The organism is Bartonella propinqua, assembly GCF_047263965.1.
Taxonomy (GTDB): domain Bacteria; phylum Pseudomonadota; class Alphaproteobacteria; order Rhizobiales; family Rhizobiaceae; genus Bartonella.
In genome coordinates this window covers 115,343-230,685 of record NZ_JBLEBK010000003.1, presented here as the reverse complement: position 1 = coordinate 230,685, position 115,343 = coordinate 115,343, and the positions used below count along the sequence as shown (strand labels likewise).

The 115,343-nt window shown below is 37.4% G+C and carries 96 protein-coding genes and 1 tRNA gene (2 of these 97 running past the window's edge); 57 read left to right on the top strand and 40 right to left on the bottom strand.

The genetic code is table 11. The annotated features are described in order from the left end of the window. Both ACMFKV_RS03900 and ACMFKV_RS03895 read right to left on the bottom strand, forming a co-directional pair. Positions 1 to 12: the beginning of an SGNH/GDSL hydrolase family protein gene (locus ACMFKV_RS03900; RefSeq protein ID WP_413154564.1), read on the bottom strand. Its footprint begins 1,029 nt before the window's first position; 12 of the gene's 1,041 nt are visible here — the first part of the coding sequence; its start codon is at positions 10 to 12; its stop codon lies off the left edge, out of view. Positions 13 to 45: 33 nt separating this feature from the next. Continuing rightward, positions 46 to 1,302: a lytic murein transglycosylase gene (locus ACMFKV_RS03895; protein WP_336288008.1), complete on the bottom strand. Its 1,257-nt coding sequence runs from the start codon at positions 1,300 to 1,302 to the stop codon at positions 46 to 48. Between the two features lie 240 nt (positions 1,303 to 1,542). Between ACMFKV_RS03895 and galU the strand changes: the two genes are divergently transcribed. Together galU and ACMFKV_RS03885 are read left to right on the top strand one after the other, a co-directional pair. Continuing rightward, entirely contained in the window at positions 1,543 to 2,433 is an 891-nt protein-coding gene (gene galU / locus ACMFKV_RS03890) for a UTP--glucose-1-phosphate uridylyltransferase GalU (RefSeq protein WP_336288007.1), read from the top strand. A 42-nt stretch (positions 2,434 to 2,475) separates the two neighbouring features. Further along, positions 2,476 to 3,471 (top strand): KpsF/GutQ family sugar-phosphate isomerase, encoded by a 996-nt coding sequence (locus ACMFKV_RS03885; protein WP_336288042.1) that lies wholly within the window; start codon positions 2,476 to 2,478, stop codon positions 3,469 to 3,471. 270 nt (positions 3,472 to 3,741) lie between these two features. Here the strand turns inward: ACMFKV_RS03885 and ACMFKV_RS03880 are convergent, their stop codons facing one another. Next, positions 3,742 to 4,101 carry a hypothetical protein gene (locus ACMFKV_RS03880; protein ID WP_413154545.1) on the bottom strand — a complete coding sequence of 120 codons (360 nt, stop codon included), beginning with the start codon at positions 4,099 to 4,101 and terminating at the stop codon, positions 3,742 to 3,744. Between the two features lie 255 nt (positions 4,102 to 4,356). On the opposite strand from ACMFKV_RS03880, the gene ACMFKV_RS03875 reads away from it, so the two are divergent. The 3 genes from ACMFKV_RS03875 to guaB all read left to right on the top strand — a co-directional run bounded on the left by ACMFKV_RS03875 (position 4,357) and on the right by guaB (position 9,377). Beyond that, a complete protein-coding gene (locus ACMFKV_RS03875; RefSeq protein WP_336288005.1) occupies positions 4,357 to 5,739 on the top strand; it encodes a sigma-54-dependent transcriptional regulator in 1,383 nt (460 codons plus the stop codon). Between the two features lie 424 nt (positions 5,740 to 6,163). After that, positions 6,164 to 7,735 carry a phospholipase D family protein gene (locus tag ACMFKV_RS03870; RefSeq protein WP_336288004.1) on the top strand — a complete coding sequence of 524 codons (1,572 nt, stop codon included), beginning with the start codon at positions 6,164 to 6,166 and terminating at the stop codon, positions 7,733 to 7,735. Positions 7,736 to 7,877: 142 nt separating this feature from the next. Continuing rightward, a complete protein-coding gene (gene guaB / locus ACMFKV_RS03865; protein ID WP_336288003.1) occupies positions 7,878 to 9,377 on the top strand; it encodes an IMP dehydrogenase in 1,500 nt (499 codons plus the stop codon). A 167-nt stretch (positions 9,378 to 9,544) separates the two neighbouring features. Here the strand turns inward: guaB and ACMFKV_RS03860 are convergent, their stop codons facing one another. After that, the gene (locus ACMFKV_RS03860; protein ID WP_413154544.1) at positions 9,545 to 9,694 is read right to left on the bottom strand and encodes a hypothetical protein; all 150 of its coding nucleotides are present in this window, start codon (positions 9,692 to 9,694) and stop codon (positions 9,545 to 9,547) included. A 535-nt stretch (positions 9,695 to 10,229) separates the two neighbouring features. Here ACMFKV_RS03860 and ACMFKV_RS03855 point away from each other — a divergent pair. The 4 genes from ACMFKV_RS03855 (at position 10,230) to ACMFKV_RS03840 (ending at position 15,051) form a co-directional block, all read left to right on the top strand. Beyond that, complete coding sequence (locus tag ACMFKV_RS03855; RefSeq protein ID WP_413154543.1) at positions 10,230 to 11,516, top strand: RsmB/NOP family class I SAM-dependent RNA methyltransferase; 1,287 nt, start codon at positions 10,230 to 10,232, stop codon at positions 11,514 to 11,516. Between the two features lie 145 nt (positions 11,517 to 11,661). After that, positions 11,662 to 13,218 carry a glutamine-hydrolyzing GMP synthase gene (guaA, locus tag ACMFKV_RS03850; RefSeq protein ID WP_413154542.1) on the top strand — a complete coding sequence of 519 codons (1,557 nt, stop codon included), beginning with the start codon at positions 11,662 to 11,664 and terminating at the stop codon, positions 13,216 to 13,218. Positions 13,219 to 13,409: 191 nt separating this feature from the next. Beyond that, positions 13,410 to 14,231, top strand: a complete 822-nt coding sequence (locus ACMFKV_RS03845; RefSeq protein WP_413154541.1) for an abortive infection family protein — start codon at positions 13,410 to 13,412, stop codon at positions 14,229 to 14,231. A gap of 97 nt (positions 14,232 to 14,328) precedes the next feature. Continuing rightward, positions 14,329 to 15,051, top strand: coding sequence for a glycerophosphodiester phosphodiesterase (locus ACMFKV_RS03840; RefSeq protein WP_413154540.1), 723 nt, complete (start codon positions 14,329 to 14,331; stop codon positions 15,049 to 15,051). A 121-nt stretch (positions 15,052 to 15,172) separates the two neighbouring features. Here the strand turns inward: ACMFKV_RS03840 and ACMFKV_RS03835 are convergent, their stop codons facing one another. The 7 genes from ACMFKV_RS03835 to ACMFKV_RS03805 all read right to left on the bottom strand — a co-directional run bounded on the left by ACMFKV_RS03835 (position 15,173) and on the right by ACMFKV_RS03805 (position 22,338). Continuing rightward, complete coding sequence (locus ACMFKV_RS03835) at positions 15,173 to 16,210, bottom strand: sn-glycerol-3-phosphate import ATP-binding protein UgpC (RefSeq protein WP_413154539.1); 1,038 nt, start codon at positions 16,208 to 16,210, stop codon at positions 15,173 to 15,175. A gap of 2 nt (positions 16,211 to 16,212) precedes the next feature. After that, positions 16,213 to 17,064, bottom strand: a complete 852-nt coding sequence (gene ugpE, locus ACMFKV_RS03830; RefSeq protein ID WP_336287996.1) for a sn-glycerol-3-phosphate ABC transporter permease UgpE — start codon at positions 17,062 to 17,064, stop codon at positions 16,213 to 16,215. Positions 17,065 to 17,074: 10 nt separating this feature from the next. After that, positions 17,075 to 17,959: a sn-glycerol-3-phosphate ABC transporter permease UgpA gene (ugpA, locus tag ACMFKV_RS03825; protein WP_336287995.1), complete on the bottom strand. Its 885-nt coding sequence runs from the start codon at positions 17,957 to 17,959 to the stop codon at positions 17,075 to 17,077. A gap of 106 nt (positions 17,960 to 18,065) precedes the next feature. Further along, positions 18,066 to 19,388, bottom strand: coding sequence for a sn-glycerol-3-phosphate ABC transporter substrate-binding protein UgpB (gene ugpB / locus ACMFKV_RS03820; RefSeq protein ID WP_413154538.1), 1,323 nt, complete (start codon positions 19,386 to 19,388; stop codon positions 18,066 to 18,068). A gap of 384 nt (positions 19,389 to 19,772) precedes the next feature. Next, positions 19,773 to 20,699: a metal ABC transporter solute-binding protein, Zn/Mn family gene (locus ACMFKV_RS03815; RefSeq protein WP_413154537.1), complete on the bottom strand. Its 927-nt coding sequence runs from the start codon at positions 20,697 to 20,699 to the stop codon at positions 19,773 to 19,775. Position 20,700: 1 nt separating this feature from the next. Continuing rightward, a complete protein-coding gene (locus tag ACMFKV_RS03810) occupies positions 20,701 to 21,582 on the bottom strand; it encodes a metal ABC transporter permease (protein WP_336287992.1) in 882 nt (293 codons plus the stop codon). 3 nt (positions 21,583 to 21,585) lie between these two features. Continuing rightward, positions 21,586 to 22,338 carry an ABC transporter ATP-binding protein gene (locus ACMFKV_RS03805; protein WP_413154536.1) on the bottom strand — a complete coding sequence of 251 codons (753 nt, stop codon included), beginning with the start codon at positions 22,336 to 22,338 and terminating at the stop codon, positions 21,586 to 21,588. 714 nt (positions 22,339 to 23,052) lie between these two features. Between ACMFKV_RS03805 and nrdH the strand changes: the two genes are divergently transcribed. The 4 genes from nrdH to nrdF all read left to right on the top strand — a co-directional run bounded on the left by nrdH (position 23,053) and on the right by nrdF (position 27,149). Continuing rightward, entirely contained in the window at positions 23,053 to 23,277 is a 225-nt protein-coding gene (gene nrdH / locus ACMFKV_RS03800) for a glutaredoxin-like protein NrdH (protein WP_336288041.1), read from the top strand. 15 nt (positions 23,278 to 23,292) lie between these two features. Continuing rightward, the gene (gene nrdI / locus ACMFKV_RS03795; protein ID WP_413154535.1) at positions 23,293 to 23,712 is read left to right on the top strand and encodes a class Ib ribonucleoside-diphosphate reductase assembly flavoprotein NrdI; all 420 of its coding nucleotides are present in this window, start codon (positions 23,293 to 23,295) and stop codon (positions 23,710 to 23,712) included. Between the two features lie 370 nt (positions 23,713 to 24,082). Continuing rightward, positions 24,083 to 26,164 (top strand): class 1b ribonucleoside-diphosphate reductase subunit alpha, encoded by a 2,082-nt coding sequence (gene nrdE, locus ACMFKV_RS03790; protein WP_413154563.1) that lies wholly within the window; start codon positions 24,083 to 24,085, stop codon positions 26,162 to 26,164. Positions 26,165 to 26,174: 10 nt separating this feature from the next. Continuing rightward, positions 26,175 to 27,149, top strand: coding sequence for a class 1b ribonucleoside-diphosphate reductase subunit beta (gene nrdF / locus ACMFKV_RS03785; protein WP_336287989.1), 975 nt, complete (start codon positions 26,175 to 26,177; stop codon positions 27,147 to 27,149). On the opposite strand, the gene prmC is transcribed toward nrdF, so the two are convergent. The 4 genes from prmC to secA form a co-directional block, all read right to left on the bottom strand. After that, entirely contained in the window at positions 27,146 to 28,012 is an 867-nt protein-coding gene (gene prmC, locus ACMFKV_RS03780; protein ID WP_413154534.1) for a peptide chain release factor N(5)-glutamine methyltransferase, read from the bottom strand. The genes nrdF and prmC overlap by 4 nt on opposite strands. Continuing rightward, on the bottom strand, positions 28,009 to 29,088 hold the full coding sequence (gene prfA / locus ACMFKV_RS03775; protein WP_413154533.1) for a peptide chain release factor 1: 1,080 nt from the start codon (positions 29,086 to 29,088) through the stop codon (positions 28,009 to 28,011). The genes prmC and prfA overlap by 4 nt, the downstream gene beginning before the upstream one ends. Positions 29,089 to 29,270: 182 nt before the next feature. After that, positions 29,271 to 29,684 (bottom strand): Fur family transcriptional regulator, encoded by a 414-nt coding sequence (locus ACMFKV_RS03770; RefSeq protein WP_336287986.1) that lies wholly within the window; start codon positions 29,682 to 29,684, stop codon positions 29,271 to 29,273. Between the two features lie 16 nt (positions 29,685 to 29,700). Next, the gene (gene secA, locus ACMFKV_RS03765) at positions 29,701 to 32,415 is read right to left on the bottom strand and encodes a preprotein translocase subunit SecA (RefSeq protein WP_413154532.1); all 2,715 of its coding nucleotides are present in this window, start codon (positions 32,413 to 32,415) and stop codon (positions 29,701 to 29,703) included. A gap of 420 nt (positions 32,416 to 32,835) precedes the next feature. Here secA and ACMFKV_RS03760 point away from each other — a divergent pair, with 420 nt between their 5' ends. The 4 genes from ACMFKV_RS03760 to ACMFKV_RS03745 all read left to right on the top strand — a co-directional run bounded on the left by ACMFKV_RS03760 (position 32,836) and on the right by ACMFKV_RS03745 (position 37,465). Continuing rightward, positions 32,836 to 33,789: a peptidylprolyl isomerase gene (locus ACMFKV_RS03760; RefSeq protein WP_413154531.1), complete on the top strand. Its 954-nt coding sequence runs from the start codon at positions 32,836 to 32,838 to the stop codon at positions 33,787 to 33,789. A 129-nt stretch (positions 33,790 to 33,918) separates the two neighbouring features. After that, positions 33,919 to 35,157, top strand: a complete 1,239-nt coding sequence (gene argJ / locus ACMFKV_RS03755) for a bifunctional glutamate N-acetyltransferase/amino-acid acetyltransferase ArgJ (RefSeq protein WP_413154530.1) — start codon at positions 33,919 to 33,921, stop codon at positions 35,155 to 35,157. A gap of 140 nt (positions 35,158 to 35,297) precedes the next feature. Next, a complete protein-coding gene (gene mutT, locus ACMFKV_RS03750) occupies positions 35,298 to 35,711 on the top strand; it encodes an 8-oxo-dGTP diphosphatase MutT (protein WP_336287982.1) in 414 nt (137 codons plus the stop codon). 398 nt (positions 35,712 to 36,109) lie between these two features. After that, on the top strand, positions 36,110 to 37,465 hold the full coding sequence (locus tag ACMFKV_RS03745) for an L-cystine transporter (protein WP_336287981.1): 1,356 nt from the start codon (positions 36,110 to 36,112) through the stop codon (positions 37,463 to 37,465). A gap of 16 nt (positions 37,466 to 37,481) precedes the next feature. Here ACMFKV_RS03745 and ACMFKV_RS03740 read toward each other — a convergent pair whose 3' ends face one another. Beyond that, entirely contained in the window at positions 37,482 to 38,366 is an 885-nt protein-coding gene (locus tag ACMFKV_RS03740; protein ID WP_336287980.1) for a methyltransferase domain-containing protein, read from the bottom strand. 184 nt (positions 38,367 to 38,550) lie between these two features. On the opposite strand from ACMFKV_RS03740, the gene ACMFKV_RS03735 reads away from it, so the two are divergent. Continuing rightward, entirely contained in the window at positions 38,551 to 39,339 is a 789-nt protein-coding gene (locus ACMFKV_RS03735; protein WP_413154562.1) for a ComF family protein, read from the top strand. Between the two features lie 48 nt (positions 39,340 to 39,387). Continuing rightward, positions 39,388 to 39,642, top strand: coding sequence for a glutaredoxin 3 (gene grxC / locus ACMFKV_RS03730; RefSeq protein WP_332060604.1), 255 nt, complete (start codon positions 39,388 to 39,390; stop codon positions 39,640 to 39,642). Between the two features lie 10 nt (positions 39,643 to 39,652). On the opposite strand, the gene ubiG is transcribed toward grxC, so the two are convergent. Continuing rightward, entirely contained in the window at positions 39,653 to 40,411 is a 759-nt protein-coding gene (ubiG, locus tag ACMFKV_RS03725) for a bifunctional 2-polyprenyl-6-hydroxyphenol methylase/3-demethylubiquinol 3-O-methyltransferase UbiG (RefSeq protein WP_413154529.1), read from the bottom strand. 182 nt (positions 40,412 to 40,593) lie between these two features. On the opposite strand from ubiG, the gene ACMFKV_RS03720 reads away from it, so the two are divergent. After that, positions 40,594 to 41,850, top strand: coding sequence for an aspartate kinase (locus ACMFKV_RS03720; protein WP_336287978.1), 1,257 nt, complete (start codon positions 40,594 to 40,596; stop codon positions 41,848 to 41,850). Positions 41,851 to 42,706: 856 nt separating this feature from the next. Here the strand turns inward: ACMFKV_RS03720 and nhaA are convergent. Then, positions 42,707 to 44,068, bottom strand: a complete 1,362-nt coding sequence (gene nhaA, locus ACMFKV_RS03715) for a Na+/H+ antiporter NhaA (protein ID WP_336287977.1) — start codon at positions 44,066 to 44,068, stop codon at positions 42,707 to 42,709. Positions 44,069 to 44,223: 155 nt separating this feature from the next. Continuing rightward, the gene (locus ACMFKV_RS03710; protein ID WP_413154528.1) at positions 44,224 to 45,915 is read right to left on the bottom strand and encodes a hypothetical protein; all 1,692 of its coding nucleotides are present in this window, start codon (positions 45,913 to 45,915) and stop codon (positions 44,224 to 44,226) included. Positions 45,916 to 46,279: 364 nt separating this feature from the next. On the opposite strand from ACMFKV_RS03710, the gene ACMFKV_RS03705 reads away from it, so the two are divergent. From ACMFKV_RS03705 to ACMFKV_RS03670, 8 genes are all read left to right on the top strand, one after another. After that, entirely contained in the window at positions 46,280 to 48,052 is a 1,773-nt protein-coding gene (locus tag ACMFKV_RS03705) for an SLC13 family permease (RefSeq protein ID WP_413154527.1), read from the top strand. A 387-nt stretch (positions 48,053 to 48,439) separates the two neighbouring features. Then, positions 48,440 to 49,111: a DUF2659 family protein gene (locus ACMFKV_RS03700; protein ID WP_336287974.1), complete on the top strand. Its 672-nt coding sequence runs from the start codon at positions 48,440 to 48,442 to the stop codon at positions 49,109 to 49,111. A gap of 4 nt (positions 49,112 to 49,115) precedes the next feature. Continuing rightward, complete coding sequence (der, locus tag ACMFKV_RS03695; RefSeq protein ID WP_336287973.1) at positions 49,116 to 50,543, top strand: ribosome biogenesis GTPase Der; 1,428 nt, start codon at positions 49,116 to 49,118, stop codon at positions 50,541 to 50,543. Positions 50,544 to 51,220: 677 nt separating this feature from the next. Beyond that, the gene (locus tag ACMFKV_RS03690; RefSeq protein WP_336287972.1) at positions 51,221 to 51,646 is read left to right on the top strand and encodes an AtpZ/AtpI family protein; all 426 of its coding nucleotides are present in this window, start codon (positions 51,221 to 51,223) and stop codon (positions 51,644 to 51,646) included. A gap of 7 nt (positions 51,647 to 51,653) precedes the next feature. After that, positions 51,654 to 52,412: a F0F1 ATP synthase subunit A gene (locus tag ACMFKV_RS03685; RefSeq protein ID WP_336287971.1), complete on the top strand. Its 759-nt coding sequence runs from the start codon at positions 51,654 to 51,656 to the stop codon at positions 52,410 to 52,412. 54 nt (positions 52,413 to 52,466) lie between these two features. Next, positions 52,467 to 52,697 carry a F0F1 ATP synthase subunit C gene (locus ACMFKV_RS03680; RefSeq protein WP_004855165.1) on the top strand — a complete coding sequence of 77 codons (231 nt, stop codon included), beginning with the start codon at positions 52,467 to 52,469 and terminating at the stop codon, positions 52,695 to 52,697. Positions 52,698 to 52,832: 135 nt separating this feature from the next. After that, entirely contained in the window at positions 52,833 to 53,399 is a 567-nt protein-coding gene (locus ACMFKV_RS03675) for a F0F1 ATP synthase subunit B (protein WP_413154526.1), read from the top strand. Positions 53,400 to 53,410: 11 nt separating this feature from the next. Beyond that, positions 53,411 to 53,905 (top strand): F0F1 ATP synthase subunit B, encoded by a 495-nt coding sequence (locus ACMFKV_RS03670; protein ID WP_413154525.1) that lies wholly within the window; start codon positions 53,411 to 53,413, stop codon positions 53,903 to 53,905. 278 nt (positions 53,906 to 54,183) lie between these two features. On the opposite strand, the gene glyS is transcribed toward ACMFKV_RS03670, so the two are convergent. From glyS to ACMFKV_RS03650, 4 genes are all read right to left on the bottom strand, one after another. After that, on the bottom strand, positions 54,184 to 56,406 hold the full coding sequence (gene glyS, locus ACMFKV_RS03665; RefSeq protein ID WP_413154524.1) for a glycine--tRNA ligase subunit beta: 2,223 nt from the start codon (positions 56,404 to 56,406) through the stop codon (positions 54,184 to 54,186). Further along, complete coding sequence (locus ACMFKV_RS03660) at positions 56,406 to 57,350, bottom strand: glycine--tRNA ligase subunit alpha (protein WP_336287967.1); 945 nt, start codon at positions 57,348 to 57,350, stop codon at positions 56,406 to 56,408. The genes glyS and ACMFKV_RS03660 overlap by 1 nt, the downstream gene beginning before the upstream one ends. Positions 57,351 to 57,451: 101 nt before the next feature. Next, positions 57,452 to 59,146, bottom strand: a complete 1,695-nt coding sequence (locus tag ACMFKV_RS03655; RefSeq protein WP_413154523.1) for a tetratricopeptide repeat protein — start codon at positions 59,144 to 59,146, stop codon at positions 57,452 to 57,454. An 89-nt stretch (positions 59,147 to 59,235) separates the two neighbouring features. Beyond that, entirely contained in the window at positions 59,236 to 60,252 is a 1,017-nt protein-coding gene (locus ACMFKV_RS03650; RefSeq protein ID WP_413154522.1) for a polyprenyl synthetase family protein, read from the bottom strand. Positions 60,253 to 60,509: 257 nt separating this feature from the next. Here ACMFKV_RS03650 and ACMFKV_RS03645 point away from each other — a divergent pair, with 257 nt between their 5' ends. The 7 genes from ACMFKV_RS03645 (at position 60,510) to ACMFKV_RS03615 (ending at position 67,528) form a co-directional block, all read left to right on the top strand. Next, on the top strand, positions 60,510 to 61,298 hold the full coding sequence (locus tag ACMFKV_RS03645) for a tRNA1(Val) (adenine(37)-N6)-methyltransferase (RefSeq protein WP_336287964.1): 789 nt from the start codon (positions 60,510 to 60,512) through the stop codon (positions 61,296 to 61,298). A 199-nt stretch (positions 61,299 to 61,497) separates the two neighbouring features. Then, the gene (locus ACMFKV_RS03640; protein WP_336287963.1) at positions 61,498 to 62,349 is read left to right on the top strand and encodes a S49 family peptidase; all 852 of its coding nucleotides are present in this window, start codon (positions 61,498 to 61,500) and stop codon (positions 62,347 to 62,349) included. Positions 62,350 to 62,607: 258 nt separating this feature from the next. After that, a complete protein-coding gene (locus ACMFKV_RS03635; protein WP_413154521.1) occupies positions 62,608 to 63,525 on the top strand; it encodes a 4-(cytidine 5'-diphospho)-2-C-methyl-D-erythritol kinase in 918 nt (305 codons plus the stop codon). 284 nt (positions 63,526 to 63,809) lie between these two features. After that, entirely contained in the window at positions 63,810 to 64,481 is a 672-nt protein-coding gene (locus ACMFKV_RS03630) for a ribonuclease HII (RefSeq protein ID WP_413154520.1), read from the top strand. Next, positions 64,478 to 65,440, top strand: coding sequence for an L-threonylcarbamoyladenylate synthase (locus ACMFKV_RS03625; protein WP_336287960.1), 963 nt, complete (start codon positions 64,478 to 64,480; stop codon positions 65,438 to 65,440). The genes ACMFKV_RS03630 and ACMFKV_RS03625 overlap by 4 nt, the downstream gene beginning before the upstream one ends. Before the next feature lie 2 nt (positions 65,441 to 65,442). Next, positions 65,443 to 66,852, top strand: a complete 1,410-nt coding sequence (locus ACMFKV_RS03620) for an FAD-binding oxidoreductase (RefSeq protein ID WP_413154519.1) — start codon at positions 65,443 to 65,445, stop codon at positions 66,850 to 66,852. A 151-nt stretch (positions 66,853 to 67,003) separates the two neighbouring features. Continuing rightward, on the top strand, positions 67,004 to 67,528 hold the full coding sequence (locus tag ACMFKV_RS03615) for a DUF6101 family protein (RefSeq protein WP_336287958.1): 525 nt from the start codon (positions 67,004 to 67,006) through the stop codon (positions 67,526 to 67,528). Positions 67,529 to 67,888: 360 nt separating this feature from the next. Here the strand turns inward: ACMFKV_RS03615 and purD are convergent, their stop codons facing one another. Next, positions 67,889 to 69,172 (bottom strand): phosphoribosylamine--glycine ligase, encoded by a 1,284-nt coding sequence (purD, locus tag ACMFKV_RS03610; protein ID WP_336287957.1) that lies wholly within the window; start codon positions 69,170 to 69,172, stop codon positions 67,889 to 67,891. Between the two features lie 94 nt (positions 69,173 to 69,266). Here purD and ubiA point away from each other — a divergent pair, with 94 nt between their 5' ends. Then, positions 69,267 to 70,271, top strand: coding sequence for a 4-hydroxybenzoate octaprenyltransferase (gene ubiA, locus ACMFKV_RS03605; RefSeq protein WP_413154518.1), 1,005 nt, complete (start codon positions 69,267 to 69,269; stop codon positions 70,269 to 70,271). Positions 70,272 to 70,671: 400 nt separating this feature from the next. Here ubiA and pdxH read toward each other — a convergent pair whose 3' ends face one another. After that, positions 70,672 to 71,295, bottom strand: coding sequence for a pyridoxamine 5'-phosphate oxidase (gene pdxH / locus ACMFKV_RS03600; protein ID WP_336287955.1), 624 nt, complete (start codon positions 71,293 to 71,295; stop codon positions 70,672 to 70,674). Positions 71,296 to 71,620: 325 nt separating this feature from the next. Between pdxH and ACMFKV_RS03595 the strand changes: the two genes are divergently transcribed. From ACMFKV_RS03595 to ACMFKV_RS03560, 8 genes are all read left to right on the top strand, one after another. Beyond that, complete coding sequence (locus ACMFKV_RS03595) at positions 71,621 to 72,526, top strand: DnaJ C-terminal domain-containing protein (protein ID WP_413154517.1); 906 nt, start codon at positions 71,621 to 71,623, stop codon at positions 72,524 to 72,526. Between the two features lie 135 nt (positions 72,527 to 72,661). Then, positions 72,662 to 73,480, top strand: a complete 819-nt coding sequence (fabI, locus tag ACMFKV_RS03590; protein ID WP_413154516.1) for an enoyl-ACP reductase FabI — start codon at positions 72,662 to 72,664, stop codon at positions 73,478 to 73,480. A gap of 143 nt (positions 73,481 to 73,623) precedes the next feature. Then, positions 73,624 to 74,712, top strand: a complete 1,089-nt coding sequence (gene aroC / locus ACMFKV_RS03585; RefSeq protein ID WP_413154515.1) for a chorismate synthase — start codon at positions 73,624 to 73,626, stop codon at positions 74,710 to 74,712. A 15-nt stretch (positions 74,713 to 74,727) separates the two neighbouring features. Further along, a complete protein-coding gene (gene ribB, locus ACMFKV_RS03580; protein ID WP_336287951.1) occupies positions 74,728 to 75,834 on the top strand; it encodes a 3,4-dihydroxy-2-butanone-4-phosphate synthase in 1,107 nt (368 codons plus the stop codon). Positions 75,835 to 75,841: 7 nt separating this feature from the next. Beyond that, complete coding sequence (locus tag ACMFKV_RS03575) at positions 75,842 to 76,096, top strand: exodeoxyribonuclease VII small subunit (RefSeq protein ID WP_413154514.1); 255 nt, start codon at positions 75,842 to 75,844, stop codon at positions 76,094 to 76,096. A 235-nt stretch (positions 76,097 to 76,331) separates the two neighbouring features. Continuing rightward, positions 76,332 to 78,239 carry a 1-deoxy-D-xylulose-5-phosphate synthase gene (gene dxs / locus ACMFKV_RS03570; protein WP_413154513.1) on the top strand — a complete coding sequence of 636 codons (1,908 nt, stop codon included), beginning with the start codon at positions 76,332 to 76,334 and terminating at the stop codon, positions 78,237 to 78,239. 16 nt (positions 78,240 to 78,255) lie between these two features. Continuing rightward, positions 78,256 to 79,005 carry a TlyA family RNA methyltransferase gene (locus tag ACMFKV_RS03565; protein ID WP_336287948.1) on the top strand — a complete coding sequence of 250 codons (750 nt, stop codon included), beginning with the start codon at positions 78,256 to 78,258 and terminating at the stop codon, positions 79,003 to 79,005. After that, positions 78,998 to 80,251 (top strand): class I SAM-dependent RNA methyltransferase, encoded by a 1,254-nt coding sequence (locus ACMFKV_RS03560; RefSeq protein ID WP_413154512.1) that lies wholly within the window; start codon positions 78,998 to 79,000, stop codon positions 80,249 to 80,251. The genes ACMFKV_RS03565 and ACMFKV_RS03560 overlap by 8 nt, the downstream gene beginning before the upstream one ends. A gap of 68 nt (positions 80,252 to 80,319) precedes the next feature. Here ACMFKV_RS03560 and tldD read toward each other — a convergent pair whose 3' ends face one another. Both tldD and ACMFKV_RS03550 read right to left on the bottom strand, forming a co-directional pair. Beyond that, on the bottom strand, positions 80,320 to 81,738 hold the full coding sequence (tldD, locus tag ACMFKV_RS03555; protein ID WP_413154511.1) for a metalloprotease TldD: 1,419 nt from the start codon (positions 81,736 to 81,738) through the stop codon (positions 80,320 to 80,322). A gap of 89 nt (positions 81,739 to 81,827) precedes the next feature. Then, positions 81,828 to 82,367, bottom strand: a complete 540-nt coding sequence (locus ACMFKV_RS03550; RefSeq protein ID WP_413154510.1) for an invasion associated locus B family protein — start codon at positions 82,365 to 82,367, stop codon at positions 81,828 to 81,830. A gap of 432 nt (positions 82,368 to 82,799) precedes the next feature. Between ACMFKV_RS03550 and cyoE the strand changes: the two genes are divergently transcribed. From cyoE to rnhA, 4 genes are all read left to right on the top strand, one after another. Continuing rightward, on the top strand, positions 82,800 to 83,744 hold the full coding sequence (gene cyoE, locus ACMFKV_RS03545) for a heme o synthase (RefSeq protein ID WP_336288037.1): 945 nt from the start codon (positions 82,800 to 82,802) through the stop codon (positions 83,742 to 83,744). Positions 83,745 to 83,923: 179 nt separating this feature from the next. Further along, complete coding sequence (ispH, locus tag ACMFKV_RS03540) at positions 83,924 to 84,979, top strand: 4-hydroxy-3-methylbut-2-enyl diphosphate reductase (RefSeq protein ID WP_413154509.1); 1,056 nt, start codon at positions 83,924 to 83,926, stop codon at positions 84,977 to 84,979. Then, a complete protein-coding gene (locus ACMFKV_RS03535; RefSeq protein ID WP_413154508.1) occupies positions 84,979 to 85,938 on the top strand; it encodes a homoserine kinase in 960 nt (319 codons plus the stop codon). Before ispH ends, ACMFKV_RS03535 begins: the two co-directional genes overlap by 1 nt. Positions 85,939 to 85,943: 5 nt before the next feature. After that, complete coding sequence (gene rnhA / locus ACMFKV_RS03530; RefSeq protein ID WP_332060643.1) at positions 85,944 to 86,411, top strand: ribonuclease HI; 468 nt, start codon at positions 85,944 to 85,946, stop codon at positions 86,409 to 86,411. Between the two features lie 25 nt (positions 86,412 to 86,436). On the opposite strand, the gene ACMFKV_RS03525 is transcribed toward rnhA, so the two are convergent. Further along, positions 86,437 to 87,315 carry a protein-disulfide reductase DsbD domain-containing protein gene (locus tag ACMFKV_RS03525; RefSeq protein WP_336287942.1) on the bottom strand — a complete coding sequence of 293 codons (879 nt, stop codon included), beginning with the start codon at positions 87,313 to 87,315 and terminating at the stop codon, positions 86,437 to 86,439. Between the two features lie 70 nt (positions 87,316 to 87,385). Here ACMFKV_RS03525 and ACMFKV_RS03520 point away from each other — a divergent pair, with 70 nt between their 5' ends. Next, positions 87,386 to 87,970: a YqgE/AlgH family protein gene (locus ACMFKV_RS03520; RefSeq protein ID WP_336287941.1), complete on the top strand. Its 585-nt coding sequence runs from the start codon at positions 87,386 to 87,388 to the stop codon at positions 87,968 to 87,970. A gap of 37 nt (positions 87,971 to 88,007) precedes the next feature. On the opposite strand, the gene ACMFKV_RS03515 is transcribed toward ACMFKV_RS03520, so the two are convergent. The 4 genes from ACMFKV_RS03515 to ACMFKV_RS03500 all read right to left on the bottom strand — a co-directional run bounded on the left by ACMFKV_RS03515 (position 88,008) and on the right by ACMFKV_RS03500 (position 95,532). Next, on the bottom strand, positions 88,008 to 90,893 hold the full coding sequence (locus ACMFKV_RS03515; RefSeq protein ID WP_413154507.1) for an EAL domain-containing protein: 2,886 nt from the start codon (positions 90,891 to 90,893) through the stop codon (positions 88,008 to 88,010). Between the two features lie 444 nt (positions 90,894 to 91,337). Continuing rightward, the gene (locus ACMFKV_RS03510) at positions 91,338 to 92,612 is read right to left on the bottom strand and encodes a M16 family metallopeptidase (RefSeq protein WP_413154506.1); all 1,275 of its coding nucleotides are present in this window, start codon (positions 92,610 to 92,612) and stop codon (positions 91,338 to 91,340) included. Between the two features lie 78 nt (positions 92,613 to 92,690). After that, positions 92,691 to 94,088: a threonine synthase gene (gene thrC / locus ACMFKV_RS03505; RefSeq protein ID WP_413154505.1), complete on the bottom strand. Its 1,398-nt coding sequence runs from the start codon at positions 94,086 to 94,088 to the stop codon at positions 92,691 to 92,693. A 742-nt stretch (positions 94,089 to 94,830) separates the two neighbouring features. Then, positions 94,831 to 95,532 (bottom strand): HAD family hydrolase, encoded by a 702-nt coding sequence (locus ACMFKV_RS03500; RefSeq protein ID WP_336287937.1) that lies wholly within the window; start codon positions 95,530 to 95,532, stop codon positions 94,831 to 94,833. A 326-nt stretch (positions 95,533 to 95,858) separates the two neighbouring features. Between ACMFKV_RS03500 and ACMFKV_RS03495 the strand changes: the two genes are divergently transcribed. Further along, positions 95,859 to 96,995, top strand: a complete 1,137-nt coding sequence (locus tag ACMFKV_RS03495) for a site-specific DNA-methyltransferase (protein ID WP_413154504.1) — start codon at positions 95,859 to 95,861, stop codon at positions 96,993 to 96,995. A 50-nt stretch (positions 96,996 to 97,045) separates the two neighbouring features. On the opposite strand, the gene mutY is transcribed toward ACMFKV_RS03495, so the two are convergent. Continuing rightward, entirely contained in the window at positions 97,046 to 98,104 is a 1,059-nt protein-coding gene (mutY, locus tag ACMFKV_RS03490; RefSeq protein WP_336287935.1) for an A/G-specific adenine glycosylase, read from the bottom strand. Between the two features lie 212 nt (positions 98,105 to 98,316). Between mutY and ACMFKV_RS03485 the strand changes: the two genes are divergently transcribed. From ACMFKV_RS03485 to ppdK, 3 genes are all read left to right on the top strand, one after another. After that, the gene (locus ACMFKV_RS03485; RefSeq protein ID WP_336287934.1) at positions 98,317 to 98,817 is read left to right on the top strand and encodes a DUF721 domain-containing protein; all 501 of its coding nucleotides are present in this window, start codon (positions 98,317 to 98,319) and stop codon (positions 98,815 to 98,817) included. A gap of 83 nt (positions 98,818 to 98,900) precedes the next feature. After that, the gene (locus tag ACMFKV_RS03480; protein WP_332060660.1) at positions 98,901 to 99,551 is read left to right on the top strand and encodes a DsbA family protein; all 651 of its coding nucleotides are present in this window, start codon (positions 98,901 to 98,903) and stop codon (positions 99,549 to 99,551) included. 192 nt (positions 99,552 to 99,743) lie between these two features. Then, positions 99,744 to 102,410 (top strand): pyruvate, phosphate dikinase, encoded by a 2,667-nt coding sequence (ppdK, locus tag ACMFKV_RS03475; RefSeq protein ID WP_413154503.1) that lies wholly within the window; start codon positions 99,744 to 99,746, stop codon positions 102,408 to 102,410. Between the two features lie 228 nt (positions 102,411 to 102,638). On the opposite strand, the gene ACMFKV_RS03470 is transcribed toward ppdK, so the two are convergent. Beyond that, positions 102,639 to 103,481, bottom strand: coding sequence for a peptidoglycan-binding domain-containing protein (locus tag ACMFKV_RS03470; RefSeq protein ID WP_413154501.1), 843 nt, complete (start codon positions 103,479 to 103,481; stop codon positions 102,639 to 102,641). A gap of 913 nt (positions 103,482 to 104,394) precedes the next feature. Between ACMFKV_RS03470 and ACMFKV_RS03465 the strand changes: the two genes are divergently transcribed. Next, complete coding sequence (locus ACMFKV_RS03465) at positions 104,395 to 104,748, top strand: DUF5330 domain-containing protein (RefSeq protein ID WP_336287930.1); 354 nt, start codon at positions 104,395 to 104,397, stop codon at positions 104,746 to 104,748. 134 nt (positions 104,749 to 104,882) lie between these two features. Then, positions 104,883 to 105,293 carry a SufE family protein gene (locus ACMFKV_RS03460; protein ID WP_413154561.1) on the top strand — a complete coding sequence of 137 codons (411 nt, stop codon included), beginning with the start codon at positions 104,883 to 104,885 and terminating at the stop codon, positions 105,291 to 105,293. A 101-nt stretch (positions 105,294 to 105,394) separates the two neighbouring features. On the opposite strand, the gene ACMFKV_RS03455 is transcribed toward ACMFKV_RS03460, so the two are convergent. After that, entirely contained in the window at positions 105,395 to 105,832 is a 438-nt protein-coding gene (locus ACMFKV_RS03455) for a Ros/MucR family transcriptional regulator (protein ID WP_332060664.1), read from the bottom strand. An 867-nt stretch (positions 105,833 to 106,699) separates the two neighbouring features. Between ACMFKV_RS03455 and ACMFKV_RS03450 the strand changes: the two genes are divergently transcribed. Continuing rightward, positions 106,700 to 108,793, top strand: coding sequence for a S9 family peptidase (locus ACMFKV_RS03450; RefSeq protein ID WP_413154500.1), 2,094 nt, complete (start codon positions 106,700 to 106,702; stop codon positions 108,791 to 108,793). Positions 108,794 to 108,874: 81 nt separating this feature from the next. Here the strand turns inward: ACMFKV_RS03450 and ACMFKV_RS03445 are convergent, their stop codons facing one another. Then, positions 108,875 to 109,477 (bottom strand): superoxide dismutase, encoded by a 603-nt coding sequence (locus ACMFKV_RS03445; protein WP_336287928.1) that lies wholly within the window; start codon positions 109,475 to 109,477, stop codon positions 108,875 to 108,877. A gap of 1,011 nt (positions 109,478 to 110,488) precedes the next feature. On the opposite strand from ACMFKV_RS03445, the gene ACMFKV_RS03440 reads away from it, so the two are divergent. Continuing rightward, positions 110,489 to 110,563: transfer RNA gene (locus ACMFKV_RS03440), tRNA-Gln, on the top strand. A 167-nt stretch (positions 110,564 to 110,730) separates the two neighbouring features. Here ACMFKV_RS03440 and ACMFKV_RS03435 read toward each other — a convergent pair. From ACMFKV_RS03435 to ACMFKV_RS03420, 4 genes are all read right to left on the bottom strand, one after another. Continuing rightward, positions 110,731 to 111,516, bottom strand: coding sequence for a DUF1499 domain-containing protein (locus tag ACMFKV_RS03435; protein ID WP_413154499.1), 786 nt, complete (start codon positions 111,514 to 111,516; stop codon positions 110,731 to 110,733). Between the two features lie 1,199 nt (positions 111,517 to 112,715). After that, positions 112,716 to 113,255 carry a DUF1254 domain-containing protein gene (locus tag ACMFKV_RS03430; protein ID WP_413154498.1) on the bottom strand — a complete coding sequence of 180 codons (540 nt, stop codon included), beginning with the start codon at positions 113,253 to 113,255 and terminating at the stop codon, positions 112,716 to 112,718. Beyond that, entirely contained in the window at positions 113,248 to 113,844 is a 597-nt protein-coding gene (locus tag ACMFKV_RS03425; protein ID WP_336287925.1) for a DUF1214 domain-containing protein, read from the bottom strand. The genes ACMFKV_RS03430 and ACMFKV_RS03425 overlap by 8 nt, the downstream gene beginning before the upstream one ends. Before the next feature lie 16 nt (positions 113,845 to 113,860). Beyond that, on the bottom strand, positions 113,861 to 115,343 hold the 3' portion of the coding sequence (locus tag ACMFKV_RS03420) for a transglycosylase domain-containing protein (protein ID WP_413154497.1). Its footprint extends 668 nt past the window's final position; 1,483 of the gene's 2,151 nt are visible here — the last part of the coding sequence; the start codon falls outside the window, past its right edge; it ends in the stop codon at positions 113,861 to 113,863.

The following is a 115,343-nucleotide window of genomic DNA, read 5'->3' as shown; positions in this document are numbered from 1 at the left end:
AATCAAGTACATTAAACGGAAGTGTAACAAGCACTTTACTCCAAATTATTGTTTTCGAAGGAGGAAAAGAACTTCAGGGGAGGGATGTCCATTATTCTCTAAGCCGTAGCGTAGTTGAAAAGCTTTAATTGCTTGTCTAGAGGCAGTACCGATTTTGCCATCAACTTCTCCTTTATAATAGCCATGTACAGCTAAACGAGATTGCAGTTCTTTACATTCTTGAAAAGTAAGGGGCTGAAAAGGTCGATCCCAATCTTGAACCAATCCTGGGTATCCTGCAATTCGGTTAGCTAAAAGAGCAACTGCGAAAGCATAACGATCTGCATTATTATAACGTTTAATAACAAAGAAGTTTTTTGTTACTAAGAATATAGGTCCTTTTGGTCCATCTGGATACTTTAATATTGCGAGCTCAGATGATGAAGGAAAAGAATGTCCGCTTGCATGTTTTACACCTAGCTTTTTCCACTGTTCAAAGGAATGCCAATCGTTGGGAAGATTTTTCCCTTGCGGTAATTTGACTTCTATTCCCCAAGGGAGGTCGGACTGCCAGCCATTCATGTGAAGAAGATTAGCAGCGGTCGCGAGGGCATCTGGAATAGAGGTCCAGATATCACGTCGTCCACTTCCATCCATATCAACGGCGTAGGCAAGATAACTACTTGGAATAAATTGCGTATGCCCCAATGCACCAGCCCAAGATCCAGTAAGTTGGGAGCGCTCAATTTCACCACTTTGTAGAATCTTCATGGCAGCAATCAGTTGTGTGCGTGCATATTTTGCGCGTTTTTTATCAGCATAGGCTAGGGTTGCAAGTGAACGAATAGCATCACGCATTACACCTTTATTTTCTAAAACTTTTCCATAACTGCTTTCCATTGACCAAATAGCAAGGAGAATATGGCGATCAACACCAAAGCGTTCTTCAATTTTAGGAAGCCATTCTTCCCATTTTTTAGCTTGCCGTTGCCCTTCTACAATTGCAATATCATGAACACGATTATCAAAATAGTTCCATGAAGAATCCACAAATTCTGGCTGATATGCGGCTTTTTTTAAAACTTCGGGATCAATTGTATTGACGTTTTTAAAAGCCATATCAAACGTAGATGATGAAATATTGTTGGCTAAAGCTGTTTTTTTGAATTCTCTAATCCAGTTTTTAAAACCGCTATCAGCGCATAAAAGTGGTGCAAAAAACATTGAAAAAGCATAAAAAGCAATAACTGAAGCAATGATAATAGTGCTCCAATCTATAAATTTTCTTGAAGAAGAAAAAGTGTTAAGTTCTATTTTTTGCATTTTCAATTTCCATTAATGTTCAAGTATTTTGATATACGATAACTTCATTTTTTTATTTGGCTTAATCGGTTATGTTTTCAAGCAAATAAGTAAAAACTAAAGTGGGTTATTTCTTTTAAAGAAATACTTTCTCATAAATTATCTCATTTGTGTTCTTTTCTTGTTTATTATAATAGTAATTGAAACAATTCGTTAAGATATAGGGAGTGAAAAATTATATGTTTAATCAGGAGGATAAGAGTGCGTAAAATTCGGAAAGCAGTATTTCCCGTGGCTGGTCTTGGTACTCGTTTTCTTCCTGCAACAAAAACAGTTCCTAAAGAAATGCTGACTATTGTTGATAGACCTGTTATTCAATATGTTGTAGATGAAGCGCGTGAAGCTGGTATTGAACATTTTATTTTTGTTACTGGACGCAATAAAGCAGTCATTGAGGATTATTTTGATGCGCAAGTTGAATTATATACAGTGCTTGCTGAACGTGGTAGAAAAGAAGAACTTGAGCATTTGCACGCTTTACAACCTCTACCAGGCACGACTTCTTTTACTCGGCAACAGCAGCCTTTGGGGTTAGGACATGCTCTTTGGTGCGCACGTGAATTAGTTGGGCAAGAACCTTTTGCTTTGTTGTTACCAGATATGTTGATGCAAGCGAAAAGAGGTTGCCTTTCTGAAATGATCAGTCTTTATGAAAAAATCGGTGAGGGTAATATTATTGCGGTTCAAGAGTGCAATCCTAGAGAGACTCATAAATATGGGATCGTTGAAAAAGGCAAACAAATTGAAAATGGTTTTGAAATCATAAAAATGGTAGAGAAGCCAACAAAAGGAACTGCACCATCGAATCTCTACATCAATGGACGTTATATTTTGCAACCAGAAATTTTTGATATTCTCTCTAATCAAGAGCGAGGAGCAGGGGATGAAATTCAATTAACAGACGCGATGGTACGTCTTTCAAATGAGCAGAATTTTTTTGGTTTTCAGTTAGAAGGGCACACTTTTGATTGTGGCTCTAAAGCTGGTTTTATTGAAGCAAATATTGCATTTTCTTTAGCGCGTGCTGATATGCATAGGCAGGTTTCTGCTTCCTTGAAGAATTTGCTTAAAAGTATTAAAATTGAAAAGTGATATAGATCTCCCATTTAATTTCATTTATCAGATTCGGTCATGATGCAACAGTCTTCTTCTCATATGTCAGCCTCACAAAGCGCTGTTACATCGGCACTTAAAACTATTACGAGTGAAACACAAGGGCTTAAAGCTCTTGAAGCAGCTCTTCTGGGAAGTCTTTCTTCCTCTTTTGAAGCCGCTGTTCAAACCATCAGGAACGCTAGTGGTCGTGTGGTGATTACGGGACTTGGGAAGAGTGGTCATATAGGGACGAAAATTGCTGCAACCTTAGCTTCAACAGGAACACCTGCTTTTTTTGTACACGCTGCAGAAGCCAATCATGGTGATCTTGGTATGATTGGGTCTGATGATGTTATTCTTGCTTTATCATGGTCAGGCGAAACCTTGGAATTAAGCGGCATTATGAGTCATGCTGCACGTTTTCGTACTCCACTTATTGCAATGACAGCGGGTGAGCACTCTATTTTAGGACGACAAGCTGATATTGTACTCTTGTTGCCAAAGGTAGAAGAGGCTTGTCCTCATGGACTTGCTCCTACAACTTCAACAGTTATGCAATTGGCAATGGGAGATGCATTAGCTGTTGCTCTTTTAGAAATGCGTGGTTTTACTGCAACGGATTTCAAAATTTATCATCCTGGTGGTTCTCTTGGTGCAAGCCTTAAATATGTGCGTGATATTATGCATTGGGGTGATAGTATCCCTCTAGTTGCGCAGGGAACAGCCATGGTTGATGCTATGAATATTTTGGTTGAAAAACATTTTGGCTGCGTTGGCGTCGTAAATCAAAAAGGTGAGTTGATCGGGATTATGACTGATGGTGATATTGCACGTAACATTCACGTGAACTTATCGAAATTGAGTGTTGATGAGGTGATGACCAAAAATCCCAAAATTGTTGGTCCAGATATGCTCGTTGGTGCTGCAACAGCTTTTATTAACGATCATCATATTGGAGCTTTTTTTGTGGTTGAAGACAAAAAGCCCGTAGGAATTGTTCACTTTCATGATCTTTTGCGCATAGGCGCTGCTTGAGTTGATGAGTATCTATATCGGATAAAATTTTATTTGGTAGAAAAATAGATTCAACAATAAAAAAATTAAAAAAATTTTGCTGTGGAACAGCGCCATTAAAATTCCTATTGGTTAGAAAAAACGATTATCTTACACACCCCGTGTATGCAGGCTCTTCTAACAAATAATTGTGTCAGTATTTTACATATCTGAAAGAAAAGTTGCAATTAGAAGGAGAGAGAGCATGGTTTTTGAGTATGTTCCGCACATTTGCGCAGCTTTGGCTTTTATTTAAAATTTTCGTTTAAGGGTGAATTGCGACCCTACACTCGATGTGCAAAATAATTGCATTGTGTTATGCGATATTGCACAATTTACTCGGGATATTGTGCCACGAAGAATTGAATGGATTTCAATTTCTACATGTTGAGTACTGACATAATAATAGGTGCCTTCTGACAATTTTTCTCGTGTATCTGCTGCTCGTGTTTCAAAGATACCATCACGGAAAGAAGAAATGATACCGTTTTCATCGATCCATTCACCGTTAATGCCAGTTGATATATTTTGTCCATAATTTTGCAAAAAACCACATGCAACTAAAGCTAAAGCGGTGATTATAAGACATAAAGTACGGCAGCTGTGCTTCATTTGTTCTACTCTAAGTTATGTTATTATGCGTTTTAACTTTTATAACATTACTAAATTACTCTATTAGTCAATACGAAAAATTTTATGATAATCAATGAAAAAACAAAAAATTAGAAAAAAATGCCTTAATGTTGTATTTAATTAACAGCTTGATGAAGCTTGTACGTGAAGCACAAGAGGTGAGATATATTCTTATGGTTTACAACAATTCTTACATTAAGCCGCTTAGTAATCTCAAAGGAGATTATTAAAGTTATGATTGGTCCTATTCTTGTTGCAAGCGAAGATTACGGGAAACGTATAGAGTTCTCTGCTATGCTCCGAGGACTTGGTTACCGTGTTATTGAAGCAGAAAATGGTCTGCGCACGGTTGATCTTTTACACAGACGTAAAAATATTGTGCTTGCACTTCTCGATATTGTCATGAGCGATTTGAGTGTGAGTGACTTGATAAAAATGATTAGAGCTGCTGGTGTTTTTATTCCTGTTGTTGTGATAGCGCAACAAGATAATCAAGAGTTACTCCAGAAGGCTTTAACAGCTGGAGCTATTGATTACTGGATTTATCCAGTTACACCGCTACGATTGAGAATCACTCTAGATATGCTTGCTTCTATCTCTGCATTAGAACGTGAGATTCATTATATTCGGCGCAAAAATGAAAATCATTTGCAATTTTCTGATCTTTGCATAAAAAGTAAAGCAATGCAGGCGGTTTTAGAACAATCAAAAAGAGCGATAGCTTCGTTGCAGAATCTTTTAATTGAAGGAGAAGCGGGGACTGGTCGTGAAACGTTAGCTCGCGTTATTCATCATGAAGGTTTGTCGTCGGAAGGGGCTTTTATTCGTTTCCAATGTTCAGCTATTGTTGATCCAGAAGAAGAAAATCGTCAGTGGGTTGAAGAATTTTTACCATTAGTTACTTCCCTTGAGAAGGGAACACTTTGCCTTTGTGATGTTGACCGACTAGAGCCCATACAACAAAAGCGTTTTGCACGTTATCTTAAAGAGAGAGCGAAGACTGTAAAGGACAAAAATTTTCCTTTTCGGATTATTGCTATTTCAACATCGCGGCTTGCAGATTTGGTGAAAGAAGATTTTTTTTCACGCAGTTTATTTGAACAGTTTTCTCACTTATCGATTAGTGTTCCTGCTTTGCGAGAATTAAGGGATGATTTTCCAGAGCTTACGCAACGTTTAATTGATAGAATTATTACTGAAACAGGACGATTGCATGTGCATGGTTTAGCAGGATCAGCTCTTTCATTGCTCATGCAATATGATTGGCCTGGTAATCGGGATGAACTTGAGAATTTTCTATTTCGTGCGGTTTTACTTAGTGAAGGCCCTTTGTTAACCGTTCGCGACTTTCCGCAATTAATGGGAAATGCAATCGTGAATGTTCCAAATATCATTGAGAGTCATGTTTCAGAACATCATGAAGAATCAATACAGTTTTTGAATGCCGATGGGCATGTCCGTACTTTTGCTGATATTGAACATGATATTATTGAGAAAGCAGTTAAACATTATAAGGGGCGTATAAGTGAGGCTGCTCGCCGTCTTCGTATTGGGCGCTCTACACTTTATCGTAAAATAGATGAATTGAAAACAATAAACAGTCAAGAGCAGAAGTAAAATCTACGGCAAATCTCGCTTCATAAATAAAGAGAGAGTATGATTTTCAAAAATGGATAGTAGCTTTTGTGAAGGATGTAGAGGAATTGAAGCTTTTAAAAGGATATCGTTTATTGCAAAGCTCAATTATTGAGGATAACTTCGTAAATTCAATGAGTATAAAATTTTATTTAATGGAACCATTGCTACCTCTTTTGTTTATATAAGTTTTTATGATTTTAGTAAAGTTTGCACTTAAGAAGTACAGTTTTCATGTTGTTCGGTACTCGAGTTAAAGTTTTAGAGTTATTGATATCGTGTTTATGTTCTTTTAAGCAACGAATGGCATTTTGCTTATTGCATGATTTGAGATAGAATCTTTAATTTTAGTTATAGTTCGTATCGATGGTGGTGCGGTGGCTTGAAAATAGAAAGTTGATCCTCTTTGATTTTGTTGCAGATTGTTATCGATTTTATCATATTTTTTTTTGTTGCGTCTATGTTAGCAATTTATACATATGGTCGTTTTATTAAAAATGCTCGGGGGAAGTGTTCTTACGCATTTACCGTTAAGAAAGATGAAACTGAATTTGACCGTATAGTGAGCAAATTAGCCAAGGAGAAGGATGGATTAGGCGTTGATAAAGATGCCCTTTCACTCATTATCAACAATTTGGATGCGTTTTGCGTGCGTGCGATAGGAGCAGCACAGGCTGGGCGTAGTCTTGATTTAATGTATTATATTTGGGATGATGATTTAACAGGTCGCTTGCTATTGAGTGAAATAGTGGAAGCAGCTGATCGTGGTGTTCGAGTACGCCTTCTTTTAGATGATATTAATGCTCAGGCACGGGATCCAGCTTATATTGCGTTGGATAAACATCCTCATATTGAAGTTAGAATGTTTAATCCAGGACGATCACGTAAAGGTGGTTTACGCCGTGGCTTAGAGATTATATTGCGGGCAATCATTGTAACGCGTAGAATGCATAATAAGGCGTTCATTGTGGATGGTCGAGTGGCTTTTGTTGGAGGGCGTAATCTTGCAGATTCTTATTTTGATGCAGGTGAAAAATCACGTTTTCGAGATTTAGATTTGATGTTAATCGGTCCGTCGGTTAAAAAAGTGGAAACTATCTTTGATGATTTTTGGAATAGCGCTGTAGTATTACCGATCCATACTTTGGTTGTTCCTAAAAATGCGAGCAATCTTGGCTATTGGAGGGATCAATTACGAAAATTTCGTGATTCTAAAGCTGCCAAGGTTTACCTCGATTATGTCAAAGAGTATGTTAATTTTGAGTATTTTATTCAAACAGGAAAGCGATTATTTTTAGCAGATAAAGTTGTTGTTCTTTCTGATCCTCCAGAAAAAGCACTACGCAAAAAAACGGGAAATTGGCTTATGAAGGTACTCTCACAGATTATTGTGGATGCCAAAAAAACCGTTCAGATTACATCACCTTATTTTGTTCCTGGTAAGATAGGGACGCAAAACTTTAGCAATTTGGTTTCAAAAGGTGTTGATGTCAAAATTCTTACTAATTCTTTAGCAGCTACTGATGTAGCACTTGTGCATGGTGGCTATGTACCATATCGTAAAGCATTGTTGAAAAGTGGTGTTAAGCTTTATGAGTTAAAGCCAGATGGAGACGCTCACGGGTTGCGGTTGTTTAGGTCAAGTAGGGCAAGCTTACATACAAAAGCTTTTTTAATTGATAACAAAACTGCTTTTATTGGATCGTTTAATTTTGATCCCCGTTCAGCTGCATTAAATACAGAAATGGGCATTCTTTTTGAGTGTGCTCCAATTACAGCTATGTTGGATTTGCTTTTTTCTGAGGAAACGACTGGTGAAATGAGTTATTGTCTTCGCCTTGATGATAATAACCATATTTATTGGGATTTTATTGAAAATGAGAGGCAATATAGTATTGATTATGAGCCAGAAAGTAATTTTGGGCGTCGTGCATTCGCAAAAATAGTGAGTTGGTTGCCTATTGAATCACAATTATAAATCTTACAAATTATATATCAAAGTTTTTAATTTTCCTTTTCATTTTGTTTGTAGCATGGCATAATTCGCCGCCAATCTACAATTTATGAGAGCTGCAGTTGTAGAGTGACTTGCGGTATTTTGTTGTTAAAGGAATTTGGTTATGGCAAAGATTGTTGAAACGGGGACGGGTGCATTGGCACTGACTTTTGATGATGTGCTTTTACAGCCAGGTCACTCTCTTGTTATGCCTAGCCAGGTTGATATTAAAACGCGTATAGCGGCTGATATTGAGTTAAATTTGCCGTTGCTTTCTGCTGCAATGGATACTGTAACAGAATCTCGTTTGGCAATTGCGATGGCTCAAGCAGGTGGTCTTGGTGTCATTCATCGTAACATGTCTCCTGCAGAGCAAGCTGAAGAAGTGCGTCAGGTAAAAAAATTTGAATCTGGTATGGTTGTTAATCCAGTGACAATCGGACCAGATGCAACACTTGAAGAAGCGAAAGCTTTGATGCGTTCTTACGGTATCTCAGGTATTCCAGTTGTTGAAAATGGTACTAAGGGCAAAACTGCTGGGCGACTTGTTGGCATTTTGACGAATAGAGATGTGCGTTTTGCGTCAGATCCAAAACAAAAAATTCATGAATTAATGACGTATGAAAATTTGATCACAGTGCGTGAAAATGTTCAACTTGATGAAGCGAAGTATCTTTTACATCATCACCGCATTGAAAAATTATTAGTTGTAGATGAGCAAAATCGTTGTGTTGGTTTGGTGACAGTTAAAGATATTGAAAAAGCGCAATTAAATCCAAATGCTGCTAAAGATTCTCAAGGTCGCTTGCGTGTTGCAGCTGCAAGTAGTGTGGGAAATGATGGAATTGAGCGGGCTGAGCGATTAATTGATGCAGGCGTTGATGTGCTCGTAATTGATACGGCTCATGGGCACTCTCAGCGTGTGCTAGAAACGGTTGAGCATATTAAAAAAATGGCACTTTCTACAGCTGTTATTGCTGGCAATGTGGCAACTCCGCAAGCAACACAAGCTTTAATTGATAATGGTGCAGATGCAGTAAAAGTTGGTATTGGTCCTGGTTCTATTTGTACAACGCGAATTGTTGCAGGTGTCGGTGTTCCTCAGCTTGCAGCTGTTATGAGTGCTGCAGAAATTGCTGACAAAGCAGGTATTCCTGTGATTGCTGATGGCGGGATTAAAGCTTCAGGTGATTTTGCTAAAGCTTTGGCAGGTGGAGCTTGCGCTGCTATGATCGGTTCTCTTTTAGCGGGGACAGAAGAAAGCCCTGGTGAAGTTTATCTTTATCAAGGGCGGTCTTTTAAAGCGTATCGCGGCATGGGATCAGTTGGTGCTATGGCGAGAGGATCAGCGGATCGCTATTTTCAGGATGAAGTTCGTGATGAACTTAAATTAGTTCCTGAAGGTGTCGAGGGGCAAGTTGCGTACAAGGGGCCTATAGCATCGGTTTTGCACCAGTTAGCTGGTGGATTACGTGCTTCAATGGGTTATGTTGGGGCAAAAAATTTAGCAGAATTTCGTGAGAAAGCAACGTTCGTTCGTATTACTAATGCTGGACTTCATGAAAGTCATACACATGACGTTTCGATTACACGGGAGAGTCCAAATTATCGGAGACCTGTTTGACGTATAAAAGTTTAGATCCATTTCGCAACAATATACAACCCCTTTAGAAAAAGGTAGGGAAATCTCCATTTCTTTTTTATAAATTATATACAAAGTCCTAAGAATGCAGAGGAAAAGAATTGGAAGTTAATGTTCCAATTCTTTCCGTGGATTATATAAAAAGAGGATTAACTTTTTGTAGTTTTCCGTCCTGTCTTTTGCGCACGTTGGCGAGTATTAGTCTGCTCACCTTGGACAGATTTTTTTCCATTGTTTGAGGACATTGTATTGTGGGAGCATTTAGAGGAACTTGTTTTTCCATGATTGTAAGTATTCATTATTTTCTCCTTTTGAATTATCTGACATAGGTCAGTACAGTGAAAACGGTTACGCTAAATAGTAGTTCCAAGCAGCTTGTAAAAAATTAACTTATGTTTTTTAGGGAATAAGATGAATTCTCATGGTTTTGGCAGAAGTACTTTTCTAACTTTTCAAGAAGATAGCATTTTGAATATATTGAATATTTTATATTGAGTGCTGCTTATATATAACTGTTAAACATTTAAATTCATGGAATAATGAAGATTCTATGATTTTTGCATAGAACTCCAAACTGGAAAAGATATTTTATGGCTGATAAATTTCTGCTTTGCAGAATTCAATAGGATTTTATTACATTTTAGGATGATAAAAATTGTAAATGGACAGCACATATTAGATGAAGAGTTTGGGTATTATGAAAAAGCATAGTCAAAATTGTCCAGCGTTCAATGCAAATAGGGAATGATTTTGAGAAGGTTTTGCTGGCAGTGAAAAAGGTAATTTTTTTGCTTACATTGTTCAAAATTTTTCGAAACTTAATAGGAGAAATGGATGCGATTAGGTGGACGTTTGCAGGCAGCAATAGATGTTTTAAAAGAAATAGAAATTCGACATCGTCCTGCAAGTGAAGCTTTAAAAGATTGGGGGCTTTCTCATCGCTTTGCTGGGGCGGGTGATCGTGCAGCAATTGGTACAATCGTTTATGATGTCTTAAGGAGACATTATTCTTTACAGTGGCGTATGGATAGTGATGACATTCGGGATATTGTTTTTGGTACTTTATTAGATACTGGAAAAATGACGATTGAGCAAATTGATAATGCGTTAGAAGGAGATCGGTTTGCACCGCAGTTATTAGAGGATAAACGGCGCCAATCGTGGAAAAAACGACAATTAGTTGATGCACCAGATTATATTCGTGGCGATATTCCCCAATGGTGTCAAGCGCATCTGCTTCCTTTATTCGCTGACAATTGGGTAATTGAAGCTGCTGCGTTAGCAACACGTCCTTCTTTAGATTTACGTGTCAATAACTTGAAGGCAACGCCAGAGAAAGTGCTTAAAGAATTAGCAAGAACCAAAGTTCAATCTTTGTCATGGTTTAAGCAAGCTTTAAGAATTGCGCCGATTGAATCGTTTGGTCGTCATCCTAATGTTCAAGTTGAACCAGCTTTTCAGAAGGGACACTTTGAAATACAGGATTTGGGATCTCAGATTGTTGCTTACCTTATCGAGGCGAAAGCAAATATGCAGGTGCTGGATTATTGTGCTGGCGCTGGTGGGAAAACATTAGCTTTAGCTTCTGATATGAATAACCAAGGGCAAATTTATGCTTATGATTTAGATAAAGCACGTTTAGCTCCTATTTTTGATCGTCTTCGACGGGCAGGTGTTCATAATGTACAGACAAGAGCGCATAGAGAAGAATTAAAGCCATTAATAGGGCAGATGGATGTTGTCTTATTGGACGCTCCATGTAGTGGCACAGGAACATGGCGTCGTCGTCCAGATGCGAAATGGCGCTTAACACAAGAACAAGTGCAACGGCGTCAAACAGAGCAGAGCACTATTTTGAATGAAGTGCTGGATTACCTCAAGCCAAATGGACGTTTAGTTTATATTACCTGTTCTCTTTTTGTTGATGAGAATGAGGGTCAAATTTCCCGTTTTCTTCTACAAAATCCTAATTTTTATCCAATAAACATGCGAGAACTTTGGCAGCGACATTTTAGTTTTGCAACTGTGCAACCAATCTTTTCAAATTGTGGGCTTACTTTATCGCCAGCAGCAATGAAGACAGATGGCTTTTTTTTATCTATTTTGCAACAGAAGCATTAGTCTACTTCGTAATAGAAGTATTCATCTACATTTTTATGCTTTTTTTATAAAAATAATATTTTTCTCGTGCTAAGTGGCTTGTGAAAAGAGAAAGATTGAATAATAAATTTCATTTACTAATTTTTTGCAATTATATTGGGGTTCTATGAGTACATCGCATTCAGGCACTATTCTTATTATTGATTTTGGTTCACAAGTTACACAACTTATTGCGCGTCGGGTGCGAGCAATGGGCGTTTATTCTGAAATTGTTCCGTTTCAGTTGGCTTCAGAATGGATCAAGCACACAAGGCCTGATGCTGTTATTTTGTCGGGGAGTCCTTATTCGACTCTTGACGATAATTCACCGCGTGCTCCAGTGGAAATTTTTGAAGCTGGTATTCCAGTTCTTGGAATCTGTTATGGTGAACAAGTCATGTGTGTTCAGTTGGGAGGAAAAGTTGAAGCTGGGCATGAGCGTGAATTTGGGCGTGCTTTTTTAGAGATAGAAGAAGAAAGTGCACTTTTTAGCGGTGTTTGGGAAAAAGGATCTTGTTATCAGGTATGGATGAGTCACGGTGATCGTGTAACGGCTTTGCCAGAAGGTTTTCGCGTCATTGGGACATCAAAAGCTGCTCCTTATGCTGCTATTGCTGATGAAAAACGCCATTTTTATGCGGTGCAGTTCCATCCTGAAGTTGTGCATACGCCAGATGGTGCAAAGCTGTTGCAAAATTTTGTCCATAAAATCTCTGGTCTTAAAAGCAATTGGTCAATGGCTGCTTATCGTGATCGTGCAATTGCTGATATCCGTAAAAAAGTTGGAAAAAGTCGTGTGATTTGTGGTCTTTCAGGCGGTGTTGATTCATCAGTTGTGGCTGTACTCCTTCATGAAGCAATAGGAGATCAGCTGACGTGTATTCTGGTGGATCATGGACTGATGCGTAAAAATGAGGCTGAAGAAGTTCTTACATTATTCCGAGATCATTATAACATAAAGCTTATTCACGTTAATGCTGCCGATATGTTTATCAATGCTCTAAAAGGGGTAACAGACCCAGAGAAAAAACGCAAAACGATTGGTCGTCTTTTTATTGAAGTTTTTGAAGAAGAAACCCAAAAGATGGGAGGGGCAGAATTTTTAGCGCAGGGGACGCTTTATCCAGATGTTATTGAGAGTGTATCAGCCATTGGTGAGTCGGTAACAATTAAAAGCCATCATAATGTAGGTGGGCTACCAGAACGAATGAATATGAAACTTGTAGAGCCATTGCGTGAGCTGTTTAAGGATGAAGTGCGTTCTTTAGGGCGAGAATTAGGATTACCTGAACAATTTATTGGTCGTCATCCTTTTCCAGGTCCAGGTCTTGCAATTCGTTGTCCAGGTGCGGTTACACGCGAAAAATTGGAAATTTTGCGTGAAGCAGATGCTGTTTACCTTGATGAAATCCGTAAAGCTGGTCTCTATGATGAAATTTGGCAGGCTTTTGCTGTCCTTCTTCCTGTTCAGACTGTTGGTGTGATGGGTGATGGACGTACTTATGAGTTTGTTTGTGCTCTTCGTGCTGTAACGTCTGTAGATGGTATGACGGCTGATTTTTATCCGTATAATATGGAATTTTTGAGTAAGGCAGCGGCGCGTATTATTAATGAGGTAAAAGGTATCAACCGTGTTGTGTATGATATAACTTCAAAACCCCCTAGCACCATCGAGTGGGAATGATTACATATTGAATATTTGTTTGATGCTAAGTGGTAAAGTCATATAAATTCTTATAAATATGCTCTTTTTTTCTATGGCATAAGTAGAGGATTTTTTTTGAATCTAAAGTTTAGCATGATGCTTTGTACTGTGTAGCCAATAGAAAAAATATCATAAATTTTATTATTTAACCTATTATTGGGAAGGGGTGCATGGCTGATTTAACTTCTATTGAACGTCAAAAGCTTGAAAAATTATTTTGCATGGGACGTGGCTATGTTTTAGGCTTTGTAGATCGCACCTATTCAGAATTTTTCAGAGATTATGGTATAGAAATCGACACAGAAGAATATCAAACGAATGGTTTTTCAAAAGCTAACCGAATGCGTACTTTTTGGACGAAAAAACCAAATAATATAGTAGGACGTGTCATTAATGATATGATTCCTTTAGCTATTGAATACCGTGAAGAACAGAAATTGTTTTCCGAAATAAATCCACTTTTGATCTCAAATTGCCAAGATATTGCTACTCGTCTTCTCAGTCCTTCATCATTGGTGATAGAGCTAGATGCATTGGATACTTCTGATAGCTGGGAAGATTGTAAAAAATTGCTTCAGCAGATGCGTGATTCTATCGACAAGGATAAACCAGAAACTATAATAGATCGACTACATACCTCCTTCTATAATTTTATAAAGGAAAAATGTAAAAGGCACGGTATTAAGGTGATTAATAATAGCAAAGAAAATAAGCCACTTCATAGTCTTTATGGGGAGTATGTAAAAGCCTTGGAACAAGGTAACCATCTTGATTCTGAAATGAGCAAGCGCATCTTAAAAGTAAATAATTCGTTGATGGAACCTTTTAATGAGGTACGGAATAAAAAGAGTTTTGCACACGCGAATCCCCTCCTAAATCATGAGGAAAGTTTGCTAATTTTTAATTATATTGTAATTACGGCAAAATTCATTAACTCATTAGAGAAAAAAATTTGGGATCTGAATAACCCAGATCTCAACCAAAACAGTTGAGTTAGCAATATTCTTTATCTAATCATTTTTGCGGATATAGAGTTGATTGTGCGAGCTATTATTATTCTAAAAAACATCAAGAACAGGGAATCTATATATGTCTAAGAAAAAAATTGTTGCACACCGTGGTGGAGCAAATCTCTACCCTGAAAATACACTTTCGGCGTTTCGTCACGCAATTGCATTGGGAGTTGATGAAATTGAGTGCGATGTTCATCTTCTGAAAAGTGGTGAAGTGGTTGTGTTTCATGATTTTCGTTTAGAACAATTGGTGGGGGAAAAGGGATATATTCACGATATTGATAATGAAACACGCAAAAAACTTTGCGTGAAAGGAAGTAGTGAATCTCCTCCTTTATTAGAAGAGTTGCTTGATCTTTTAGTGCTAACCAATATTGCGCTGCATCTTGAAATCAAAACATGTGGTGAGGTTGAACGTGAATATGCTTTATCCCAAAAAGCACTTGCGTTGATAAAAAGTCGAAACTTAGCAGAACGGGTTTCCGCAATTAGTTTTGACCCTGCCTGTCTTCGTCCCTTCATTGAAGCAGGAATATCCTCTGGTCCATGTATTGATAACTTTGAAGGTGATATGTTTCATCATTTTTCTGAATGGAAGAAATCAGGATATCGTGATTTAAGTTTATATGGCTCCCTTGCTTCACAAGATTTTATCGAGTCTGCGGTTGATGCGGGCTTTACGGTAGGGGTGTGGACAATCAACGGCAGGGCTCGTTTATCACATTGGTTGGATATGCCTGTGCACTATATTACAACAGATCAGCCTGATCTTGCTTTACAATTGCGTTCACAAAAATAAAAACGATTCTACACAGATTCACTATATAGATAAAACGATATCTTTATAAGGGCAGAAAGAAGTGATGAAGAGAGTTACTGACGAATAAAATTTATCAGGTCTAAATTTTCGCGATGATGAATTATGTGCGTTGTCCTGTGCTTTTGTTAAAAGTGTGAAAATTTTGATAGGCAACGGTAAAGCTTAATCTTTGCCCATAATCATTTGTGAAGCGCTCTTTTGTTTCAACGGTAAAGATAACATCATTCCAACGTGTTAAAACATGACATCTTGTTCCAATGGGCTTGATAAGTTCAATTTGCGTGTGAAAAACAGGCCCTTTATCTGGATATTCACCTAACAGGATCGCTTCAGGTCTAAATGCTAAAAGATCAGTTTCTTTGCTGCAGGAAAATGAACTGCCCAAATATTGTTCTAGAATTTGACGATCTAGAAAATTCATAGGGGGGGAGCCGATGAATTCAGCAACAAAAGTTGTTGCTGGATGATCGTAAATTTCCATAGGGGTTCCGATTTGTTCGATATTTCCTTTATTCATGACGACTATTCTGTCAGCTAATGTCATCGCTTCTAATTGATCATGAGTGACATAGAGACTAGTTGTACCTAAAGAGCGCTGTAACGCTTTAATCTCAATGCACATTTGTGCGCGTAATTTCGCATCAAGGTTTGAAAGTGGTTCATCAAAGAGAAAGACACGTGGTTGGCGTACAATCACACGTCCCATTGCAACACGCTGTCGTTGCCCTCCTGATAATTGTCGTGGTTTACGATCTAAAAATGGCTCTATTTGCAAAAGTTTTGCAGCATGTGCAACACGCTTTTTAATTTCATCTTTTGGAGTTTTACGATTTTTGAGACCATATTCTAAGTTTCCACGAACCGTCATGTGTGGATAAAGTGCATAATTCTGGAAAACCATAGCAATGTCACGATCAGCTGGCTCACGGTCATTGATACGCTCATCGTCAATGTAAAGATCACCTGAGGTGACTTGTTCAAGTCCAGCGATAATGCGCAATAGGGTCGATTTTCCGCACCCTGAAGGACCAACAAGGACAAGAAGTTCACAATCTGCGACGGTTAAACTAAGATCATTAATAACCAAAATGCCATTGTCATATTGTTTTTTTATATTTGATAACTGAATTGTGGCCACAGTTATTTCTCCGTTTCAATGAGGCCTTTGACAAAAAGCCGCTGCATAAAGATGACAATTAGAACGGGTGGTACCATGGCAACGACTGATATTGCCATCAGGATATTCCACTGAGGATCATGTTGAAGTGATTCTACAATAAGCTGTTTTAGAATAACGAGGATGGTTTGATGGTCTTGGTCTGTTGTAACAATAAGAGGCCAGAGATATTGTACCCATCCATAAATGAACATGATAATAAATAAAGCGGCAATATTGCTTTTGCTGAGAGGTAGCAGAATATCCTTAAAAAATTTAAATGGTCCTGCACCATCAATACGTGCAGCTTCTAAGAGCTCATCGGGAACAGTAAGAAAAAACTGACGAAACAAAAACGTGGCAGTGGCTGATGCAATGAGTGGAATAATCATTCCGCTATAAGTGTTTATCATGCCTAAGTCTGCAACTACAGTATATGTCGGGATGATGCGGACTTCAACAGGGAGCATCAATGTAACAAAGATAAGGGCAAACGCAGTTTTTCGGAAAGGAAAGCGCATATAGACGATTGCATAAGCAGAGAAGAGTGAAATAATAATTTTTCCAATACTGATACCGAGAGCCATAATAAATGAGTTTATTAAAAGTGGTCCTAGTCGCGGGAGACCAAGCTGTACAAGTTTATCACTAAAAATTGTTGTATAGTTTTCTAGAGCATATTTTCCAGGTAGGAGAGGAATTGTTCCTGTATTAAACGAAGCTGAACTATGGGTTGAAGCAATAATAGCTACATAAACTGGAAAACAAATAATGATAATACCAGCAATCAGGATAAGATGGGTCATAAACCTTAAAATAGGACGATTTTCAACCATGATTCTTCTCCTAATATTGTACGCGACGTTCAATCCAGCGAAATTGGATAAATGTCAAGACAATAACGATCAGCATTAATATGGCTGATTGTGCCGCTGATCCACCAATTATTTGATTTCTAAAGCCATCATCATACACTTTGTAAACGAGTGTGCTCGTTGCACGTGCCGGTCCTCCAGCGGTCATGTTATCGATAATACCAAATGTATCAAACATGACATGATGAATGTTGATGATAAGGAGAAAAAAGGTTGTTGGGGAAATTTGTGGAAAAATCACAGTCCAAAACCGTTTAAAGGGACCAGCACCATCAATTGCTGCCGCTTCTATTTGAGAACGTGGAATAGATTGAAGACCAGCAAGAAAAAAAAGAAAATTATAAGAAATTTGCTGCCAGCTCGCGGCAATTACAATGAGGATCATCGCTTGAACACCATTGATGCGATGATTCCACGTAATGCCTATCTTTTCAAGAAAAAAAGGAAAAATTCCAATGGTAGGGTGAAAAATAAACAACCACAATATACCTGCCAATACAGGAGCAACTGCATAAGGCCAGAGCAAAAGCATTGTATAAGCCTTTTTTGCATGGATAACGCGATCAACAGAAGCAGCCAAAAGAAGTGATATTGCCATTGAAACAATAGTAACAGAGACGGAGAATATTGCGGTCGTAAGTAGTGATTTTATATAAGTAGGATCAGAGAAGATCGTCATATAATTTTCAAAGCCAACAAATGTTGTCGTAAATCCAAAAGGATCTTCACGTACAAAAGAAAGCTTTATTGTTTGAGCAGCAGGCAGAAGAAAAAACAGAAAAGTTACTGTAAGTTGAGGAAAGAGTAGCCAATAAGGAAGTCGGCTATTTTTAAAATATGCATATTTTTCTTGCATTTTTTGGGTTCTTTAATGAGATATATTAGCAAATTAGCGATAAAGGAATTAGAAAAACCCAATTTTTAGGTTGGGTTTTTTAATTTTTAACAGCAATCATTAAATTTTAATGATTAGCTTTTTCGAATTCACGGAGAATTTTATTACCACGTTCAACAGCTGTGTCTAATCCACTTTTTGGTAGCTTAGAGCCGCTGAGAACAGCTTCCAATTCTTGATCAAGAATGGAACGAATTTGTGGTAAGTTACCAAATCTTATTCCTTTTGAGTTAACTGTTGGTGGGTTGAGATTAATCTGTCTGATGGCTATATCTGCACCTAGATTTTGATTGTAAAAATGTTGTTCTTTGCTTAACTCATAAGCAGCCTTTGTAATTGGAAGATAACCTGTTTTTTGATGCCACTTTGCTTGATTATCTGCTTTCGAAAGGAATTTAAGAAAAGCAGCTGCTCCCGCATATTTTTTTGAAGTATGACCTTTCAGTACCCAAATGGAAGCACCACCAATAATTGAATTTTGTGGAGCACCTTCTATATCATAATAGGGTAGCATACCAAATCCAACATTAAATTGAGCTTCGGAAACGATTCCAGAGCGCGAACCTGAAGATTGTATAAAAATTGCGCAATTTTGCGCCATAAACATTGGTGTTGCATCTAATGCGCCAGAAGGACCACCATAGCGAAAAATACCTTGATCAGACCACTTTTTAAGATCAGTCCACATACGCACTTGTAAAGGCCCATTAAACGTGAGCTCTGAATCTAGTCCGCTAAAGCCATTTTCTTTCGTTCCAAAGGGAATATTATGCAAGGCTGAAAAATTTTCTATACCAACCCACTGTGCAGCATAAGCCATTGTAAAACCACAGCTTGCTGCTTTAGCCTCAAGAATTTTTTTTGAGAAATTTTCAATATCTTGCCATGTTTTAGGCGGTTGTTCTGGATCAAGACCTGCCTTTTTAAAGATATCTTTGTTGTAATAAAGGATTGGCGTTGAAGCATTAAATGGCATAGATAACATGCGTCCATGAGAATCAGAGTAATAACTGCTGATAGCAGGTAAATAATCTGTAGGATCGAATTCTTGTTTTGTATCGGCCATAAGTTGATAAACTGGATAAACTGCACCTTTTGCAGCCATCATAGTTCCAGTACCAACTTCATAGATTTGGGCGAGAACGGGTTGTTGTTTTCCGCGAAATGCCGCAATGAGTGAGATCATACCTTCTTCATATTCACCACGAAACGAAGAAACAACTTCATATTCAGATTGGCTTGCATTAAAATCTCTAATAAATTCTTCGGTCTGTTTTCCTAGCTCACCGCTCATAGAATGCCAAAAGCTGATTTTCGTTTGCGCAAAACCCACAGTTGCTACGGTCGTAGCGATCGTAAATACTGCTATGGAAAAATAAAGACGACCCATGGTTCACCCTTTTTGAAGTTATGGAACACAGATTCCCCCCTCTTAAATTACGTATCACATATGGACATGCCATGAAGGTTCTATTCCAAAAATATGTAGGTTCATTTAAACAGGAACCAGCAAAAGGTCAAACGAATTCGTTTAAACTTGTTAGTTTTTCCTTTGTGATTACTATCGTATGTTAACGGAACCATTTTAGTCATTTAATAAAAGAACAAAAATGATTTGAAAATAGGAAAAGTAGTAAGAGAAATCAAAGATACAAACAGTAAATGTTACGCAGCTGATGTGGTTGCCATTTAGCTTTTGTGTTACTTGCTTTGTAATTTCTGGACAGTATTTTTGAGGAAAATTGTTTCATTGTACTTAATAATTTTTTATGTTTTAGCGTTTTGTGATCGCGTTGATAATGGTATCAACATTATGTTTCATCATATCGAGATAAGTTGCAGCGGGACCATTTTTATTTGACAAAGCATCGGAATACAGTGTGCCACCAATTTTTAAACCTGTTTCTTTCGAAATTTGTTCTATGAGACGGGGATTGGAGATATTTTCAACGAAGAGTGCAGCTGCTTTATTCGTTTTAATTTGTTTGATAAGTTTTGCTACATCAGCGGCAGTAGCTTCAGCTTCTGTTGAAGCACTTTGAGGAGCAAGAATGGTAAAATCATATTCTTGAGCAAAATAACCGAAAGCGTCATGGGAAGTGATAATAATACGCTTATCTCTTGGAATGGTAGCAATTTGTGTTGTAATAATTGTTTGCACCTCATGAAGCTTTTGGATGTAAGCATCAGCATTTTTTCTGTAGCTTGCACAGGATGGTTGATCGACTTTACAGAAAGCCATGGCGATATTTTTAATATAAATTTCGACATTAGGGATAGTTTGCCAAGCATGTGGATCAATGTTGCTGTGATGGTTATCCCGTTTAACGTCATGTTCTTGATTTTTGATTTTGAGGAGGGGGATGTTGGCGCTAACTTCGACAAGAAGTGCGTTTGTATCGCTTGCAGTGATAAGCCGATCAATAAAATCTTCTAAATGAAGACCGTTGATAAAAATAATATGAGCATTTTTAAGAGCTTTTGCGTCACGGGGTGTAGGGTTATAAATGTGAGTATTTGCGTTGGGGCCAACAAAAGTGGTTATAGAAATGTGGTCGCCTCCTACATTTTTTATTAAGTCTGCAAGAATAGAAAAGCTCGCAACAACCCTGATCTTATTATGCACAGAAGCGGAAGATGGGAAAGGGGAAAACAAAAAGAGAGTTCCTAGCAAAATAACTTGTTGAACAAATTTAGACACATTATTTCCTTAAGATAAAGGGGAAGTATAAAATAAGGTGGGGGAACCATGCTACAATAAAACCGCGTGGACTTATGAGGCAGGAAAGAAGATAAATAAATCCTGCGGCAATAATGATAGCAGGGCCAGAAGGAAGTGATAGATGAAAAGAAAGCAGTAGACCACATATGCTAGCAACGATTCCCAAAATGATGGAAAGTATGCAAATAGGACCTAAGCGCGAAAGCCAAAAACGGGCTGTAATAGCTGGGATCATCATAATGCCGACAGAGAGTAATGTTCCAAGTGACTGGAAACCGCCCACCAGATTTAACACCACGAGTCCAAGCAATGATATATGAACATATTTGCTTAATGGGGAGAGTGATTTAAAAAATAAGGGGTCAAAGCTTTCTATGATAAGAGCGCGCCAAAAAATGCAGAGACTGCACACTGTGATCAGCATTATAGCGGTGATGAGGTGAAGAGCCTGTGTATTAATAGCAAGTACTGAACCAAATAAGAGGTGGAGAAGGTCAATCATTGAATCTTTTAGTGAAACAATAATGACGCCTGCTGCTAGTGCAATGAGATAAAAGACCGCCATTGATGCGTCTTCTTTTTGGACGCTATTTCGTGAAATCAAGGCAGTTGCTACTGCAACGATAATACCAGCTAAAACTCCACCAAGTGTCATAGATATGAGAGAGAAGCCACAAAAAAGAAAAGCTGCAGCAACACCAGGAAGGATGGCGTGAGATATAGCATCTCCTGTTAAACTCATTCCACGTAGCATCAAAAATACCCCAATGGGACAGGCGCTGATGGACAAAAGAATCGCACCGATCAGGGCGTTTTGCATAAAATGGAAATCAATGAAGGGTGCAAGAAAAAATGCGTACACGTATTACAATCCAGTATAGTGAGAATCATTGATGGGAAGGCATTGTTTTAGTGGGTTGCCATGAAAAGAGTTAGGTATGAGAGGTGACATAACATGATGGGTGTCGCTGGTGAAAAATTGTGCGGTTTCCCCATAAAAAGCATTTTGTTTGTTAATTTGAATCATGTGAGGAAAATGTTCTTGCACAATAAGGGGGTCATGGAGTGCTGTAAGAATTGTTCGGCCTTGTTGCTGCCAATAAGTAATCAATGCAAGAAGGTCTTTTTGAGTACTACGATCTACACCATTGAAAGGTTCATCAAGTAAGATAATGTCGGCATCTTGTACAATGACACGCGCGAAAAGGGCGCGTTGTAATTGACCACTTGATAGCGCATCAAGCGATCTAGTTGCCAGTGCTGTGAGTCCAACCATTTCAAGTGCATTCTGAACTTTATATTGATAAGGACGCTGTTTTTTCCACAGTCCGCAAAAAGACCATAATCCTGTTTTTATGAGCGTTTCTACATCAATTGGAAATGTTCTGTCGATGTTGCACTGTTGGGAAAGATAAGCAATACGACTTTTTTTTAATTTTGTAATTTTACCGCTTATGGGGTTAATTAAACCAGCAATGGCTTTAAGCAGTGTAGATTTTCCAGAACCGTTGTCACCCGTTATTGCAACTAACGAGCCAGCTATCAGCTTTGCGGAAAAGTTCTTTATTGTTACCCTGTTTATGTAACCTAATGTTATATCATCGAAGAGCAGACTCATAACCTATACCATTTTCATTATTTTGCCCAAAATAGCTATGTTATATAATTACACATGTCAATAAAATGTTATATAATTACATATATTTTGGGAATGAGTGGAGTTAAAAGTTTCAGTGGCGAGCCGTGAAAAATTAAAAAGCTGTGGTTGAATGCTTCTTGATGAGGTGGAGCCTATAGAATTGTTAGCGATTCTAATTTAAAATCACCAAATTTATTAAGTACAAAAAAGAATAGTAGTGTATTTTTTTATATTTAAATGTTTTTTTGAAGAATAAAGTAATCTTTTTACTGAAGTCTCTTTTTAAGGAAAGCTTTTTAGTCAGTTAATTTATATCATAAAAAAAGCAAATAAAGATGCGTAAGAATGGCGGCTTGGGGAGCGGGTGTACTATATTGTTGATTTTTAAAAGGGTAGAAGGAGGGAAGTATAATGCAAGCAAGCAATTATTTTATAATTGAGGGAAGAATTCATTATTTAAGTTGTAAGGTAATCATGTATTCTCATCATAATTTTTTTAAATTATTGATGTAGGGATATGGGCATTTAAGTTATAGTTCAGAATGCTATATGTTATTCGAATTAGAGTATGGCTACGTATGTTGTGGCTGCGTGCATTTATGTAGAAGTGCTGATTTTTTGTTATTTTTGATTCTGCGAAATTGTTAATATTAACTCTTTTAAGGGGCTGTTAGAATTGTGAAAGTTGAAGAGATGTCGGTTATTATTTATAGCAAGCCGTTTTGTGTTCAATGTAATGCAACTTATCGTGCCTTTGAGGCTAAAGGCATTGAGTATCGTGTTGTTGATATTTCCCGTGATGAACAAGCATATAGCTTTATTAGATCTCTTGGGTACCGTCAGGTTCCAGTGGTTGTTTGTGGTGAAAATCATTGGTCAGGATTTAGACCAGATATGATTAATGGTCTTTGTGGTTAATGAGGTTTATGATTAATGGGGCTTATTGTTTATTATTCGAATGCAACAGGGAATACTGAGCATTTTGTCTCTCGGATTGGCCAACGACTTTTCAAGATTGATAAAAAAAAGCCATCTGTATTAGTTCATGAGCCTTATGTATTGGCTGTCCCTACATATGCAGATGGTGAAGGGAGAATGGCTGTGCCGAAAGCCGTTATTCATTTTCTCAATGAAGTAGAGAATCGTAAATTAATTCGCGGTGTTATCGGCGGTGGGAATCGTAATTTTGGTCGTAATTATGGTTTAGCCAGTAAGATCGTTTCTGAAAAATGCCGTGTGCCTTGCCTCTACCGTTTTGAATTACGTGGGACAGATGAAGATGTTATTTATGTTCAAAAAAAATTAAAAGAATTTTGGAGAGATAAAAAAATAAATTTCAGCACTATATCGTAATTTTGTCGATATTATAATTTGAAATGTTGGGCGAGTGCATGCAAGAAATGTTGGGCGAGTGCATGCAAGAAATGTTGGGCAAGTGCATGCAAGAAATGTTGGGCAAGTGCATGCAAAATTTGAAATGTTTAGCAAAATGTTATATAAAAATATTGATAGACTTGAATTATAGTCCACTAGATTATAATTCATATAATCTAGATTATATGAATTATAATATTGACAAAATTACGATTAACAATATCTACAAAATATACTTTGTAGTACTGAAATAAAAGGGGTAGATAATATTTTGGAACTGGGAGAAAAAGAAGCTATCTCTTTTAAGCATGATATCGATAAAGTTATTGATTATCATGCATTAAATGCGATGCTTAATCTTTATGACGACAATGGTCATATTCAGTTTGATATGGATCGACTTGCTGCACGACAGTATTTTCTCCAGCATGTTAATCAAAACACAGTTTTTTTTCATAATCTCAAGGAAAAGATAGATTACTTGATAGAAGAAGGCTATTATGAAAAATCTTTGTTTGAGCTTTACGACTTCTCTTTTATCAAAAAACTTTTTAAACGCGCTTACGCATTTAAGTTTCGCTTTCCTACTTTTTTGGGTGCTTTTAAGTATTATACAAGTTATACACTAAAAACTTTTGATGGAGAGCGCTATCTGGAGCGTTATGAAGACCGTGTTTGTCTTGTGGCTTTATATTTAGCGCAAGGCAATAAGGCTTTTGCTGAGAATCTTGTGGATGAAATTATTACAGGGCGGTTTCAACCTGCAACACCGACATTTTTGAATGCAGGAAAAAAGCAGCGCGGCGAATTGGTGTCGTGTTTCTTGCTGCGTGTTGAAGATAGTATGGAATCGATAGGTCGTTCGATAAATTCAGCTTTACAGCTTTCGAAACGCGGTGGAGGCGTGGCGCTGTGTTTAACGAATTTGCGAGAAGCAGGGGCACCAATCAAGAAAATAAAAAATCAATCTTCAGGTATTTTGCCTGTAATGAAACTTTTGGAAGATTCCTTTTCTTACGCCAATCAACTTGGTGCGCGACAGGGTGCGGGTGCTGTTTATTTGCATGCGCACCATTTAGATATTATGAAGTTTTTAGATACAAAGCGTGAGAATGCTGATGAAAAGGTCAGAATTAAAACTCTTTCGCTTGGTGTCGTTATTCCAGATATTACTTTTGAGCTTGCGCGTAATAATGAAGATATGTATTTATTTTCACCTTATGATATTGAACGCGTTACAGGCCAATCTTTTAGCGATATTTCTTTGACGGAGCACTATCGGTCTTTTGTTGATAATGCAGAGATTCGTAAAAAGAAAATAAGTGCGCGTGTCTTTTTCCAAACATTAGCAGAAATTCAATTTGAGTCAGGTTATCCATATATTTTGTTTGAAGATACTGCTAACCGCGCCAATCCGATAGCTGGACGTATTGTTATGAGTAATTTATGTTCAGAAATTTTACAGGTGAGTGAAGCAAGTGAACTGGAAACGGATTTAACGTATCGCACCGTTGGAAGTGATATATCTTGTAATCTTGGTTCAATGAATATTGCAAAAGCAATGGAAAGTGATGATTTTGGGCGAACAGTGGAATCTGCTGTCCGTGCTCTCACAGCTGTTTCCGATATGAGCGATATTGCTTGTGTACCTTCTATTGCGAAGGGCAATGCTGAAAGTCATGCAATTGGTTTGGGACAAATGAATTTGCATGGTTTTTTAGCGCGTGAACAGATTTATTACGGGTCTCCAGAAGCGATTGATTTCACCAATATTTATTTTTATACTGTGGCATATCATGCAATACGTGCTTCCAATTTGATTGCACGTGAGCGTCAAAAAATGTTTGCAGGGTTTGAAAAGTCAACTTATGCAGATGGCAGTTTTTTTGCAAAATATATTGAGAAAGAATGGAAACCACAATTTCCGCTTGTGCAAGAGCTTTTTGCGCGTAACAAAATTGTGATTCCGAACCAAAAAGATTGGCAAGAACTTAAAGAGTTAGTTGTTAAGTACGGGCTTTATAATCGTAATCTTCAAGCAGTGCCACCTACGGGATCTATCTCTTATATTAATCACGCAACATCTTCTATTCATCCGATTGCTGCAAAGATTGAGATTCGCAAAGAAGGAAAAATTGGACGCGTCTATTATCCCGCTCCTTACATGGACAATACGAATTTAAACTTCTACCAAGATGCTTATGAGATTGGTCCTGAAAAAATTATTGATACTTATGCTGCTGCTACACAGCATGTTGATCAGGGTCTTTCGTTAACGCTGTTTTTTCCTGATACTGCTACTACGCGTGATATTAACCGTGCACAAATTTATGCTTGGAAAAAAGGTATAAAGAGTATCTACTATGTGCGGTTGCGACAAGTGGCGTTGAGTGGAACACAAGTGGATGGCTGTGTTTCATGCAGTCTGTAGGAGATAGTTTATGACAAAGATTACAACCAAGAATCCTGTTGTTTCTGCTGTGAATTGGAATAGATTACACGATGAAAGGGATCTTGAAGTTTGGAATCGTTTAACTGGAAATTTTTGGTTGCCTGAGAAGGTTCCGCTTTCTAATGATATCCCTTCATGGGCAAGTTTGAAGGAGGAAGAGCGCAAGCTAACGATTCGTGTTTTTACAGGGTTGACTCTTTTAGATACAGTTCAAAATACAGTGGGAGCCATTTCACTTATGGCTGATGCGATAACAGAGCATGAAGAAGCAGTGTTAACGAATATTGCGTTCATGGAAGCGGTTCATGCGCGCTCTTATTCTTCTATTTTCTCAACTTTGTGTTCAACTGTAGAAGTAGATGATGCTTTTAGGTGGTCAGAAGAAAATGTTCATTTGCAAAAAAAGGCTAGACTGGTACTTGAACGTTATGAAGCGGATGATCCACTAAAGAAGAAAATTGCTTCGACTTTACTTGAAAGCTTTTTATTTTATTCTGGTTTTTATTTACCTATGTATTGGGCAAGTCGTGCTAAATTAAGCAATACAGCTGATCTAATTCGGCTTATTATTCGCGATGAAGCTGTACATGGTTATTATATAGGTTATAAATTTCAATTAGGGTTTGCGAAACTGGATGAAGCCAAAAAGCAAGAAATAAAAGATTTTGCTTTCGACTTGCTCTTTGACCTTTACAATATTGAATGCAAATATACTGAAGATCTTTATGATTCTATTGGGCTGACGGAAGATGTTAAAGTTTTTCTGCATTATAATGCGAATAAGGCTTTAATGAATTTGGGTTTTGAATCTCTTTTCCCCCCTGAAGTTTGTCGTGTTAACCCAGCTATTTTGGCAGCTTTATCACCGAGCTCTGATGAAAATCATGACTTCTTTTCAGGTTCTGGTTCTTCCTACGTTATTGGCAAGGCAGTTGCTACCGTAGACGATGATTGGGAATTTTAATGATTGTATGTAAAGAGAAGTCCGCGGGGTATGTCACATAAATCTTTGCAAATCTTTAGACACTGAAAGCCATTTTTTTCAAATAAATCGCAGACTTTTTTTTCTTGAGAGTAGCCGATTTCGACGGCTACATAGCCTTTTTCATTTAAATAGTGCACCGCTTTGTGCGCGATTTTTCGATAAAAATCAAGACCATCTTTCCCACCGATTAGCGCACGTAATGGGTCATGTAGACGCACTTCCTTTGCAAGATTTTTTATATCTCGTTCTGGAATATAGGGTGGGTTAGAAATAATGAGATCAAATCGATTCGTGACAGAATCAAACCAATCACTGAGAAGTGGTGTAAAACGATGTATAACTTTCGCATTTTCTGCATTTTTTATAGCGGTTTTGAGAGCATTTTCAGAAATATCAACAGCTACTGCATAGGATTGAGGAATTTGTTTAAGAATTGCAATAGCGATGGCACCACTGCCTGTTCCCATATCAAGCAGCGTTGTTTTTCCTGATTGTTTTACATATTTTTTAAGGAGAGGTAAGACAAGATCCACCAACGTCTCTGTGTCAGGTCGTGGCTCGAGTGTGTCTTGCGATAATACAAAGGATATTCCGTAAAATTCTCGTTTCCCTATGATACGATACACGGGTTCGCCTGCAATACGTCGTTGCACAGCTTGTTCTAATCGTACTATTTGCTCAGGAGATAAACGCAAATTTGGTCGAGTAATTCTATCAGATGCATTTGTATTCGTTATCCATTCAACAAGTATTTTGGCATCAAGATTAGCTTCAGAAATTTTATGGTAGCGCAATTTTTCTTGAGTTTGCTGAATGATTCTATCGAGAGAATAATCATTCATTCATTAGCACCCATTTCAGTAAGAAGAGTTGTTTGATAATCAGATATGAGCGCATTAATAAGCTCATCAATATCTCCTTCTAAGATGCGGTCAAGTTTATACAGAGTGAGATTAATACGATGGTCCGTGACACGCCCTTGTGGAAAATTATAGGTGCGAATGCGTTCTGATCGATCACCAGAGCCAACTTGATTTTTGCGAGATGCTGAGCGTTCACTTTCTGCTTTTTGTCGTTCTATATCGAATAAGCGTGCACGTAAAATTTGAAGTGCACGTGCTCGGTTTTGATGCTGTGATTTTTCTGCTTGCACTACCATAATTCCTGTTGGAATATGTGTAATACGAACAGCTGAATCAGTTGTATTGACATGTTGTCCTCCTGCTCCAGAAGCACGCATTGTATCTATGCGGATATCTTCAGGGCGAATCTCAATGTCAATTTCTTCAGCCTCTGGAAGTACTGCAACGGTTGCTGCAGACGTATGAATGCGTCCACCAGTTTCTGTTTCAGGGACGCGTTGTACACGATGGACGCCTGATTCAAACTTTAGTTTAGAAAAGACACCTTTGCCTGAAACAGTAGCAATAATCTCTTTATATCCACCAACTTCGCCCTCATTGAGCGAAACAACTTCAACTTTCCAGTTATGAGAAGCTGCATAACGTTCATACATGCGGAAAAGATCACCTGCAAAAAGTGCTGCTTCTGATCCGCCTGTTCCTGCTCGAATTTCAACAATAGCGCTTTTTTCATCAGCAACGTCTTTAGGCAAAAGAAGAATCTGGAGCTCTTGTTCAAGTTGTTCCGTTTTTTGATATAACGATGGAAGCTCTTCTTGGGCAAGATTGCGCATATCCACATCCGTTAATTTGTCATTTATGATGGTGTCCAGCTCTGTGATTTCTGTGTAAAGAGCGCTTAATGTTCGTATAGAAGTAACAATTGGCTGTAATTCTGCATATTCAGAAGCTAATTTTACATAAGTTTCAGCGTTTGGGCTTTTAGCCATTTGACTTTCAATTATTTCAAAGCGCTTTTCAAGTTGTCTTATACGATCTTGTGGCAAGGAAACCATGATAATATTAGCCTAATTTATTAAGTATTGGTGACCGATTATTTTATAGCATCATATAGAAGGGGGCAATAAAGCAGGAAAGCTTTTTTGCCAATGAAAGTTATAGTGTAGGTTTTATTATGGACTTATGTAAATCCGATTTGTATGAAGAGTTTTCTGATTATATGTATGAAATCATTTATTTAAGGGTTGCATTTTTTCCCATAAAGTTCAAAACGACGATGAATGATATTATAACCAAGAGATTTTGCAATTTCTTCTTGTAGTTTTTCAATCATATCAGATTGAAATTCTATAACTTTTCCTGTTTCTACATCAATAAGGTGATCATGATGCTTTCCATCTGCTTGCTCAAAACGAGAAGGTCCACCACTAAAGGTGTGGCGATGGATTGCTCCATTTTCTTCTAATATTTTCATGGTTCGATAAACAGTCGATAAAGAAATACTAGAATCTACTTTATTGGCACGCTGAAAAATTTCAAACGCGTTTGGATGGTCGTTTGTGTCGATCAAAATATCAAGAATAATACGCCTTTGACGTGTTACTCTTAAACCTGCTGCGCGTAATTCTTTTTCATAATTTTTCTTATTCATTTTAATTGTTTACTTTTCAGACGAAAGCTCCGTGGCAATGTTTGTATTTTTTCTTTGAACCACAAGGACAACGTTCATTGCGTCCAACTTTTCCCCATGTAGTTAAATCATTAGGGTCGCGGTCATTTGGATTAACAAACCTATTCTCTTGTGACTGCGTCCACAAAATGGGATCATTTTTTTTCTCTTGGTCATTTAAGACAGAATCATCCGCGTTAGCGTGCATAGACATCGATTCTGTAGGTTGCTGAACGACCTCGAAACGCATGAGTTTAGAAATAACATTTCTGCGCAGATTTTTGAGCATAGTCTGAAAAAGCTCAAACGATTCTGTTTTATATTCATTGAGTGGATCCCGTTGTGCATAACCACGAAAACCAACGGCAGAACGTAAATGATCTAAATTTACCAGATGCTCACGCCATAATATATCAATGGTTTCGAGTAATACAGCTTTTTGGAAATAAGCCATAATTTCTGGAGAATAGCGTTCAGCACGTTCGTTTTCAAGTTTAATAACAGCATCTGATACGCGTTCTAAGATTTGTTCTGCAACAATTCCATCTTCTTTTGCCCATTCTTCTACTGGAAGCTCCAAATTGAAGAGCTGATGAAGTTCTTCTTGAAGTGCTTTTACATCCCATTTTTCAGCATATGTTTCAGATGGTATGTGGATTTCTACGAGATCTTCGACGACTTCATTGCGCATTTCAACGATCATTTCAGTTAAGTCATCGATGTTCATTATCTCCATACGCTGCTCAAAAATAACTTTGCGCTGGTCATTCATTACATCATCGTATTTTAATAAATTTTTACGAATTTCAAAATTTCGTGCTTCGACTTTTTTTTGCGCTTTTTCAAGAGCTTTATTAATCCATGGATGCATAATGGCTTCATTTTCTTTCAACCCAAGTTTTTGTAGCATGCCATCCATACGGTTTGAGCCAAAGATACGCATAAGATCGTCTTGGAGAGAGAGAAAGAACTTTGAGCGACCAGGGTCGCCTTGGCGACCAGAGCGTCCACGAAGTTGATTATCAATACGACGACTTTCATGGCGTTCAGTAGCAATAACGTAAAGACCACCAGCTGCTAGTGCTTTCTCTTTGAGCTGTTGAACATCTTTTTTTATTTTTTCGATTTTAGCAGTCCGCTCTGTTCCTTCAGGGATGTCTTGTAATTCTTGTCGAATGCGCATTTCGACATTTCCACCGAGCTGTATATCAGTACCGCGACCAGCCATATTCGTTGCGATAGTTAAAGCTCCAGGAACTCCTGCCTGTGCAATGATATATGCTTCTTGCTCATGATAGCGGGCATTCAGGACTCTAAAATCGGTAATACCTTCTTTTCGTAAGCGTTCTGCCAATAGTTCTGATTTTTCAATAGAGGTTGTTCCAACAAGAATAGGCTGTCCTTTTTCGTGCGCCTGACGAATATTATCTATAATAGCACGATATTTTTCTTCTGCTGTTCGGTAGATTTCATCATCTTCATCACAGCGTTGTATTGGTAAATTTGTAGGAACTTCAACAACGTCAAGACCATAAATATTATTAAATTCTTCGGCTTCGGTTGTAGCAGTACCAGTCATACCAGACAATTTTCTATACATACGAAAATAATTTTGGAAAGTAATAGAAGCTAATGTTTGATTTTCTGGTTGAATAGCAACATGCTCTTTGGCTTCTAGTGCTTGATGAAGTCCTTCAGAGTAACGCCGTCCTGGCATCATACGACCCGTAAATTCATCAATAATAACAATTTCATCATTGCGAACGATGTAATCCTTATCGCGGACGAATAACTTATGGGCTTTGAGAGCGTTATTGACGTGATGGACGATCATGACATTCTCTATATCGTAGAGACTCTCACCTTTAAGATGCCCAGCCTGTTCGAGCATTTTTTCAATTTTTTCAGTACCGATTTCAGTAAAAGTTGTTGTTTTTTGTTTTTCATCTATTTCGTAGTCTTCCGGAGTTAAGGCAGGAATAAATGTATCAATAAGGTTATAAAAATCGGTACGATCTTCTAGAGGACCAGAAATGATAAGGGGAGTACGCGCTTCATCAATGAGGATAGAATCAACTTCATCGACGATTGCATAATGATGTTCACGTTGAACCATTTGACTGCGATCAAAAGCCATATTATCACGGAGATAGTCAAAGCCCAATTCGTTATTGGTTGCATAGGTGATGTCACATGCATAGGCTGCTCGGCGAGCATCATTATCAAGATTATGTAGAATCACACCTGTTGTTAGTCCTAAAAAACCGTAAATTTTTCCCATGGCTTCAGCATCACGACTAGCAAGATAATCGTTTACCGTAACAACATGAACGCCTTTCCCTTCTAAGGCATTGAGGTAGACTGGCAGCGTTGCCATTAATGTTTTACCTTCACCAGTACGCATTTCAGCAATACCTCGGTCATGAAGTACCATTCCACCAATGAGCTGTACATCAAAAGGACGCATATTATAAACACGCTTTGCCGTTTCACGGACAGTTGCAAACGCTTCTGGTAGGAGTGAATCAACGGTTTCGCCTTCAGCTAATCGCTGACGAAATTCATCAGTTTTTTGGCAAAGTTGTGTATCACTTAACTTTTGGAATTGTTCTTCCAAAGCATTAATTTTTACGACTTTTTGACGAAAAGCTTTGAGACGACGTTCATGAGTAGAGCCAAAAAGACTACGTGCAAAAACACCTAAACCGACCATTTCTGGTCCTTTCCTTTATTGATTATCACTACAATTGGATGTTTCATATGTTATCCCCATACTCCGCATCCTCTAAGGTGTTTAATATAACCAGATGCAGATGCTACTATTTATTATATTTGTTTGTGCGTAACTTTTCACTTAAAATTACGAAGTAGAGATAAGGAGCTAAGTGCACTATGTCAACTTTAGTAATGCTATTTAGTTGACATAATTACGGAGTAATTTAGGGTATAATATGACATTTTTCTATATCATCATGTTTTCAGCATCATAAAGTGCGATAAGATAGACTAAAATAAGAGGAAAAGTTTATATTTTTTTACAACATTACCAATTTATTTATCTATGTTTAGAGATGTAAAGTGTTATGATAAAAACTGAAATTTGAGCATGCGTCTATTTTTAAGGAGTATATTTATGAAATTTAACTTTATCACGCTGTTTTTGATATCAGCTTTATTGGCGAGCACAAGTTTGGGGGTGGCTGCTCAAAAAAGCGCAGAATCTACTCCAAATGATTTAAAAACTTTGGAGAAAGATTCTGAAAAAACAGTTGCTGCTTCTCATGTTATGGCAGTTATTGATGGGAAGGAGATTACAGCAGGGCAATTGGATGAGTTAGCACTTGAAATAAATCCTAACTTAGCGCGTATTCCTGATGAACAACGCCGTATAACGGTTTTAAAAGCCTACCTAGATATGCAAGTACTTACTAAAGCGGCAATTAGCAAAGGTCTTGATAAGACTGAAGCTTACGATAAACGTATGGCTGTGATGCGTGATAATGTTCTTCAGCAGTTGTATTTTAAACAGATGGTTGTTGATCAAATTTCAGATACTGATTTGGTAGCTCTTTATGATAAGGAAGTTGCTGCTTTGCCCAAAGAGGATGAAGTGAAAGCGCGCCATATTTTGGTTAAAACAAAAAAAGAAGCAGAATCTATCATTACGCGTTTAAATAAGGGGGAAAATTTTGAAGAAGTTGCAAAAAAGAACTCAACAGATGGTTCTGCTTCTGTTGGAGGCGATCTTGGTTACTTTAGTCGTGGTCAAATGGTCAAACCTTTTGAAGATGCTGCATTTGGTTTGAAAGTTGGAGAATACACCAAAAAACCCGTTGAAAGTCTTTTTGGTTGGCATGTTATTAAGGTAGAAGACCGTCGTTTAAAACAACCTCCTGTATTTGATGATGTTAAAGAGATGTTGCGTACACAGCTTATAAAGGAGCGCTACCAAAAGCTTATTACTGATTTACGCAGTACGATAAATGTAAAATATCCTGACGCTAATGTTGAAAAACTTATGCAATTACCTCATGAAAATGGTATGTCGTTTCCAAGTGAAGCATCTAACGAAGAAGAAGCAGAATAGTATTTTTCAAGGCTGGGCAATTTGATACATTGACTTTATTAAAGAGCTCAGCAACTTTTTTGCTAGAAGTTGTTTTTTCGTAATCATTAAATTGCAAGCAGCTTCATTTATTTTTATGGGAGACGTGTTGTGATTTTAAAACTATTGCCTTTGTCTCCCCTAAAAATACCAAAACTTCTGCCATTGTCTGGTGTGCGGATAGCAACAGCTGAGGCTGGGATTAAATATAAAGGTCGTACAGACCTTCTTTTCATTATCTTCGATGAGCCAGCAAGTGTAGCAGGTGTTTTTACACGTTCAAAATGTCCATCTGCTCCTGTGGATCATTGTCGTGCCTCGCTTCTTCATGGAATTGCTAGGGGGGTTGTTGTTAATTCTGGGAATGCAAATGCCTTTACGGGACGAAAAGGAAAGCAAACAACAAATGCAATAACGTGTGCTGCAGCAAATGCTTTAAAGGTTAAAGAGAACGAAATTTTCGTAGCTTCTACAGGTGTTATCGGAGAGCCAATGGATGCGTCCTGTGTTATAAACCTTTTACCAGATATGGCTAAGACAGCAAAAGAAGGAAATTGGTTGGAGGCTGCAAAAGCCATTATGACAACGGATACATTTCCAAAACTTGCTACACGTAGATTTGATTGTGGAGGAATAACTATTACCATTAACGGGATTGCAAAGGGTGCTGGTATGATTGCACCAGATATGGCAACGATGCTATCTTTTGTGGTGAGTGATGCGGCAATTTCTTCAGATATCCTGCAAGCCATGTTATCAGAAGCGGTTCAGGGTTCTTTTAACTCGATTACTGTCGATAGCGATACTTCAACATCAGATACACTCATGTTGTTTGCGACAGGAAAAGCAAAGGGAAATTTCCCCTGTCTCACAAGTAAATCTGATTCGCGTTATGAGATATTTTACAAGCAATTAAGTGAGCTTTTGCGTGAACTTGCGTTACAAGTTGTTTGTGATGGTGAAGGTGCCCGTCATTTAATTGAGGTAAATGTGATTGGTGCTACAACAGACAATGCTGCCAAGACTATTGCTCTGTCCATTGCAAATTCACCACTTGTAAAAACAGCTATTGCTGGTGAAGATGCTAATTGGGGGCGTGTGGTTATGGCGGTTGGTAAGGCAGGGGTTGAAGTAGATCGTGATCTGTTGACTATTTGGTTTGGTGAACATCGCTTGGCTATCAATGGTGAACGTGATCCTGAGTATAATGAAGAGACAATTGATGCTTATATGCAAGGTAAACACATCACAATTCGTGTTGATATCGGTTTGGGCAGCGGTAAAGCAACAGTTTGGTCTTGTGATTTGACGAAGGAGTACGTTATGATCAATGGTGATTACAGAAGTTAGTTAATCTGCCATAAGTTTAACATAGCGATATCTGCATCTGTATATTCTTTTGGGAATTAGGTATGCGAATCTTTTCGTTTTAGAGTGGAGATTTATGGTAAAAGAAATGATTATCCTTATTATGCCTGTGGGAGAGCGGTATGCGTATAAAAAATGCACTTCTTCTTGTCGTTGCATGCGCATTGTTGGATCAAGATAATCGTGTTTTGCTTACAGAACGTCCTCAAGGAAAATCACTAGCTGGTTTATGGGAATTTCCTGGTGGAAAGGTTGAGAAAGGTGAAACTCCAGAAGCATCATTGATTCGTGAATTAGAGGAAGAGTTAGGTGTTCATGTTCAGCCAAATAATTTACTACCTTTAACATTTGCGAGCCATGCTTACGAAACATTTCATCTCTTAATGCCATTGTATCTTTGTTATCATTATGAGGGTGTTGCGCAAGGGCGGGAAGGGCAAAATTTAAAATGGGTTTTTATTGGCGATCTTGATAATTATCACATGCCTGATGCTGACAAGCCATTGATTCAAGTATTAAAAAATTTTCTTCTTTAATGTGTTTGTGAGAAAAGTATGTCCACAGATAAAAGATGCCTCGTTTCATGAGGCACTCATGATGAAGAGAGCTCTAAAAGACTCTTTTTGAAGAAGAGTTTTTGTGGTTATTGCTGAAGATTATTCCATTTTTGCGTGAGCAACTGTTTAATCAACACCGTAATAATTCTTACTGTATCATCGCATATTGAAATTTAAAGCAGACTATTTGTATTGTTTGTCTGGTAAAAGTTAAAACAACTATTAATATACAAAAAAGTTCTTCTAACCTATAATTTCAAAAAATAATGACTTCATGAAATTGTAGCAAGCTTTATAGTTTGTTTCTAGATATTACATATTGATTTTGAGCTATGCGTTATTTTTTATATAAAGCACAACGATAGTGGGTATAAATTATGGCATTTAATTTTTTTATTAATTTGTTTCTATTTATTATTTTTTTGTTATTGCTTTCTCAAAGTAAAAAAATGAAATGGAGTCTCTCACTACGTGTTATACTAGGTTTAATCCTTGGCTTGATTTTTGGCAGTGTTTTACAGATTATTTATGGAGAGGGTGAAACCACCCTGTTACAATCTGTTGAGTGGTTTAACATTGTTGGAGATGGCTATATTTTGTTACTGCAAATGATTGTTATGCCACTGGTTTTTATCTCTATCGTTTTAGCAGTCGCTCATCTGCATTCTGTTGAATCTATTAGCAAAATTAGTATAATGGCAATCTCAATATTGCTTTTTACAACTGCTATTTCAGCGCTGATTGGCGTATTTGTGACTAATTTTTTTGGATTAACAGCGAATAGTCTGGTAGATGGTGGGGAAAATGTTTCTACTGCTCTTTGGTCCCACATTTCTCAACTTGGAGATATAAGCGTACCGAAGATGATTTTATCTTTGATTCCTACAAATCCATTTGCTGAGTTAAGCGGAGTCAAGCGTACGTCAATTATTAGTGTTGTTATTTTTGCAACATTTTTGGGTGTTGCTGTTATTCATTTAAGGAAAGATGATTCTGATAAGGGGGAAAAAGCTCTTTTATTCATTCAGGTCGCACAATCTTGGATTATAAGGTTAGTCCGTATTGTGATTTCTTTGACACCTTATGGTGTTTTTGCACTTATGACTAAGCTAGGAGCAACCTCAAATATTGCAGATATTTATAAATTACTGATTTTTGTCATCGCTTCCTATGTTGGTATTATCCTCATGTTTGGGGTTCATGGTGTGTTGCTTGGCATATCAGGAATTAATCCATTTCGCTTTTTCAAGAAGGTTTTTCCTGTTTTGACATTTGCTTTTAGTAGTCGTTCAAGTGCTGCGAGTATTCCTTTGAATATTGAGGCGCAAACGCAGTGGATTGGTGTGCCACAATCAATTGCGAGTTTTGCAGCCTCTTTTGGGGCAACGATTGGACAAAATGGTTGTGCGGGTCTTTATCCAGCGATGCTTGCGACCATGATAGCACCATCTGTGGGGATTAATCCTCTCGATTTTACTTGGGTTGCGACCCTTGTTGGTGTTGTCACATTGAGTTCTATTGGTGTTGCTGGTGTTGGTGGTGGAGCTATTTTTGCTGCATTGATTGTATTACCAATTATGGGATTGCCTGTTTCTTTAGTTGCTGTACTCATTTCTATTGAACCTTTAGTTGATATGGGGCGTACAGCTCTAAATGTAAGCGATTCAATGCTGGCTGGAACTATCACAAGTCAGATGTTACGTACAACGGATAAAAGCATTTTTGAGAAATAATTTTTATGTTGAAGAGCTATAATTTCTTTGGTTTTTTTCCTAACACATCTACAAGAGATATTTGAGCTGAGCCTGGCTGTAGAGGCTTTTGTTGATTGTGGTGAGGTGCCCAACCAGAGAGCCAAATGAAAGAAAAATTTGCGCGAATGCGACCATCGGAATCACTAAACCGTTCTGCATAAATTTCAGCAGCGCGAAGGAAAAAGCGTCTAGACACGGGGCGTCGTGAGCGATTGATGAGTGCATTTTGCATTCCCATAGCTTTAAGGTCATACATAAGGTCAAACATTGTATTATAGCGTGTCGTCACATTTTCAATATCCGCGACAGGTAGAGCAAAGCCAACACGTTGTAAAAGAGCTCCTGCATCACGAATATCAGCAAAGGGATAAATCCTAGGGCTTGTTCCACCATAAATTTCAATTTCAGCCTGTAGTAAGCATTCACGCAATTCTACTAGCGTGCCAGCTCCTGCCATAACAGCAAGAAATAAGCCATCTGGTTTAAGAATATTTTTTATCTGACTAAGAACGCCAGGGGTATCATTGGTCAATTGTAATGAAAGGGGAGAAACAATAAGATCACAATAATTTTGAGGAAAGTCAAGAATTTCTCGATGACGTAAATGAAATTTTTTGTCGTGACTCTTGTAGAGCATGTTTGTTTCAACGCGCTCTACAGAACAAACTTTACCAGATCTCATCAAAGTTTGCGTAGCAAGTCCAGTATGACCGTGTAAATCTAAACCTAGTGTAAAAAGACGATTAATAGTACGAAGACGTTTATAAAGATCCTCAGCTATGTGAGACAATAAAAAGTCGTTTCCTTTTTTTGCTTTTTGGAAAGCACGTTTGCGGTATTGTTCAATACGAGTATAATCAAAAATTAAAGGATGCGACATGTTATTGAATGCTTTCGATTTATGATATGGTATATTTTGAAAAGGTTCATTTTTGCGTAAGCTATGTCAAGTTTATGATGTGAAATAAAAGCAGATTTATAAGAATTAAAAATTTTTAAAGACATTAAATTCTAAAATACGAAGGAGGTTTTTTTGCACAAGAAGGATGTAAAAGCCTAAATTGATGATATTATACTTTTCAGCAGTGGCTTTAAATGGCGGGGGTATATTGAATAATTTCATTGAGCGCTTGATAACAATTTTATATCCACCTATTTGCCCTAAGTGTCAACAAAGAGTTTCCGCTTATGGTACTGTTTGTTCTGAGTGTTGGAAAGATCTCCAATTTATCACGAAACCTTATTGTCCTGTTATGGGGATTCCTTTTGTTTGCGATATGGGAGATGGTTTTCTCAGCGGTGAGGCTATTCAAAATTCTCCTCCTTTTTCGCGTGTTCGCTCGGTTTTAGTTCATAAGGGGGTTGCACAAGTTTTAGTAACACGATTAAAATATGGCGATCATATAGAATTGGCATCTTTTATGGCTAATTGGATGGTGTTTGCTGGACGTGAAGTGATTGATGATTGTGATATCATTATTCCCATTCCGTTGCATTTTCGTCGTTTTTTTAGGCGGCGTTATAACCAATCTGCTGAACTTGCTCGTTATATTGCAGCAACACAGAAAAAAATTTTTAAGCCTAGCTGGCTTGTACGTTGTCGGCATACGCGTCCACAGGTTAGCTTATCTACTAAGGAACGAAAATTGAATGTGCGGAACGCTTTTAAAGTACCTTGTAAAGTTAAAAAATATATAGAAGGGTGTTCTATTTTGTTGATTGATGATGTTTTTACGACGGGTGCAACAGTTACAGCGGCAGCTGCAACGTTAAAACATGCAGGTGCGCGGCAAGTTGATGTTCTAACATTTTCACGTGCTTTAAAAGAGGTTTCTATTTTTCCTGATTCTTAAAAGAGATTTCAAATTGATTGTATTAAAAAACATTGGAGAATTAATATTATGAAAGAGATAATAGTTTATACACGCCCTAACTGTCCTTATTGTGCAAAAGCGCGTGATTTGCTTAATAAAAAAGGCGTGGAATATACAGATATTGATGCGTCAACCTCTCTTCGTCAAGAAATGGTAAAGCGAGCGAATGGACGTAATACATTTCCACAAATTTTTATAGGTGATTATCATGTCGGGGGCTGTGATGATCTCTATGCCTTAGATGCTGAGGGCAAACTCAATTCTTTGCTGAAAGATGTATAATAGCTGTGGGTTACGATATATTCTCGTTAAGCTTTTTTGCAAGCAGCAGATAATTAACATCCATATCTTTTGAACGATTCCAGCTGTCATTTAATGGATTATAGGTAATGCCTATTTCGTCAATAATGGTTAGAGCATTTTCTGATAAGAAGCTTTTAAGCTCATGAGGTTTAATGAACTTTTTATAGTCGTGGGTTCCTTTAGGAAGCCAACGTAAGATATATTCAGCACCTATAATAGCTAGCCCCCATGCTTTCCACGTGCGGTTGAGTGTTGAGACAAACATCAACCCTTGTGGTTTGAGCATTTTTGTTGTGGCTTTTATGAAGAGATTAACATTAGCAACATGTTCAACAACTTCCATATTGAGTATGATATCAAATTGCTCTCCTTCATTGGCTAACATTTCTGCAGTAGTGGTGCGGTAATCAATTGAAAGGTTGTTTTGGGCTGCATGGATTTTTGCAACTTCAATGTTAGTTTGTGCAGCATCAGCTCCCACGACCGTAGCACCTAAACGTGCCATTGGCTCGCATAACAAACCACCTCCACATCCAATATCGAGGATTTTTAAATTTTCGAATGGCATAAGTGAGATAGGATCACGGTTAAATTCGAGACAGATTTTTTCCTTAATATAAGCAAGACGCGTTGGATTAAATTGATGAAGTGGTCGAAACTTTCCTTGTGGATTCCACCACTCAGCAGCAATACGTGAAAAGTGATCAATTTCACTCTGATCAATTGTAGTGCGCGTTTTATTTGTCATGCCATTTTCCTTTTTAATGATTAAGTCAGGTGAATTTTATCTAAAGTCAAGGGAAGTTAACATAAATATACTAGACTTGCGCAAATGATAGATATTCGGTATGTCAAAAAACTGGTTGGTTGATACGGTAGTAGGGCTTCATTGTCATTTCAGATAAGAAGCGTGTAAAGGTAAGATTATTAATGGCGCGTATTGTCATGAAATTTGGTGGAACATCTGTAGCAAATATTGAATGTATTCAAAATGTTGCACGACATGTTAAAAGAGAGGTAGCGGCAGGCAATGAGGTTGCAGTTATAGTATCAGCGATGGCTGGCAGAACTAATGAGCTTGTTCAGTGGACGCGTGACATTTCACCAAAATATGAAAATGCTTATGAGTATGATGTGGTTGTTGCTTCTGGTGAGCAAGTAACAGCAGGTTTATTAGCTCTTACGCTTCAGGCGATGGGAATGAATGCGCGTTCATGGCTTGGTTGGCAAATTCCTATTCATACGGATAGTGCGCATAGTGGTGCGCGTATTACAAATATTGATGGATCTTTTTTAATACAGTGTTTGCAAGAAGGTCAAGTAGCAGTTATTGCTGGTTTTCAGGGGTTAGCTCCAGATAATCGGATTTCTACTTTGGGACGTGGTGGATCAGATACAAGTGCTGTTGCAGTAGCAGCAGCTATACAGGCGGATCGCTGTGATATTTATACAGATGTAGACGGCGTATATACAACTGACCCACGCATAGAACCTAAAGCACGCCGTTTGACAAAAGTAGCTTTTGAAGAAATGCTTGAAATGGCTTCTCTTGGGGCGAAAGTTTTACAGGTTCGTTCTGTTGAGTTGGCTATGGTTCACAAAGTCCGTACTTTTGTGCGCTCAAGTTTTGAGGATCCCGATGCTATAGACATGGGAGATCCAATGAGTTCTTCTGGAACACTTATTTGCGATGAGGATGAAATCGTGGAACAACAGAATGTTACTGGCATTGCTTTTGCTAAGGATGAAGCGCAAATTTCACTACGTCGGCTTGCAGATCGTCCAGGCATCTCCGCAGCAATTTTTGGTCCCTTAGCTGAAGAGCGAATTAATGTCGATATGATTGTGCAAAATACTTCTGAAGATGGTTCGAGAACTGATATGACTTTTACCGTACCGTCAGCAGATGTAGAAAAGGCTGTTGCGCTTCTTAAGAAAAATCGTAAAGAGATTGGGTTTGATGTTATCCAATTTGAAAGCGGTCTTGCGAAGGTATCTGTTATTGGTATTGGAATGCGTAGCCATGCAGGTGTTGCTGCTACGGCATTTAAGGCTTTAGCTGAAAAAGGTATTAATATTCAGGCAATCACTACTTCAGAGATTAAGATTTCTATTTTGATTGATAGTGCTTACACTGAACTTGCGGTAAGAACATTGCATGCTGTTTACGGCCTTGAGAATGGGTAAGCGTTTTTTTACTCTCAAGAGCTTCCAAATAACGTGAGGTGTTCATCTAGCGGGGGAGTAAATATCCTATACAAATAACATTTTGTATAGGAAGAAAGTGCCCGCGTTCATTTAAACAAATATGCTACGAAGGGATAGCTTCACAGATGAAAAATTTAAGTTATAGTCAAAGTTTGATTTCATCTGATTTTCATGTAATTGCGAAAAAATATAGCCAATAAGGATTTATTTTAGTGGTGTTTTGTGCTCCATCTAAATGATTTTTGCAACTTTATTATATTCTTTTCTGTGAGTTCTTACGCCTTTTATAAGATAAATAAGCATTTAAAGCAAAGAGCTATGTGGCAATTACTATAAAGTAATATCTTCAACTTAGAGAATATGTAAAAATTTTTTCCTTAGTATATTGATTTAATAGAGAGGGCAGATTTCGGACGTTTTTGTTATGGAAAATGCAATTTGTATACGTATGATAATAATGAAATTGAAACATTTGAAATAGTTAACCATGATTTTAGTAAAAATGTTTATGAAGGAAAATCTCCTTATTCATTTACGGATAGAATTTAACACAAATCGATTATTTTTATCTATTAGTTATGATCTGAATGACGTAATCAGATAAAGATAAATTATTTTGCGTAAATTATATATTATCATAACTTACCTTCTTCATAAAATTTATCGGGAAGTTTAATAATTTTAAAAAGCGGTATCGAATCTTTTTGCTTATTTATTGATGAAGGAGCAATAGAAAATCCCTCTTATTATTATGCTATTATACTACAAACATAACACAATGAATAAGCTAAACTGGCTATTTAGAATATGAAAGTAAAAAGTGTTGTCATTTAATTTATTGAGAATTGTGAGATACTTTTTTGCTGCGTTTGATGTAAATAATTCCATATCCAAGTCCCGCGAGAGCGGATAAGCCAGATCCACAAAGTACACCAATTTTTGCAGAATCAAGCAGGACAATATCTTTAAAAGCAAGCATTGAAACGAATATAGACATTGTAAAGCCAATTCCTGCTAAAAATCCAATCAGCAATATACCTGTCCATGTTGTATTTGGAGGCAAGCGACATAGTCCTGATTTTACTGCTAGATAGCTTGCAGTTATAATGCCAAGAGGCTTCCCCACAAATAAACCAATGACAATTCCAAGTACAATCAAGAATGATTTTTCTGAAGAAAGATCAAAATTTGCAAAACTAACACCAGCATTTGCAAAGGCAAAAATTGGCATTACACAATATGCGACCCATGGATGCAATGCTTTTTGAACACGTGTTACAGGTGCAATCATATCACGTTGTCCTCTACGCATTTTTTTCAATGCGGTCGAGATATGATGCAAGTCTGTTTTTATATTTTTTTCTTGAAGAATTGTCATGGCATTGCTTAGTATTGTGAGCGGAGCTACAAGAGTACGGGTGGGCAAAACTGGAGTCATCATACCTAAAATTACGCCAGCAAGTGATGGATGAGCTCCTGTTACCATTAAACCCCACCAGATGATTGCACCAGGTAAAGTGTAAACCCATGCTGATGCAAGTCCAATCCATTGAAAAAATAACACCAAAGCAATACCTGCTGCCGCAATAGCTAAACCACTAGGATCAAAGCTTGTTGAGTAAAAGAGAGCAATGATAAGAACAGCAATGATATCATCAATAATTGCTAAGGATAAAAGAATGACATGCAGGTTGGAAGGAATCTTTTTTCCAAGAAGAGCAAGAATACCAAGAGCAAAGGCAATATCTGTGGCTGTTGGTACAGCCCAACCGTAAGTATGTCCACCATTTAGATTGAAGCTGAGATAGATAATTGCAGGGAGACAAACTCCACCTATTGCTGCAACAATTGGCAAAATTGCTTGTTTAAAATCAGCAAGAGCACCTTCGTGAATTTCGCGCCGAATTTCCATTCCTGCTACGAGAAAAAAAACAGTCATGAGAACATCATTAACCCAAAAATGTAAGTCCCATGAGAAGGTAAAATGACCAAAGTTAAAACCAAGAGGTGTATGCCAAAAAGTTTCATAATTAGAAAAATATTGAGAATTAGCAAAAATGAGTGCGGCAGCTGCTGCCAGTAAAAGAATAATACCGCTGAAAGCTTCGATATGAAGAAAACCTTCAATGGCAGAAAGCGCTTGATTTGTGACACGAGAAGCACGATTGGGTAAACGATTTGAGGATAAATCAGACATCAACAACTCCAAGTATCGATAATTTTTCTAGTATGGCTTTTGTGCGAATATCATATAGAACACTCCGATTATATCATACAAGAGAAGAAAATAAAAATGATGCTCTTATCCATTGTTAAGAGCATCATTTTTAAAGTTGAGTATGTTTTTATGTGCTATAATGCAGTCTTGACAGTTAAATTTACTTTGCTCAAAGCCGCTGATAGATCATTTTGTAAGATAGTTACGAAGTCATCTACTGTAAGACCTTTTTTATCTTTCGCTGTTACTTTGATCATCAATGTTTGCGGATTTTTAGCAAAGTCACCAAATGACTTTGAAATATTTTCAGCGTCTTCATAATCTTTTAGCAATATTTTAATGCTTTGCATCATCATCAGAGAAAAATGGTCATAGAGTTCCTTTTTGAGATCATGGTCACTGTCATTAAAATTTTGTGCAAGAGAAGAAAAAAACTTATCAATGAAGCCTGCATCTGTATAGCGCATATCAATTTCAGTGATACCAATGTCTTGAACAGCGGCACCTATTGCATCTTTTTGACCAGAAAAGATTTTTTTATCAAGATTAACAACTTTAGCGGATATTCTTCCAGAGCCAATATCTTTTACATCGAGAGATATTGTATTAAGAAAAAGTGTACGCTTTTTTTCATCATAAGAAATATCAATTTTTCCTGAAAAATTAACAGAATTAAAGTCCATATTATTGAAGACATTAAAGCTTTCTTTTTCTATTTTTTTAGGTACCAATGAAAAATTATCGAGAAAAACTAGCAATTCTTTTAGTACAGGCTGTTCCTCAGGCTGTGTCCATTGACTTACTTTGTATTGGAGTGAATCGAATGTTGCCTTTAGCTGTGGTGCATCAATGGCAGCTTTATCAAGTTGGATATTAGCTGAAATCATGAGGGGCACGGAGTTTATAAGAATAGCGTTCCGTGCAGCTGTTTCAGCGATCTGATTGTTTGCTTTTTTTGCGTTAAGATAATCCCTAGCTAATTTCTCAGGAGCTTGTTCAGGCGGTCGCACTTTTAGAGCAGACATTTTAAATTTGCCAAGAGAGAGAGAGGCATAGGGATTTTTTTCTGTTTCTTCAAAAACATTGATCACCATGCCATTTAGAGAAATAGGACCAATGAGGGTCTTTTCCTTATTGATGGTGTTATTCCCCCCAAAAGTCATATAATGAGCATAGTAGAAATCAATATCACGAATTTTAAGTGCATCACTTTTGGCAACCAGACGCACCGATTTTCCGTCTTTTACGGATGCCTCTACAAAATCCATGCTTTTTATGCCAACAGAACGAATATGACCATTTTTAAAGTCAGAAAGTTCAAAATCCTTTATTGCAAGGTTTGTGGGTAATTTATGCTTATTTTCTATAGAAAACAATATATCTGGTGCGATAATAGACGCAAGATCAATACGCATAATTGATTGCAAAAGGGAAGGTTTGATCGTGGTATCTTTTTCTTTTAGGAATACACTATTAATAGAAATTTTGGGAATTCGTACGTGAATATTATCTTGCTTCAGATCAACATTATAAAGTGTGAAGGTACCAGGAATAAAGGAAATTGGTGGACGAGCTGATACAGCACCAATTTTAAGTGACATGCCAGAAGGGGATGGTACAGTGACATTCGTCATGTTAATTTTGCCCATGATGCTGACTTCGGATGTCTCTGCTTTTATGGAACGGCGAGCTATTTCTCGTTTTACAAAATTGTCAAGATAAGGTTTTGCCATATAAAAACTACCGACAATTATAATTGCTAAAATAGCAGCAAATCCAATAATATATGTTAGCCAGTATTTTAATCCGCCATTAAAATTGATCATTATTTTTTCTTTCGTTTTTTCACTATATGTGAAGGTGTAGATAAGTTTCTTTAAGTAACGACAAAGGCTTAGATATGTTATGCACCAGTTCAACAATTATCAATTTATATTTTTTGTATGTAGAATAATTCTAAACTGCAATATACTTTTATCAGTTGTCACCAATTTTCTTTGGTTTCAGCATTTTATAAAAGAGCTATCATACAGATAATAAGTATGTGATGGTCATGATTTTGTTTATGGTATTACATCATGCTTAAAATATATCCATGTCTGCTTTTATCTTGTCGCTTTTTATAGGAGCGGTTAAAAAACAACAAATATATTGTTTTTCATTGTAATCTAATGGGGAGAGGTGGATATTATGACAGAAGATCAAATAATGGCTTTTTCTATCATTGGTCTCATGATGGCTATTTTTATTTGGGATCGATTCCGTTATGATCTTATTGCTGTTTGTACGTTATTAATTTCTTGTGTCGTTGGCCTTGTTAGTCCAAAGGAGGCATTTAGCGGTTTTAGTAATGATATTGTTATTATTGTAGGTAGTGTGTTTATTGTAAGTACGGCTGTATCACGCTCTGGTATAATGGAATTTATTATTCAACGGATATGGCCAGATGTAAAATCAGTGCGCCTTCAATTGGCTTTTTTAGTTATTACTGTGGTATTTTTATCAATGTTTGTGAAAAACATTGGTGCGTTAGCTATTATGCTTCCAATTGCTTTTCAATTTGCTCGTCGTTCTCAGATTTCACCTTCTGTCTTTTTAATGCCAATGGCATTTGGTTCTTTGTTAGGTGGTCTTATGACACAGATAGGAACTTCTCCCAATGTTGTTATTTCAGCTATGCAGGAACGTTTAGCAGGAGCTCCTTTTACCATGTTTGACTTTACGCCAGTTGGCATAGTCGTTGCAAGTGTTGGTGTGCTATATTTGGTCTTTTTTTCTTGGCGCTTACCTGTGCGTGTGCGTTCAGGAACGTCATTTGATGATGCTATTGACATTCGTAATTATGTTTCAGAAGTGTGTATTCCAGCCAATTCACCGATTGTGGGGAAAACCATTATTGATCTCGTTAAGCCATCAGGCGGTGATGTGATGGTGATTCAAATTATCAGAAACAAAGTATCTATTTCGCCACTGCCAGATTTTATTTTTTCTGAAAATGATATTGTTGTATTGGAAGGATCGCATACAGGGCTAGACAGTGTGATTAATTCTGCTCGTCTAGAGTTTTCTACTGGTCGCAATATTCCCACGGGAGATAAAGACAGCGACGTTGATATTATTGAGGCAGTTATCACACATAATTCACCTCTTATTGGTATTAGCGCGAGAAAATTTTTGTTATTTGATCGCTATGATGTGAATTTGCTTGCATTAAGTCGCCAGCATGAAAGGGTACGGGGAAGACTCGGTGATATTGATTTTCATCTTGGAGATGTGATCGTTTTACAAGGGCAGGATATGGTTATTCCAAACTTGTTAAGGGAATTGAAATGTTTACCCTTAGCAAAACGCAATATTATGTTTGGGAATTTACGACATGGCCTTGTATCTTTAGCTATTTTATTTATAGCAATTATTTTTACAGCTTTTCAGATTGTTCCAGTCGCATTTTCTTTCTTTTCTGCAGCAGCTGCAATGGTTATTTTTAGGGTTTTACCCGCGCGTGATTTATATCAGGCATTAGATGGGCAAATATTAGTTTTATTAGCAGCCCTTATTCCAGTAAGTGAAGCATTAGAAAAGACTGGATGCACAGAACTTATAGGTCATTGGCTTAGCCAATTGGCAGTATTTTTGCCGCCATCTGGTGCATTAGCACTTATGTTGATTACAGCAATGTTGGTAACACCATTTTTGAATAATGCAGCGACAGTAATGATGGTAGCACCAATCGCATCAAGTTTTGCGCATTCTCTTCATTATAAGCCAGAGGCTTTTTTGATGGCTGTTGCAATTGGTGCTGGATGTGAATTTCTTACACCGATTGGACATCAATGCAATATGCTTGTGATGGCACCAGGAGGATATCGTTTTAGTGATTATCCACGCTTGGGTGCTCCATTGGCTGTATTGATAGTCATTGTTGCGATTCCAATGCTGATGTGGATTTGGCCATTACAATAAAGTATTTTCGTAACTTTACTATACATCGCAGCAAATATTAATTGAACAAAGGGACACTAAAAAGGTTTTATGTAAAAAGTTTTGCTAGAAGTATGATTTATTATTGAGTTTTATTATAGCTAAAGCAATTTTTTTATGCTGGGTAAAAACGCTTGTTCATTTAATTTCAGATGTTTTTAAATTAAAAATATGTAAATGCTAAGTCAACTGCAAGATAATTATATCGTTTTTGATTGATGCTAGTTAAAAAAAATCAATTGATGTGGATACACGTTGATTTTAAACTAATGAACTGATGATTTTAGTATTTTTAATTAATGGGGGCTACCATCTTTGTTCATTTATGCGTAAAAGCGCAAAAAATAAATTTTTTCCAAGGTATAATATATGTCGTATGATAATTTTATTTCTGAAGTTAATGCAGAGTTTCGTCAAGAAAAAGCTCTTGCTTTTTGGAGACGTTATGGCCTTTCGATGATTATTGCGATCATTGTTTTTATATTGACGGTAGCTATTTACCAAATTTACCGTCATGAGCAAATGAAGAAAGCTGATCATATTAGTGATATGTTTATAAAAGGCCTTGGTTTTGCAGATACACGCCATTTTGATGAGGCTATGAAGCAGTTAGAAGATGTTAAGGCAGCTAACTTTGGAGGGTATCCTTTTCTTGCTCGTTTGCGTGAAGCTTCTCTATTGATGGAAAAAGGGGATGCTGTTAAATCAGTGGAGGTTTTCGACTCTGTTGCTGTTGATGAAAAAGCGCCGCAAATTTTGCAAAAAATTGCAAGAATTCGGGCAGCTTATATTTTGGTTGATACAGGAACCTTGGATGATGTCAAAAAACGCGTCAAAGATATGGCAAACGATAATGATCCTATGCATATGTCTGCGAGAGAGGCTTTGGGCTTAGCTGCCTATAAAGCTAATAAGATGGATGAGGCAGTTTATTATTTTCGGGGGATTACTGAGGAAGGTGCTTTAGGGTCAAAAATAACAGATCGGGCACACATCATGCTTGAGCTTATTCAAGCTGAAGGCAAGGCGAGTAAGGAATAAATTGATGGGTCTTACCATTGCTATAGTTGGTCGACCAAACGTTGGGAAGTCAACACTATTTAATCGTTTGGTGGGGCAAAAATTGGCTTTGGTTGATGATAAACCAGGCGTGACACGTGATCGGCGTGTTCATGCGGCTAAGCTTTACGATCTACGTTTTGATGTGATTGATACAGCTGGGCTGGAAGAAGCGGGGGATCATACCCTTGAAGGTCGCATGCGTTCTCATACAAAAGCTGCCATTGATGAAGCTGATCTTATTTTATTCATGTTTGATGCAAAGAATGGAATAACACCAAGTGATTTAAATTTTGCTTCATTGGTACGCAAGTCGGGTAAACCAATCGTTCTTGTTGCTAATAAATCTGAGTCAAAAGCGGCAACAGGGGGAGGATATGAAGCATGGTCATTCGGTTTGGGGGAATCCTGCCCAATATCGGCTGAACATGGTTTAGGTCTTACGGATCTTCATGATGCCATTATAGATGCGATTGGTAAAGAGAGAGCTTTTGACAAGAAGAATGAAGAAAAGCATGTCGCTATGCAGATTGCATCTGTTGGTGATGATGTAGATGATTTGGAGGAAGAGGAAGCTGTTTACGATGAAAGCAAGCCCATTCGAATCGCAATTGCTGGTCGCCCCAATACAGGAAAATCGACTCTCATCAATAGTATGTTGGGACAAGATCGTTTATTAACAGGTCCTGAAGCAGGACTTACACGTGATTCTATTTCTGTAAATTGGGAATGGCATGATCGTCATATTAAACTGTTTGATACTGCAGGCTTACGTCGAAAATCAAAAATTCAAGAAAAATTAGAAAAACTATCTGTTGCAGATACTTTACGTGCAATTCGTTTTGCGGAGGTCGTGGTGATCGTTTTTGATGCAACTGCACCTTTTGAAAAACAGGATTTACAAATTTGCGATCTCGTGATTCGTGAAGGGCGAGTTCCTATTATTGCCTTCAATAAGTGGGATCTTGTTGAAAACCATCAAACAACATTGATTGATTTGCATGAAAAATGTGCTCGTCTTCTTCCGCAAGTTCGTGGTTTGAGAGCTGTTCCTTTGTCAGGTCAATATGGTCAAGGGATTGATAAACTCATGGAAAATATCATGATGATGCACCGTGTGTGGAATCGTCATATTTCTACAGGCAAATTGAACAGATGGCTTGAAACAGTCGTTGCGCATCATCCTCCTCCTGCAATTTCAGGACGTCGGCTTAAGGTTAAGTATATAGCACAAGTCAAGACACGTCCTCCTGGGTTTGTAATTTCTTGTTCGCGACCAAAGGTTATGCCCCAATCGTATGTGCGTTATCTTTCTAATGGGTTACGTGATAAGTTTGATATGCTAGGTGTACCGATTCGTATATCATTACGAACATCTGACAATCCCTTTGCAGCACGTTCCAAAAGGAAGTGATTCCTTTTTTTAAAAAACTAATAGAATGTGCAGTCAAGAACGCATTTTTAAGGAATGTTTTTCATGAGTTATTGAGTTTTAAAATTAAAGGTTTTTAAGGAACTCAACAGATAATGGTGCTCTTATAAGCAAAATGGAAAAAATCATTTTTTTTGTTGCATAAATAAACCATCTTAATCATAAAAAATAAAGATAATTGGTAGGTAAGAAGTGCTTCTATGAGTAGTTATTTACACGAATTGAAAACGGTAAAGCTATCAATTTTTAAGAGCAGATGAGGAGAAAAAATTTTCCATAGTCGACATAGATAATAGATAGTATATTGGTCATATTGAACGTAAAATATCATTGATGCCATTTTTTATTTACTCACAATTATGATCGCCGATCTCTTTCAATGGGTATTGATGCAATATATTGATAGAGCTGTGACATGAGAATGGATACAGCAGAATAGATGTGGTTTTCTGGGTTGAAGCTACAACGCGTTATTTGCAGATTATAGTGATTCTTTAGAGTGCGTTAACATGAAAGTTAATAAAATTTAAATGCATATTTTATGCGATAAATTGTGATAGATTTCTTTTGGCGACTTGACGAATAAATTCGGTAACAATATGTTATATACGGTTTTGTAAGATACATTTTGACTTTGCTTTTTGATTAGGGAGCCGATTATGGCGAAGGGCGATGAACCCGTTGTGCCGCAAAAGGAAGCTGAAGGAGAAAGGCAAGGAGATTGTTTTCATCCAGAGGATTTGGAATGCCGTAGTCAGAATTTAGGTTTAGCTTTGATGCGTAAGGAAGCGTTAAAGAAGCAGGAGTTTAAGAATGAGGGAGAAAAGCCACAAGAAGGAATAGCACGTGCAATTAAGCTTTCTAGTGAGTTTTTGGCAAGTGTTATTGTTGGTGTGGTGTTAGGGTTAGGGTTTGACAAGCTAGCGGGTTCATTGCCATGGGGGTTGGTATTTTTTCTTTTTCTTGGATTTGCTGCTGGTGTATTAAGTATTCTTCGGTCTGTGGGGTACATTGCCTCCAGCCAATTAGGGCAAAGAGGCGCATTGCGCCAAGATAAAGGGACCGAAAAGAGGTCCGATAAATGAGGTTGAAGTGACATCGCACGCTCCAGATCCTGTTCATCAGTTTGAGGTTTCACGGTTAGTTAATATTTCTATAGGAAATATGGATCTATCATTTACAAATGTATCATTTTTTATAGTAGCTACTGTCGTTGTAACTTCAGTTTTTCTTTTCTTTTCATCATCAAGTCGTGGGTTAGTTCCAACGCGAATGCAGTCCATTTCAGAAATGGCTTATGAGTTTGTAGCATCAACTTTGCGGGAATCATCTGGTGTGCAGGGAATGCAGTTTTTTCCTTTAGTTTTTTCTCTGTTTACTTTTATTCTGGTTGCTAATTTTATTGGTCTTTTCCCTTATTTTTATACGATTACTTCTCAAATTATGATCACTTTTTCATTGGCGATGTTGGTGATTTTGACGGTGATTTTTTATGGTTTTTATAAGCATGGGTGTAGTTTTTTAAAACTGTTTGTTCCCAGTGGGGTGCCTGTTGTAATTTTGCCTTTGGTTACGATGATTGAGGTTATTTCTTTCTTTTCTCGTCCTATAAGTCTCTCGCTTCGTCTTTTTGCTAATATGCTTGCTGGTCATATTACCCTCAAAGTATTTTCTGGTTTTATTGTATCAATGATTGGAGTAGGAATCGTAGGCGTTGGCGGTTCAGTTTTGCCGCTTATCATGACCGTAGCGATTACTGCTCTTGAATTTTTGGTTGCATTTCTTCAAGCATACGTCTTTACGGTTTTAACTTGTATGTATCTCAATGATGCGGTTCATCCAGGACATTAATATAACTGGTAGTTTCCCGTCAAACAGTGCAATTTCACTTCAAAGGAGAATAATATGGAATTAGTGCTCGCAGCAAAATATATTGGCGCTGGTCTTGCTTGCTTTGGTATGGCTGGGACAGCTTTGGGTCTTGGAAATATTTTTGGTAGCTATCTTTCTGGTGCGTTACGAAATCCATCCGCAGCAGATAGTCAGTTTGGTCGTCTAGTTTTTGGTTTTGCTGTGACGGAAGCTTTGGGGATTTTTTCATTGCTTGTTGCTTTGTTACTTCTCTTTGCAGTTTAATCAACTTTCAAAGGGGTATGTCTGTTTTTTAGATGAAAGGTGGTCGTACCCTTTATCTCTTAATGAAAAAAACGTTAATAAGTTATTATCGGTTTTGAAGAGAGAATCTTTAAGTTGTTTGAAGGATAAAACAGGATGCTTGTTTCTAACGCTTACGCACAGACTACTGAAATATCGGCAGAACATATCAAAAATGCAACAGAGCATGTGAATCGGGTGTTTCCGCCTTTTGATTTTGTGCATTTTGGTTCACATTTTTTTTGGTTAGTGATTTCTTTTGGGCTTTTTTATCTTTTTATCTCTCGTGTAATTGTGCCGCGTATCGGGGGTGTTATTGAAACACGTCGAGATCGAATCGCATCTGATTTGGATCAAGCAGTGCGCATGAAGCAGGAAGCAGATGCTGTAGTTGAAACTTATGAACGAAAATTAGCTGAGGCTCGTTTACAGGCTCATGCTATAGCGCAGGAAGCTGGTGAAAAGATAAAAGAGAAATCTGAGCGTGAGCGAAAAGAAATTGAAGAAAGTTTAGAGAAAAAGCTAGCAGAGGCTGAAAAACAGATAGCAAAAATTCGGGATAAAGCTATGCGGAATGTTGGCTCAATTGCTGAAGAATTGACTTTTGAGATTGTAAAAAAATTAATTAATGTTGATGTCAACAAAGATTCTGTTAATTCAGCTGTGAAAGCTACAAATTATTAAGGATTACAAAAATGACTGATACTTTTTGGGCTTTTGTTGGGTTAGTTCTTTTTCTAATTCTTTTATTTTATTTTAAGGTTCCAGAAAAGATTATAAATCATCTTGACGCACGGGCAAAGCGTATTAAAGATGAGCTCGATGAGGCTTTGCGTCTTCGTGAAGAAGCACAAGAAATTTTAGCAGAATATCAGCGCAAACATGCGGAAGCGGAGAAGGATGCACAAGAAATTATTGCTGCGGCTAAGCATGAAGTTGAATCTGTAGTCGCTGAAGCTCGTGCAAAAGCGGAGGAGTATGTAAAGAATCGTAATAAACTGGCAGAGCAAAAAATTGCTCAAGCAGAAGCTGACGCGATACGTATGGTTTCTTCGTCTGCTATTGATTTAGCAATTTCTGCTGCACGTACACTTATTACAAAAGAATTAGATGCTGATAGAGCTGATAAGCTCATTAAAGAGTCATTTTCTGAAGAGTCTCTTACAAAAATGAAAGCATATCTTAATTAATGGCTGTGTAAGTGAAAAGATTTGACCTTCGAGAGCTGAATTTTTTTCAAGATCTAGCGATTTTCTGATTTTTATCTGTTTTATATTTGATTATTTGCTCAATGCTTTGATCAGTTTATTATATACCTTTTACGCTATAACTTTACAATTTTTGCAATTATCTGGAGCAATATTATAGGATTATTCTATAATGCATTTTAAGATATTTGATGACAAAAATTCTAAAAAATGACAGAGTTTTATCTTTATTATTTTTTAAGTTGATAAAACATTAGATTTTAGATTGCGAGTTTTGAAAAGTCTGCAACTATTTGCGTAATGGCACGAATGCGTTTAAGGAGAGCAAGACGGTTGGTGCGGAGGTGAGGATTTTTATCATTTACCAATACTTTTTCAAAAAATATATCAATGAATTTTCCGAGTGGCACGAGCGTATTGAGTGCAAGTGATAAACTTGCTGTATTAATGTGGTGATGAACTTTAGCTTCTACCTCAATCATTGCTTGATAAAGCTGTTTTTCCTCTGTTTCAACAAAGAGTTCTGGGTTAATTTCGTGCGCTATTGGCGCGCCTTTTGGGAGTTCATTCTCAAGAATGTTTACAGTACGCTTTATTGCGGCTAAAAGGCTGTTCCCATCATTTGTATTGATAAAAGCAATAAGTGCCGTGATGTGGCGTGTAATCAACAAAAAATCATCAGCATCTTTATGCAAAATTGCTTCAATAGCATCATAACGAACGCCTTCCTCTTTTAGATAAATTTTGAGACGTTCATGGAGAAAGAACAACAGATCTGATAAAACATATTCTGTTTTTTCCAGAGATATATTCTGCAACTGTTCAGCTTTTATAGGGGATATTTCATGTTTAATATTTTGCTGTGAAAAAAGATTCATTGCCAAATCAAAGAGTGGCATAAAATTAATTTTCCAATTATGCAAAAGAACAATCTTAATAATTCCTAATGCTGCTCGTCTTAACGCGTAGGGATCTTTTGAACTGGTTGGTTTTTCATTAATAAGCCAAAAGCCAACGAGCATATCAATTTTATCAGCCAGCGCGATTGTTACAGCAATAGGCGCTTGCGGAATATGATCTTTAGGACCTTGAGGTTTATAGTGGTCTTCGATTGCTTCAGCTACGCGTGGATCTTCTCCTTGGAGGAGTGCATATTTTCTTCCCATTAGTCCTTGTAACTCAGGGAATTCTCCAACAACTTCTGTTTGCAAATCGGCTTTTGCAAGTACTGCTGCACGTTTAGCTAATAGAGGATCTTCTTGCATTAAAGGTGCAATTTTTTGTGCTAATGCAGCGATTCGTTCTACTCTTGCACCTTGTGTACCTAATTTTGCATGGAAAGTCACATTCAAATGATCAAGTCGTGCCATTCTCTGATCGAGAGGTTTATTTAAATCAAGATCAAATTTTTTAACAGAGGCTTCTAACTGTTTGATATCAGGTAGATTATGCTGGTCTGTTTGCCAAAAATATAGCGCATCAGAAAGACGAGCACATACAACTTTGCTATTTCCCTTAGAAATTTCTTTTCCTTCATCATTTGCAAGAATATTAGAGACAAGAATAAAATGATGAGAAAGTTTACTTTGTTCACCTTGTTTACGGGTTACAAAACATTTTTGATTAGCTCGAATAGTCAAGCGGATAATTTCTGCAGGAATATCAAGGAAAGATTTGTCAAAACTTCCCATAAGTACCACAGGCCATTCAACAAGTCCTGCGATTTCTTCCAGCAAAGCGCTATCTTGAACAAGTTCTAAGCCATTTGCAAAGCAAAGATTTTGAGCATCTGCCAAAATAATATTTTTTCGCCTTTCTGCATCCAAAATAACTTTATGTGCTTCAAGCTGGGTGACATAGTCATCAAAACGGCGAACTTGGATAGGTTTTTCATCACTTAAGAAGCGATGACCATAGGTCAGATTATTGCTTTTAAGAGAACCAATCGTAAATGGAACAACATGCGTTTCACCAATTTCTGGACCGAAGATACAAAGAATGTTTTGTAAAGAGCGAATCCACTTCAGGGCTCCACTTTTTTCTGAATCTTTGCCCCAGCGCATAGATTTTGGCCACGGGAAATTGCGAATAATATCTGGTAAAATAGCAGCAATAATTTCTTCTGCACTTCTACCTTTTTTGATGATTTTAGCGATATAAAAATCACCCTTTTTACTGTCATGTGCAATATGTGCTTCAGAAATATCGCTCAGTCCTGTTGCACGTAGGAAGCCATCAATCACATGTTGTGGTGATTTTGTACTGGGGCCTTTACGCTCTTCATGGATATCTCTTGAACGTATAGAAATATCCCGTACATCTAATGTTAGCCGGCGAGGTGTCCAATATTCACGAGCAGCTTTATAGGTTAAGCCTGCATTGACAAGTTGATCCGTAACACATTTTTTGAGGTCGGCAGCAGCTTTTCGTTGCATGCGAGCAGGGATCTCTTCGCTGAAAAGTTCAAGAAGGAGATCAGACATTAGGCTTCTCCGTTTGTGTGTATTTTACCAGCTTCAGTGAGTAAGAAAGCTTCTCCGCAGCGGCGTGCAAGATCACGAACGCGAAGAATATAACTTTGTCTTTCGGTCACAGAAATAACGCCACGTGCTTGCAAAAGATTAAAGATATGGCTCGCTTTAATACATTGGTCATAAGCTGGAAAAACACACAGATGTGAGTCATTTTTTTTCTTTGGTTTTCCAGCCTCAAGGAGTGCGATACATTCGGATTCTGCATCGATAAAATGTTGGTGCAGTAATTTGGTATTAGCAAATTCGAAATTATAATATGAATATTCTTGCTCTGCTTGTAAAAAAATATCCCCATAACTTATTTTATTTTCTCCATCTAAACCATTAAAGTTAAGATCATAGACGTTATCAACACCCTGAATATACATTGCTAAACGTTCAAGCCCGTAGGTAAGTTCTCCTGAAACTGGAGCGCATTCAATGCCACAAACCTGTTGAAAATAAGTGAATTGAGAGATTTCCATTCCATCACACCAGCATTCCCATCCAAGTCCCCAAGCCCCAAGCGTTGGACTTTCCCAATCATCTTCAACAAAGCGAATATCATGAAGTCTTGTATCAAGACCGATGGCTTGTAGCGATTTTATATAAAGATCTTGTAGGTGAGGGGGAGAAGGCTTGAGAAGTACTTGGAATTGATAATAGTGCTGTAAACGATTCGGATTTTTTCCGTATCTTCCGTCTGCTGGGCGCCGAGAAGGTTGTGCGTAAGCTACTTTCCAAGGGCGTGGTCCCAGTGAGCGCAGTGTTGTGGCTGGGTGAAAAGTTCCAGCTCCAATTTCCATGTCATAAGGTTGCAGAATTGCGCATCCGTAATGAGCCCAATAATTTTGTAAAGTTAAAATAAGTCCCTGAAAAGAACGTATAGGATTAAGATATTCAGGCAATTTCACGCTTTATACTCTTTAATGTTGTCACAATAAACAGCGACTCAAGGAACTTCAACCTTGATTACTGTCTATTGTTTCATATGGTTATGGTCAAGCACCGTTATTTATTGCAAGCCAAATTTCAACTTTTCTTCAATTTCCTTGGAATTTTCTGGCTCCCCATCTATTGCATGATTCCACTGAAATATTGCTTCACGCTTGCGTCCAACTTTCCAATAGGCATCACCTAAATGATCATTTAATGTTGGATCTTCAGGCTGAAGCTTGACAGCCGTTTCCAATATTTGGACAGCTTGGTTATATTGCTTAAGCTTATAATAAGCCCACCCTAAAGAATCTAGGATATGGCTATTTTGAGATTGTAATGTAGAAGCTTTTTGCAACATACGAAGTGATTCCTCAAGTTTTTGATTACGATCAATGAGAGAATAGCCTAGATAATTAAGAACTTGCGGCTGATCAGGGAAAAATTCAAGTGCTTTTCGCAGATCAACTTCGGCTTTTGGCCATTGCTGTAAACGTTCGAATGCAATACCACGCTGATAAAAAAGTTTCCAATCGTCTTGTTGAAAATTTTTTATCCGTGCAATGGCACCATCCATAACTTTGACAGCTTCGGAAAATTTATGTTCCTGCATATAAATAGCGGCTAACATTATTAAAATATGCCGGTCATTAGGGAATTTTTTCTTTAATGATGTGAGTAATTTGATAGATTCATTGTAGTTGTTATTGTTTGCAAGAATAAGTGCAAGCCGTAGCTGTCCAGATTTATAATAAGAGGAGCTGGGTGATAAAGCGCGGTAAAGTTTAGTTGCTTGATTGAGATCGTTCAGTCTGGCAGCAGTGTTTGCTAATTGGAAGAGTGCTGCGTCATTTTGAGGGTACAAGGCTAAAGATAATTGTTTGAAAATACGTGCAATTCGTCCAGAGTTTTTGTGATTAAGGGATGTTCCAAAATTATACAATACCTCACCTGCTCCTTGTTGAGGTGTTTTAATGAGCTGTTCTAAGATAGCACCTTTCTCAACTTTTTCTCGGATATTTTTGAGTGTTTCTCGGTTTGGCAATATCTGTTCGCCGTGCTTGAGGGTTTGAATAGCTTGGTTGTGCATTTTATGACGCAATTGGAATGAGGTATAGGCTATGATGACGCGTTCATAAGTATTCGGAGCTATAAGAGGACCTTGTTGATTGTTAAGCGCTTGAGTGAAATATTTTTTTGCTTCCTGCGTATGTCCTGCTAAGTCGCTCATGAGTGCAAGGTGATAACATATGAAAAAATCATACCAAGCAGGTCTTTGGACTTTCTCAAAATGAGCGATTGCTTGAGATTGGCGCCCAGACCCAAATGTGACCCAAGCGCCAATTAATTCTGGTATGGGATTATTGATAGTGGGAGGTTCCTTTAATTGTAAAATAAGTGCAGCATTTTTATAGTCTTTTTTGATGAGGTTTTCTATCGACAACGTCAAAGTAACAAAGGGAGTTATAATATCTTGCTTTTTCAGTTTTTGGGCTTGTTTAACAGCTTCTTTAAAGGCACCAGCAGATAGCATTACTTCTAAAATTTCTGTTTGTGTTTCAATATTATCAGGTTGATAAGCAAGTGCTTGTTTAAAATAATCGATGGCAAGATCTGTTTTATTTTCATGATTTGCGACTCTTCCAGCCAGATAAGCGCCTGTAAATGAATTTGTACTGACAGCTGTATCAATTTTACTATATAGAGGGGACGGCATCAGTATGATACCCGCGGTAAAGAGAATAAAAAAGCGGGATATTTTTGCACTGCGCATAGAGATCATCCTTCTTAATCAACCAACTGTACGGTTTATAAATCATATTCAGTAACTTTATTGAAAAATTTTGTGATTCCTACCAAGAATCAATTTACACGTGCAATACAAAAGTCAATAGTTTCGATTAGAGCATTATAAGCGGGGCTTTTGTTCATTGAAGCAAGAGAATCGGTTGCACGCTTTCCATAAATGCGTGCTTGCTCTATCGTATCTGTAAGACTGTCATATTTTTTTATTAACTGTTGTGCGTATGTGAAAGCTTCGTCATTATTGTTGCCGTCTTCAAGAGCTTGTTTCCAGAATGCTTTTTCCGCGATATTGCCTCGTGCATAGGCAAGGATAACAGGCATAGTAATTTTGCCTTCTCGAAAATCATCGCCTATATTTTTTCCCAGATGTTTGGCAGCACCACCATAATCAAGTGCATCGTCAATCAATTGGAAAGCTAGCCCTAAAAACGTTCCATATTCACGCAATGCAAGACGCTCTTTATGTCCATAATCAGCAATAATTGGTCCAACTTCAGCGGCAGCCGAAAAAAGTGCAGCCGTTTTTGCGTTGATGATTTTGAGATAATCTGCAGTACTAGTTTTTACATTTTTTGTAGCAGAAAGTTGCATAACTTCTCCTTCAGCGATAATTGCTGCAGCATTGGCTAAGACGGAGAGTGCTTCTATAGAACCAACATCAACCATCATTTTAAAAGCTTGTCCCAATAAAAAATCACCAACAAGTATGCTTGCTTGATTTCCCCAAATCATTCGTGCAGTAGATTTTCCGCGTCGTAAATTACTTTCATCGATCACATCATCGTGTAATAAGGTTGCCGTATGCATAAATTCAACTGCTGTTGCGAGTTTTATATGACCATCATTGTGATAATTAAACATATGAGCAGAAGCTAATGTGATCATTGGACGCAATCGCTTTCCACCTGATGAAATAAGGTGGTTTGAAATTTCAGGAATCATTGCAACATCTGATTTTGCCATAGAGAGGATGAACTGATTTACACGTTCCATATCATCTTTGGTAAGATTGATGAGAGATTGGAGAGAAGCATTATTATCGTTTATTTGGTCTGGTTTTGTGACTGCACTCAATGTGTTTACTCCTAGAGTATTTTAATAAACATATACGAATTTCATTTTTATTCATAGCATAAAGGGGGGATCGCTTTGACTCAAGCTTTGATATCACTTTGAAGTGCAAGCCTTAAATGATATTTGTCAAGGAGTATTTTTTCATACTTTAGATAATGTTGCTTTTATGAAATTATGAAAAAATTAAAATGGTTTTTTGGGGATAATTGATTGATAGGTAGAAATACAAATTATGAAGATGAATACTGGGATTTTAAATGAATAAAACAACGAATCATAGTGATGAAACAGTTGATGGATTTCATCGTGGAAAGTTTTATTTAGTCCAGCCACGTTCACGTGGTCACCGTTCTGGTATGGATGCTATGTTATTAGCTGGTTTGGTTCCCAATAATTTTAAAGGTAAGGTTGTTGATTTAGGTGCTGGTGCTGGTGCTGCAGGATTGGCAGTAGCTTCACGCTGTTTGGAGGCTCATGTTACATTAGTTGAGCGGTCAGCTTTTATGGTATCTTACGCTCAAAAAACGCTCATGCTTAAACAAAATGAGAAACTTGCTGACCGAATTTGCTTATTAAAAGCAGATGTGACATGTAGAGGGAAGGCTCGTTTAGAAGCAGGTTTAGCAGATAATAGTTTTGATTTTGCAATTATGAATCCGCCTTTTAATAATCCTGAGGATCGTAAAACGCCTGATGAACAAAGATTTGAGGCACATGTTATGCCTGAAGCGATGTTTGATAATTGGTTTCGCAGTGCGGCTGCAATTGTTAAACCAAGTGGATATTTGGGGTTAATTGCGCGACCGCAGTCGTTGACTGATATATTGCGTGCTTTAGAGGGACGCTTTGGTAATATTTGCATCATTCCTATTCATGCGCGCGTTGTAACAGCTGCAATTCGTGTTTTGTTTTATGCAAAACGAGGAAGTCGTGCAGCTTTATCTGTGTTGCCGCCGCTGGTTATACATGAGGGTGATGGTCACGCTTTTTCACCGCGAATTGATGCAATTAATAATGGGCGTATAAGTTTGTGGGAACTTTTTTAATGATATTTTACGTTTTCCAATTTATGATTTAAACTTAAATCAAACCTTTAATTTTTTTTAAAGGAGATTGTAATTTTGGATGGATTCGGACTTGGATTTGTGATTTTTACTTTTATTAGCACTTTTGTGTATAGTTACGCTCTTCCTTTTTTGTGTCCTTGCTTATTTGGTCTTCCCTAGTTTATAAGGAAATTTTGTTTTGATTGATGCTATCAAAAATCTTATTCCACATCGCTTTTATTCTAGTAAACTTGAAATTCCTGTAGTGCGCCTTCATGGGGCGATTATGGATTCAACTTCAATGGTAACCCGTACACTTTCGCTAAGCAGGTGTGCGAATCTTTTAGATAAGGCTTTTGCTTACAAAAAAGCACCAGCTGTTGCTATTATTGTTAACTCTCCTGGTGGATCACCTGTACAGTCACGTCTTATTTTCAAGCGTATCCGTGATTTAGCAGAGGAAAAAGATAAACAGGTTCTTGTTTTTATTGAAGATGTAGCAGCATCAGGTGGTTATATGATTGCTTGTGCTGGAGATGAAATTTTTGCTGATCCTTCTTCAATTGTTGGTTCTATAGGGGTTGTTTCAGCTTCCTTTGGTTTTCCTGAGCTTTTGAAAAAAATTGGCATAGAGCGTCGTGTATATACAGCAGGAAAAAATAAAGTTGTATTAGATCCATTTCAGCCAGAAAAGAAGATGGGGATTGAGCATTTAAAATCTCTACAGCTTGAAGTTCACCAAATTTTTATCGATTTGGTTAAGGAGCGACGTGCAGAAAAGTTATCAAATGATCCAGATATTTTTACAGGAATGTTTTGGGGTGGAAAAAAAGGCGTTGAACTTGGTCTAATTGACGGATTGAATGATGTGCGTTCTGTTATTAAGGAGCGGTTTGGACATGATACGAAACTTCGATTAATTACTCCTCCAAAGAGTTTTTTAGGGTCTAAAGCTCCTTCAGGGATTACTGCTGATGCAGTTCACACAGCGGTTGATAGTGCATTGATGGTAGCGCAAGAGCGGGCACTTTGGCAGCGTTATGGTTTGTAATAAGGGTGAGATGATTCGATATATACTGAATTTAGTTGATAATTTTACTTAAAAACAACGATAGAAGGATAAATATCTGAAATGATGGGAATGATTGCATCAAATTTGATTTGCATGATGGCTTTCTACGTTTGCTGTTTATTTAGAAAGCAATTGCAGAAAGTATCGCAGCATGTTTTTTTGTGCAAAAACTCATTCCCATGTACATATAAGGGGCACATTGGTAAAAGATTCTTTCACTGATGAATGTTACGTTAAATGATATCAAATGTACAAGCTTCATTTAAAGGATATTCTTATATATTTACACCCATTAAGTTAAATTTAGCTTTACATGTTGTGGGTCAACGCGCTGATGGTTATCATTTAATAGAGAGTTTGGTTTATTTTAGTTTGAGTGGTGACTGTTTAGGCTATACACCTTTTGAGAGTAACCGCTTTGTTTTAGCAGGCTCTTTTGCTGACGGGCTTGTTTCAGATACAAATAATTTGGTTGTTCGCGCACATGATTTTATGTGTAAGACATTTCCTAAACGTGCTAAACCTGCTTTTTTTCGACTTGTTAAAATGTTGCCAGTTGCTTCAGGGGTTGGTGGAGGTTCAGGCGATGCTGCTGGTGTTTTAAGCATATTACGTCAGCAATGGAATCTTGATTGTTCTCGTGAAAAGTTAGCGGAAATGAGCTTAGTGCTTGGTGCTGATGTGCCGATGTGTCTTTTTGCATTAGAATATCGACAGCCGCTTTTTGTTAAAGGAATTGGGCAAAATATAACACGGCTACAAGAGGCTTGTTCTCTTGCAATGGTGTTGGTTAATCATGGACAACGCATTGCAACGAAAGCTGTTTTTAATATCTTGGAAGAGCATAATCATTCTCCCTTAAAAATTGATCCAGTGGCTTTAAAGACGGTTTATTCATTGGTTGAAGTTTTACAAGAAACGCGTAACGACCTTTTTGTGCCTGCATTAAAAATTGCACCTCGATTATCTGAAGTTTTACATACATTAGATAAGAGTGGCTCTCTTTTTTCTCGTATGTCTGGGAGTGGTGCAACTTGTTTTGGTATTTTTAAAGATAAGTACGCAGCACAGCAGGCAGCACTTTTTATTAAATCAATGCATCCAGACTGGTTTGTTAAGCCTATTATCGCTTTAGGAACGCTTAAAGGTAGATAATATAAATTAAAAGATTTTGCTTAAATCAACGATAACTTTGTTATACGGCAACTTGGTAATTTATATGGTTTTTATTTTGCAGATTTACATAATAGCATATAGAATATGTAATAGCATGGAAAAGATGTGATGAACAATGTTAAAGAAGCTGGATGTCTACTAGATATTTCATGTATTGAATTCTTTTTCTTTGTGTTTGCATGGGGGAGCGTAGTGGTTATGCTGGATGAGCTATTTTTTCTGTAGGGATTGCAGAAAATAGGCAGTGGTGCAAAAATAGATATATGTCTCATCACATCGATAATGTATCAAATATGTTTAATTTACCGCTTAAGCCAAATTTTTCGTGCGAATTGGATTTGCAAGAACGGGGGTTTTTTCATATAGCTGGTGTTGATGAAGTTGGACGTGGTCCTCTCGCGGGACCTGTAGTCACAGCGGCAGTTATTTTGGATAAAGACCATATTCCAGAGGGGTTAAATGATTCAAAAAAACTTTCTGCCAAACGACGCAATGAACTTTATTATGAAATTTTGCAAAGTGCATTAGCCGTTTCGGTTGCTAGTCTTTGTGCTTATACGATCGACCAGTCTAATATTAGAAAAGCAACTTTAGAAGCAATGCGTCGCTGTATTAGAGGATTAGCAGTGCCAGCTCACTATGCATTAATTGATGGGCGTGATATCCCCTTCCAGCTATCTTGTCCAGCAATGAGTTTGATTAAGGGCGATCAGCGTTCGGTTTCAATTGCAGCAGCATCCATTATTGCCAAAGTAACGCGTGATCGGATGATGGAGTGTGCTGGGCAAGTTTATAAAGAGTATGGTTTAGAGAAACATGTAGGTTATGCAACGCTAGCACATCGTACAGCTCTTGATAAATATGGACCAGTTATGGGATTACACCGTTATAGTTTTGCACCACTCAAAGAGCGCTATAGGGATGATATATTATGACAATTCTGCCTCTCAATAGTGCTTCGATAAAGGAGGCAGTTGCGCTTCTTAAACAAGGAAGGTTAGTGGCACTGCCGACAGAAACCGTTTACGGATTGGCTGGCGATGCGACAAACGGTAAAGCAATAGCTTCTATTTTCTTAACGAAAAAGCGACCAAAATTTAATCCTCTTATTGCGCATGTAAGCAGCATCGTTATGGCGGAGTGTTACGTTGAAATTGATTTTCTTTCACGTCAGTTAATGGAAGCATTTTGGCCAGGTCCTTTGACATTAGTCTTACCTTTAAAGGCACATCATAATATCCATCCTCTCACTACTGCTGGTCTTAATACATTAGCTGTTCGTTTTCCAGATAGTAGTTTTGCGGAAGTTGTAGAATGCTTTGGTCGTCCCCTGGCTGCGCCTAGTGCAAATCAATCAGGACGCCTTAGTCCGACTTCAGCTGAAGCTGTTTTGGCATCTTTAGGAATTTCCACTCCTTTAATTATTGATGGAGGGACTTCTAAAATAGGGCTTGAATCAACAATTATTAAGGTTTGTAATGACAATATTTATCTTTTGCGTCCTGGGGGACTCACGGCTGAAGCAATTGAAGAAGTAGCAGGAAAATCACTGAAACGGATGGATCAACAGGTAGCAATTGAGGCACCAGGTATGTTAAAGTCGCATTATGCACCCAATACTGCAGTTCGTTTGAATGTACAAAAGGTAGAACGTGGTGAAGCGCTTTTAGCGTTTGGTCCCAGACGCATTATGGGTGTTGAAAATGCCGTTTCTGTTTTAAACCTTAGTGAAAGTGGAAAGTTGGAAGAGGCTGCTTCTCATTTATTTCAATATATGAAGCAGTTAGATTCATTCAATTTGAAATGTATTGCAGTAGAACCTATTCCATCGTACGGATTAGGTGAGGCTATTAATGATCGTTTGATACGTGCTGCGGCTCCAAGGGAGAAATGAAGATGGAGCAAGGTTTGATTGAAAAATTTAGAGAAATTGTTGGTGCTGCACACGCTATAACAGATCAAGCATTAATTGCACCATATTTGCTTGAAGAGCGGGGACTTTTCCATGGCAAAACACCGTTGCTTTTACGCCCATCTTCCACAGCGGAGATATCATCAATTATGCAATTGGCTAGCCAAACGCGTACTCCAATTGTGCCTCAAGGTGGCAATACAGGTCTTGTGGGGGGGCAACAGCCAAATGAAGATGGATGCGACGTTATTTTATCCATGGAACGATTGAACAAGATTAAATCTATCAATCTTGAAGGCAATTTTGCTGTGGTAGAGGCTGGCGTTATTTTACAGACTTTACAAAAAAAAGTGAATGAATTGGATCGCTTTTTTCCTCTCTCATTAGGGTCAGAAGGTTCTTGTCAAATAGGGGGAAATCTTTCATCTAACGCTGGAGGGACAGCTGTGTTAGCTTATGGCAATATACGTGAGCTTTGTCTTGGTTTGGAAGTTGTTTTGCCAGATGGTCGTATTTTGGATGATTTGCGTTTTGTGAAGAAAGATAATAGCGGTTATGATTTGAGAAATCTTTTCATTGGTGCAGAAGGTACTCTAGGCGTTATAACTGCAGCAGTTTTAAAAATTTTTCCAAAAGTTAAAGGAAAAGCTGTTGCTTTTGTGGGCTTGCACAGTCCAGTGAAGGCTCTTGAGTTTTTATCTCTTGCTCAATGCCGTGGGGGAGGGATGTTAACTGGTTTTGAGCTTATGGGAAAATTCAGCTTGCAAATGGCTCTAAGCTATAACACGTGTGAGAGCTCTCCTTTTGAACATGAGCATGAATGGTATGTATTGATTAATATTTCATCATTGCAAGATGATAATGAGGCATTATCAGTGCTAAGTACTATTTTGGAGGAATCTTTACAAGGTGCTGTAATAGAGGATGCGGTTATTGCGCAATCGTTAAGGCAGCAAGATTTTTTTTGGAAATTGCGTGAAAGTATGTCATATGCACAAAAATTAGCAGGAGGATCTATTAAGCACGACATTGCAGTGCCTATTGCTTGTATTCCTGATTTTATTGCTGAGGCGGCTCTTATTGTTGAAGATATTGCTCCAAATGCGCGGATAGTTTGTTTTGGTCACATGGGTGATGGAAATTTGCATTACAACGTTACACAGCCCGTTGGAGGTGATACTGCGGCGTTTTTACAATTATGGTCACAAATGAATCGCCGCATTCATGATTTAGTGATGCGCTATCAAGGTACATTTTCTGCGGAGCATGGAATTGGTCAACTTAAGCGTGAAGAATTACGCACTTTCAAATCACCTGTTGCGTTGGATATTATGCAGGGGATTAAGAAAATGCTTGACCCTTTAGGGATTATGAATCCTAAAAAAATATTATAATTTAAGAACAGTCAATTTTGTCACGTGTTTTTGTTTAGGTTTCAATAACCAAAAAATAAACCAGTTGTTTTTTACGCAATCTTTTAATAATCCAATGGGAAAAAGCTGTTAGAATGCATTATGTTATTAAGATCAAATTGGGATACTGTATATGGCTAATCAGTGCTTTAATCAGGAAAAGGCGGGGCTTGATTTTCGGTTAGATCCGTGTCATTTGCCACAAACGATAACATATTTTTCATCAAAAACAGGAAATCAAATAGTTTGCTCATTAAATGAGCATGGTGTTTTTTTTAAAACAGATATTTCTTCAAGTTTATCGCATTTAGTGCCAGCTGATCATTTCAAAGGGATTGCTGCGCGTGCAGTGAAAACTCCTTCAGGAGAAAGAGCTGTTGCGTTGGAGCTGCTTCATGTAGATAAAGAAGCTTGCATTCGACTTTTAGTCTCTAGAAATTTGAATAGTGTTCTTCTGGATTGGCGGTTATGGGCGGATACTTATGGCCTTCCTATGCTTATGATTAATGAAGATAATAGTGTTATGGTTGTCAAAGATCGTTCTGATTTACGTCAATTTTTTTGTACGATACCGCATTCTAAACAAAAGCGCTTTTTGCTTCGTCATGGCAATTCCTTAGGCTTGCGTTTAGTGATTGCCAATCAGATTGCGATATAATAAATATTAACGTGTATTAATTCTTTGCGTCTTTATTATTAATTGTGATTAAGTCTTTATACGGTATAAATAAAAAAGTTGCAGCTCATTATATACAATGCGCAAAGGCAATGATAATCGTGACGCTTGTCTTTGAAGTCTGGTAAGCAAAAAGTGCTTTGTAACAAGTGATAAAGCAATTGAATCATGAACAAATAAAGTAACGGACGGTCATGTAATTGCGCTTTGCAGTTTCATATTTATGGAATTTGCTTTTTTTAAAAGGTTCAATATTTTTTCCAAAGCTGTAAGAAACATAGAACAGCTAGCAGATTGACACATCATGCAGTTATGTGAAATTATAAAATTATGAAAAAAAGCTCAGCAAATTGAATTTTCTCGCGCAATGGCTCGCCATCCAATATCGCGTCGGGAAAAACCTTCTGGCCAATCGATACAATCGACAGCTTCATAGGCGCGTTTTTGTGCATACGTAACGGTTTCTCCTGTTGCTGTTATATTTAAAACGCGTCCACCATTAGCAATTAATTCTCCATTGTGTAATGCTGTACCAGCGTGAAAAATTTTCACATCAGAGAGAGCGCTCGCCTTATCAATATTGCGGATAACGGTGCCTTTTTGGGGAGAATCTGGATAACCTTTGGCAGCCATGACGACGGTTAAAGCAGTTTTTTCAGACCATTGCGGAGATTTCTTTTCAAGATTTCCTTGAGCTGCAGCAAGAAAAAGCGGAAGAATATCATCTTTTAGACGCATCATCAAAACCTGACACTCGGGATCACCGAAGCGTACATTAAACTCAATTAATTCAGGTCCTTTCTGCGTTATCATCAATCCAGCGAAGAGAATGCCTTTAAAAGGAGCTCCTATTTCATTCATGCCACGTAAAGCGGGTTCAACAATTTCTTTGAGGGTGCGACTCACCATTTCTTTTGTCATAATGGGTGCTGGTGAATAAGCTCCCATGCCACCTGTGTTGGCTCCAGTATCACCATCCCCAACACGCTTATGATCTTGTGCAGATCCAAAAGGAATAGCGATTTTACCATCACAAAGACAGAAGAAGCTCGCTTCTTCTCCATCAAGAAAGGATTCTATAACAATTTGTTCTTCTGCATTGCATAATGCGTTTTTGAAGCGTGCATCAACGGCATTATATGCTTCTTCCATTGTTGTTGCAACAACAACACCCTTGCCTGCGGCTAAGCCATCAGCTTTAATGACAATGGGGACACCTTGTTGACGAATGTAGGCTTTGGCTTTTAAGGCATCATTAAAGCATTGGTAAGTTCCTGTAGGAATGTTATTCTTAGTGCATAAAGCCTTTGTAAAAGCTTTTGAACCCTCTAGTTGAGCAGCTTTTTTTGTGGGGCCCAATACATGAATATTAGCACTATTAAGGGAATCTGTTAACCCTGCAACCAATGGTGCTTCAGGTCCAATGATGACGAGGTCAATAGAATGTGTTTTACAAAAGTCAATGACGAGAGAATGGTTATCAATGTTCAAATCAATATTTTCCCCAAATTCCACTGTTGCAGGATTTCCAGGAGCACAATATAATTTTGTTAGCAGTGGTGATGCTGCTATTTTCCATGCTAAAGCATGTTCTCGTCCACCTGAACCAATAAGAAGAATGTTCATTGTTTGCTCCTATCGCAGAAGAAGATAATTGAATCAGTTTTCTTGTCATAAGAATGAAATGTCTCTATCGCAAGACCAAAGGTGAAACCATTTGATGAAAAAAAGTAAAAATATTGCACATATTCAATCCTGTGAGAATCAGGGGCGGGTTATGGATGCATCTTCCAAACAATGGGTCTATAATTTTCTTCCTTGCTCTTTGTGGTTTTATGCTCAATTGGCGCGTTGGGATCGACCTATCGGATGGCAGTTGTTGATGTGGCCTTGTTTTTGGTCAACAACTATGGCTCTTTTCTCTTATGAAATGCTTCATTTCCCTTTTTTATCAACGCTGATTAATTGGTTATGGTATCTCTTTCTTTTTCTTGTGGGCTCTGTAGCTATGAGAGGTGCTGGGTGTACTTGGAATGATCTTATTGACCATAAAATTGATTCTCAGGTAGAGCGGACACGTTCTCGCCCATTGCCAACAGGTCATGTGAGTCGGTTTCAGGCAAAAATTTTTATATTGGTGCAATGTTTGGTTGGTTTAGGCGTTTTATCGCAATTTAATATGTTTAGTTTTTTCTTAGGAATTTCATCGTTGATAGCGGTTGCAATTTATCCTTTTATGAAACGCGTAACATATTGGCCGCAATTCTTTTTAGGGATTGCATTTAATTGGGGGGCATTAATGGGATGGGCGGCTGTGTATGGAAGTTTAAGTTGGGCACCAATCTTACTTTATATGGGATCCATTTTGTGGACGATTGGGTATGATACAATTTATGCGCATCAAGATAAGGAAGATGATGCTACTGTTGGAGTACGTTCTACAGCACTTCTCTTTGGTAAAGGCACTAAGCGTGCACTGGTATTTTTGTATAGCGGGTTTGTGATTTTGGTCAGTTTAGCATTTTATTTGGCGCAAGTTCCTCTCTTAAGCTTTTTGGGAATTTTTGTTGCAAGCATTCACATGTTTATACAAATTAAAGTCATTGATATAGATGATAATTCACAATGCCTAAAGCTTTTCAAATCTAACTCGTTTGTCGGATTTTTGATTTTTGCTGGTTTGGTATGCGGCGGTATATGGACAGCGCTTTATTCTACAGTTTAACCAATGATAAAATAGAATTGTATGTTATCTGATTTTAGAGCAGGACGAGCTCTTTGTAATTTAGGGGTAAAATTTTTTATTTTAATTTTAGATTTCTTCTATACAAAACTGCTTTCTTGTTGAACTTTATTTATTTCAAAAGGATAAAAATTGCAGGACGTATCCTATTTTTCTACATCATACGGCTCATTTCTCGAGTTTTTACTCAATACATGGGTATTACTCAAATAATTTCGTGATGGTAATCTTTATTCTAAGTGGAACAATGATTAAAAGATTGTTGTCAGTTAATTTTTGTATAGAGGGTTTATTTTTCCGATTTATAATAAAAATGATTTAACTTTAATTTGTGCAAACAGTTATTTCATTGTTATGAAGAAAAAGGCTTTATATTTTAAGGTTAAGGGTAAAGCCTTTGCATTTGCCAATCAACATGTTCAATAGAGTCGCGTGTAAAAAGCATGCGGTCATGTAAACGAAACGGACGATCACACCAAAATTCAATAGAAAGTGGTTGAACACAAAAACCAGACCAATAAGGTGGGCGTGGAATATTACCTACTGCATAACGGGCAGTATATTGAGCAATTGCTTTTTCGAGAACAAAACGACTTTCTAATGGCTGAGATTGTTTGGATGCCCATGCCCCAATTTGACTGCCATGTGGTCGTGATTGGAAATATATATCCGCTTCTTGAGTGCTAACTTTTTCGACAACTCCTCTAATCCTGACTTGACGGCGAAGCGATTTCCAATGAAACCCTAAGGATGCTTTCATTGATTTTAAAATTTCTTGTCCCTTGCAGCTTTCATAGTTGGTATAGAAAACGAAACCTTTGGAACTGAAGTCTTTAAGAAGAACCATACGAACATTAGGGAAGCCGGTTTCATCAACTGTTGCTAATGCCATAGCATTAGGGTCATTTATTTCACTTATAGTTGCCTTTTCAAGCCAGTTTGCGAAAAGTGTGAAAGGATTTTGTGTTTGCATAAAATCATCGTCTATTTGCGCTGTGTTACTCATAGTATTTCCGAATGTCAGCGAGTGTGAATAAAGCATTCTCTGATTTACTTTGTTATTAAGAAGTAAAGTGCTGATCCTTCCTTTATTTCAAAAAGACAATGTAATCATATATTTTCATAATATTTTAAACATTTTTATTTTTAGCATAGCGCGCGATATAACAGAATTAATATCAAAATATCTATTTTATCTGGTATTTTAGTTCTTTTATAGACATATAAAGAGAAAGAAAATTATTCTATAGAATGGCTGATGAACCTATGAGGGATATTAAATAACGTATCAGTTGATATTTTGAAAACAAAAAGATTGAAAAGAGGGCAATATGCGTGATCCCTACACGGTTTTAGGTGTGGAGCGCACCGCGAAACCGCAAGAGATTAAATCTGCGTTCAGAAAATTAGCAAAGAAATATCATCCAGATCACAATATGGATGATATAAAGGCTAAGGAAAGGTTTTCTGAAATTAATCAGGCTTATGAAATTATAGGTGATAAAGACAAAAGGGCACAATTTGATCGCGGTGAAATTGATATGGAGGGAAAGCCAATTCACCAAGCTTATGGCACTGATGGAAATTTTAGAAATAGACACAATCCCTTTGCAGGAGGTGCAAAGGGATTTGATTTTGGTTCTTCAGGTGGTGCAGGTTTTGATGCAAATGATATTTTTCGTGATTTATTTGGAAGAGGGGGAGGTTTTTCAAAATCTGCACAATATAATAATCGACCTCAACAAGGGGCGCATGTCCGTGCTAATCTTGCAGTAACATTGGAGCAAATGGTTGGGGCAGAAAAGGTAGAAGCTGTTTTTTCTAATGGAAAAAAGTTAAAGATTAAGCTTCCAGACTATGTTGAAGATGGGCAAACCATTCGCTTAAAAGGTCAAGGAGAAGAAGTTGCTTATGGGAAAGCAGGAGATGCGTTGATAACCATTCACATTCAGAAACATTCTCGCTTACGGGTTGAAGGAAGGGCACTCCATCTTGATTTGCCAGTTTCTCTCAAACATGCTGTTCTGGGAGCAAAAGAAGAAGTTGAAACTTTGGAGGGGCGTGTAGTTTTAACTATTCCGGCATGGTCAAGTTCTGATCGTGTTTTACGGCTGAAAGGAAAAGGACTTAGTTTAAAAAATGGTACAAGAGATGATCTTTATGTGCATGTTCGTGTCATGTTGCCAGAAGGTGGAGATGCTGCATTAGAGCAATTTTTGCAAATGCAAAAAGGTTAACTTTTAAATTATACGATTGAAGTATATAAAAGCATAGTTTTTATTTGATTTGAAACCAATTGCTTGAAGAAAATGTTGACCTATGTCATAGGCAGGTGAATAATATTGATTTTGAGTAGTAACGGGGCAGTGCTGATGGCTAATGGTAATGGTTTATTATATGGCAAGTGTGGTCTAATTTTAGGGTTAGCCAATAATCGCTCTATCGCTTGGGGGATAGCCAAGGCGGCTAGTGCAGCAGGGGCAGAGCTTGCTTTTACCTACCAAGGTGAGGCGATGAAAAAGCGTGTTGAGCCTTTGGCTGAAGAGGTAAGAGGATTTGTTTGCGGTCATTGTGATGTTTCTGATAGTGCGTCTATTGATGCGGTCTTTAGAAAAATAGAAAAGGAATGGGGAAAATTAGATTTTTTAGTCCATGCTATTGGTTTTTCTGATAAAGATGAATTGAGTGGTCGTTATGTTGATGTTAGCGAATCAAATTTTATGATGACGATGAATATTTCTGTTTATTCCTTAACGGCTATTACCCAGCGTGCAGAAAAATTAATGCTGGACGGCGGCTCAATTTTAACATTGAGCTATTATGGTGCAGAAAAAGTTGTTCCAAATTATAATATGATGGGTGTTGCTAAAGCAGCTCTTGAAATAAGCGTGAAATATTTAGCAGTAGATTTAGGTCCTAAAAACATTCGTGTTAATGCTATATCTGCGGGACCAATTAAAACATTGGCTGCCTCTGGTATTGGTGATTTTCGTTATATTTTAAAATGGAATGAATATAATGCTCCTCTACGTCGTACGGTGACAATTGAAGAGGTTGGTGATTCTGCTCTTTACTTTCTTTCAGATTTATCCCGTTCTGTTACAGGTGAAGTGCACCATGTGGATTCAGGTTATAACGTCATAGGTATGAAAGCTGTTGATGCGCCAGATATTTCTGTCGTTAAAGAATAAGATTTGGTTTATAAACTGTAATTCAACAGCGGTAATTTGACCAAATTTAAAATAGCTGATGGTGTTGGGGAGGTGGGCTGTATTGTGCACGGCTTAGCCATGTGTTGTAGTTGCATATTTGACGAAGAATCGGATCATTTTTCATGTCGCATAATACATTTGGTCATTTGTTTCGTGTCACGACATGGGGTGAGAGTCATGGCGTTGCTCTTGGCTGTGTTATCGATGGTTGTCCCCCAGGGATTGTTTTTACTCTTTCAGATATTCAGTCTTATCTTGATAAACGCAGACCAGGAAAGTCTAAATATACAACGCAGCGTCGAGAATTGGATCAAATAGAAGTACTTTCAGGAGTTATTGCTCAAGACGATGGAGCAACATTGGTGACGACGGGTACACCAATTTCTTTGTTTATTCGAAACATGGATCAGCGTTCTAAAGATTATGGTTCAGTTGCCCATCAGTATCGTCCGAGCCACGCAGATTATACTTATGACGTTAAATATGGCATTCGTGATTTTCGAGGTGGAGGACGTGCTTCAGCACGGGAGACGGCAGCGCGTGTTGCGGCAGGTGCTCTTGCGCGTAAAATTGTTCCTAATTTGGTTGTACGAGGTGCAGTGATAGCGATTGGTTCTCATAATATTAATCGCGACCGTTGGGATTGGTTAGAGGTTGATAATAATCCTTTTTTTACGCCTGATGCAGAGATGGTGCAGGTTTTTAGTGATTATATCAATAAATTACGTAAAGATGGTTCATCGGTTGGTGCTCTGATTGAGGTTGTTGCAGAAAATGTTCCAGCGGGGTTAGGAGCACCTATTTATGCAAAACTTGACCAAGATATTGCATCATTATTAATGTCCATTAATGCTGTTAAAGGTGTTGAAATTGGTGATGGTTTTGCAGCAGCTCATCTGATGGGAGAAGAAAATGCAGATGAAATGCGGATGGGAAGTGATGGAAAACCGATTTTTTTGTCCAATCATGCTGGCGGTATTTTAGGTGGAATATCGAGTGGGCAGCCAATTATTGCGCGTTTCGCGGTGAAGCCTACTCCATCAATTTTAACGCCTCGTCGTTCAATTGATGTTGATGGCAATGATGTAAACGTTATAACAAAGGGACGTCATGATCCATGTGTTGGGATTCGTGCTGTTCCTGTTGGTGAAGCGATGGTTGCTTGTGCTATTGCTGATCATTACCTAAGACATCGCGGACAGGTTGGTTGATTCGAAAGGTAAATAATGGCGTATGATCAAAAAAAAGTTGTTTCTGCTATTCAGGCTTTTGAGCGTGGTGAAATTGTTGTAGTGACGGATGATCATGAGCGTGAAAATGAAGGTGATTTGATTGTTGCTGCTGTCCATTGTACAGAAGAAAAAATGGCATTTATCATTCGCCATACAACAGGCATTGTTTGTGCTCCTATGCCAAAAGAAGAAGCGCAACGTTTTAATCTTACTCCTATGGTACCAGATAATAATTCGGCGCATCGCACGCAATTTACTGTTACTGTTGATTTTAAACATGGAATAACAACGGGAATTTCAGCGCACGACCGTACATTGGCAGTTCGTAATCTTGCTAATTCAAATGCCTGTGCGAGCGATTTTATTCGTCCAGGACATATTTTCCCTTTGATTGCGCATGAAGGGGGTGTTCTCATGCGTTCAGGTCATACTGAGGCAGCTGTTGATTTATGTAAATTAGCTGGTTTGCCACCCGTGGGTGTTATTGGTGAGTTGGTCAATGATGATGGTAGCGTTAAACATGGGGATGAAGTAACAAAATTTGCACAGGATAATCGATTGCATATGATAACGGTTGCAGATCTGATTGCTTATCGCCAGCGTAAGGAAATGTTGATTAGGCATGTAGGAGAAATGCAAATTGAAACATTAGTAGGGCCAGCTGTTGTTCAAAGTTATCAACTCCCTTGGGAAGCAGTTCAGCATGTGGCAATTGTTTTTGGTGATATCCGTGATGGTGAGGATATTCCTGTACGTTTGCATCGTGAAAATATTATGAATGATGTTTTTGGTCAATCATCAAATATTGTAGTTGCCATGCAGCGTATAATGGAAAAAGAGAAGCGCGGTGTGTTTGTTTATTTACGTGAAGGGTCTGTTGGTGTTCAATCAGTTCTTGGTGCTCAAGAAATGGCAAGCGAGAGTTTAGAAAGTCATGTGCAAGCGGTTGAACGCGAAGAAGAGTGGCGCCAAATTGGTTTAGGGTCACAAATTTTAAAACATTTAGGGATTCGTTCTGTTATTGTTTATGCTTCTAAAGAGCGTCATTATGTGGGTTTAGAAGGTTTTGGAATTCGTATATCCAAAACAGATATTTTGTGAGGATCACATGCAGCAAGAGATAAAAAAAGAGGATATTACAGCATTAAGCTTTGAGGAAGCGCTTAAGCAGCTTGAAGGGATTGTCGAAAATTTGGAACGCGGAGATGTTCCTTTAGAGCAGTCAATTGATATCTATGAGCGTGGTGAAGCTCTTAAAAAGCATTGTGATAAACTTTTGAAAGCAGCTGAGGCTAAAGTTGAAAAAATTCAACTTTCAGAGAAAGGTTCTCCAGAGGGGGTAAAGCTACTTGATTCTGAATAATAGTCAAATAATTTTTGGATATTTATTGTAAAGTTAGAGGCAAAATAACCTCGCTTAAAGGAAGAGAATTATTATTAATTTCTTTTTTACGAAATGCGTTAAAAATAAGAAAATTTGTAGATAATCTCATAGAGATGAAGTATTCCAATAAAAATGCATTACACTATGAATGAAAGAGTAAAAGACATATGTCTGTTGTCTTGCTCGAGTGATAATGTAGTATAAGGAGCTTTCTTTGTCTCAGACATTAACGCCATTACTTGATCGTATTCGTTTGCCACAAGATTTGCGGGCATTGCCAGAGGCTGATTTAGTACAGTTAGCTGATGAGTTGCGAGCTGAGACAATTGATGCTGTTTCTGTGACGGGTGGACACCTTGGTGCAGGGCTTGGCGTTGTTGAATTAACAATTGCATTGCATTATGTCTTTAACACGCCTGAAGATAGAATTATCTGGGATGTAGGGCATCAAACCTATCCGCATAAAATTTTAACAGGTCGCAGAGATAAAATTCGTACATTGCGCCAAGAGGGAGGTTTATCAGGTTTTACAAAGCGTTCAGAAAGTGTGTATGATCCGTTTGGAGCGGGTCATTCTTCCACTTCTATTTCAGCTGGTCTTGGTATGGCAGTGGCTAATGCTTTAAAAACAGAAGAAAAGCGGAATATTATTTCTGTCATTGGTGATGGCGCTATGTCAGCTGGTATGGCTTATGAAGCGATGAATAATGCGGGTGCTTTGGATGCGCGTTTGATTGTTATTTTAAATGATAATGATATGTCTATTGCGCCCCCTACTGGTGCTATGAGAGCTCATCTTGCTCGATTAGTTTCCCATCCTTCTTATCGCAGCTTGCGTGAACGGGTAAAGATGTTCAGCAAAAAATTGCCAAAATTTTTTTTGGATCAAGCACATCGTTCAGAGGAATTTGCGAAGTTTTTTTTGGTTGGAGGAACTTTGTTTGATGAGCTTGGTTTTTACTATGTTGGACCGATAGATGGTCATAATTTGAGTCATTTATTGCCTGTTTTGAAAAATGTTCGTGAATATCCTAATGGGCCTGTTTTAGTGCATGTGGTGACTCATAAAGGGAAGGGATATGCACCTGCGGAGGCATCGTCTGATAAATATCACGGTGTTAATTGTTTTGATGTTGTGACAGGAAGGCAGGTTAAAGCACAAAGTAAAGTGCTTCCTTATACCAAAGTATTTTCTAAAGCTTTGATAGAAGAGGCTACACATGATGAGAAGATTGTCAGTATAACGGCGGCAATGCCAACAGGAACAGGGCTTGATGTGTTTGCTAAACAATTTCCTAACAGGATGTTTGATGTTGGTATTGCTGAGCAACATGCTGTAACTTTTGCTGCGGGCATTGCCTGTGAGGGATATAAGCCTTTTGTTGCAATTTATTCTACTTTTTTACAGCGTGCTTATGATCAGATTGTTCATGATGTATCGATCCAAAAGTTACCTGTGCGTTTTGCGATTGACCGAGCAGGTTTTGTTGGCGCAGATGGTGCAACGCATGCTGGAAGTTTTGATATTGTTTTTCTAACAGCTCTTCCTGAATTTGTGGTGATGGCTCCCTCAGACGAAGTTGAACTGATGCATATGGTGCGTACGGCAGCAGCCTACGATCAAGGACCTATTTCTTTTCGCTATCCACGTGGTGAAGGTGTTGGTATGAACTTACCGCAGCGGGGCAAGTTGCTTGAAATTGGAAAAGGGCGCGTTTTGCGTGAAGGAAGTAGGATAGCGCTAGTTTGTTTTGGAACACAGTTATCTGAAGTGCTCATAGCAGCGGATAAGTTGGAAATGGAGGGATTGTCTACAACTGTTGCTGATGCGCGGTTTGCAAAGCCTCTGGATAAGGATTTGATGCGTCGCTTAGCACGTGAACATGAAGTATTAGTAACAATTGAAGAAGGGGCAATGGGTGGATTTGGAGCGCATTTATTACAATTTTTCGCGCAAGAAGGGCTTTTAGAACATGGTTTAAAAGTTCGTACATTAAAGCTTCCTGATGAATATTTAAACCACGGTTCACCAAAGAAAGTTCTTTCGCGTATCGGGTTTGATGCTGTTGGTATTGTCAACACTGTCTTTATTGCTTTGGGACGTGAAATTCAGACAGTGTAGAAAGTTCGAGTATGAGATGTTCGTTAGGAAAAGGCTCGATGTTCTTTTAGTCGAAAAAAATTTTTTTACTACGCGTTCACGAGCACGTGACGCAATTTTACGCCAAACTGTTAAGGTGGACGGTGAAATCATTTTTAAAGCTGGACAAATTATTTCTGATAAAGCAGAAATTGTAGTGTGTGATCCAGCACAGAATTATGTTTCACGTGCAGCGTTAAAATTGATGAGTGCACTTGATACATTTCCAATTGTAACAGATAAAGTAACTGCCATTGATATTGGTGCGTCGACAGGTGGTTTTACGCAAGTTCTCTTAGAGCGTGGGGCTGCTCATGTGATTGCTGTTGATGTTGGTCATAATCAACTTGATGCGCGCTTATCTGGCAACAGTGCGATAACTTTACTAGAAGGCTTGAATGTTCGAGATTTGAAAAAACAACATTTAGGTGGAAGAGAAATTGATCTCATAGTATCTGATGTTAGTTTTATTTCTCTGAAACTTGCACTGCCTCCTGTTTTGTCTTTAGCCAAGAGGGGAGCTCAAGCAGTCTTATTGGTCAAGCCACAATTTGAAATTGGTCGAGAAGGCCTTAATAAGAGCGGAGTATTGAAAAATCTATCTGTAGCACAACAGATTGCTGAAGAGCTTTTTGATTGGCTGAATACTCAAGTAGAATGGAGCGCAAAAGGCTTATTTCCTTCACCCATTACAGGTGGTGATGGCAATTTGGAATATTTATTATTCGGAGAAAAAAAAAGTGCGTGACCGAGTTATAATTGACCATATTGGCGTGAATGGTCATGGTATTTCGAATATATCGCATGGCTCTATTCATGTTCCTTTTACTTTGCCAGGAGAGGTTGCTATAATTGCTCTTCATGGAAAATATGGAAAACTTATTGCATTAGAAGAAAAATCATCAGAGCGCATCGATGCTATTTGCCGACATTTTGGGAGTTGTGGAGGGTGTGTGCTTCAGCATTGGCACATCGATGCTTATCGCTTTTGGAAACGGCAATTAGTTGTTGATGCGCTTAAAAAGTATGGGCTTGATGTCCATGTTTCTCCTTTAATTGAATGTGGATATTACAGTCGCCGACGGATTACTTTAACAGCGTTTGCGACACAGCAAGGTCATATTATTGGTTTTAATCGTTATCGATCTCATGATGTTATTGCGCTTGAAGAATGCCCAGTGACGCGTTTAGAAATTATGTCTAAGTTAAATGATATCAGGGTACTTTGTGCTCTTGTCAGCAATCATGCTAAGCGGTTTCATGTTACGGTAACGTCTGTTGAAAATGGTTTAGATGTTGCTTTAAATGGATGTATTGTGCAGGATGAGCGCATTCGCAAAAAAATGGTGCGTATAGCTCTTGCAAGTGGAATTACACGTTTATCTGTTGAAGGTGAAATTTTGGTTGAGCAAGAAAAACCATTCGTTTACTTCGGGGATGTCTGTGTTGAATTTCCTGCTGGTGGATTTCTCCAAGCAACTTGTGAAGCAGAAAATATTATGGGCAATATTATTTTGACTCATTTAAAAAAAGCAAAAAATGCCGTTGATTTATTTTCAGGAGTGGGAACATTTACATTACGTATGGCGAAAAAAATGAATGTTCATGCGGTAGAAAACGATAAGGCAGCATTAGCAAATTTAGAGCGGGCAACACGCTTTGCGGTTGGTTTAAAAACAGTTACTTGTGAAAAACGTGATCTCTTTCGTCATCCATTTTCTGCGAAAGAGCTTGAGGGTTTTGATAGCGTTGTTTTCGATCCTCCACGCGCTGGAGCAGAAGAACAGGTGCATGAATTAGCGAAGACAATTATTCCACGTGTGGTGGCAATTTCATGCAACCCTTTTACATTTGCTCGTGATGTATCTCTCCTTATCGCAGGTGGTTATACGATAGAAAAAATCATACCAATTGATCAATTTTTATGGTCACCGCATGTTGAAATTGTTGCTGTTTTAAGCAAACGTAAAGCAAAGACAGGTTGGAAACTTTAGCGTATTTAAAGTTAGCTTATTTTAAAAGGGTGCTGAAAAGTTATTCAATGAAACATATTTAATCAATTTTACGAAAGTGCTGTTCCACCAATTGTCATATTATTGATTCGTAAGTGAGGTTGTCCGACGCCAACAGGAACGTTTTGCCCAGCCTTTCCACACATACCGATGCCATTATCAAGCTTGCTATCATTTCCAATCATTGTAATACGTTTCATGGCTTCTGGTCCGTTTCCGATAAGGGTTGCACCTTTGATTGGTGCTACAATCTTGCCATTTTCTACTCGGTAAGCTTCAGTACATTCAAATACGAATTTTCCAGAAGTGATATCAACTTGTCCTCCACCAAATGAAACAGCATAAATACCATTTTTTAGTGAGGATAGAATTTCTTCAGGTGTCTTATCTCCTCCTAGCATCATTGTATTAGTCATCCGCGGTATTGGTGCATGTGCATAAGATTCACGTCGTCCATTTCCAGTTGGATTAACACCCATAAGTCGAGCATTTAACCTATCTTGCATAAAACCAACAAGTTTTCCGTCTTCAATAAGGACATTATATCCTGATGGTGTGCCTTCATCATCAATAGTGAGTGAACCACGGCGTTGAGGAATTGTGCCATCATCAACAACCGTGACACCTTTTGCTGCAATTTGTTTTCCTAAAAGTCCGGCAAAAGCAGATGTTTTTTTACGGTTAAAATCACCTTCTAAACCATGCCCCACAGCTTCATGAAGCATAACGCCAGGCCATCCATTAGCTAAGACAACATCAAATGTTCCTGCTGGTGCTGCGTCTGCTTCTAAGTTTATTAAAGCCATACGCAGTGCTTCATCGGCAGCTTTTTTCCAATTTGTTTCGTTAATGAATTGGCTAAATGCTTGTCGTCCACCACATCCATAGAAGCCATTTTCGCGCCTATTTCCCTCGGCAGCAACGACAGATATAGACAACCGTACAAGAGGACGGATATCATGAGCAAAATACCCGTCAGCACGCAAGATTTCAACGTGCTGTAGCGAACCAGAAAGAGAAACAGTAACTTGATGTAATTTATCATTTTTTTGACGTAAATAAGCATCAATTTTTTGTAAGAGTATGCTTTTTTCTTCGAATGATGGAGTATCAAGAGGGTTATGTGGTTGATAGAGTCTTTTGTTTGTTTGTTGAGGTGCTACACTATAAGATCCCATATGATTATTATAAGTAACAGCTTTAGCTGCTTCACTAGCGCGTTTAAGTGCTGCAGCTGATAATTCGCTAGAGTGAGCATATCCTGTAGCTTCTCCAGCGACAACGCGTAGGCCAAATCCCATATCTTGATGAAATGAGCCATTTTTAAGCTGCCCATTATCAAAGAGAAGTGTTTCGTTTTCTGTGTACTCAAGGTAAAGTTCGCCATCATCAGCATGATAAAGCGATTCTTGTACAAGTGATTGTACTTTAGATGAAGCAATATCAAAATGATCAATCAGCGATTTCATAGTGATTATCCTATTTTCATTGATTTTTTTTAAAATTTCTATTTGTGTTGTTAGGGAAGTTATAAACTAAGCTGTGTGTGTAAATTTTATTATGTTGGTAAGGTGGCATAGGCATCACTAAGACCATGAAGATCAACAATCCCTCCAACACCTTGTTCTGGAGTTGTGAAAACAAAATAGGTTGCTGTTTTACCTTTTAGAAAGAGTTGTAACATATCTTCTTTAAGAAGAGCTTCGGCAACGCAATTATTGCCGAGACAACGACGATATTCCATTTTCTTCATATCTTGATCGTCAATTTTAATACCAACACCAAAGCGCAGTTCAACGCGAATCGGAACGAAAACACGCATCAAAGTTCCTTGATTTTTAGGAAGTTTATAAAATGTAACGCGAAAGGTAATATCATGGCGATTTTGCGTATGTACATTCTGCACCACTTCACACTGTATATTAGGTGTACCTGGTGGTAGAGAACAAATTTTTGTCCACGCACCATAGGTTTGTGGGGCAGGAATATTTCGCACATTGGATGTCTGTGACACAGCATGACCAGTGAAAACACTACAAAGAGTGCAAATAATAACACCAACGAAGAAATTTTTTTTTAGTATTTTATAAAGTACCACAGAAATTCTTACCCGAATTAGCAACTACGCGATCGTGCATAAACGTGCATAAACGTGCATAAACGTGCATAAAAATGAATTTTTAAACCAAAACTGTAACACAAAACTAATATATACCCAAACATATTAATTCATATGCACAAAATAAAATAAACAATGAATAGCAGTATTTTGTAGGAGATAAAAATTTAGCACTGCTTTATGATACTTTATGGGATGTGTTTTCTTTCTATGATACACTCTTCATGTAAAAAATAACGTGTATTGAAATAATGTATTTTTATTGCAAATATTTCTATCTGTTTTTAGTGGATATGTTTAAGAGAGATATTTTATGTGTTCTCAAAAGCATTGATGATATTAATGGGTTGCTCTTATGTGCCAGATGATGTTTGCTTGTAGATGATAGAGATGAAAAGGTCTTTGAGCGAAATGTCTATTTCAGAAAAATTATCGACTGCAAGTGGTAAATCGATTCCACCAGAATCTGATGTTTATGATTATATCACATTATTGAAACCACGGGTTATGTCACTTGTTGTATTTACAGCTTTGGTTGGATTGGTTGTTGCGCCTATTTCTATGAATCCATTGTATGGTTTTTTAGCAATTGTGTGTATTGCTGTAGGCGGTGGTGGTGCAGGAGCACTTAATATGTGGTATGATGCTGATATTGATGCGGTAATGGAACGTACCAAAAATCGTCCCATTCCTGCTGGTAAAATTAGCTCCAAGAAGGCATTTATGTTTGGCATGGGGCTTTCTGTGCTTTCGGTGTTGATTATGGGGTGCTGCATTAATTGGTTTTCAGCGCTTTTTCTTGCATTCACAATTTTCTTTTATATCGTTGTTTATACAATTTGGCTAAAACGTATAACGCCGCAGAATATTGTTATTGGTGGTGCAGCTGGAGCTTTTCCACCTATGGTTGGATGGGCTGCGGCAACGGGTACAGTGAGTATTGATAGCTTTTTATTATTTTTAATTATTTTTATGTGGACTCCACCACACTTTTGGTCTCTTTCTTTATTTTCATCTCTTGATTATAGTGCAGCAGGCATTCCTATGATGCCTAATGTACGAGGTGAGCGTTCAACAAAAAAACATATCTTATTTTATGCTATTCTTACGGCAATATGTGCTATAGGTCCTTGCGTTACTGGATTGGCAGGAATTTTCTATGGTATTTTTTCAACAATTTTGAGCATTATTTTTGTTTATTTTGCTTATCATTTATGGAAAGCTGATACACAGGACGCGACTATTTCTATGGCAAAAAGAATGTTTTTCTTTTCGTTATTTTATTTAGGCGCTATATTCGCAACTCTTTTGATTGAATCTCTTGTTTGGTATTTTATCCGTTCTCTAGTAGAATGAGATAAAAAGTAAACTCAGAGTATAGCTTTGCCCGAGTAAAATGCCATAAAAACGCATCACAGAGGCAATGCTATTACAGCAGAAGGTTATTTCCAGTTTTTCTCTTTAGCACTATTTGTGTAGTGCATAACGAACCCGTTTAAATATGTGGTCAAAGTTATAGATATTAAGGATAGTTTATGTCTGTACTTCCCCCTCTAACGATGCGTCTTTGTGGTCCACGTGGATTTTGTGCAGGGGTTGATCGCGCTATTCAGATTGTTCTTCTTGCATTAAAAAAATATGGTGCTCCAGTATATGTTCGTCATGAAATTGTGCATAATCGCTATGTGGTTGAGGGGTTGCGGCAACGAGGCGCTATTTTTGTGGAAGAACTGGGTGAGATTCCAGAAGAGCACCGCAGTCAGCCTGTTGTATTTTCTGCCCATGGTGTACCAAAATCTGTGCCAAAAGAAGCGCAACACTATAATTTATTTTATCTTGATGCAACATGCCCATTGGTATCTAAAGTGCATAAACAAGCAATACGACATCACCGTCATGGACGTCATGTTATATTGATTGGTCATTCTGGTCATCCTGAAGTGATAGGAACAATGGGGCAGCTTGAAAAAGGAGCTGTTACATTGATTGAAACGGTAGAAGATGCCTTGCATTATCAGCCAAATGATCCAGATAACTTAGGATTTGTGACGCAAACAACACTTTCTGTTGAAGATACGGCAGGGATTCTTGATGTTTTACAAAAACGCTTTCCTGCATTGCAAGCACCAGCTGCAGAATCAATTTGCTATGCTACCACGAATCGCCAAAATGCTGTTAAAGCGGCAGCGCTGGGGAGTGATTTATTTTTGATTGTTGGCGCACCAAACTCCTCTAATTCACGACGCTTGGTAGAGGTTGCTGAGAGGTTTGGTGCACAGAAGGCTATCTTAGTTCAACGAGCTGATGAAATTGATTTTGATCGTTTAGGTTTTCTCTCCATCGTAAGCCTCTCAGCAGGAGCTTCTGCTCCTGAAATTATTGTTGACGAAATTATCTCAGCTTTTCGAGAGCGTTATGATGTCATAATAGAGTTGGCTGAGACAGTGGTGGAAATGGAGACATTTTTGGTTAATCGCGAATTACGTGACGTTATTTTAACTCCTCAAGATATGGCTTTTGTTAATGGTCGAGCTAAGACGATAAAAAATGAAAATCAAGATACATCAATGCCTATAATGAAAGTAAAATAATGGCAGTTTATACAGATATTTATTCAAATGATTTAAAGGCATTTTTGACGCGTTACGCGATAGGTTCACTTCTGTCCTATCAAGGTATCGCAGAGGGTATCGAAAATTCTAATTTTTTGCTGTATACAACAGAAGGGAAGTTCATTTTAACACTTTATGAAAAACGTATTTCAAAAGATGATTTGCCTTTTTTTTGTAATCTTATGAATCACTTAGGGCAGCGTGGAATTCCTTGTCCTCAACCAGTGATTCAAAATGATGGATCAACGGTCGGTGAATTAGCAGGACGTCCTGCTGCTATTATTACTTTTCTGGAAGGAATGTGGATTCGTCAGCCCAACGCATATCATTGTTGTGAAGTAGGGAGTGGTTTAGCGCATCTGCATTTAGCAGGACAGGATTTTTCGCTTAGTCGTAGAAATACTTTTTCTCTTACAGATTTGAAGCCATTGTGGAAAAGTTGCCAAACGGTAAAAGATATCTTACTTCAAGAATTTGAAAAAAAAATTAACACCGAGTTAGCTTTTTTAGAAAAAAACTGGCCATCGAATTTGCCAACAGGTGTTATTCATGCCGATTTATTTAATGATAATGTATTTTTTTTAAACCATCGTCTTTCTGGTATTATAGATTTTTATTTTGCTTGTAATGATTTTTTAGCTTACGATTTAGCTATTTGTTTGAATGCTTGGTGTTTTGAGCATGATCATTCTTATAATCTTATCAAAGCACGTAAACTATTGGAAAATTATCAAAAAATAAGGCCGTTGGTGCCTTTAGAATTGGATGCAATTATTGTGTTAGCGCGTGGTGCAGCTTTGCGTTTTTTACTCACACGCCTTTATGATTGGTTTAATACGCCGCCTGATAGTTTTGTAATTAAGAAAGATCCATGGGAATATTGGCACAAGCTTTGCTTTTTCAGTAATGTAGGCTTACTGAGTGAATTAGGTTTTTGAATTTTATGTTAAATCAACAAAAAGTCGTTGAGATTTATACAGATGGTGCGTGCTCTGGGAATCCTGGAGTTGGAGGGTGGGGAGCAATTTTACGCTGGAATGGTCATGAACGTGAGCTTTATGGTGGAGAGGCACACACGACCAATAATCAAATGGAGTTAATGGCAGCGATTTGTGCATTAAAGGCGCTTAAAGAATCTTGTTCAGTCGATCTTTATACGGACTCAATTTACGTGCGCAACGGTATATCTATGTGGCTTGAAGGCTGGAAGAAGAATAATTGGCGCACTGCATCAAAAAAGCCTGTTAAAAATATGGAGTTATGGAAGGCTCTTGAAGATGCCTGTTCCCGTCACACTATCAGATGGCACTGGATAAAAGGACATGCTGGTCATCTAGATAATGAACGTGCAGACGCACTTGCACGTCAAGCCATTACTGAATATCGTGAAAATGAATCTTTTTCAGCATAATCTTTGCTGGAATCTTTCTCTTTTATCACGGAGTTGCAGTGTGATCTGATTGTGTGTGAAGTATAAATGTTCCACTGAAAGAGTGATCCTTAAAGGAAACTGTATAAAAAATTGTTTGGCTTGTTTCATCTGGTGTGAAATAGATGGGAGCGCTAAAGAGAGTATACTCTACATTATCACTTACTTTTTTTGCTGGTCCAATTTGCATGTCTCCTCCATCTAAAAAGAGGGATGATGGTGTATTTTTATTGTTATTTTGTATTTTTATGAAAAGGATATTTTTATTTTTTTCAGCACTTATCTTTAGCTCATGATGCGTTGTGGAGGGCAGAGAGGCTTGAGCGTTCTTTAATAAAGATGCAGGAAGACGTTCGTTTTTTTCAGCAGATGGAGAAAAATCAAAATTAATAGTAAATGGAATACAGATTTTACTACATAATCCAAGAGTGAAAGAGCCACTTAAATTTTTACTTGAGTTAGAAATATTGAAGGGCAATACAACTTTATCTGCATAGCCGAATGACCAGTCATTTTCTGTTTCATAAAGTTGTGGCGTGGGATAAAAGATTTCGTAAGAAACCTGTTGGTGGAAGTTAAAAAATGGTGCCATGCCTGAATTACCTGGATTCCGCCAGTAAGTTTTCCATCCTGGTTTAAGCATAATTTCAATAATGCCGTTTCTTATTCCAGAGAGAGGTGGTTGGATGATCGCTAATCTGACACGACCACCATCTGACTCATGCCAAGATGTTGCAAAAAGATATGATTTTTGTTCTGTTTGAGCACTGACAGAAAAATTAAATAATTCTAGAAATACAAATATTAAACCTAAAGTGATGAAAAGTTTTTTATAAAAAAAAATTGGGATATTTTGCAAATTTTTAAAGATTTGAATTTTTTTCATTTGAGTTTTACTTTCTTCTTGTACTACTTGAATCAAGTTTAACATGTAAGTTATGGAGAATAATAGATTGATGAAGCAGCGTGATGGCTTTTTGGGTGGACAGTTACTTATAGCAATGCCTAGAATGAATAACAAATGCTTTACTCGTTCTGTTATTTATATTTGTGAGCATTCTGATGCTGGTGCTACGGGGATTATTCTCAATCAATTGCACCATATTAGTTTTCCAGAGCTTTTGCTTCATCTTGGTGTGATAAATGATATTCAAAAAAAATATCTTTCTGAACCAATAAAAAAGTTTCCTGTACGCTACGGTGGACCTGTTGATCCTTCGCGCGGTTTTGTGCTCCATTCGGATGATTATGTTTGTGAAGAAACTGTTTCTGTTGCAGATAGGGTCTGTTTTACCGCAACTATTGATATATTAAAAGCAATCAGTTGTGAACAAGGTCCTCAACATGCACTTATAGCACTAGGTTATGCAGAATGGAAAGCAGGACAGCTTGAAGCAGAAATTTCTGCGAATAGCTGGCTGATTAGCTCCACATCACCTAGCTTTCTTTTCGAAAGTGATTTGAATCGTAAATATGATGAAAGCTTGCTTCGCATGGGGATCAATCCAGCTTATCTTGTTGCTGAAATGGGTCATGCATAGAAAGTTTCGCTTGTTCCCGACTTTCGTATTCTATCTGCTATGTCTTGATTTTATAAGGGAAGTGATTTTGCACAAGAGCGATTAATTCTTCGATAGCAATTGGCTTAGTGACAAGTGTGCTTTGGACATATTTACAGCCTTCTTGGCGTAGGAAGATAGCTTCTTTTTCATTTTCAACGCCTTCTGCGATAATTTGTAAATTAAGATCCGTAGCCATATTGATAATAGACTTGAGAACAAGTTTCTTCTTAGGCGAATCTATAGAGATAAGTGAACGATCCAGTTTAACCATATCAAATGGATAACGAACGAGATAGGCAAGTGATGAATAACCTGTTCCAAAATTATCTAATGCAAGATTCATTCCTAGTGCTTTAACTTGTTCAAGAAAATGCGCAGATTGTTCAGGATTTTTTCTCAAAACAAATTCGGATATTTCTATCATCAAGCTTCCTTTGTTAAGTGGGTAACGAAGCAAAGCAGAGCGCAATTGACTTATGAAATGAGGATGAACCATTTCTGAGCTTGGTAAATTAATTGAAATGAAGAAAGATTGTTGGGAAAATTTTTCTTGTACATTTGTAAGATCAATAATGGCATTATCAATGATGAATTGTGCTAAATCCGTAACGATCTTCTCATTTTCTGCGATTTTTATAAAATCATAGATATTTAAATTGCCATAATTTGGATGATGCCATTCTACAATTGTTTCAAAACCAATAACTTGTCCATCTGATAGATTAAGAATAGGATGGTAAAGAATTTTCATTTCATCTCGTTTTATGGCATAACGAATGTCGTGTCCCATATTGTTATGCTCGAGACCAAGAGTGCGAAAATTAGGGCGAAAAGGTTCAATATGATTCCCCCCCATTTGTTTCGCGCGGATCATTGCTAATTCACTATCATTAAAAATATCTTTAGCAGTTGATCTGCTTTCACTCCATGTAACCAGTCCGATTGATGTTGAAAGAACTATTTTTTTTTCTGAAAGCGAAATGGGTGCTGAGATTGTTTTGTGTAGATGGTCTGCAAATGCTGCAATTTTTTGCGGCTCAGTTTCACTGAGTAAGATGATTGCAAAACGGTCTGCAGAAAGGCGTGACAAGGTGTCTTGAAAATTAATGAGACGATTTAATCGGCGTGCAATGATAAGCAGTACAGTGTCACCAACAGCTATACCTAGCTTATGATTAATTTGACGGAAATTGTCGAAATCAATCATAAAGACCGTTGGTCTAATTTTGATATTTGCTTTAGCTAATGAGGTATAATTTTGTAATCTGTCGAAGAAAACTTGTTGGTTAGGAAGACCAGTTAAGCTATCGTGAATTGCATCATGTAATAAGCGTTCTTCGGCTTTTTTGTGGTTGGTAATGTTGACAATAGTTCCAATAACACGTGTAATTTTTCCATCTTTTTGCATAGCTGGGCGTGCACGAAGAGAAAACCAATGATAATACCCACCTCCAGAAGAAAGTCGAAAAATTTGATCAATGCGTCCCTTTTTATTTTTTAGAATAATGTCCAATACAGCTTGAAAACGCTCACGGTCATCGTAATGCAAGGCTGAGATCCAATTGCACATAGTGCCATTAAGTTTATGAGCCTCAGTTCCAAAGAGGGTTGCCATATCTGGGTGAACAACAATTCTGTCACGTTCGACATTCCAGTCCCAAATAATATTTCCAGCTCCCCTAGCTGCAAGCACTTGTCGTTCAAGATCAGAAAATATTCCTTCATGAAACGCATCGTTAGAAAAAGTTTGTTGCATGACGGTAAAGCTAATAAGAAGAACGATGAGCACTAGCCCTCCTGCTAAGGCTGGCTGAATAATATCATTGTTTAAATATCCTGCTATGCAGGCATAAGCTCCAAAACACCAAAAGCTAATTAATAACCATGTTGGGATAAGCATAATTGCACGGTCATAGCTTCGGATGGAGAAATAGCTGATTAAAAGTATACCAATCACGGCGGTAAAGCCAAATGATAGACGGGCAATTCCAGCTGCTCTGGTTGGATCATAAATAGCAAACGCGCCAAGACCACAAAGAGCTATGACCCACGCGATTGCACCATAACTAAAATGATAGTGCCAGCGGTTAAGGCACAGGTAGGTAAAAAGGAAAATGAAAAATGTAGCAGCAAGCGCTACTTCTGTACCAGCACGCCAGATCGGTTGCGTTGTTAATGTTACTGCAAAGAATTTATTTAAAAAGTTAAAGTCGATACCAATATAAAAAAGAACCGCCCATGCGACAGCAGCGGTTGCAGGAAAAAGGCCTGTTCCACGAACGACGAAGAGAACAGTTAGTAAAAGTGCTAAAAGACCTGATATACCAAGAAGAATTCCGTGATAAAGCGTATAAGAATTGATTGCATCCTTATAGGCTTCAGGTTGCCATAAATAGATTTGCGGTAAATTCTCCGAGTTAAGTTCGGCAATAAATGTAATGACAGAGCCAGGGTTGAGTGTAATACGAAAGATATCTGAGTTTGCACTGGTTTGACGATCGAGAGAAAAACCTTCACTCGGAGTGATGGATTGAATCCGTGATGATCCGAGGTCTGGCCAAAGAAAGCCTGAATGAGCCATGCGATAATGGGGGGCAACAATGAGGCGATCAACTTGTTCGTCTGTTGGATTTGCAAGAGAAAATACTGCCCAGTTTCCAGAAAATTTTTTACTTTTGGCTTGGACTTCAATGCGCCACACAATACCATCTGGTCCAGGTGCTGTGCTTGTTTGAAAGATAGAGTTATTTGTATGGTGAATTTCGATTGCTCTTGAAAGGTCAAGAGCAGCATCCTGAGAAGAAATTTTAACTGGCTCAATTGCTTGTGCTGACGTAAGGTGGATTAAAGAACTGACGCTTACAGCAAAAATGATGTCAATTATTTTACGCAAACTCTTCACAATGCCTCACTCTCAGTATTTTAGGATATTTAAATTTAGATTTTCGAGAAAATACATCTACTTTTTATAATTTATTCTACATAACAAGCGGCTATCATTTTCTTTTGAAAAGATTATACGATTTCATACAAAGATAGACCTCTATTTATCGCAATGTAACTCGAAACTGATGGAATGTTATATTTTGGGAAGGCAAAATTAAACCATTAGTTTTCAAACTTCGCAGATATATCTTTGCTTATCAGGTTATTTATCACATGAAGCGCAATTTAGATAGTTTTGTACACCTCTTTGATAAATATTTCCAAAACTTATTCAGTGAGAGAAACTTTTGTAGTGAGCTTTATTATAAAAAGTGGGCATGTTTATTATGTGGCTGTTTTCAAAAGCACTCTTTTATACCCTCAATATGTACAGGCGTTTGAAAAAATTGTATTCAGGAGCTTATTTTATGCTGTATGAAAGAATCGATGTTAAATCATCAAAATTCATGAGAGAGCCAACAGAGCCAACAGCTGCTAATGTTGGAGTAGAATTGATAAAAAGGCGATTCGCTAAATCGGTTAGTCTTTCTAGCGTAATGAGTTCTAGGCGTTCAATCGTTTCAGATATTGGAATTGGTCGACCGTAAAGAAGCATTTGGCGAGCAATAAAATGCGCTTGACTGGATGGATTTTCCTGTAACATTGTAAGGTTAGCGCGATATTGCGCTTGTGCTCTTTGAAGCTCATTTGTATAAATATTTTTACTTGCCTTAGAGAGCTCATTAAGAATCACAGGAAGTAGTTCTTTTAGCCCCTCTTGTCCAGTGGCAGCATGAATGCCAAAGAGTCCAGTATCTGAAAAACCCCAATGAAAAGCATAAATAGAATAGCATAGCCCACGTTTTTCTCTCACTTCTTGGAAGAGACGTGACGACATGCCTCCCCCAAGAATAATTGAAAGAATTTGGGCAGCATAAAAATCACGCGCATGATAGGGGCGTCCTTCAAAACCGAGAACAACTTGCGTGTCCATTAAATCGCGATATTCACGAAAGTCGCCACCGACATAATTGGCAAGATTGGCAAGAGGGGCTGTTGAATGAGAGCGAAAAGTGCTAAAACGGCTTTCGACTTCTTGTAGAAAATTTTCGTGCTGCACAGCTCCTGCAGCTACCACAATCATACGATCTGCGCTATATTGTTTATTCATGAAGTTATGGAGATCGGCAGATGTAAATGATTGAACTGTTTTGGGTGTTCCTAAAATAGAGCGGCCAAGGGATTGATGACGAAAGGCTGTTTCAGTAAAGTGATCAAAAACAATATCATCTGGAACATCGCGAGCGGCACCAATTTCCTGAAAAATCACTTGTTTTTCTCGTTCTAATTCATCTTCATCAAATTTTGAACACATCAAAATATCGGCTAGAATATCAATAGCAAGCGGGATATCATTTTTAAGTACGCGTGCAAAATAGGCAGTTGTTTCAGTATTAGTAGTAGCATTGATTTCACCACCAACATCTTCGATCTCGGCAGCAATTTGAAAAGCTGTCCGATTTTCCGTTCCTTTAAAAGCCATATGTTCAAGAAGATGGGCGATACCATGTTGTGTAAAAGTTTCGTTGCGTGCGCCAACTTTAATCCATACTCCAAGCGCAACACTATCAATTTGTTGCATTGTATATGTGGCAATAGTCAATCCATTACTAAGGCGACTAATATCTACACCCATGTGTTTACGACTCCGTTAAACAAACCATATACCTTAAGAGCATTGGAATATTTTTGATTTGAATGCGTGCAACTTATTTTAATAAGATGCACGCGATTTTAAAGAAATATAATCTTTTACTATTTTTTTATCATTAGCAAGACAGATAAAGCGTTCTTCACGTTCTATTAAGTCGTTTAGACAAACTGGTAATGGAGCATAAATACCACAGGCGCTTTTTATTGCATCAGGAAATTTACTAGGATGAGCGGTTGCAAGGACAATCATTGGAATATGTGGTTGCTTATTCTCGCGAGCCACTTTAAGCGCAACAGCTGTATGTGGATCAGCGAGGTAGCCGCTTTCTTTATAAATACTGTTAATCGTTTGCGCTGTTTCAGCAATGCTACTTTTTCCAGCAGAAAATAGAGAACGAATATTTTTAAGTTGCTTTTCATTAAGATTAAAACGTCCTGATTGTTTCAAGTTTTCCATTGCATTGCAAATCCAAATGGGATCTCGACCATTACTTTCAAATAGTAAGCGTTCAAAATTAGAAGAAATTTGTATATCCATAGAAGGTGATGTGGTTTGGGTTATTGGTCGTATTTCATAGGTGCCGCTGGTCAATGTACGTTCAAGGATGTCATTATCATTTGTTGCAATGACCAGTTGTGCAATGGGTAACCCCATACGGGCAGCAACATAACCTGCAAAAATATCACCAAAATTTCCAGTAGGAACAGTAAATGATACAGCCCTATCAGGAGCGCCTAAGGAAAGTGCAGATGAGAAATAATAGACAATTTGTGCCATGATTCGCGCCCAATTTATAGAGTTAACCCCTGCGAGCGCTTTTTCTTGACGAAAATTATCATCATTAAACATTGCCTTAACAAGTGCTTGGCAATCATCAAAGTTTCCTTCAATAGCTATGGCGTGAATATTAGTGCTATGATTGGTAGTCATTTGCCGCTGTTGAACGGATGATACGCGTCCTTTAGGAAATAAAATAAAAACGTCTGAATTTTCTCTTCCAGCGAAGGCTTGTATTGCAGCACCACCTGTATCACCTGATGTCGCACCAATAATTGTTGCGCGTTTATTTTTTTTAGTGAGAATGTAATCCATTAGTCTAGAAAGAAACTGCATCGCGACATCTTTAAACGCCAAAGTAGGACCATGAAAAAGTTCAAGAATAAATTCATCGGAGCCAGTTTGAAGCAATGGACAGGTTGCTGGATGGCGGAAGGTGGCATAAGATTCAGTAATTATATTTTCAAAAGATGTATATTCGATCTCATTATTCACAAAGGGCCAAAGAATAATTTTAGCGATTGTCGTATAGGATTGTCCACGGAGCGCTCGTAGTGCATCGAATGATAATTGAGGAAATTTTTCTGGAAGATAAAGACCACCATCACTGGCTAATCCAGTTATGACTGTTTCAGTAAAGCCTAAAGCAGGAGCTTCACCTCTCGTGCTGATATATTTCATGAATTTTTTCCTTCGTTTATTTTCCACAAATTGGTGAAGTTGTTTATTTTATGTTTTCAACGATACTTAAATTATCCAATAAATGGAAGTGATGTCTGCTCATTCTCTTTCTTCAATTATAAAAATCACTGGAGAACCAAGGGCAACGTAATTTAGATTCAAATGATGTATTTTGTTGTTTGTTCAGTGTTAAGCTATTTGATAACTTAACTTTACCTTGTCAGGTTGTTTTAAGCTTAACGTCATAAGATTTTATTTCACGAAGCTTTTTCATTATTAGAGTCTCAGTTGCTGTATTTATGTTGTGGTTTCGTTGTTGTTTTGTATGGTAGTAATTTAAACAGATACTTTGTGAGATATTATAATTCGAGCAAGAAGATATAGATTGCAGACTGCTTCATAACATTATACATATACATATATTTACTTAGTGAAAACCTGACTATACAAAATTGCTTTAGCTATATGCTGTCAGATTGCAACTGGAAGTTAGTTTGGTTGCCACATTTCGTCTATATTATTATTGAAGAGAATAATGTAAATTAATTTGGTGATAATCATATTTTTTTATTCAATCAAAATTGGATAATATTACAAGATTTATTGTTTATGAAAGAAACTGTATATTAGCTATTTTATTGCACGTGATTAATATAGCTACGCTTCAATCCAATAAGCATATTAGATTAAAGAGGGTTATTATTAAGGGTTGTATGAGCTGATATATGCCCAAAGGGTCTTTTTATGATAAATCTTGCCATGCTGCCATTGCTTCTAGGACCTCTGATAAATGAGCGTGTTTGGCAATAGTTGTTTCGGCGCCAGCATCTGCAAGGGTGTTAGAGTGACTAAGATAACTGTGTGATCCTCCAGTAAAGCCGATAACACGCATACCTGCTGCTACTGCTGCATGTACACCATGAATAGAATCTTCTATAACGATAGTGTTTGTTGGCTTCGCGTGTAATTTTTGTGCGGCAAAAAGAAAAATATCAGGAGCAGGTTTTGTTTTTTTCGTTCCAACTTCAGGAGCAGAAAATACTTTATCTTTACCATCAAAAAAATCATAGAGATTAACAGTGGTGAGCATCTCTTTTATATCTATGCTTGCTGCATTAGAGCAAATACAATAAGGATAGCGAGATTGAATAATTTCTATTGCTTCTCTTATACCATCGATAGCACGTAATTCAGTTTTTATTTGTGCTCGAAAAAGATTTGACATTTGATCTATGAGATGAGCAGAAATTGGTTTCCCTATTTTCTGTTCAACTTTTTTAAGAGTATCAGGAAAGGTTAACCCTGCATAATGTTCACTTAATTCTTCAGGTGATATTTCATATCCTGTGTGTTTCAGCAATTGAGATCCAATTTTTGCTGCGAGATATTCAGAGTCTACCAAAACTCCATCACAATCAAAAATAATAAGATCTATCTGAGGCATGGGATATTCCTTTATATATTGCTTATAGCTAGAAAATTAGCATGAAAAGAATATTAAGAAGACTTTGTTTCATAAAAAGATGCTTCGAAAGTGATTCTTGTTTGTTTAAGAAGCAAAGGATATGTGATCAGTGCGTTGAAGGAAAGAAAAATAAGGGTCTATCAATGCAAAACTATTTTATTCTTCTTAAAAGAGCAAAAATAAGTATCAATTTTGAATAACCTTAACGATACGTTTACCCTATATTTGTAAATATAGACTGGTAGTGCGAGCCTGTAAATCATTCTGATTATAGGGCGATTTGGTTTCGTTGTGTTGGATATTTTATGACAGTTAATCAGCTTCAAAAAGGTTTTGTTCGTACTTTTTCTCAGATGCCATGGCGCAATCAGATCTTCAAGGGAGATTGTGTTGCAGTATTAGAAAAACTGCCCAAGCATTCAGTTGATATGATTTTTGCAGATCCCCCTTATAATCTGCAGTTGGATGGTGCTTTATATCGTCCAGATCATTCACTTGTTGATGCAGTTGATGATGCGTGGGATCAGTTTGAAAGTTTTGCGGCTTATGATGCTTTTACACGTGCATGGTTGCTTGCTTGTCGTCGTGTATTGAAACCCAATGGAACACTTTGGGTTATTGGATCTTACCATAATATTTTTCGGGTCGGTACGATATTACAAGATTTAGGTTTTTGGATGCTGAATGATATCATTTGGCGTAAAAATAATCCCATGCCTAATTTTAGAGGACGCCGTTTTCAAAATGCTCATGAGACACTCATTTGGGCTGTTCGAGATCAAAAGGATAAAAAATACACATTTAATTATGATGCTTTAAAAGCTGCAAATGAAGATGTACAAATGCGTTCAGATTGGCTTTTCCCTCTCTGTACTGGTGCTGAACGTTTAAAAGATGAAAAAGGACGCAAATTACACCCAACACAAAAGCCACAAGCATTATTAGCACGCATTATTATGGCTTCTAGTAAGCTAGGTGATGTTATCCTTGATCCATTTTTTGGTTCAGGGACAACAGGTGCTGTTGCCAAGCTTTTGGGGCGTGATTTTGTGGGTATTGAACGCGAGCAACGCTACATTGATGCTGCATGTGAGAGAATTGCTGCGATTAAACCTTTAAATGAATCAGAGTTAGCAATTTTTGATAGGAAAAAAGCAGAGCCGCGTGTAGCATTCAACAGTTTACTTGAAGCGGGGTTACTTCATTCTGGAGAAGTTCTTTATGATCGCAAAAAGCAAGTATCTGCTATTGTGAGAGCTGATGGTACTATCATGCATGGTGGTGAAGCAGGCTCTATTCACGCAATGGGTAGAAAGGCTCAAAGTTCACAAAGCTGTAACGGTTGGACATTTTGGTATTATGAAGAGAATGGACAGCTGAAATCAATTGATGATTTAAGAATGGTAATACGTTCACAGATGTTAAAAGCTGGTATTGTATAAAAGTAAATCAATGCGCATTGCACTGAATATTTCATGTTATAGTGGAGAAGTTATTTTAATCTAAAAGTATTGGGAATTGCTGCAGAAATAGCTTTTTTCATAACGGTGGGGAGCGCCTCTTTGGCAAGATGATGGATATCACACCACCAGCCATTTTCACAATTTATTTCGCCAACACCATTGATGTAGTAAACATTAAGTTTTAGAGAAAAGTGAGTAAAAACATGCGTAATTTGTCCCTTAAATTGCCAATTGGCAGTAAAGGGTGCATTTTGGAGTCCATTTTCATCGTTTATGCCGATATTGTTAGGAATTTGAGTCATTCCACCAAGTAATTTTTTACCTTGTCGTTTTTCCAAATAAATTTGTTTATTTTCATTAAGTACAACAAAGGCAGCAGCAGTTTTTGAAGGGCGTTCTTTTTTCGGAGCTTTGACTGGAAAAAATTCTGCTTTTTGCATCTTTGCTGCTTTGCATAAACTTTGAAGAGGGCAGAGTAGGCAAGATGGTTTGCGCGGTGTACAAATTATCGACCCCAGATCCATCATGGCTTGAGCAAAGTCGCCAGGACGACTTAAGGAAGTAATTTTTTGTGTTTGTTCTTTAATTTTAGCTTTTGCTTTGGGTAATACCAAAGTGATGGCAAATAGGCGAGTTACAACACGTTCGACATTACTGTCAACAACGGCTACAGGATGGTTAAAAGCAATTGCAGCAATGGCAGCGGCAGTATAATCGCCAATACCAGATAAAGTACGTAATGTTTTTACGGACTGTGGAAATTGTCCTCCGTAATTTTCAACAAGCTGCTGTGCACAATTTTTAAGGTTGCGTGCACGCGAATAATAGCCAAGACCAGCCCACGCTTTCATAATATCATCTTGTGAAGCTTTCGCTAAAGAAAAAAGATCAGGCCAAAGTTTCAAAAATTTTTGAAAATAAGGCTTAACGGCTTCAACAGTTGTTTGTTGAAGCATAACCTCCGATAGCCAAACGCGATAAGGATCAGGGCAGACACCTTGCATTTGTTCCTCAGGGGTAATTCGCCATGGTAAATGCCGATGTTTTTGATCGTACCAAGAAAGGAGGCGCGAAGAAATTTCATGCATGATTGTTTTCAACTATCGGGAGATATAAAATGTAAAAGAAAAAATATTTATTTGTAATATATTGCTGCGTTTTTATTCCTTTATTGTAGGATTTTTAGTAGATAAGTAGCGTATTTTAGCGATATTAGATGAATTTTCTAGGGAAAATAGTCCTTAAATGGAAGAAAAAATTGTTATAACTTGATAAATATTTTTGATAATGATCTAGAAAAATGAGCAAACAATTCCAGAAGTGCTATTTTTATTCTCTTTCTGAGACGGTATCTGAAATACTTGATCCAATTTTACGTAAAAAAATAGGGCTTAATGTAGCACTTATAGAGCATTGGTTACAGATTGCAGGTCACGATATTGGTGAACACACAATGCCTCTAAAAATTATTTGGAAGCGTCGCGTAAATCAAAATGAAGTTTTCCAACCTGCGACACTTATTGTAGCGTGTGAAGGGTGTGTTGCGTTAAAGTTAATGCATGAAACAGATGAATTACTGCATAGAATTAATAGTTTTTTTGGGTATATTGCTATAGACCGCATTAAGATTGAACAAAAGCACATATCTATTCTTACGGATCATCTTGTGGCAAGACCTGCTCTGAATGAAAAAGACAAAAAACGCATAAAAAAAATGCTTGAGGGGGTTGAAGATAAAAACTTGCGTCAATCACTTTATGAATTTGGCTGTTGCATTTTTGCAGAAAAAAATAATAAATAAAGCAGAGTATTTTATACGTTCCTTTAATATATAAGAAAGTATTAGATTTTTTGCTGTTTAATAACAAAAGAAAAGTATTATTTATGATAGACTATCGTTCCTTTTTATCTTTCGCGATAATTTTTGTCTTCATGACAACTGTACAAGTCAATGCAACCACAGCTTCAGTGGGTGAAGCTAAAGCCGTTTCAACGGTTGATATGGTTAAACTTCTTCATTCAGGCAAGGTTAAAGATAAGGTTGAGGGAGAAGCGAATGCACCAGTGACAATTATTGAATATGCTTCATTGACGTGTGCTCATTGTGCGCATTTTTATAATGATATACTTCCTCAAATTCGTAAAAAGTATATCAAAACGGGAAAAGTAAAACTTATTTTCCGAGATTTTGCTTATGATCCTCGAGCTACAGCAGGCTTTATGTTGGCGCGATGTGTCCCAGAAGATCGCTATTTTCCTTTAATAGAAGTTTTATTTCAAAAACAACATGAGTGGGCTTGGGCACAAGACGCTCTGACGCCGTTGAAAAAAATTGGCTTAATGGCTGGTCTAACGGATGAAAAATTTAATTCTTGCTTGAAAAATCAGTCCATTTTAGAGGAAGTGAATGCATCTTTTGAGCATGGGAAAGAGCTTGGTGTGACAGCAACACCTACCTTCTTTATTAATGGTAATAAGTATGAAGGTGTAATGTCAGTAGAAACCTTCTTTTCGGTGATTGATAGTTTTCTTTAAAACGAAATCTTTTCTTTAGAAGATAGGTTTTGATACTTGTAATCATTGCCTTTCTTTTTATGAAGAGTTGGGTTTTGCGCATTGATAAAGCAATATTTTCTTTGATTTAGCCAATTTTGATCGAATCATTGCTTTGGATGATTAGCATGGGTCAAATGATGTTGTGATGCTGATACGGGAGGAACTTGTACGATGACAAAATGGGTTTATAGTTTTGGCGATGGTAATGCAGAAGGAAATGCGAGCGAGCGCAATCTTCTCGGCGGCAAAGGGGCTAATTTAGCAGAAATGAGTAATCTTGGCTTGCCTGTGCCTCCTGGATTTACTCTTACGACAGAAGTTTGTAATTTTTATTACGCACATGAAAGGTCATATCCAGAAGAATTACAGGAAGCTGTTAAGCAAGCGCTTAAAAATATTGGTAAACAAACAGGACGTGAATTTGGTAATGAAAAAAAGCCACTTTTACTCTCTGTTCGTTCAGGAGCTAGGGCTTCTATGCCAGGAATGATGGATACAGTGCTTAATCTTGGTATGAATGATAAGACTGTGAAAGCAATTGCTTTACAAACCAATAATGAACGCTTTGCTTATGATAGTTATCGTCGTTTTATCCAAATGTATTCTCATGTTGTTTTGGGGTTGGATCATTCGTACTTTGAAGAGATTCTTGATGAGTTAAAAGTACGCAATGGTTATGATGTCGACACAGAAATGACAGCAGCTGATTGGAAAGATGTTATCGTTTCTTATAAGGCATATGTTGAAGAAAAATTAGAAAAACCTTTTCCACAAGATCCTGAGCAACAATTGTGGGGTGCGATTGGAGCAGTTTTTTCAAGTTGGATGACGGCACGTGCAATCACTTATCGTCGTTTACATAATATTCCTGAAAGTTGGGGAACTGCAGTTAATATACAGGCGATGGTGTTTGGCAACATGGGTGAGGATTCGGCAACGGGTGTTGCTTTTACACGTAATCCATCAACAGGAGAAAAAGAGCTTTATGGTGAATTTTTAGTCAATGCACAAGGTGAAGATGTTGTGGCAGGCATCCGAACTCCTCAAAATATCACGGAAAATGCGCGTATTATTGCGGGTTTAAATAAGCCTTCTTTAGAAAAAATCATGCCAGAGGCTTTTTTGAAGTTGTATCAGATCGCGCAAAAGCTTGAACAGCATTATCGAGATATGCAAGACCTCGAGTTTACAATCGAAAAAGGTAAACTGTGGATGCTACAGACTCGTTCGGGAAAGCGAACGGCACGTGCAGCTTTAAGGATGGCAATTGAAATGGTTGAGGAGGGATTGATAACCCGTGAAGAAGCGGTAATGAGAATTGATCCAAAATCGCTTGACCAACTTTTGCATCCGACGCTTGATCCTAAGGCAGCACGCTTTGTTGTAGCACGTGGTTTACCTGCTTCTCCTGGAGCAGCAACTGGTGAAATTGTTTTCACTTCAGAAGAGGCAGAAACTGCATCGATGGAAGGGCGCAAAGTTATTTTGGTGCGCATAGAGACAAGCCCAGAAGATATTCATGGTATGCACGCTGCAGAAGGAATTTTAACGACACGCGGCGGTATGACGAGTCATGCTGCTGTTGTCGCACGTGGTATGGGAAAGCCATGTATATCTGGTGCAGGTAATGTGCGAATTGATTATAACACAAATACAATGTTTGTTTCAGGGAAAAGCTTTAAAAAAGGCGATGTTATTACAATTGATGGTGGAAATGGGGAGATTTTTGAAGGGAAGGTTGCTATGTTGCAACCTGAGCTTGGTGGAGATTTTGCGAAGCTGATGGAGTGGGCTGATGGAATGCGGCGTATAAAAGTGCGCGCCAATGCTGAGACGCCATCTGATGCACGTATGGGGCGTTCCTTTGGAGCTGAAGGTATTGGTCTTTGTCGCACGGAGCATATGTTTTTTTCTGGTGAGCGTATTGTCGCCATGCGTGAAATGATTTTAAGTCATGATGAAAGTGGGCGTCGTAAAGCGCTAGATAAACTTTTGCCAATGCAGCGCTCAGATTTTACCGAATTGTTTGAAATTATGTGTGGTTTGCCTGTTACTATTCGTTTATTGGATCCACCGTTGCATGAGTTTTTACCAAAAACGGATGCAGAAATTCTTGATGTTGCAACGGTTATGGGGGTTTCTGCCGAAACACTTGCTGAACGCGCTCAGCAATTGCATGAATTTAATCCGATGCTTGGGTTACGAGGATGCCGTTTAGCAATTACCTATCCCGAAATTGCAGAAATGCAAGCGCGAGCAATTTTTGAAGCAGCAGCACAAGCTGCTCAAAAATCTGGATCTCCTGTTATGCTTGAAATTATGGTACCGCTTGTTGCACTTAAATCTGAACTAGATTTTGTGAAAGCTCGTATTGATCAGGTAGCTGATGAAGTGATGAAGGAGGAAGGAAGGAATATTCAGTACATGGTAGGGACGATGATTGAGCTTCCAAGAGCAGCTCTTCGAGCAGATGAAATTGCGGAAACAGCGGAGTTTTTTTCATTTGGAACAAATGATCTGACGCAAACCACTTTTGGTATCTCACGTGATGATGCAGCCTCCTTTTTAGCAACTTATTTTCAAAAAGGACTTTTAGAACAAGATCCCTTTATAACAATTGATCGTAATGGGGTAGGGGAGCTTGTTACTATTGCTACACAGCGTGGGCGTTCACAGCGTGCGAAAATTAAATTAGGAATTTGTGGTGAACATGGAGGCGATCCTGCTTCTATCGCTTTATGTGAAGAAAATAATTTGGATTACGTTTCATGTTCTCCTTTTCGGGTGCCAATTGCACGTTTAGCTGCAGCACAGTCGGCAATTGCCAAAAAAATGTAAGGAATTTAAGATATTTTTATTATGTGCTGATTGCAGTACAAGGAATAAATTATTTATGCAGTTTTTTATTGATTGTATTAGAAAGAAAATTTTTTAAAACGCGTTTTATTTCTGTGTCTTAGAGAGATGGAATTTTATCTTTGATGTATTTAGGAAAAAAACGTAAAATATGGGGAACAAGGCGTTCATACGTTTTCAGTCTATGTTTTATAAGATAAGGAACTGCCTTCAATTCAATAAACCAACTTCACGCATTTTCATTAAAGTTTTATGATCAGTTTTACCTGTTATAGGAAGGCTAAAATTTTTTTGAAACTGTTTTAAGGCATCTATGGTTTTTTGATCTTCTACACCTGTGACAATGACTTCGTAGTTTCCAAAATTACGTAAAGCTTTCTGCACTTGCACAATATCTGTAATAGAAGATTTGAGCACAGCTGCTTTGGGATTAGGCAGGTCTGTAGTCTTTGTTGTCTTACTTGCCATTTCTATTTCGCTACGTTTAATTAATAATGCAATTTCATCTATTTGAGGAGAGGCGATAACAGTATTTTGCATTTTGTCAGCGGTTTGCTGTTTCCATAATGCTATTGCACGACGTGTTTTAGGTCCCTCAATCCCATCTAAAGAGCCATCATAAAGCCCTAATTTTGCTAACTTTTTTTGCATTTTTAGCGTGCTTTCTGCCGAAGAGTTTGAAGATGAGTTTTGGTGTGGATTTTTTGGAATGGGTATAGAAGTAATATGAGTATCTGCTTGAAATTTTGCTTCTTTTTCGAATAGAATAGTACCTTGTCCTATATTAGGAACAGATGTGAACTTCATTTGAGGAAGTACATCTTGATATATTGTTATTTGCGAAAATAAAGCATTAAATGAGACAAATCCAAAACTAATAGTAAAAAGAAGAAGTCCAACGACCAACAGAGTGTTTTTTTGTGTATAAAAATAAAATCGTTTTGCTATCCAAAAAAGTAAACGACACATTATAAGAAAAAATATTATAACAAAGCTCTGATGTATACGCTGCCTTACGATTTTTTTTTTGCGCGTTTTTCGTTTTTTTGTCATTATTTTTTGTTTCTAATTGCAATTGTTTCTTACACAGAACCCAACATAAATCATTTTCACTTCTAGCCAGAAGAAGTTGCGTTTACGTTGTTGCTTTCTTCATCCTTTCAAACGGTTGAAATAAATAAGATCGCCATATAAATGTTACAGGTTTATAAAACAAAAAATAGCCCCCTCTATTTTTTTCAATCTCATATTCACACGCGCTCTTAGTATGCATCATAAGAGCATCCAGTTATGTAATTTTCAGTCTCATAATCGTATGTAATCACATTTTTTTGCACATATTTGAAATATCTTATAACGCTGAAGAGCTGATTACAGCATATATTTTCCTCAAATATCTTGATATGTGAATTTACATTTCCGTATACAATGTTACGCATCAGTGTAATTGTTTTTATACCGTATCTTGCGCAGATATAACCCCACTCTACTAATATTTAATAAATTTCGTAAACTTCAATTAAAGTTATTTTCAAAATATTCATAAGATAGTAAACAGCTTGTTTAATCTTTTCAACTTTATAATTAAACTTCCTTGCCGCAACCAAACGGCTCTTAATAGGATGCTATATAGGTCCCTTCAATTTCACTTATTAACAGACTTATTATCTGTTTTTCTTTTTTCTCAGTATTATTTATCCTCATTGCATGTGATGAGAATGCGAGTTTACATATTTTTAAGTCTCTCTTTGATTGTGCAAATTTGATGTTAGATTGCGAATGAGAAAGATCATATATCCTGCTCATGTTCAGTTATATCATGTATTTTACAACATAATCCACGACATGAATCTGATAAATAAACGCTTGATTTTATAAAATGCTCATTTTGTAAATTTTTTATCAAGAAGAAGGGCGTAGACTTGTTACTTTTGTTTCATTTTCAACTGTGGTACAATAGCTGCTCATGATACGTTTTTTAATCAAGTTATCATTTTTTTTGTTTTTTGTTTTTGTTATCATTTCATTCTTTGTAGAAAAGCCAAGTAACGATCATTTCTCTACCCAAAAAGAGAAAGATGCAACAACAAGTGATATCATTATTGCTTTTAAAGAAACTTTAAATGATTTAGGAACATTTTGTGAACGGAACATAGAAACTTGTAAAGTTGGAAAATCTTTTTTTACTTCACTTGGTGAACGCGCACGTTATGGTGCAGACATTGCTTACGAATATCTGGGACGTTTAGGTGGTAAAAATATGATCCAACCTGAAAAAGCTTCTCCCAAGGCGGATACACAAAAGCCTGCACAAAATTAGAATCATACTATATATCTTGAAATAAAAATTTTTACCGTTCGTCATTAGCTGCGTGCTAAGAGGAATAAACTATTTATATGTCAATGAAACGCACCAACATGATCAATAATACAAAACAAGGTAAGACCGAGATTATGGTAGAAACGATCGATGATATCATAGAGAACTTTTCTCTTCTGAGTGACTGGGAAGATCGTTATCGTTATGTGATTGAACTTGGCCATGAACTACCTCCTTTCCCAGAGAGTGCTCGAAACGATGCCCACAAAGTGTCTGGTTGTGTTAGTCAAGTGTGGCTTTTATCTTCACGCGATAATTCAAAAAATCCAACATTAACGTTTCAAGGTGATTCCGATGCTCATATTGTGCGTGGACTTATTTATATTCTTCTCGCTTTTTATTCAGGTAAAAAAGCTTCCGAAATTCGTAATGCTGATGCTGAAGGTCTCCTTAAAACACTTGGTTTAAACGAAAATCTCACACCGCAACGATCGAACGGTCTTAAATCGATGATTGAGAAAATTCGTAACGAAAGCTATTTATGAACGCCAATTTCTTGCAGCAACAATCCCATAAACCCCGCATAAAGATATATCTCCACAAAAAACACTATCATATACCAGATGTAATTTCTGGAAAAATACGATTATTTTATTTTTTTTCGCTGACTTTTGCGCCCAAGTCCCATTTCTTTTGCCAAAGTTGAACGCGCCTTTGCGTAATTAGGTGCAACCATAGGATAAGAACTGTCTAATTGCCACTTTTCACGATATTCCTCAGGTAACATTCCATAATGTGTCATCAGATGACGCTTTAAAGACTTAAACTTTTTTCCATCTTCAAGGCAGATGAGATAATCAGGGAAAATAGAACGTTTTGGATTAACAGCAGGTCTTTGTTTTTCAACTTCAGTTTCTGTTAATTCCATATTTCCAGCTTTGAGAAAAGCGGCATGAACATCAGCAATTAAACTCGGCACTTCAGTCGGTCGAATTGAGTTATTGCTCACATAAGCAGCAACAATATTAGCAACCAATGTAATAACTAAATTGCTTTCAGTCTCTAAGACTGGACGATGTTCCATTCTTATTTCCTTTAATCTAAAAGCGATATACTATTCGCATCCATACTTAATGATACAGGGATTCCATGCACGTAGGTTTCATATTGTACAAAAATCTTTTTTGTCAATTCAATTATTTTATAAAATTGCTTAAACACAAAAAAATCAAATAAATTCCTCTTTTTTGTCATAATATATAATAAGCAAAACTAGAATATTTCTTTTTGGAATATAGTTTTATTTTATAGAATATCATTTATAAAGACAGAATATATCATAAAGTTGTTTATCTTATAGCGAATTTATAAATAAAATTATTAAACGCACAACTGTAATATATAAAATAAGACTTTAATTTTATAAATTTATCATGTTACAGCTTAAATATTTACTCTGAAAAATACAATTTATAATATTATAAAATGATTTTTTTTTAAACATGAAAAGTGATTTAAGTGATTTTTTAAATTTTGCAAAGAACGGTGAAAAAGATAAAAAGTCAAAATCTATACTGTAGAGGAAATGAAGCGTTAACACTAAATAATATACACAATCACATATGGCATGAACATTAAAGGTTCTTTGCTTTCTTAGGTTGTAACAACGTCATCTAATATTGTGTTCAGCAGTTGATTCTACTTTTTGAAAATTTGATTCGATTGCCAAATAGGTCAGACTTTTCTGACCTGTTTATTTTATTTAGAGTGACACTAAACGTAAAATAATATTGAGTAGTATGCGATAAACAGAAACTCACAGTGTAAACGTAAAGTTTACCTTAGCTATGTTTTGCAAATAAGCAGAAGCTACAGATTTACGCTATGATATAAATGGTATGATTCTAACATATAAATAAAGTCTTCAACATTTTCTAACACAGGATCGTGTATGACTAACTCTTCTGTATTTCCTCCAAAAGCACCTAAAATCACTCATAAAAAAACATATCATGGTATTTGTCGTGATGACCCCTACCATTGGCTGCGTGCATCTAATTGGCAAGATGTTTTGAAAAATCCAAGCTGTCTTCATGAAAATATTCGGCATCACCTTGAAAAGGAAAATGCTTATCAAGCTTCCCAAATGGCTGATACAAAACCATTACAAGATTTGCTTTTTGCCGAAATGAAAAGCCGCATTCAAGAAAATGATAGTTCCGTTCCTATAAAACATGGCTCTTTTGCTTACGGGTTCTCTTATGTTACTGGAGGTCAACAACCACATTATTTTCGTACATCAAGGAATGGAGGAGAAAAAAACTTTTACCTTAATGGTGATGCTTTGGCTGAAGGTAAAGAATATTTCAATTTTGGTTCGGTTCAAGAATCTCCTGATCATACGCATGTTGTATGGACCTATGATGACAAAGGGTCAGAATTTTACATAGCAAAGGTTCGTAACTTAGAAACATTGTCTGATTGCATGGATATAATCACCGATACATCTGGACAAATCGTATGGGATGCTAAATCTGAAGGTTTTTTCTATACTAAGATGGATGAAAATCACCGACCTTCTGAACTTTATTATCACCAATTAAATACCGATCAATCACAAGATAAGCTTATTTTTCGTGAAGACAATCCAGGATTTTTTTTACATGTGAGTGGTTCTAAGCTTAATGATGTTATTTATATTAATATTCATAATCATGAAACGTCAGAAACTTGGCTTATTCCTTCTGAAGCGCCCCTTACTGCTCCCCAATGTGTGCGGAAGCGACAAAAAGGGATTGAATATTCACTTACAGAAGGCGGTGATGTCTTTTATATTCTTACCAATTTAGATAATGCTAAAGACTTTAAAATCATGGTAACACCATATTCATCCCCACAATCAGAAAACTGGTCTGAATTTGTGCCGCACCAGCTTGGGCGTCTGATCATATCTCATGATGCTTATAAAGATTTTCTTATCTGGATCGAACGCTTTGAGGGGTTGCCTCGTATACAAGTAATGGAGCGTACAAGCAAACAGATTCATTCCATTGCTTTTACAGAAGAAGCTTATTCTTTAGGTTTACACGGTGCTGCAGAGTATAATAGCCAAACTATTCGCTTTTCTTATTCATCTATGACGACACCTAATCAAGTTTTTGACTATGAGATGAAAAGCCGTAAACGAATGCTTTTAAAAACGCAACAAATTCCCTCTGGGCATAATCAAGATGAATATGTAACACAACGTATTATGGCAACTGCAGATGATGGTGAAAAAATTCCCATTTCACTTTTTTATCATAAAACAACTGCTCTTGATGGTAGTGCTCCTTGCCTACTTTACGGTTATGGCGCTTATGGAATCTCCATTCCTGTTAATTTTAATAGTAATGTACTTTCTTTGGTTAACAGAGGTTTTATTTATGCAATCGCCCATATTCGTGGAGGAAAAGAAAAGGGTGTTGAATGGTATGAGAAAGGAAAACATCTTTTTAAATACAATACATTTACAGACTTTATTGCTTGTGGTCGCTACCTTGTAAACAATAAATTCACTGCTCATGATCGACTTATTGCCCATGGTGGTTCAGCAGGAGGAATGTTGATGGGTGCTATCGCAAATATAGCTCCACAGGACTTTATTGGAATCGTAGCTAATGTGCCTTTTGTGGATGTTTTAACAACTATGTTAGACGCTTCATTACCATTAACGCCTCCAGAATGGCCTGAATGGGGAAATCCTCTTGAATCACAAGAAGATTATAATCTTATTGCTTCTTATTCACCCTACGATAACGTCAAGACTCAAAAATATCCTTCTATCCTTGTGGTTGCTGGGTTAACAGATCCGCGTGTAACTTACTGGGAACCTGCAAAATGGGTAGCAAAATTGCGCGACTTAAAAACAGACGATAATGTGATTTTATTGCGCATTAATATGGATTCAGGTCATGCGGGCGCAGCGGGGCGTTTTTCGCAGTTGGAAGAAACCGCGTATATCTATGCATATATTCTAAAAATAGTTGGAAAAAACTGCTGTTAATTTTATCTTTTCTATAAAAAGGCTCCATAATTCACTGAATTAGGGAGCCTTTAATATAACATGAAAAATTATGTAAATAACTTACAGTCCGCAGTCTTCATAAAGTTTTAAAACATAATCCCAATTAACTAAATTATCCACGAAGGCTTCAAGGTATTTCGGGCGCGCATTGCGATAGTCGATGTAATAAGAATGCTCCCACACATCAACACCCAAAATAGGTTGAGCATCATAAACTAAAGGATTTTCGCCGTTAGACGTTTTCATAATTTCAAGCTTACCATTTTTTACAGCAATCCATGCCCATCCAGAACCAAATTGGGTAATGGCTGCATTGATAAAATCTGAACGAAATTTATCATAGCCGCCTAGGTCAGATTCAATAGCCTTTGCTAATTTTCCAGGTAATTTTTGACCACCACCATCTTTTTTCATCCAAAGCCAAAAATGGTTATGATTATAGCATTGAGCTGCATTATTAAATAAACCAACATTCTGTCTAAAGCTTGTTTTTATAATATCTTCCAGACTTTCATTTTCTAAGCCTAATTCTTTTACAAGATCGTTTGTCTTGATAAGATAGGCAAGATGATGCTTATCATGGTGATACTCAAGTGTTTCGCGTGACATATAAGGCAAAAGGGCATCATAATCATAAGGCAATTCAGCCAATTCAAAAGCCATGTAAAAATCTCCTCGATTCTAATTGTTAAGCTTACTCCACAAATTTAATTTGCCATTTACGGCATCTAAAAGCAAATGCTGAATATCTGCTTGTATCAATTAGTTTTAATGATTATCCATTCATAAATGAGTTTTGGAAGGTGCGCTCCCGCTTAATCAATAAAATTATTGATTTATACCATTTTACTTTTGAAGAAATTTCTGTATCCTTCAGTTAATGGAAAATATGCTTATCTTCTTTCTAAAAAGTGAATAGTAGACTTAAACAGTCATCCATCTTTGCTCGTTCTCTCACTTAAAATATTTCTTCAAATCCTACTGAAATTTCCCTCCTATTTTGGAAAAGTTTTCCTCGCTTATTTGTCACGGAGTGTATTGTTATTTTAATTACAGTGCCTTAATGGGTTGCTAGAGGCTGATTTTGCAGATATTACTGTTTTTTGTACAGATTTTAGCAACATTTCATAAACCAAATTAAGATTAATAATTTGAGCATATTGCTTAAAAATGAAATTCGTCGCGATAATTCTATAATATTTGTTATACATGAATTAGTTCAGTCTATGGATGAAAAAAGATGAATTGTTATATATTTTGAATAATTGAAAATTTACAATATGGTTAAAGAATATATAAATACATAAAACTCTTATATTCTTTTTGTAGCATTTTAATATGTTAGGTTTAAACATATTAAAAAATTACTACGACAAGCTGTGAGGAATGATGATTTATTGAATATATTAGTAAAATGAAAAACACTCAATTGTTAATGAAATAAGCAGATAAAATGACAAAATACAAAAAATTTAAAAAACTGATAGATAAAAAGATTTATTTTTAAGAGTTTAACCAAATACTCATTCTTATTACGAATTTTGTATCAACGCGGCACTAACAAGACTTTAAAATTTTATACCAAAAAAGTATGGGCTTTGATTTTCAGATGTTGCACACAATCATAGGAATCGCTATAAGGTGCGCATGTGAGTGTGAATATGTTCTTTTTTTTGGGGTATAGCCAAGCGGTAAGGCACCGGTTTTTGGTACCGGCATTCCCTGGTTCGAATCCAGGTACCCCAGCCAAGTTTTATTTGTTAAAAAGATTTAAATTGCTTTGAGATTGGCAATTGCTTTTCAATATGCTTATAAATTTTGACACAGAATCGCTAATCTATCCATTTCTTCCTATGTAAAAGCTCTTTGGACGTAAGCTGCCTTATTAAATATAGCCTGTTGAATATTTTAGATTTTTACTCATCATTCTGAGGAAGAGGGAGTGAAGCTATTTCTGTATCAAGTGCATCCATAAAATCGATAATAAAAGCAGCATTCGTGCCAAAATCCCTTGGTACATAGCGTGAAGCAGAACGCATATCAACAAAGGTTGTATCTCCTTCATCAGTTAAGCGAATCACAATGTCTGAAATAAAACCAAGATAAAAAGTTTTTGCTATTGCTTCAATATAGAACTCGTCTTCTTCATCTTTAAATCTCCGTTGAGCCACAACAGGCCAATCGTGAGCAGCTAAGACATTGAGAACTGATTCACGAATACGATCAGGCGAGCCATCATAACGACGTCCCGACATTTCAGGCCATTCTGATATCTGTAATGCCGCTTGTTCAAGCAAAACACTTTTGAGTGGTAAAGCATCATTGGGACGTATAGTACGAAAAAAGGCTGGCGGTCTCTGTGTATCAGTAGAAACATCATAAATAGCTGGTAACGTAAACCACAATCCGAAAAATAATACCAAGGGTGTGGCAGTTATCAATGAATAAATGATCCCTCTTAAAGCTTTCATTCCACCTTGAGCACCATACACCCATAAACTGTAAAGTGCTTTTACAGCAAGAAAGAAAGAAATAACAATAAAGCAAGCAGAAATTGTTATCAAAATCATGAAGTTAGTAACATAAATCATAGAAAAGTGCTGTAAAAGTACAGAAAATAATAAAATCATGAAAGCTAACACACCAAAACGGGGAGACCATATCGCTGCTCTTGAGATTAACCGAACGTATTTCTTCTTCATTAAGCTTTCTTTTCCTCAACAGTAGACTATAAAAATTTTTTTTCAGACTGCATATCTTGCAGAAAGTTTCTGGTTATATGACAAAAGGTAAAGCACTTATTTTTGAGGACAAGGACACTCTCTAACATATCAACTTTAAGAGTTATCTTAGCGAGTTCATGTGGGCAATTTTTATTCCTTTTATTGATTTATCGTGTCATTGATTAAGTTTTACAAACAATAATTGTAATCAAGATAAATAAAGTTCAAATGACAAGCTTTGCGGTTGAGGTAATGTCAAAGTAGCTTATTCCAAAATTTTTGGCTGTCTACTCTTAATTTACTATATTTGACTGAAGGTATAGTTTCTGATCAGACATGATATGATTTTGGTGCAATAAGAGATTTTATTTTATGTTTGTAGTTAATGCACTGATTTGTTCTGCATATCTGGATAGCTGGTTTGTATCTCAACAGAGAAATGTTAGCTTTATTGGTGGTAGATGATTTGATATTGATTAACATTATTTTGAATGAAAAAAGCGAGTTTATTTTTGGTAATTATAATAATTTATGTGATATCCACCAAGTAAAAATCTATCGGTGTTTCTGGCTTTGATAAAGAGAGAAAATTTTTCTTGAACCATAATTTTTGGGGATCTAGACGTCTTATTGCTTTAATGGGAAGGGGGGGTATCCATAATGAAAAATGTTGTAATTATAGTAGCTATTGTTGTTATTACATTGATATGTTTTCAATTTTTAAATGACATTTTAAATCCAAACGTTAAAGGACTGATTGTTCCCGCATATAATTAAGATAAGGCTAAATGAATGAAGAGATAAAGATGATTACAAAGATTGGAAAAGTTTATAAAAGCAATATAGTCGTAGCTTGTAGCTGAGACATAACTGGTAGCGATAGGATAAAGTTTATTTTATTATAATCGTTTATTTATTGGCTTATGTGACACGAGGAGCGATGCTGCTGCTCGTTTAGTTATATTAAGGACATAAGAAAGGTTAGTTTTTTCACGATCGTTATGTGAATCATTTTTTATAATTTTTATTACAGTAAAAAGTTTAAATATCTAAAAGTTGGAATAAAAACTGTATTTTAATTTATGCTCAGTTGATTGAAGTTAAAAGTTGCTGTTTTTGTGTGTTTTTTCTCACTTTGACGGAAACAGAGAAGTTATATAATTGCAGATTAGTAATTTTTATCCCTTGAATCTGCGACAGGTTGCAGATGAAAGGAAGGTTTCGCTTTCCTTTTTTGCAAGCGAAGAAGGTGCAAAGGTGCGTAAGATAGCAAAACCTTGATTTAAATTCTTAGCAACTAAAACCGCATTAGTATTATTTTTAGGCTTTGATTTTTTGAGTTCTATTATTTGTATAGGCTTTCCAATAATAAGATCAAGCGTCGCATGAGGAGCTGTCCGATCATTAAGGCTGTAGAAAATAATTCCGCCCTGTGTGTAAATCGATAGTAACCAAAATTGTGTTGTCTTCAAGGCCTTTAAATGAACAGGACCATTGTCGAGGTTAAATCTACAAACTTTAAGAATAAAGAACGGGTCAGCAGATTGATAAATGGGATTGCTAATATCTATATCAGAAAATTGATAAGGATCTGCTGACTTTGTAAGCCGTATCCATATATTATTTTGTGCGTAATAGGGAATGAGAAATAAAATACAAATATGGACAATGATAGCACCAATACTTGTAAGAATCCCAGCGTGAATGAATTTAGTCACAGTTTTTTTGTCCTGATGAAATTTGTTCTACAGATGGCATAATGAGCTTTTGTAATGCAGTTGCAGAGATAATTGGGGTATCATATAAAGTAAGAATAAGCCCAAATTTTTTCTGACTAACTGTTGCAAGCCAATTACCACTTTGTGGTCTTGGTGAAATATTGATGCGAAACGAGCCATCATTTTCGTAAATGATATTATTTGTGTAAAGTTCAAAGGGTATTTTTTGGGATGAAGTATATGGTTTAAGGAATTTGTCAGCTGTATAAAGGGTAAAGAGACGGGCTTCAGGAATATGTCCTTTTAGCAAATAATGACAATGAGGATGTAATGGACGTCCGTGATTATCTTTCCAAATTTGAAAGACAAGACCTTCTGTACGTCCAAGTGCAATTTCACCTCGTATGGCAGTACGTGTTCGGGTGTAAGGATCAGTTTGGGCGGTTCCTACTTGTGGGTAAGCATTCCATTCTCCAATTGTGAATCGTCCAAAATTGTTAGAGGAATTAAGTATATAATTAACACTAAATATTCCGCATAAAATAGAAAACACAAAGATTAAAAAAGGAAGAGCAATATTAAGAAACATTATAAGATTCTCTCATTTAAAGCGTTGAATCTTTGATAATTTCCGCCTTTGAAAAGATTGCGGACGGATTTTTGAGGTCTTTATTAATCAACTGCACAATACTGGATGTTTCAGGTGAGAGTGTATGGGATATTTGAGGTGGAAATACAAAGTTATCGTGAGAGGTGAGTGTTTTTAACTGATAAGGGCGGAGAGAATCTTTTACACCATAAAGTTGTTTTACCATTATATTTTGGTGTGCATAGAGCATGATACGGTGCCATATCATGGCAGGAACACCACCACCAAAAGCACGATTCATCGATGAAAAATCATCATTTCCCATCCATACAGCTCCAGTATAATTACCAGTGAAACCAACAAACCACGCATCACGATAAGCTTGTGATGTTCCAGTTTTCCCAGCAACAAGGGTCATGGGTAGAGCAGCACGTTTACCCGATCCTCGTGTTGTGACACCAACCATCATTTGGTTCATGTAAGCTGCTGATTGTTTACTGATGACTCGATGTAATTTATTCCCGTTATGCTCCCAATCCCACACCACATGTCCATCTGTTGTACTGATTTTTGTAAATCCATGGCGGTTTCCAGCCATACCTCCATTAGCAAAGACATTAAAACCAGTTGCTTGATCCATTGGTGTCATATTGGATGTGCCAAGAACAATCGTTTTATGTGATACAATATGAGTAGTAATATCCATATTTTTTATCAAATTTATAATTGGTTGGATATCATGGTTAAGATATTGACGTGTAAGATAGATAGGCACTGTATTGATAGAAAAGGCTAAGGCAGTCGCTAAATCAATTCTACCAAGATAACGACCAGAGTTGTTTCTGGGGGACCAGCCTCCCCAATTGATAGGGGCATCTAAAACGATCGTTGAGGGCGATAGACCGCGTTCTACTGCAGCTGCGTAAACATAAGGTTTAAATGAAGAACCAGGTTGCCGTCCACCTTGTGTTGCTCTGTTAAATTGGCTTTTATTATAATCAAGTCCTCCAACAATTGCACGTACAGCTCCATTATTGTCGATAATGACAACAGCTGCTTGTGTTGCGCGATATTGTTGACCATATCGGTGTAAATGATACTTGACTGATTCTTCTGCTACTTTTTGGATATCAGGATCAAGAGTGGTTTGAACGATTAAAGTGTGACTTGGAAGTTGATCACTAATTTTTTTGACTTCACTCAATGCCCAGTCGAGAAAGTAATCAGGCTGATTATTTTTTATTTTTGTAATAGCACTGGCAGGATGACGATGGGCATTGATAATTTGGCTATCTGTCATGAATTTGCTATTAACGAGGTTAAAAAGCACTACATTAGCACGTGTTTGAGCAGCAAGTAGGTTGTTGTGAGGAGCATATTTACTTGGAGCCTTAAAGAGACCTGCTAACATAGCCGATTCACTAAGAGATACATTGCGAATATTTTTACCAAAATAAAATTTTGCAGCTGCTGCGATACCAAAATTGCTGCCTCCCATA

Coding starts and splice junctions, on each gene's coding strand:
- ACMFKV_RS03895 (WP_336288008.1), bottom strand. CDS start 1,302: ATGCAAAAAATAGAACTTAACACTTTTTCTTCTTCAAGAAAATTTATA.
- ACMFKV_RS03885 (WP_336288042.1), top strand. CDS start 2,476: ATGCAACAGTCTTCTTCTCATATGTCAGCCTCACAAAGCGCTGTTACA.
- ACMFKV_RS03880 (WP_413154545.1), bottom strand. CDS start 4,101: ATGAAGCACAGCTGCCGTACTTTATGTCTTATAATCACCGCTTTAGCT.
- ACMFKV_RS03875 (WP_336288005.1), top strand. CDS start 4,357: ATGATTGGTCCTATTCTTGTTGCAAGCGAAGATTACGGGAAACGTATA.
- guaB (WP_336288003.1), top strand. CDS start 7,878: ATGGCAAAGATTGTTGAAACGGGGACGGGTGCATTGGCACTGACTTTT.
- ACMFKV_RS03860 (WP_413154544.1), bottom strand. CDS start 9,694: ATGAATACTTACAATCATGGAAAAACAAGTTCCTCTAAATGCTCCCAC.
- ACMFKV_RS03855 (WP_413154543.1), top strand. CDS start 10,230: ATGCGATTAGGTGGACGTTTGCAGGCAGCAATAGATGTTTTAAAAGAA.
- guaA (WP_413154542.1), top strand. CDS start 11,662: ATGAGTACATCGCATTCAGGCACTATTCTTATTATTGATTTTGGTTCA.
- ACMFKV_RS03845 (WP_413154541.1), top strand. CDS start 13,410: ATGGCTGATTTAACTTCTATTGAACGTCAAAAGCTTGAAAAATTATTT.
- ACMFKV_RS03840 (WP_413154540.1), top strand. CDS start 14,329: ATGTCTAAGAAAAAAATTGTTGCACACCGTGGTGGAGCAAATCTCTAC.
- ugpE (WP_336287996.1), bottom strand. CDS start 17,064: ATGGTTGAAAATCGTCCTATTTTAAGGTTTATGACCCATCTTATCCTG.
- ugpA (WP_336287995.1), bottom strand. CDS start 17,959: ATGCAAGAAAAATATGCATATTTTAAAAATAGCCGACTTCCTTATTGG.
- ugpB (WP_413154538.1), bottom strand. CDS start 19,388: ATGGGTCGTCTTTATTTTTCCATAGCAGTATTTACGATCGCTACGACC.
- ACMFKV_RS03805 (WP_413154536.1), bottom strand. CDS start 22,338: ATGAGTCTGCTCTTCGATGATATAACATTAGGTTACATAAACAGGGTA.
- nrdH (WP_336288041.1), top strand. CDS start 23,053: ATGTCGGTTATTATTTATAGCAAGCCGTTTTGTGTTCAATGTAATGCA.
- nrdI (WP_413154535.1), top strand. CDS start 23,293: ATGGGGCTTATTGTTTATTATTCGAATGCAACAGGGAATACTGAGCAT.
- nrdE (WP_413154563.1), top strand. CDS start 24,083: ATGCTTAATCTTTATGACGACAATGGTCATATTCAGTTTGATATGGAT.
- nrdF (WP_336287989.1), top strand. CDS start 26,175: ATGACAAAGATTACAACCAAGAATCCTGTTGTTTCTGCTGTGAATTGG.
- prmC (WP_413154534.1), bottom strand. CDS start 28,012: ATGAATGATTATTCTCTCGATAGAATCATTCAGCAAACTCAAGAAAAA.
- prfA (WP_413154533.1), bottom strand. CDS start 29,088: ATGGTTTCCTTGCCACAAGATCGTATAAGACAACTTGAAAAGCGCTTT.
- ACMFKV_RS03770 (WP_336287986.1), bottom strand. CDS start 29,684: ATGAATAAGAAAAATTATGAAAAAGAATTACGCGCAGCAGGTTTAAGA.
- secA (WP_413154532.1), bottom strand. CDS start 32,415: ATGGTCGGTTTAGGTGTTTTTGCACGTAGTCTTTTTGGCTCTACTCAT.
- ACMFKV_RS03760 (WP_413154531.1), top strand. CDS start 32,836: ATGAAATTTAACTTTATCACGCTGTTTTTGATATCAGCTTTATTGGCG.
- mutT (WP_336287982.1), top strand. CDS start 35,298: ATGCGTATAAAAAATGCACTTCTTCTTGTCGTTGCATGCGCATTGTTG.
- ACMFKV_RS03745 (WP_336287981.1), top strand. CDS start 36,110: ATGGCATTTAATTTTTTTATTAATTTGTTTCTATTTATTATTTTTTTG.
- ACMFKV_RS03740 (WP_336287980.1), bottom strand. CDS start 38,366: ATGTCGCATCCTTTAATTTTTGATTATACTCGTATTGAACAATACCGC.
- ACMFKV_RS03735 (WP_413154562.1), top strand. CDS start 38,551: ATGATATTATACTTTTCAGCAGTGGCTTTAAATGGCGGGGGTATATTG.
- grxC (WP_332060604.1), top strand. CDS start 39,388: ATGAAAGAGATAATAGTTTATACACGCCCTAACTGTCCTTATTGTGCA.
- ubiG (WP_413154529.1), bottom strand. CDS start 40,411: ATGACAAATAAAACGCGCACTACAATTGATCAGAGTGAAATTGATCAC.
- ACMFKV_RS03720 (WP_336287978.1), top strand. CDS start 40,594: ATGGCGCGTATTGTCATGAAATTTGGTGGAACATCTGTAGCAAATATT.
- nhaA (WP_336287977.1), bottom strand. CDS start 44,068: ATGTCTGATTTATCCTCAAATCGTTTACCCAATCGTGCTTCTCGTGTC.
- ACMFKV_RS03710 (WP_413154528.1), bottom strand. CDS start 45,915: ATGATCAATTTTAATGGCGGATTAAAATACTGGCTAACATATATTATT.
- ACMFKV_RS03705 (WP_413154527.1), top strand. CDS start 46,280: ATGACAGAAGATCAAATAATGGCTTTTTCTATCATTGGTCTCATGATG.
- ACMFKV_RS03700 (WP_336287974.1), top strand. CDS start 48,440: ATGTCGTATGATAATTTTATTTCTGAAGTTAATGCAGAGTTTCGTCAA.
- der (WP_336287973.1), top strand. CDS start 49,116: ATGGGTCTTACCATTGCTATAGTTGGTCGACCAAACGTTGGGAAGTCA.
- ACMFKV_RS03690 (WP_336287972.1), top strand. CDS start 51,221: ATGGCGAAGGGCGATGAACCCGTTGTGCCGCAAAAGGAAGCTGAAGGA.
- ACMFKV_RS03680 (WP_004855165.1), top strand. CDS start 52,467: ATGGAATTAGTGCTCGCAGCAAAATATATTGGCGCTGGTCTTGCTTGC.
- ACMFKV_RS03675 (WP_413154526.1), top strand. CDS start 52,833: ATGCTTGTTTCTAACGCTTACGCACAGACTACTGAAATATCGGCAGAA.
- ACMFKV_RS03670 (WP_413154525.1), top strand. CDS start 53,411: ATGACTGATACTTTTTGGGCTTTTGTTGGGTTAGTTCTTTTTCTAATT.
- glyS (WP_413154524.1), bottom strand. CDS start 56,406: ATGTCTGATCTCCTTCTTGAACTTTTCAGCGAAGAGATCCCTGCTCGC.
- ACMFKV_RS03655 (WP_413154523.1), bottom strand. CDS start 59,146: ATGCGCAGTGCAAAAATATCCCGCTTTTTTATTCTCTTTACCGCGGGT.
- ACMFKV_RS03645 (WP_336287964.1), top strand. CDS start 60,510: ATGAATAAAACAACGAATCATAGTGATGAAACAGTTGATGGATTTCAT.
- ACMFKV_RS03635 (WP_413154521.1), top strand. CDS start 62,608: ATGATATCAAATGTACAAGCTTCATTTAAAGGATATTCTTATATATTT.
- ACMFKV_RS03630 (WP_413154520.1), top strand. CDS start 63,810: ATGTCTCATCACATCGATAATGTATCAAATATGTTTAATTTACCGCTT.
- ACMFKV_RS03625 (WP_336287960.1), top strand. CDS start 64,478: ATGACAATTCTGCCTCTCAATAGTGCTTCGATAAAGGAGGCAGTTGCG.
- ACMFKV_RS03620 (WP_413154519.1), top strand. CDS start 65,443: ATGGAGCAAGGTTTGATTGAAAAATTTAGAGAAATTGTTGGTGCTGCA.
- ACMFKV_RS03615 (WP_336287958.1), top strand. CDS start 67,004: ATGGCTAATCAGTGCTTTAATCAGGAAAAGGCGGGGCTTGATTTTCGG.
- purD (WP_336287957.1), bottom strand. CDS start 69,172: ATGAACATTCTTCTTATTGGTTCAGGTGGACGAGAACATGCTTTAGCA.
- ubiA (WP_413154518.1), top strand. CDS start 69,267: ATGAAAAAAAGTAAAAATATTGCACATATTCAATCCTGTGAGAATCAG.
- pdxH (WP_336287955.1), bottom strand. CDS start 71,295: ATGAGTAACACAGCGCAAATAGACGATGATTTTATGCAAACACAAAAT.
- ACMFKV_RS03595 (WP_413154517.1), top strand. CDS start 71,621: ATGCGTGATCCCTACACGGTTTTAGGTGTGGAGCGCACCGCGAAACCG.
- fabI (WP_413154516.1), top strand. CDS start 72,662: ATGGCTAATGGTAATGGTTTATTATATGGCAAGTGTGGTCTAATTTTA.
- aroC (WP_413154515.1), top strand. CDS start 73,624: ATGTCGCATAATACATTTGGTCATTTGTTTCGTGTCACGACATGGGGT.
- ribB (WP_336287951.1), top strand. CDS start 74,728: ATGGCGTATGATCAAAAAAAAGTTGTTTCTGCTATTCAGGCTTTTGAG.
- ACMFKV_RS03575 (WP_413154514.1), top strand. CDS start 75,842: ATGCAGCAAGAGATAAAAAAAGAGGATATTACAGCATTAAGCTTTGAG.
- ACMFKV_RS03565 (WP_336287948.1), top strand. CDS start 78,256: ATGTTCGTTAGGAAAAGGCTCGATGTTCTTTTAGTCGAAAAAAATTTT.
- tldD (WP_413154511.1), bottom strand. CDS start 81,738: ATGAAATCGCTGATTGATCATTTTGATATTGCTTCATCTAAAGTACAA.
- cyoE (WP_336288037.1), top strand. CDS start 82,800: ATGTCTATTTCAGAAAAATTATCGACTGCAAGTGGTAAATCGATTCCA.
- ispH (WP_413154509.1), top strand. CDS start 83,924: ATGTCTGTACTTCCCCCTCTAACGATGCGTCTTTGTGGTCCACGTGGA.
- ACMFKV_RS03535 (WP_413154508.1), top strand. CDS start 84,979: ATGGCAGTTTATACAGATATTTATTCAAATGATTTAAAGGCATTTTTG.
- rnhA (WP_332060643.1), top strand. CDS start 85,944: ATGTTAAATCAACAAAAAGTCGTTGAGATTTATACAGATGGTGCGTGC.
- ACMFKV_RS03525 (WP_336287942.1), bottom strand. CDS start 87,315: ATGAAAAAAATTCAAATCTTTAAAAATTTGCAAAATATCCCAATTTTT.
- ACMFKV_RS03520 (WP_336287941.1), top strand. CDS start 87,386: ATGAAGCAGCGTGATGGCTTTTTGGGTGGACAGTTACTTATAGCAATG.
- ACMFKV_RS03510 (WP_413154506.1), bottom strand. CDS start 92,612: ATGGGTGTAGATATTAGTCGCCTTAGTAATGGATTGACTATTGCCACA.
- thrC (WP_413154505.1), bottom strand. CDS start 94,088: ATGAAATATATCAGCACGAGAGGTGAAGCTCCTGCTTTAGGCTTTACT.
- ACMFKV_RS03500 (WP_336287937.1), bottom strand. CDS start 95,532: ATGCCTCAGATAGATCTTATTATTTTTGATTGTGATGGAGTTTTGGTA.
- ACMFKV_RS03495 (WP_413154504.1), top strand. CDS start 95,859: ATGACAGTTAATCAGCTTCAAAAAGGTTTTGTTCGTACTTTTTCTCAG.
- mutY (WP_336287935.1), bottom strand. CDS start 98,104: ATGCATGAAATTTCTTCGCGCCTCCTTTCTTGGTACGATCAAAAACAT.
- ACMFKV_RS03485 (WP_336287934.1), top strand. CDS start 98,317: ATGAGCAAACAATTCCAGAAGTGCTATTTTTATTCTCTTTCTGAGACG.
- ACMFKV_RS03480 (WP_332060660.1), top strand. CDS start 98,901: ATGATAGACTATCGTTCCTTTTTATCTTTCGCGATAATTTTTGTCTTC.
- ppdK (WP_413154503.1), top strand. CDS start 99,744: ATGACAAAATGGGTTTATAGTTTTGGCGATGGTAATGCAGAAGGAAAT.
- ACMFKV_RS03470 (WP_413154501.1), bottom strand. CDS start 103,481: ATGACAAAAAAACGAAAAACGCGCAAAAAAAAAATCGTAAGGCAGCGT.
- ACMFKV_RS03465 (WP_336287930.1), top strand. CDS start 104,395: ATGATACGTTTTTTAATCAAGTTATCATTTTTTTTGTTTTTTGTTTTT.
- ACMFKV_RS03460 (WP_413154561.1), top strand. CDS start 104,883: ATGGTAGAAACGATCGATGATATCATAGAGAACTTTTCTCTTCTGAGT.
- ACMFKV_RS03455 (WP_332060664.1), bottom strand. CDS start 105,832: ATGGAACATCGTCCAGTCTTAGAGACTGAAAGCAATTTAGTTATTACA.
- ACMFKV_RS03450 (WP_413154500.1), top strand. CDS start 106,700: ATGACTAACTCTTCTGTATTTCCTCCAAAAGCACCTAAAATCACTCAT.
- ACMFKV_RS03445 (WP_336287928.1), bottom strand. CDS start 109,477: ATGGCTTTTGAATTGGCTGAATTGCCTTATGATTATGATGCCCTTTTG.
- ACMFKV_RS03435 (WP_413154499.1), bottom strand. CDS start 111,516: ATGAAGAAGAAATACGTTCGGTTAATCTCAAGAGCAGCGATATGGTCT.
- ACMFKV_RS03425 (WP_336287925.1), bottom strand. CDS start 113,844: ATGTTTCTTAATATTGCTCTTCCTTTTTTAATCTTTGTGTTTTCTATT.